This is a genomic window from Nocardia sp. CWNU-33, from assembly GCF_046764895.1.
In the GTDB taxonomy this organism is placed as follows: domain Bacteria; phylum Actinomycetota; class Actinomycetes; order Mycobacteriales; family Mycobacteriaceae; genus Nocardia.
This window is the reverse complement of sequence record NZ_JBKOQN010000011.1, coordinates 114,041-227,804: the sequence shown is the minus strand read 5'-3', so window position 1 is coordinate 227,804 and position 113,764 is coordinate 114,041. Positions and strand designations below refer to the sequence as shown.

The following is a 113,764-nucleotide window of genomic DNA, read 5'->3' as shown; positions in this document are numbered from 1 at the left end:
CAACACGGCAATTTTGCAGTTTCGCTCGCGACGGTGCATCGACTATGAATGGCATGTGCCGTTCCCATGCGTGATCACCTGTCTGCCATCGAATCTCCCCCCTCGGGAGTCGAATTGACCATCGAGCACCCCATTGAGGACGAGGTCACGCAGCTCGCGAGGCGGGTCGAGAAGGCCCGTGGTCGGCTTGCGTACCAATTCGACCCTGCGCTGACCGAGGCGCTGTCCGAGGACGAGCTGCTCGCCGAACGTCAGCTAGCCGAAAAGATTCGCGATCAGGACCGTGGTCAGCGTTGGAAGCACGTCCAGGCGGCCGCCGCCGCGGCCGACCGCGCTAGGCATACCACCGAGGCGATCGAGAAGGCCGACATCAGAGATCTATTGGTAGCTCGCAAGGCAATTGCCGCGCAGCGGCGCGAGTCCAGCCCGCATGCCAAGCTGGCGTCGCTGTACCGGCACCGGTCGTGGTCGCTGCGTGCGCTGGCCGGTGTCGTTGCGGCGGGCATGCTCTGGTCGGCTGTCAATGTCCAGCAGAACATCGCGCCGAGCGGGCCGAGCGACCCGCTGTACTGGTTCAGCTACCTGATCGAATCGATGATCAGCGTGTGTCTGATCATCATCATGATCGGTACGAACAAGGTGGCCGAGTGGGGCATCCTCGACAACCGCAGGCAAGTCGCCGCCGCCGAAATCGCTCTGCTCGCACTCACGATCACCCTCAACACCTACCCGTACGTGCGCGACGGCAAGTGGTATGACGCCGCCGTGCACGCGGTCGCGCCGGTCATGATCGGTGTCGCGTTGCTCATCCACGACGCGGCGAGCACCCGCTACGGGCACGCCATCGCACAGGCCACCGAGCAGGTTCGGGAATTGCCCGACCCAGCGGATCTGATTCGGCACCGGCTGCCGACAGTTGCCAGCTACCGCGCCAGTGCCCGAGCGGATACGCCGACGTCGGTGGCGGCATTGGCTGCTGCTGAACAGCACGATGAGCCCGAACCACGTCCGCGTGCCACCGAAGCGTTCGTGGATCAGAGCTTCGAAGTGATCATGCCCGAGGACGACGAGGTCGCGCCCTCGGCATTCGTCATGGATATCGACACCACGGTCGATCCGGACGAACGACCGGCGTCGTCGGTGGCTACGGTCAAGACCGCGGCCCGGCGCGCACCGAGCACTTCCAGTCGCACGGTGTCCGGAAGCTCCGACAACGATGAGTCGAGCAACGATCGGCTCACCGCGCCGATGGCCGCCAAAGAATCTGCCACCTCGTCGATCGCGAAGACCAGGCCCACCGCCGCGTCGAACGGCAAGCGGCCGTCGATCGAAAAGCCCTCCGCGGCCACCAAAGTCGACAGCAAGCCTGTCGCGACGGTGAGCAGCTCCAGCACGAAGGCAAAGGCAAGCTCTGCAACGGCCGGCAAGCCGACCGTACCGGCGAGCGCCAAGACCGCTGCCAAGGCCGACACAAAGTCGGAATCCGCGTCGACCGCCATTGTTCGCCAGACCCCGGCCGTCTCGAAGTCCGACAGCGCGGCAACCGATGCCGACTCCGATATCGCCCGCCCGCAGGAAATCTATGACACGGGCCAGTTCCGCGTCGCCGAGATCCTCGAGCAGGAGCTTGCCGAGCTGCAGGCCGAGCGGCGGCGTGCCCGTACCAGCAGGCAGCGCTGAGCGCTACGGCCAGACGTGCGCGGGCGCACGGGGCCCGCGGTACGAACGGCGTGTCGGTTCCGCTCAGCCTCGAGTGGACGGGCCGATCGGTATGTGGCACGGCGGCTACCGTTCATCGGTGATCTCGGTGATCTCGGTGACGCGGTAGCAGAGCTGCGTCGGTTGGTCGTTGCTGAGAACACGACCTGTGGCGCGGTGGAGCTGTGCGAAGGCCCTCGAATCGTATCGCAGGGCTATCTGGCAGATCCGGCCTTGCCGGGAGATGTTGGCGGGTGGTCGTTTCTCCGAACGTGGCGAGTGACGCTCTGTGCTGCCGGTGGACCAGTTCGGCCCGCGCGGCGGTGACGAGTCCCTGACCACCGAACGCGGACAATCGAATTCCATTTGGACCGTCGCCCGGATTCAGCTCGCCGCCGCGGCGGCCGCGCTGACGATCGCGATGGTGACGGCCCGGATTTCCTGGACGGCTGCCTCCGTCAGGCGCAGCGCCCCGTTCAGCCGATCACGGTGTGGCGAAGCCGATGAGGGCGCCGATGCCCGCGCCGATCGGAATCGTGACGAGGGCGCCGACGCGGCCGAGGAAGAAGCCGATCACCGCGCCGATGCCCGGCGCCGATGAGTGCGCCGATGCCGGCGTTGTACTGCTTGCGCGCGAGAGTGTCTGCCTCGTCGATGAATTGGGCGTTCTGCTGGGTGTCGACCTGCGCGCCGATTCGTCCCCATCCGGCCGGATCTCGGCCCACCCATCTTCGCCCGTAGACCGTCCTCGACGGGGTTCTTTTGCGAATCTCGCCACGAGTCACCCGCGCAGATACCGGTTCGCGCGGGGACCGTTGCGTCACTTCAGATGATCTTCATCAACGGTAACTCCGTTGTAACCGCGCGCTGCGGCCAGATCGCATCCGGCATGTGAGCATGGGCGAAAGGTCTTATCGGAGAAAGGAAATCGCCCCTGTGGGCCAATTCTGCAGAGCAGTTCTACTCGATGCCGGCCATAAACTGATCGGGTATCTGGAGCCCGGCGCGCAGTCAATGGGTCGCGCGTGGATCGGCGACGACTTCGTCCAGGGCGTGGAACGACTGTTGGCTATGCCGACGCGTGTGGTGTGGGCCGGGCGTCACGCCTACCCCCATATCGGCGAAACCCTATACGAAACGGTGGTTTCCGTCGCGCCACTGACCGGCCCCCGTCGCGGCTTAATCGGCCGGTACATGCTCAACCACGACCAATACTCCTACGTGGACAAAGCAACAGTCCTCGAAAACGACGACCGCTACCGCATCCACCCGCTGCCGGTCCTCACCGCCGAAACTCCCGACGACGACCGCTGCCTGCGTGGCGCGCACACCACCGGTGACCCGGCGCTGATCGGCTCCTGGGCCCGAAACCTCATCTCCACCAGCGATACCGTCCCGGCCGGCTTCGACCTCCTCAAATTCGACCTGGTCCAAGCGTGACCCGTGGCCCCGACGAGTGGCACATGGCAGAACGCTTCTCGATGGTTGTCGCAGTCAGATGCCACTCCTCGTTGCCGACGGGCGTTATGGAGTGGCGTCGGGGTCGAATCCGCCGGGGATTTCGTAGATGGCGCCGGTGAAGGTGGCGGCGAAAAGGCGGCCCGCGGAGAAGCCTTCGGTGCTACGGCCGTAGGCGACGACGCTGGTCAATGGATTGCCGCTGCCGAGGATGCAGTATCGACCGGGTGCGTCGATGCGGATGATTTGAGCGGTGGTGTTGAGGGGGACAACGGGGCGATCCTGGGAGTCCAGCGTCAGCCCGTCCGGCGCGGCGAGCGCCTCGCTGCCGCCGAGGTCGAGCAGCGACTGGGGTGCGCCGGGGTCGGCGGTGGGTATCCGGCTCACCCCGGGGTCGACGAAAGTGCGCCCTACATAGAGGTATTCGTCGTTGCGGCCGAGTACCGCGCCGTTGGCGCTGGGGACGCTCGCCCAGTCGGCCTGGACGACGCCGTTCGGATAGACCCGGCCGATGTGGCTGCCGAAATCATTGGTCGTGTACACGATGCCGTCCGCGCCGACGTCCATGCCGTTGGCCGCGCTGAGTCCCGCCGCGAAGGGCCGCATAGCGCCGGTGTCCGGATCGAGTTGCACTATCCCCGCGTGCCGCAGGAAATCGCCGGCCACGACCCGCGCGTCGGCCCCATAGCCGACCAGCAACTTCTCCTCCGCCGTCCAGGCGAGTGCGCCGGCGCCGCCACTGGGAACCGTCGCAATGGGTACCGGCTCGGCCCCCGGCGCATCGATTCGATACACCCGTCCGCTCAGCAGATCGGTTGTGTAGGCCCGGCCGTGCGTATCGACGGTCAACCCCTCCAATGCTCCCGATACGAACCCGACCTGGATCGTGGGTTGTCCCGCCCCGGCGCAGACGGGGGCTGCGCTCGCCGTCGGTGCCGCAACCGCCGACACAGCGCCGAATGTCAGCGCCGCCAGGATGACTGCCGATTTGCTCATACTGCTCATTTCACACCTCCGGTTGGTTCGATGTGTTCGATTCGTCCTAGAAGCCAGGACTGCCCGGTGCCGGCTCGATCACAAGTAGTTAGCTGATGGGCTGCTCGATTCCCGAATAGTTACCGCTCGGGTCGAGCAGTGCGGCAAGCTAGGTGGGTGCGTGTGTTGGTGCTCGGGTCGTTCGAAGTGCGTGGGGATGACGATCGGCCGGTGGAAGTGGTCGGTGTCAAGGTGCGGGCGTTGGTGGCGCGGTTGGCGATGGAGCCGGGGCGGGTGGTGTCCGCCGATGCGTTGACCGAGGCGATTTGGGGAGACCGCCCGCCTGCGAACGGGGCCAATGCGCTACAGGCCTTGGCGTCCCGGGTGCGCAGGGTGATCGGTAGTGCCCGGCTGGAGGGGCGGCCGCCCGGATATCGGCTGGTTGTCGACGACGGCGATGTCGACGCGGTGCGGTTCGAGCAGTTGGTTGCGGTGGGGCGGCAGGCATCGGGGTCCGATCCGGCACAGGCGCTCACGATGTTGCGCGAGGCCGAGGCGCTGTGGCGGGGGCCTGCATTGGGTGACCTGCTCGAATTGCAATTCGCCGCCGACGCGGCGACGCGGCTGGACCAGTTGCGGCTTGCGGCCACCGAAGATCGGCTGGCGATCGAGATCGCTGCCGGCAATGACATTCTCGACGAACTGCGGCCGCTGGCCGATGCGCATCCGCTGGCAGAACGGTTGCAGGGCTTACGAATTCGCGCACTGTATGCCGCTGGCCGCCAGGCCGAGGCGCTGCAAGCCTACGACCGGACCCGCGATCATCTGGCCGACGAACTGGGCATCGACCCGTCGGCTGAGCTGACCGACCTCCACCTGGCGATTCTGCGCCAGGCCGCCGACCTGCCGACGCGCAGGCGACGCACGAATCTGCGCGCGCAGGTGACGAGCTTTGTCGGGCGGGAGGACGACCTCGCCGGCCTTACCGCAACGCTGACAACGGCCCGGCTGGTCACCGTGGTCGGCCCGGGGGGTGCGGGCAAGACTCGACTGGCCGTCGAGGCAGCCGAGCAGGCCGACGCACCGGGCGGCATCTGGTTGGTCGAGCTGGCGGCGGTGACCGACCCGGTCGAGGTGGCCACCGCGGTGCTCACGGCGATCGGTGTCCGCGAGGTAGGGCTGCTCGACCAGCCTGCCGGCGACGCGACGGCCAGACTCGTCGAGTTCTTCACCCACCAGCGTGCTCTGCTGATACTCGACAACTGCGAGCATCTGATCGAAGCCGTCGCCGAGCTCGCCGATCGACTACTCGGCGCGTGTCCGCAACTGCGCATCCTCGCCACCAGCCGCGAGCCCCTCGCCATCGGCGGCGAGAACCTGCACCCCCTCGCCGCGCTGCCGTGGCCCGCGGATTCGATAGACGATCCAGCCGAGTATCCGGCGGTGCGATTGTTCGTCGACCGTGCGCGTGCGGTCCGCCCCGGCTTCGCCATCGACGAGGCGAATTCCGGTGCGGTGGTGGAGATCTGTCGCAGGCTGGACGGTATTGCGCTGGCGATCGAGCTGGCCGCGGCTCGGATGCGCGCGCTGAGCGTCCAGCAGATCGCCGCCAAGCTGGACGATCGTTTCGCGCTGCTCGGTAGTGGCAGCCGCACGGCTCCGGCTCGGCATCGGACTTTGCGCGGGGTCATCGAGTGGAGTTGGGCGCTGCTTTCGCCTGCGGAGCGGGAGTTGGCGATGCGGCTTGCGATATTCCCCTCCGGCGCGAGCCTGGACGCCGTCGACGACATCGACGTATTGACCGACCTCGTCGACAAGTCGCTGGTTGAACGCGCGGGCACCCGCTACCGCATGCTCGAGTCGATCCGTTCCTATGCGCTCGACCAGCTGGCGCACGACGGTCGCGGTCCGCTGCTGCGCGACGAACACGCACGCTACTTCCTCCGCCTCGTCGAAGCGGCCGACCTGCAACTGCGCGGCGCCGACCAGTTGACGGCCTTGGCGCTGCTGGACGCTGAACGCGAAAACATCATGACCGCACTACGATTCGCCGTCGAGAGCGCCGATATCGACCTCGGTGTGCGGCTGTTGGGGTCGATGTTCTGGTACTGGGGGCTGCGCGGCATCCAGACCGAGCGGCTGCAATGGACGCGGGCAGTGCTCGATATCCCCGGCGTGACCGACATCCTCACCTCGGCGGCGGAACCCCATTCACCGGTGCCTGACACCCACCGTGCCGTGCTCTTCGTCCTCGACGGCCTGATGCAGTACGAGACCGGCTCGGCCGAGGTCGGTGCGCGGGCCGTGGCGCGGGGGATCGAACTCGGCAGGCGCGCAGGTGGTTCGGCCGGTGCCCCGGGGCAGACGGTGTTGTTGGTCGCGCCGACGTTCCTCGAGGGCGGCGCAGGTGCGCATGCGGTGGCGGATTCGCTCAGTGAGCTGTCGGGGTGGGAGCGGGCGATGACGCTGCTGCTCGCGACCATGGCGGCGCCCGCGAACGCAGACCTGGTGTTCGACCAATTGGCCGAAGCCAGGCGTGAATTCGAGATGCTCGGCGAGCGCTTCGGGCTGGCCTCCGCACTGCGCATGCTCGCCGACCATCGACTTCGCCGTGGTGACTCCGAGCGCGGGGTCGCCGAGCTCACCCAGGCGGCGGAGGTGATGGAGGAACTCGGAATCGTCGGTGACTGCGCGGAGATCCGAGCGGAGTTGGGCGCGGCACTCGTGCGTGCCGGTGAACTCGATCGAGCGCACGTCGCCTTGCAGGAGGCGCGTCATCACGCGGCCGCGGCGGGGGAGCCGCGGACCTTGGCCTACGTCCGAATGGCGGAGGCGGAGTACGAGATTCATCGAGAGCACAGTGCTGTCGCGCTGCGTGAACTCGATCGGGCCGAAGCCGGTTTCGCCGGCGCCGCGCTCGGGGCCCGCGCGCGGATGGTGTGCGCCGGACTGCGCGCCTTGGTCGCGGTGCAGGCCGGCGACACTGCCACCGCCCGTCGAACGCTGGATCGAGCGGTCGCCGCCTGCGCCGATACTGCGCAACCGGAGGACCTGGCGATCGTGACGCACATGTACGCCGCGATCGCCGTGCACGACGGTGCGCCCGGCCGGGCGGCATATCTGATCGGTCTCGGCGCGGCGCTGATCGGTATCGAGGACCGCCGCGGCTATGACAACCCCCTCCGCCCAGCCGACCGCGCCAGAGAGCTGCTCGACGCCGAGGAATTTGCGCAGGCATACAACCGCGGGTCCGCACTCACCCGCGACGCCGCAACTCGAGTACTGTGCGCCGATCCACTGGCGACGAGTGCGTGACGGCGGGATGCCGGTGGTTCTTCGAGTTGTCTGCGACACCGCTGCCGGTTTTGTGTGTCCCGTCACACACGGTCTCTTTTTGCTCTAGCGTGGGCACGGTTGAGGCCGAGAGGGGTCGTGGATGCGTAAGGGGATGCTGGGGCTGGTGGAGCTGCGCGAGCACGTCGAGGAGGGGACCCTCGACACGGTGCTCGTCGCAATGACCGACATGCAGGGCAGGCTGCAGGGAAAGCGGTGCGCGGCACAGTATTTCCTGGACGAGGTGATCGGGCACGCTACCGAGGTCTGTGACTATCTGCTCGCCACAGATGTGGAGATGAACACCGTCGACGGGTATGCGATGTCGTCGTGGGACACCGGATACGGCGATCTGGTGCTGCGGCCCGACCTGACCACACTGCGGCTCGTGCCGTGGCTGCCGGGCACCGCGCTGGTGCTGTGCGATGTGGAGAATGTGCAGCCCAAGGGTGTGCCCATCGCGCCGTCGCCGCGGCAGGTGCTGCGGACACAGTTGGCTCGGCTGGCCGAACATGGGCTGCGGGCGTTCGTCGGGACCGAACTGGAGTTCCTGGTCTTCGACGAGACCTTCGAATCCGCGTGGAACGCGGGCTATCGCGGTCTCACACCGGCCAATCAGTACAACGTCGACTATTCGCTGCTCGGCACCGCACGGATCGAGCCGCTGCTGCGGCGTCTTCGCAACGAGATGGACGGCGCGGGCATGTATGTCGAGTCGGCGAAGGGGGAATGCCATCCCGGGCAGCACGAGATCGCATTCCGCTATGACGAGGCATTGGTGACCTGTGACAACCACAGTATCTACAAGACCGGCGCCAAGGAGATCGCCGCACAGGAAGGGCGCAGCCTCTCCTTCATGGCGAAATACGATGAGCGCGAGGGTAACTCGTGTCATATCCACATCAGTTTGCGCGGCGAATCGGGCGAGCCGGTGTTCGCCGGTGACGGCGCGGACGGCACCTCGGCCCTGATGCGGCATTTCATCGCGGGACAGCTGGACTGCTTGCGCGAGCTCACCTACTTCCTCGCGCCGAACATCAACTCCTACAAGCGTTTCGTACCGGGCAGCTTCGCGCCGACCGCGCTGACCTGGGGTCGGGACAACCGAACATGTGCGCTGCGTGTGGTGGGCGCAGGACCGTCGCTGCGCATGGAGAATCGCGTTCCCGGCGGCGACGTCAATCCCTATCTCGCGGTGGCCGCGTCGATCGCCGCTGGTCTGCACGGTATCGAACGGCGACTGCCGCTCGAACCGGAGTTCCACGGCAACGCTTATCGGTCCCAGCGTCCGCGGGTGCCGCGCACGCTGCGCGATGCGGCACAGCTGTTCGGTGACAGCAAGGTCGCGCGCTCGGCGTTCGGTGACGACGTGGTGGACCATTATCGGAATGCGGCACAGGTCGAGCTGGATGCCTTCGACGCCGCCGTCACCGATTGGGAGCGAATCCGTGGTTTCGAACGACTATGAGGATGCCGGCGGCCCGGGGCCACGTCCGGTAATCGGGCTGTCGACCTACAGCGAGCCGGCTCGCTACGGGCCGTGGGATGTCGAAAGCGCGGTTCTGCCACGCAGTTACATCGATATGGTGGAGCGAGCGGGCGGGGTGCCGGTGCTGCTGCCGCCCGCCGGCGTCGCGCGACAGGAAGTCGTCGCCGGGCTGGACGGATTGGTATTGACCGGTGGGGCCGACATCGATCCGGCTCGCTACGGTGCGCCACCGGATCCGCAGACCCTCGACACCCGTCCGGACCGCGACGACTTCGAGTTCGGACTGTTCGCACTGGCCCGTGCCGCCGGAATACCGACACTCGCGGTCTGCCGCGGGCTGCAACTGGTGAATGTGGCGCTGGGCGGCACCCTGATCCAGCACCTGCCCGACGTGCTCGGGCATACCGACCATTCGCGCACTCCCGGCGTGTTCAACATCGTGCGGGTGTCGACGGTGCCGGGCAGCCGGGTCGCCGCCATCGCAGGGCCGGAGCTGAAGGCACACTGCCATCACCACCAGGCCATCGACGTGCTGGCCGCCGACCTGGTCGCGGCCGCGCATGCGTCCGACGGCACGATAGAAGCGGCCGAGGCGAGGACCGGTTCGTTCCTGGTCGGCGTGCAGTGGCATCCGGAGGCCAACGCTACCGACCGCAGGCTGATGCGCGCCCTGGTCGAGGCCGCGGCCGCACTCCGCGGCGAGCGCGCCTCGTGAGCGGGCGTCAGCGAGACAATCATGGACACCGCACGCCATAGCGCACGACGCAACCACGCCTGCGGCGGCATCGTGAGTATGACGGCCTACCGAAGGGAGCTGATTCGATGACGACGGCCACCGTGGTCAACCCTGCGACCGAGCAGGTTGTGGCAACGATCGAGGCAACGAGCGAGGCGCAGACCGATGCCGCCATCGAGCGCGCGCACCGGGCCGCGGCGCAATGGCGCGAGGTCGCGCCCGGCGACCGGGCCCGACTGCTGCGCCGATTCGCCGACGTCGTCGACGCGAATCTGGAGCAGCTGGCACAACTCGAGGTCGCCAACGCCGGGCACACCATCGGCAATGCCCGCTGGGAGGCGGGCAATGTCCGCGACGTGCTGCACTATTGCGCAGGCGTGCCGGAACGATTGCTCGGCAGCCAGATTCCGGTGCCAGGCGGGGTGGACATCACCTTCCACGAGCCGCTCGGCGTGGTCGGGATCATTGTGCCGTGGAATTTCCCGATGCCGATCGCGGCGTGGGGCTTCGGGCCCGCGCTCGCCGCCGGGAACACCGTGGTGCTCAAACCCGCCGAGCTGACCCCGCTGACGGCGATCCGTCTCGGCGAACTCGCGATCGAAGCGGGCTTGCCCGACGGCGTATTCCAGGTGCTGCCCGGCAAGGGGTCGGTCGTCGGGCAACGGTTCGTCACGCATCCCGCGGTCCGCAAGGTCGTGTTCACCGGTTCCACCGAGGTGGGCAAGCAGATCATGGTCGGCTGCGCGCGGCAGGTGAAACGGGTGACTCTGGAGTTGGGCGGTAAGAGCGCGAATATCGTGTTCGCCGATGCCGATCTGGAGCGGGCCGCCGCGACCGCGCCCTACGGTGTCTTCGACAACGCCGGGCAGGACTGCTGCGCCCGATCGCGGATCCTGGTGCAGCGCAGTGTCTTCGATCGGTTCCTCGAGCTACTGGAACCGGCCGTGCGCGGCGTGCGGGTCGGCGACCCTGCCGACGAGACCACCGAGATGGGGCCGCTGATCTCGGCGGCCCACCGGGCGCGGGTCGCCGCGTTCGTCGAGCCGTCGACCAAGGTCGCCTTCACCGGTGACCGGCCCGACGGGCCCGGATTCTGGTATCCGCCAACGGTTGTGCTGCCCGGCGCGCCGACCGATCGGGTGCTCACCGAGGAGGTGTTCGGCCCGGTGGTCGCGGTGGTGGCTTTCGAGGACGAGGCCGACGCCCTACGGATCGCAAACGACACCGAATACGGTCTTTCCGGGTCCATCTGGACCAGCGATGTCGGCCGTGCGCTGCGGGTTTCGCGTGGTGTCGAGGCCGGGAACCTCTCGGTGAACTCGCATTCCTCGGTGCGGTACTGGACCCCGTTCGGCGGCTTCAAGCAATCGGGACTCGGTCGTGAGCTGGGGCCCGACGCCGCGCTCGCCTTCACCGAAACCAAGAACGTCTTCATCGCAACCACCTGAGTCAGCACACGTCGAAGAGGAGCCACGTTGCAGCGCTTACAAGATCGAGTCGCCGTCGTTACGGGCGGCGGTAGCGGGATCGGCCTCGCCACGGTCCGCCGCTTTGCCGCGGAGGGCGCCAAGGTTGTCGTCGCCGATATCGACGCCACCGCGGGTGAGGCTGCGGCCGCGGCGGTCGACGGACTCTACGTGAAGGCCGACGTCACCGACGAGGCCCAGGTCGAGTCGTTGTTCCAGACCGCGGTCGACACCTACGGCGGCCTCGATATCGCCTTCAACAATGCGGGAATTTCACCGCCGGAGGACGATTCCATCCTCACCACCGGCATCGAGGCGTGGCGGCGGGTGCAGGAGGTGAATCTGACCTCGGTGTACCTGTGCAGCAAGTACGCCATCGGCCACATGCTGGAGCGCGGCAAGGGTTCGGTGATCAACACCGCGTCGTTCGTCGCAGTGATGGGCGCGGCGACCTCGCAGATCTCCTACACCGCCTCCAAAGGCGGAGTTCTCGCGATGAGCAGGGAGCTCGGTGTCCAGTTCGCCCGCAACGGGATTCGGGTCAATGCGCTGTGTCCCGGCCCGGTCAACACGCCGCTGCTGCAGGAGCTGTTCGCCAAGGATCCCGAGCGCGCCGCGCGTCGCCTGGTGCACATCCCGACGGGGCGATTTGCCGAACCGGAGGAAATTGCCGCGGCCGTGGCCTTTCTGGCCAGCGACGATGCCTCGTTCATCACCGCGTCGCAGTTCCTGGTGGACGGCGGCATCTCGGGCGCCTATGTGACTCCGCTCTAGCGGAGTGCGCCATGTACTGTTCGCCTTCGGCGCAGCTACCTGCGTCGTTGTGGATCGACCGTTGTTCGTGGACGGCATAATTCGCTATTTGCCGCCGATCGGAGGAGGCTCCAGGAATGAGTCAGGAAGACGGGCAAGCACCCGGACTGTTCAGTCACGACGCGGTCCTGGCGGAGACATCTCCCGTCGCGGAGGCCGACGGCGCGGATTTCCGCCCGGTCTTCAGTCGCTCCGATGGTTCGGGCCCGGGCGCGTATCTGCCCGCGGATGATCTGAAGTAACGCCCGCTGTGCTGTTCGGCGCTCAGGATGCGCCGAACAGCTCCAGCAGTTCGGTGTTACCGAACATGGTGGCCGCCTCCCGCGCCGACGGCGTGCCGGCATCCGGATCCGCGCCCGCCGCGAGCAGGGCCCGCACGATCTCGGTTTCACCTTTGAAAACGGCCCCCGCCAACGGAGTCTGCCCCTTATCGTTCGCGCGATCCGGCTCGGCTCCTCGCGCAAGCAACGCCGCAACAGCCTCCTGATGGCCGTGATATGCAGCCAGCATCAGCAGCGTGTCGCCCCGATCATTGGTGAGATTCACCGGCACCCCGGCATCCACATACCCGCCGAGAGCTTCGACCACACCCTGACGGGCCAGATCGAACACCTTCGTCGCCAACTGGATCAACTCGGGATCAATCTCGTCACCACTCACCCATCCATTCCTACCCGCACGAGCAGCCTTCCCGCGAGTGGGACATGGTTGTGGCCCGTATTCGGCATCTGCCGCAGCCATGTCCCGCCGGCCGACCTAGCGCGGTGTGCCGAGGCGCGCGCCGCCGTCGACGCGAATCACGATGCCGGTGGTGAAGGTGTTGCCGACCAGGAATTCGATCGCGTCGGCGACGTCGTCGGCGCTGCCGACCCGGCCGACGGGGGTGGTGGCGGCGATGGAGTCGAAGACCCCGGTGCGGGCGTCCTCGGGCAGGAAGCTCCACCAGTCGGTATCGATGACGCCCGGTGAGACGGCGTTCACGCGCAGCGGCGCCAGCTCGACCGCAAGGACCGGGACCATGGCTTCGACGCCCGCGTTGACGGCGGCCAGTGCGGCGGTGGTCGGCATTGCCCCGCCCGCCGATGCCGCGGACACCAGGGTGACCGAGCCGCCCGTGGTCAGGTGGGGGAGCGCGGCCTGCACCGTCGCGGTGTGTGCCATCAGTTTTCCGGTGTAGTGCGCTTGCAGCTGCTCTCGGTCGATCTCGCGGAACGGGGTGGTGCCCGACGGGCCGGTCACCGTCACCACCAGGTGATCGATGGGCCCGACCTCGGCGAAGAGGCGCGCGAGGTCGGCCTCGTCGCGGGCGTCGACCCGCTGCCCGGTGGCTGCGGCGCCCAGTTCGGTCAGTGCGGCGGCGAGTCGTTCCTCGTTTCGTCCTGCGATGACCACGTCCATGCCGTCTTTCAGAAGTCGGCGTGCGGTTGCCAGCCCGATGCCCGAAGTTCCGCCGACGATGACGACTTTCTTGCTCATTACAGCCTCCTGAATTACGAACCTCTGTGTCTCGAAATATAAACGAGGCACGGTGTCTTGTAAAGTGATCCGCATGACAGGAACCCGAGGACGCCCCCGAAGCGAGGAAGTCAGGCGCGCGATCCTGCATGCCGCACTCGAGCTGTGCGAGCGCGACGGCTACCAGGAGCTGACCATCAAAGCGATCGCCGATGCCGCAGGAGCCGGGCGGCAGACCGTGTACCGCTGGTGGCCCGACAAGGCCTCGATCCTCATGGAGGCGCTCGTCGACCTCGCACGTGAGCACGAGGCGGCGCTGGTCCCGGTCGAATCCACCGATGTGCTCGGTGATATCGAACGGCTGCTGACGACCACCTACGAGCTCGCGCGCAAGACCACCGGACAGGCGCTCGTCGGACTGATGGCCGACGCGCAACGCGATCCCGTGCTGTCGAAACGATTGCAGGACACCGTGATCGGACCGCGTCGCACGGCGCTGCGCGCGGTACTGCAGCGTGGCGTCGATTCCGGCGAACTCGTTGCGACGGCGCCGCTGGACCTCGTCGTCGATTTCGCCTTCGGCGCAATGTGGTATCGGCTACTGAGCGGGCATGCGCCGGTGGACGCTGCCTTGGCGCGCGAGGTCACCACCGGCCTTGCCGCGATGTTCGCGCAACGCTGAAAATTCGTGACTGCCAAGGGGTTACGCTGCGCAAATGGATGATGAGGAGCTGGTCCCGAGTGGACAGTTGTCGGGTACCGCCCGAGTAGAAGCCTTCAGCGACGGCGTGATGGCGATCGCCATCACGCTGCTGATTCTGGAGATCAAATTGCCCGAGTACGAACCGGGGCATCTGCTCGGTGCGCTCGGCCATATCTGGCCTTCGTACGTGGCCTATCTGGCGTCGTTCCTGACGATCGGCGTGATCTGGATGAACCATCACGCGTTCTTCAGCAGGTTGCGCCATGTCGACCACGTGCTGCGCTGGTGGAATCTGATGCTGTTGCTCGGCGTCTCCGTGTTGCCGTTCCCCACCATGGTTCTCGCGGAGCACGCCGTGCACGGCACAGGCAACGACGCCAAGGCCGCCGCCGCGCTGTACGGCATCGCCGGTGTGATGATGACCGTGCCGTGGGCGCCGCTGTGGTGGCGGTTGATGAGCAGACCCGAACTGTTCGAACTCGGCTTCGATTCCGCATTCGCCCGGCGTGAGAGCGTGCGCGCCTACCCGGGCATCGTGATCTACGCAGTCTGCATCGGCGTCGGCCTCATCCAGCCGGTGGCCGCCCTGATCCTCTACCTCGTCGTCGCCATCTTCTATGGCTTCACCAGCCAGGGCCGAGGGACGAAGCCGGGCGACGACTTGGACTAGCTCGGCACTCGCCCGTCCCGGTGAGGGTCGGATCACCCGGACGAGTGAGGCGCCCGCGGTGGCGCTCGGGAGACACTGGATCGCTATGAATATTCGGAGTGCGGTCTCGAGCGCGGTCGGTGCCACCGACACGGTGGCACGGCGGGTGACCGAGCGGGTCCGGGCTTTCCCGCCGGGGCTGCTCGATGCCGTCATCGCCGCCGCGGTCACGATCGCCTCCGTGGGGCCTGCCGTGGTCGACGGTGCCTCATGGTGGATCGTCGGCCTCTCGGTGCTGGCCTCCGCCCCTGTCCTGTGGCGTCGGCGCGCGCCCATTCTGGTGCTGCTCGTCGTCGGTCCGGCCATCACCGTGCTCGCGTGCCTGCACGCCATGCCGACGCTGCCCTACGGCACCATCGTCTGCGCGTACACGATTGCCGCCTACAGTCCGACCGGGCTACGGCGCGCGGCACTGGTCGGCGTGAGCGTCGGCGTCCTTTTCTCGCTGGTCGTCCCCAACGAGAGCCCTGACTCCTATGGCTACGCCGCCATGTCCTTTGCCACCGCGTGGGCGCTGGGCGCCGGAGTGCGGGCCAGGCGCGCGCAGATCGAGATGCTGCAGGAGCGCGCGCGTCGGCTCGACGAGGAGCGGGTCGCCGCGGTGGACCGGGAACGGTTGCGGATAGCGCGCGATATGCACGACATCGTCGCGCATTCGGTCGGACTGATGATCGTGCAAGCCGAGACAGGGCCGCTGCTGACCAGGGTCGATCCGGCACGGGCCGACGCGACCTTCGCCGGCATCGCCGATACGGGCCGCGAAGCGGTGCAACAACTTCGGCACAGTCTCGGCGCATTGCGCGGCCAGGCGGTCGACCTGCCGCATCAACCGGGCATCGATGCGATAGCCGACCTGGTCGAGATGTCGCGGCGCAGTGGGCTCGCCGCCTCTTTCGAGGAATACGGGCCACGCCGTTCGGTTTCCGGCGAGGTCGCGGTCACCGCGTATCGGGTGGTTCAGGAGGCGTTGACGAACACCAGGAAGCACGCGCACGCCACCTGCGTGCGGGTGTCGCTGCGGTGGTCGGAGGATCGATTGACGGTCCGGGTGTCCGATGACGGCAGGGGCGATGCGGACACGGACGGGCCGAGCGGGAAGGGCCCTGGAACGAACGGGCACGGCCTGCTCGGTATGCGCGAACGCGTCGGTGGCACCGGCGGAAGACTGCACTACGGACCGTCGAGCAGTGGCTTCGATGTGGCCGCCGAACTACCCATCGCACAGGAGAGTTGAGCATGCGGGTGCTCGTTGTCGACGATCAGGACCTCTTCCGTGCCGGCTTCCGACTGATCCTCGACGCCCAGCCCGACATCACCGTGGTCGGTGAAGCCGCCGACGGGCTGGAGGCAATCGAGCAGACCATCGCTTTGGCGCCGGACGTCGTGGTCATGGACGTGCGGATGCCGCGCCTGGACGGAGTCGGCGCGACCCGGCGCATCTGCGCGGAGACCGACGCGAAAGTGCTGGTGCTGACCATGTTCGACCTCGACGAATACGTCTACGATGCGCTGCGGGCCGGTGCGAGCGGCTTTCTGCTCAAGGACGTGCGCCGCGAGGAGTTGGTCGAGGCCGTTCGTGTGGTCGCCGCGGGAGAGGCGTTGCTCGCACCCACTGTCACCCGCCGACTCATCGCCGATCTCGTCCACCGCGGCCATTCCCGCCCCGAGCTGGTCAGACAGCTCGACGACCTGACCGAACGCGAACGCGAGATTTTGCGCCGGCTCGCCACGGGGTTGTCCAATGCCGAACTCGCCGCGGCGCTTGTGGTCAGCGAGCACACGGTGAAGACCCATGTCAGTTCGGTGCTGACGAAGTTGCGGTTGCGCGACCGCGTGCAGGCCGTGGTTTTCGCCTATGAGGCGGGCCTGGTCATCCCTGGTCGCACCCGCGAGTGAGCCGGAAACCGCTCGTCTCGGCGATGCGGTGGTCCGGTCGTCGCGAGGAGCATCGGATCGCAACCGATCAACGATCCGTGGAGTTCCTCGATGAAGTGTTTCCTGACCCAGGCCGCGGCGGTCCTGTTGTCCGCGGTGCTGTGGCGCTACGGCACCGGCCTACATCCGTTGCCCGGCTTGGTATTTCTCGCGCCATTGCCGGTGCTGCTGCTCGCTGCGCGAGTATCGGTCGTCGCGGCGTTTCTCGCGGGTGCCCTGTCATGGCTGGGTGGCGGACTGCAGCTGTGGCCCTACTTCACCGAGACCTTGGAGCAGCCGGTTTCGGTCACGGTGCTGCTCCTGGTTGCCACCGCCGGTGTATCCGGCGCAGTGGTGGTCATCATGCGTGCGTTGCTGCTACGCGGCCGTCCTGGCCTCGCCCTGCTTGCGCTGCCCGCGGGCTGGGTGAGCTTCGAGTTCCTGCTCGCGCTCACCGGGCCGTTCGGTGCGTGGTGGAGCATCGCCTACACCCAGGCCGACGTGCTGCCGCTGGTCCAATCGGCGGCGCTGACCGGACCGTGGGGTATCACGTTCCTGATCCTGCTCGTCCCCGCGACCATCGCGGTGCTCGTCGCGCCCGCGGTGACGCACGCGCAGCGACTCCGCGCTGCCGGTGCGAGCGCCGTGGTGCTCGTCGCGGTCGCCGTATTCGGGTGCTGGCACCTGGCCGTTGCACCGGAGCGTGACCAGGTGCGAGTCGGCCTTGTCGCCCTGTCCCAGCCGCCGGACTACATCGCGGTGGACTCGCCGGACGGCCGGGACATGGTGGCGCGCGCGGTCATCGAGATCGAACGGCTCGCCGATCAAGGTGTGCGAGCGGTGGTATTCCCCGAAAAGGCTTGGTGTGCTGATGAATCGACGCTGCCGCTGCTGTCCGGCCCGCTGACGGACGTCGCCATTCGTCGCAATATCCACGTCGTCGCGGGATTGATCCTCACCACCGATGGCACCAGTGTCAACGCCGCGATCGACTATCCGTCCGGTGTCGTCTACGTCAAGCATTACCTGATCCGCGGACTGGAGGACGAGCTGCGACCGGGCACCCAGTGGCAGCGCGTGCCTGGCGAACCCTGGGCACTGGCAGTGTGTTTCGACCTGGATCGACCATCCCTTGTCCGTGAGAACCGGCGGCGAGGCGCCACCTTGCTGCTGGTGCCTGCGCTCGACTTCACCGACGACCGCTGGCTGCACAGTCGGATGGCGGTGATCCGCGGCATCGAATCTGGCGTCGGCATCGCACGGGCGCCGCAACTCGGTGCATTGGTCGCCAGCGATTCGCGCGGTCACGTTCTCGCGTCAGCGGAAACGGATGTCGCGATCACGCGCTCGGTGGCGGCGTCGATTCCACTGGACTCCGGCTCCACGATCTACGTGCGGTTCGGCGACTGGTTCGGGTGGTTGTCGGTGCTGGCGTTCGCGATCGCGGTAGCCCGCGCGTGGTGGCCCCGGCCCGGGCGGTCCGGTGGTCGGGCTCGATTGCCATCAGGTGTCCGCGCAGCTGAGAGCCGATTCATGTCAGAGTGACGACGCTCACAATTGACGTTGTTTGCGCAGGTCGCAACGGCCATGTCGGCGGGTGGTCACGGCGGGGTCGGGTTTGCCCTCCGGGAAACGCGGGTATCGGTTGGTTTCGTGCTGAAACTCTGAAGTTCGGAGTGGGCTGTCACGAAATGATGTCCGCTGGGATGGCGGGAGAGGAGGCGTACATGACCGATCGCGCAACGGAGGCGGTACCGTTACGGCGTTCCGTCGCCGCCTCTGCCATGGGCAATGCCACCGAATGGTTCGACTACGGTGTGTACGCCGCGACGGCCACCTACCTCACCGACGCGTTCTTCCCCGGCGACCTCGGCACGCTGGGAACCATGCTCGGATTCGCCGTGTCGTTCGTGCTGCGTCCGCTGGGCGGCATGGTCTGGGGCCCGCTCGGTGACCGGCTCGGCCGAAAAGCGGTGCTGGCCACCACCATTCTGTTGATGGCTGCCGCGACCGGCGCCATCGGCCTGCTGCCGACGCACGCACAGGTCGGTTGGTTTGCGCCGGTCCTGCTCGTCGCGCTGCGCGTCGTGCAGGGCTTCTCCACCGGCGGCGAATACGGCGGCGCGGCAACGTATCTGGCCGAAACGTGCACCGACAAGAGGCGGGGCTTCTTCGGTAGCTTCCTGGAGTTCGGCACCCTCGGCGGGTTCGTCGGCGGCTCCGCGGTGGTGCTGGCCTGTCAGCTCGTCCTCGGCTCGGATGCGATGCACGACTGGGGCTGGCGCGTGCCGTTCCTGCTCGCGGTGCCGCTCGGCCTGATCGGCTGGTATCTGCGCTCGCACCTGGACGAATCCCCGGTGTTCACCGAGGTCGCCGAGCAGTCGCACCCCAAGGGCGGCCTGCGTGAGTTGGTGACCACCTATCGGCGCGAGGTGCTCACCCTGGCGGGACTCGTCGTCGCCCTCAACGTGGTGAATTACACGCTGCTGACCTACCAGCCCACCTATCTGCAGCACACCATCGGCATGGGGGAGTCGGCCACTACGGCGATGATGCTGATCGGTCAGCTCGTGATGATGGCGGTGTTGCCGTTCTTCGGCCGATTGTCCGACAGCGTCGGCCGTCGCCCGATGTGGCTGTTCTCGTTGGTCGGTCTCGCCGTGTTCGCCCTCCCGATGTACTGGCTCATGGGACAGGGAACCGGTTGGGCCATCGCGGGATTCATTGTTCTCGGCCTGCTGTACGTGCCGCAGCTCTCGACCATCAGCTCGACCTTCCCCGCGATCTTCCCCACCCACGTCCGCTACGCGGGATTCGCCTTGGGCTACAACGTCTCCACCGCGGTATTCGGCGGCACTGCCCCGCTGGTCAATGAAGCTGCCATAGAGGCCACCGGCTGGTCGCTGTTCCCCGCGGCATACATGGTCGGCGCCTCGCTGATCGGCCTGTTGGCCTGGACATACCTGCGCGAAACCGCAGGAACCTCGTTGCGTGGCACCGAAGTCCCCGATGCCGACAGCGGCGAACTACCCATCGTCGCTACAGCCGCGACCGCAACCTGACAAGCACACGGCCTCCCGCCTCGACCACCACTCGAGGCAATCTCAGGTGAATAATCCGCAGGCACCAGGAACGGGACATGGCGCAGTGGCTTCTCGGCCGATGCCTCCGCCATGTCCCGTTCGTGGTGATGATCGGGTTTTGATGGCGGGGTGATCGAGTGGTGCGGGTTGTTTGGTAGGACGGGGGGATGAAGGTTGGTGTTTCGATACCGCAGCATGGCGTGCATGCGCATGAGGGCTATCGGGTGGCGGAGTTCGCGGCGGAGATGGAGAGAGCCGGGGCGGACAGTCTGTGGGTCGGTGAGCGGCTGATCGCGGCGACGAATCCGAAGGTCGGCTATGGCGGAGGTCCCACGGTTCCGGGCGAGTTCAATTCGGTGCTCGATCCGTTCCTGCTGCTCGGCATGGCGGCCACGACGACCGAGCGGGTGCGGTTGGGCACCAATGTGCTGATCGCGCCGCTGCATCGCCCTGCGCTGCTTGCTCGTTCGCTGACCACGATCGACGTGGCGAGCAGGGGCAGGCTGGTGGCCGGTTTCGGAATCGGGTGGTCACCGGAGGAGTACGACGCCGCCGGTGTGCCGTTCACCAAGCGTGGAATTCGGCTCGAGGAGACCCTCGACGCGCTCGAGGCGATCTGGACCACCGATCCCGCGAGCTACACCGGCAGCCTGGTCTCGGTGCCGGAACATCGCGCCGAACTGAAGCCGGTGCAGCGTCCACGGCCGCCGATTCATCTCGCAGGCTTCACTCCGGCCAGTCTGGAGCGTGTCGGTCGCCGCGCCGACGGCTGGTTGCCGGTCGTGCCGGTACCGGGCCCACCGGAGTGGGGGTCTCGACTGCGTGAGCTGCGCACCGTCGTCGACACGGCTGCGGAGCAGGCCGATCGTGATCCGGCCACCATCGAGACGATCCTCCGGGTCAATGTTCGAGCGGGTACGTCGACCGAGCAGATCGCCGAGACGATCCGCCGCGTCGCCGATGACACTGCGTTCGATGATTTCTTCGTCGATCTGATGTATGTCACCGATTCCTTCGACAGCACCATGGAAACGGCGATCCGCCTGTTCGACCTGTTGCGCTGAGTCGATCTGTTTGCACTGGCACCAGCGAGGCCCCGGCCGGTGCGCGGCCGGGGCCTCGGTGGCGCCGCTCATGGCTTCCAGTCTGTGCTGCGCAGCCAGCTGGGGAGATCCATCAGGCCGGGGTGGTCCTTACGCAGCGCCGCCACATCGATCGGCGCATCGGGCCGCTCGTTGAAGTAGGTGAACATCTTCGCCACCTGCTCGTCTAAGGCACGGACCTGTTCGATCGGCACCTGGTGACTGCGGGCGGGGAGTCCGGCTGCGCGGCCGAAGGTTTCGGCGATCTGCGGCGGCGTGAGCCGGTCGCCCGCCAGTGGCACGGTGCGACCGCGGTAGTCCGCAGGCCGGTCGAAGGCGATGGCGGCGAAGGCGCCGATATCCTGCACCGAGATCAGCGACACCGGAATATCTTCTCGAACAGCGAGATTCAACAGCAGCTCCCCGTTCCCGTCGACGATCGGCCGATCGAAAGCGCCGGACTGGCCGACCCGGTGCGGGAATATCCACCCGCAGAAGAGCTTTCGCGGCTACAGCGGTTGGTGGATGCAATGATGCCGAATGTCTCGGTGATCCACGACGGCTGCTTCGATTTCGTCGTCTGGAACGAAGCTTTCGCACGGGTGCGCACCGATCCGGGAGTGCTGCGGCCCGAGCGCCGCAACCTGCTGTGGTGGATGTTCACCGTCGAGCGCAATCGTGCCATGATGCGCCGCTGGGAGCCCGCCGCTCGCGCCGTCCTCAGCCAATTCCGCGCCATCGTCGGCAGCCGTCCCGACGATCAGCGCCTCGAGCTGTTTCAGCTGCGTCTGGTCGAGAATCCCGATCTGCTACTGGTGGCGCAACTTCCGGCCACCGAGCAAGATCACCGCCGCATCATGGGCCAGCTCGCCGGACACCGCTCACAGGCGTGGTCGCGCGCCACGGAGCCGAATGCCGCTGAAGCCGACGGAACTCGTAGTCACGGCGTCCCAGAACGGCCATAGGTTGGTGAGGACGCGGAGCTGGATGCCTGCCGCTTCGTGCAGGGCGATCAGGTCGTGGACCGGTTCGGGCGGTCCGAGCGGATCGACGGGAACGGTAGCGACCCAGGCATGTGGCTGCGCGCCGCCGATGGGCCGAAAGAACTCGGCAGGTAGGCGATACGCGTATAGCGCCGTGTTCGGCAGTGCATCCAGCCACGAATATTCGATGGCATGCACGCGGGTGCCGCCGCCGGCACCGAGGATTCGGTCACGGTCGAGGTCGGTGGTTGCCGGCGTCGTCCACGCCATGGCCCGCGGACAGTTGCGTGGAAACCAGTAGCTCGGCGCGTTGGGCGCGTCGACTGCCCAGACATACGCCTCGGGTTGCGGTGTCGCCGTGCTGCGCGGAACGAATCGTCGGATCGTCGGATCCTCGGAGAAGTGCAGTACCTGACCAGGTTCGGGGTACACGCGCCTACTCGTCCTCCGGCCGATCGATGTCATCCTCCGCGGGCCAGTCCGGCTCGATGATCAGCCGGCCGGTGCGCAGCACCTCGGCGTACTGCTCGGCGACGAGATCTGCCGGGTAGCTCGGCCAGTAGGAGACGGCGCCGGTCGACTTGTCGATGACGCTGACCGAGCCGCCGATGGCGGGTGGCAGCGGGGGCGTGTGCGGGTCGGTCCCGGGTGGCGGCGGGAAGATCGCGACAACGGTGTAGCAACAGTCGAATTCGGTGAGCAGGTTCGTGATGCCCCGCTCGGCATCGTCATCGCCGGACAGATAGTGATCGGCGATGCGCTCGGCCTCGGTGGGATCCACCGGCGTGCTGGCCTCGGTGGAGTAGGCGTGGATGTCCATGTTCGTCTGACGCGTCCGGGCGGCCAATGGTTCCCGCATCGGCTGGATTCGGAACAATGTGCGGCTCAATGAGACTGGACCAGCGGTATTGTCATCGCCGCCGGAAAATCTTCGCGTCCGCGGACCGGATTGCCCCGAGTTCCACCGAATGCGCACAGCGGTGCGGCCGGTATTCTGCACGAGCATCGGTTCCGCTGGACCGGGAGGTACAACGATGTGGATTCCGGTCACCGGATTCGTTGCCTGGCCGGTGATCGGTTACGTCACCGCTGTTCTGGTGGGTCGGCTGTTGTTCGTCCGGGAAACGATCATCGATCGGCTGATGAATCGCACGTTCCTGTGGAGCCTCGCTGGGCTGCTGCTGTACCGCTGCACCATAACGCCCCAGATCGCCAGTCTGGCGAATCAGCTGGCGCTCGGCTGCGTTCTCCTCGCGATGACGAACCTGCACGGTATCGGCACGTTCGCCGATACTGGCGGCGATCCGAGCACCGTATGGCGGCGCCAACGCTTCTACAGTGGCGTCGCGGTTGCCGCCGCCGTCGTGATACTGCTGGCCGGGACCTCCGCACGCCATGACGGCCGATTGCTGGACCTGCGCATGGACGGGGAGGGCATTGCCGTCGGATACGCGTTCGGGATTCCGCTGACGATCAACACTTTCGTGTTCTTCCGGGCAGGCATCCGCGAGCTTCGGCGCGGCGATCTGTCCGCGCGGGAGACCGTCATCGGTTACGCCTTGGGTGTCGGAGTCATATACATGTGGCTCACCGAGGCGGTCTCGATCGCCCAAGCGAGCACCGGATGGCCTGCCCTGGGTCCGCAAATGCCGCGGATCGAGGCGGCAGTCACCCTGTGCGTCGCGTATTACGCCACGTTGACCGCCGTCCCGCTGGTCATTCTGCTGATCGCGAGGTCGGGCCTGGATCCTGCCGCGCGAGCCTGCCGTCGGCTGCAACCATTGTGGCGCGATCTCACCGCGGCCGTGCCGGAGATCGTGCTGTCCTCGGCTATGGATACGTCGAGGAATGCCGATGCTCGCCTGCTCCGCATGACCGTCGAGATACGCGATGCCCTGATGCACCTCGGGCCGCATCTCGCCGCCGCGAACTTCGCGCGCACCTGCGAGTCCGGATCGGAGTCGGAGCCGATCCAGTACGCCCACCGTCTTGCACATGCGGTGCACGCCAGGCGAAGTGGGCTCACGGCGGAGCATTCGCGAAATGCACGACGGCCACTACTGACCGCCCAAGACTTCGACACCGAGCTACGGCACTTGCTCGACCTGGCTCGCGTCTGGCCCGTGGCTCGCGCGGCGGAGCGGACCGGCGTGCAGACGCGGGTCGGAACGTAAATGCCCGGCCGTCCCTGCATCCCCCTCCGAATGCAGGCCCGACCGGGCTGAGATAAACAATGCCTCGGAGGGCTTGACATGCGCTTAAAGGAGCCTTAAAGGTCGCCGTCAGCGGCGGGGAGTGTTGAGCTGGGTGAGGAACTCGGCGTTGGTCGGGGCCTTGCGTAAGCCTTCCAGCAGCAGATCAATCGCCTGCTGGCCGTCTACCGCGGTGAGGGTCCTGCGCAGCAGATGGGTGGCCGTCAATTCCGTTGGGGTGAGCAGCAATTCGTCCTTGCGGGTGCTGGACTGGGCGATATCGATGGCGGGAAAGACACTGCGGCCTGCGGTGGCGCGGTCCAGTTTCAGTTCGGCGTTGCCGGTGCCCTTGTATTCCTCGAAGATCACCGTGTCGGCCAGCGATCCGGTTTCCACCAGTGCGGTGGCAATGATGGTGAGCGAGCCGCCGTGCTCGATATTGCGGGCCGCACCGAGGAATCGTTTCGGCGGAGCGAGTGCGGCGGCGTCGACGCCGCCGGAGAGTACGCGGCCCGAGGACGGGGCCGCGTTGTTGTAGGCGCGGGCGAGGCGGGTCAGCGAGTCGAGCAGGACGACCACGTCACGGCCCATCTCGACCAGCCGTTTGGCTCGTTCGATGGCGAGTTCGGCGAGCGCGATGTGCTCGCGGGGCGCGCGGTCGAAGGTGGCGGCGGCGACCTCGGCGGGCACCGACCTGGTCAGGTCGGTGACCTCCTCGGGACGCTCGCCGACCAGCACCAGCATCAGTTCGCACTCCGGATGGTTCTTCGCGATGCCGTGCGCGATGGCTTGCAGCACAGAGGTTTTGCCCGCCTTCGGCGGTGCGACGACGAGTGCGCGTTGACCCTTGCCGATGGGCATGACGAGGTCGGTGACCCTGGTTGTCATGGCATGCGGTTCGGTCTCGAGGCGCAGACGCTGATTTGGATAGATCGGGACCAGATCGGCGAAGTCCGGCCGAGATTGTGCGCGGCGCGGGTCCTGCCCGTTGACCGTCTCGATCAGGTGCAGGGGGTCGAGTTTGTCACCGCGCGTGCCGGGCTGAGCGGTGCCGATGATGAAATCGCCACGGCGCAAACCGTATTCGCGGATCAGTCGGGGCGGGACGTGGATATCGCGTGGTCCGGACAGGTAGCCGTCCACACGCAGGGCGGCGTTGCGGTCCTCGACGATGTCGAGGATGCCGCGCACGGGGCGTCGTTGCTGCTGTCCGGGCTCGCTCACCGCGATCCCGTCGGGTGTAAAAGTGTTGTTGTTCATGGTGTTTCTTTCTGAATGGTGTGTGTGGGGGTACGGCGAACAGCCGTAACAGGCAGCGGTCGAATGCACGCTGCGAGGAAGATCGCTTGCTTCCGAGGGAAACGATTTCGAGGCGGCCGAATGGGCCGATACAGAAAAGGAATCTCAAAATGTCTCGGTGGGAGGTACTCCTACATCCACTGCAGAGACACCGGCGATAGTACACGCTCGAACGTCTGTGCGCAATTGATCGAGGTCACAGCCTGGCTACGGAAGGCGGCCGCGGTGGTCGGCTCGGGCACGGATTCACAACTTTCGCCGAATGCTGAGAACGGCTCGACGGCGTGTTGCGCTTTACTCTGTGACCGGAGCTGGAAGGAGATGCGCGATGACCGACCTCAAACCGTTCTACCAGCAAGTTCAGGCGCACTACGACGTGTCCGACGAGTTCTACCAGCTGTTTCTCGACCCATCGATGACCTACAGCTGTGCGTATTTCGAGCGCGACGACCTGACGCTCGAGCAGGCCCAGCTCGCCAAGATCGACCTCGCGCTCGGCAAGCTGGGCCTGGAACCCGGCATGACGCTGCTCGACGTCGGATGTGGCTGGGGCGCAACGATGTTTCGTGCGGCACAGCAGTACGGCGCGAAGGTCGTCGGGCTCACGCTGAGCCGCAACCAGTTCGAGCATGTCCGATCGGAGATCGACCGGCGGGGCCTCGCGGACGTGGAGATTCGGCTGCAGGGCTGGGAGGAATTCGAGGGCAACGCCGACCGGATCGTCAGCATCGGCGCGTTCGAACATTTCCGCCGCGAGCGGTATCCGGCGTTCTTCGAGGTGTGCCATCGAATGCTGCCGCCCGACGGCCGGATGCTGCTGCACACCATCATCGGGCACACCCTTGCCGACCTGCGGCGCATGAAGATTCCGGTGACGCGGGAGGATGCGCTGTTCCAGATCTTCGTCAAGCGACACATCTTCCCCGGCGGGCAGTTGCCGCAGGCCCCCGAGGTGACCCGGTTCGCAGGCCGGGCCGGGCTCGGCACCGAGCGGATCGATGCGCTACGGCTGCACTATGCGCGCACCCTCGACCTGTGGGCGCAAGCGCTACGACACCGGCACGACGATGCGGTGCGGATCGCGTCGGAGGAGGTCTACGAGCGGTATATGAAGTACCTCACCGGGTGTGCGGTGTGCTTCCGTAAGGGGAATATCGACGTCATGCAGTTCACGCTGGTGAAGTAGGCCGCGGGCATCGGCCCGCGGCACCGATCACAGAACCGCTTGGGTCTGCGTCACCTTCGCGACGAGTTTGTCTGCGGCATCGTGGATTTCGGTCTCGACCACGATGAACGAACGCCCCGCGTGCAGCGGCCGTGCGGAGGCGATCGCATGACCGGATCGCACGGCCCGCAGGAAGTTCGTCTTCGACTCGACGGTCGTCGTCCCCTGCTTGCCCTCGGGCAGATTGAGGAATGCGCACACCGCGGCGGTCGAGTCCGCCAGCGACATCAGCACACCGCCGTGCAGCACACCGCCCAGCGTGCACAGCGACTCGTCCCATGCGATCCGACTGCGCACCAGCCCCGGCCCGTGCTCGAGCACTTCGACCCCCAGCCGTTCGGTGAACGGCATGGACTGATGGAAAAGCTTGGTGCCCGTCTCATCGATCATGGTTCTCAGCTTGCCCGACGGGTCCGTCTTGCGTCGATTACCCCTGAGGTAATGACGAGCACGAGCAGGGCGGTCGCACCGCCGAGCAGCATCACCGTCGACGGCGTGGTGCGGTCCACTATCACACCGCCGACCAGCGCGCCGAGGGAGAATGTCGCCTGGAAAGAAGCGGTGAACAGCACCGAGGACACTTCCGCTGTGCTGTGCACCGCGGTGGCGAACCACGTCTGCAAAGCCACCGGCACCGCGCCGTACCCGATACCCCAGAGGATCAGCAGTAGCGCCGCACCAATTTCCCATCGCCCCAGCAGCGGCAGCGGCAGCGTCGCGCAGGCCATCAGCGTCGCCGCACCGCCGAGCGTGGTGCGTGGGCGGCGGGCGACCAGCGCGCCGCCGAGGAAGTTGCCGAGGATACCCGCGACGCCGTAGATCAGCAGCAGCATCGTGATGGTGGCCGCACCGACACCGGTGACCTGTTCCAGAAACGGCGTCACGTAGGTGTAGGTGCCGAACTGCGCCAGTACCACGAAAAATGTTGCCAGCAGGGTGGATCGAATGCCGCTGCCACGGAGCCCGGCCCGCAATGTCGACAGGCGAACGGCCTGGACGGCAGGCAGTGGTGGCAAGGCGATCAGCAGCAACAACAGCACTCCGGCCGACAGGATCGCCAGCACCACGAATGCCGCGCGCCAGCCGGCGAGGCTGCCGACGAGGGTGCCCGCGGGCACGCCGAGCACTGAACCCAGCGGAACCGATGAGAAGATCACCGCCGTTGCGCGGGCAGCCGACTCCGGTGGCACCAGCCGTCCGGCGAGCCCGGCCGCGATCGACCAGTACCCGCCGATCGTGATGCCGATCAGCACCCGGGAGACCAGCACGAGCCAGAAGTCGGGCGCGATCGCGGCGACGGCATTGGACAGCACCAGCAGCAGCGTGCAGGCGCACAGCAGCAGCTTGCGGTCGATGCGCGCCGCCGCCACCGTGATCAGGGGCGCGGCCACGGCGGCGAGCAGGCCGGGCATGGTCATCATCAGCCCGGCCATGCCGTCGGAGATGGTGAAGTCGGTGCCGATCGAGGTCAGCAATCCGATCGGCAGGATCTCGGTCGTGACGATCGAGAAGATGCCGAGCATGACAGCGAAGACCGCGAGCCAACGCAGCAACGGCGATCGGATTGTCGTGGCGCGGGGTTCGGGGGAGACCAGAACGGTGGACATGCGATCCAGTTCAGCGATCGCGGCCGACGATTTCCGGCGGGATTACGACATCACCGTGCCTTGCAGGTCAGGCGTGTGTGACACCAACGCCGATGCCCGGCGGGTGAGGGGAAGTGGGCGTCACCCGCCGGGCATCGGCGTATCGGAGTAGTTCAGCCGATTCGAGCGACCACTGAACTCGGCAGACGTGGCAGCACCAGATCGATCAGGCGCCACGGCCATCCCGGCACGCAGGCCCGGGTCCTTTCTCGCTCGATCGCGCTCACCATCGCCGCAACGCCCTTGTCCAGTGGCGCCACCATCCGTGCATCGCCCGCTTTGGCGGCCATGTCGGTGGCGATGAAACCGGGCAGCAGGGTCGTCACGGCGATCGGTGATTTCGCCAGGTCCACCACGAGCGCCTCGCCGAGCGCCGCCAGTCCGGCCTTGCTCGCCGAGTAGGCGGCCTTCTTTCCCGGGAGCCCGCGCACCGCGCTCATCGAAGACACCAGCACAAGGTGCCCGGTGTTCTGCGCGCGGAAGATTTCGAGCGCCGCCTCGGTCTGGGCGAGCGCGCTGACGAAATTCGTTGTCGCGGTGGCGAGATTGGCGTCGGCGCGCCCGCTGCCGATCACCGCGCCCTTGCCTATGCCCGCATTCACGATCACCCGGTCGAGGCCGCCGAGTTCATCGCGCAGCTCGCCGAACACCCGCGGCACTGCGGCATGATCATCGACATCCAGCGCGCGGACCGCGACTGTAATCCCTGGATGTGCCGCGACGAGCTCGTCGCGCAACGATTCCAGCGCGTCGACTCGCCGCGCGCACAGTGCCAGGTTGCGTCCCTTGGCCGCGAAGTCCCGCGCCATCGCCGCGCCGAGCCCGGCGCTCGCGCCGGTGATCAGAATCTTGCTCCTCGTCATGGATGCCGACCCTAGCCAGGCGAGTCGACAGGCCATCGATCGGTCGCGCCGGTTCAGCCGCCGAACGAACCGGTCCGTGCCTGCTGGGGCAGCATGCGCCATGGGCCGCAGCTCACGGTCTTGAAGGCGACGTCGGTAGCTTTGATCTCGGCGCGCACCGGCGTGAGCCGGGTGAAGTCGTTGTTGATGATGTAGTGCTGGTCGGTGTTGTCGCCCTCCACCTTGCGCAACCGCCGCCAATCGCAGCCGTTGGCCTGGTCCGGGGTGCCGGGGGCCTCCCAGATGCCGGGAAGAATGTCGACGCCGACCAGGTAGAGGCCGTCCCCGGGCATGGTGGTGGCTGGAGCGGCGGCGGCCGTGCCCGAGCCCAGCAGTGTCACCGCAGAGGCCATGGCTCCCGCGATCATGAGCGTGCTTGCACGCATGGCGATTTCTCCTCGAATCGTGCTCTCGCCGCCCGTGAGCAGCTGACCTGCGGGGATCCCCGAATCTCCCGGGCAAGATCTACCAGAGTCGGTGATGGATTTCGGCTGAATCGGAGATTTCCATCACGGCGACAACCACTCTGCACATCACCCGGTGACGGGCGGAATTGCGCGGAATCCACATGCGACGGGCGTTGTCACTCGGCGTCGTCGCCGCGATATCTGTTGTATGAGAAGTATTCGCCCGGTCACCGGCATCGCGGACCGGCGCCCCGTCTGTGGGGACCGTTGTGCGCGGCTGTGTACGAATGACGGCATTGCCACGATATTGACCGCGGATCGAGCGCTGCTGCACTGGCGGGCGATGCGCGGACTCGGCGACTCCGGCCTTGCCGAACAGGCCGTTCAGGAGACGCTGCTGCGGGCGTGGCGTTCATGTGCCCAGTTCGACGCGGGTAAAGGCACTGTTCGCACCTGGTTGCTCGCGATCCAGCGCAACGTGATGATCGATATCGGCCGTGCCCGCGCGGCCCGTCCCGGCGACACCGGATGGGACGAGGTCGCGGAGCTCAGCGATATCCGCTACGCCGACCCAGACTTCTCCGAGGGCATTGTCGATGGGCTGCTGGTTGCGCAATTGCTCTCGCGGCTGCCCGAGTCGCAGCGTGAGGCGGTGGTGGAGGTGATCCTGCGCGACCGGGCGTATCAGGACGTGGCCGACGACATCGGCGTACCGGTCGGCACGGTCAAGACTCGGGTGCACTATGCCTTGCGTTCGCTACGGCGGTTGCCGATCGTTGCCTGAGCGGGTGCTGTGCGAGTTCTCGCGGTCGCGTCACGGCCTGGTTGCGGCGGTCTGATCAGGCACGATTGCCATCTGTGATGGTCACATTTCGGTAACGGAGCTTGCTTTGCTGGCGCTGGCGTTGCAAGAGTAAACCACTGGGTTTGGTGTTACTAGTGGGAAGGGAGGGGCGCTCCATTCCGGAGCGCCGACCGAACATGAAGCCAAGCATCATCAAGGCCGGTTTCTGCAGCGCCGTCACAGCGGCGGTGGCAGTGACGCTCTCCGGGCTGGTCCCGGTCACCGCACACGCCGATCCGGTGTCACCGGAAATGGCCAACAAGCTCGCAGGCAAGACGGTATTCCTCGACCCGGGCCATCAGGGGCCGAATCACTCGGAAGACTTGGCGCGGCAGGTGGACAACGGCCGCGGCAGCACCAAGGATTGCCAGACCACCGGCATGACCACGGTGAACGGCATACCTGAGCACACCATCAACTGGAACGTGGCGCAGCTGGTGAAAACCTCGCTGGAGAGTCTCGGCGCGCGGGTGGTGCTCAGCCGTCAGGACGACACCGGCTGGGGCGGCTGTGTCGACGAACGGGCAAAGGCCGCCAATCAATCCGGCGCCGATGTCGCGGTGAGCATCCACGCCGACAGCGCCCCCGCGCAGTTCCGTGGCTTCCACGTAATCATTCCGGAGTTGCCGATTCCCGACGCGAAGGCGGATCAAGTCCAGGCGGGCCCGGGTCTGGCAGCCTCGAAGTCGGTGCGCGACGCGTACTTGAAGGAGGGTTTCCCCTCCGCCGCCTACGCGGGTGTGCAGGACGGTCTGCAGACCCGCGCGGACGTGGCCGGTCCCGCGCTGACCACGGTGCCCGATGTGTTCGTCGAGATGGGCAACGGCGGCAATACCGAAGATGCTGCGCTGCTGGAGAGTTCGGACGGGCAGCTGAAGCACGCCATCACCATCACCACCGGATTGGTCGGCTATCTGCTCGGTGCGCCGTCGCCGGTGGGGCAGACGGGCTCGGCCGTCGATCGTCCGGCCGCGGTGCTCTCGCCGAGCACGCCGCACGTGCAATCCGCGCCGAAGGTCGAAGCGGTGCCGCAGTCCGCGCCGGAAGCTCAGGCCGCACCGCAGGCTCAGGCCGCACCGCAGGCTCAAGCTGCACCGCAGGCTCAAGCTGCACCGCAGGCTCAGGCCGCACCGCAGGCTCAAGCTGCACCGCAGGCTCAAGCTGCACCGCAGGCTCAGGCCGCACCGCAGGCTCAGGCCGCACCGCAGGCTCAAGCTGCACCGCAGGCTCAGGCCGCACCGCAGGCTCAGGCCGCACCGCAGGCTCAAGCTGCACCGCAGGCTCAGGCCAACCCAAGGGTACGGAAGATACGGCCCGCACTTGTGCCGAACGCACCACAGGCCGTTCCTGGTTCGCCGCAGTCGCAGACATCGCCGCAGTCACCGACCGCGCCACAAGCACAGGGCACCGCGCCCGGCAAGACAGCGCCAGGTGCCACCACCTCGATGAGCGGGCTCGTCGGCACGGTCATGCAGATGCTGCTTCCGCTGGCCAGGTCGCTCGGTATGGACAACACGGTGGTCACCTCGGAGCTGATCAACCTGGCCTACACCCTGGCCAGCGCGCTGCTCGGCCCGTCCAAATAGTCCGCATACCGCAGCCGAACGCCACCCCCGCCACTTGCCGGGGGTGGCGTTCGGTCGTGCGGTGATGTGTTGCGGGCGCGCACTAAGGTGGGCCGGGTGGCTGACCGGATTCCAGTTCTGATCGTCGCCGGATTCCTCGGATCCGGGAAGACGACGCTGCTCAACCACCTGCTACGCAACAATCGGGGCACGCGGATCGGCGTGGTGGTCAACGACTTCGGCGCTATCAATATCGATTCGATGTTGGTCGCCGGACAGGTCGACGCGATGGTGTCGCTCGGGAACGGATGTGTCTGCTGTGCGGTGGACGTCAGCGAACTCGACGAACTGTTCACCCGGCTGGCGGAGCCGCGCGCCCGGATCGATGTGATCGTGGTCGAGGCCAGTGGTCTCGCCGAACCGCGCAACCTCATTCGGATGGTGGTCGGCAGTGAGAACCCGCGTATCCGGTACGGCGGGCTCGTCGAGGTCGTCGATGCCGAACAGTTTCCGGCCAGCCGGGCACAACACCCCGAACTCGCCGCACATCTGCGGCTCGCCGATCTGGTCGTGGTCAACAAAGCCGATCGGGTGCCACGGGCGGACCTGGAGCGGTTGCGGCAGGAGATCGCCGAGCAGATCGGGCAGGTGCCGGTATACGCGACCACCCACGGCCGCATCGATCCCGGGCTGCTGTTCGACGAGCCGATGCGCGAAGCACCGCGCGTCGCCGAGCAATTGAGCTTCGACGAGTTGCTTTTCGACCACAACCACGACGCGCACGACGACCACCGGCACCTGCACGACGACTACACCAGTGTGAGCTTCACCAGCGAACGGGAACTGGACCCCCGCCGCCTCATCGGCTTCCTGGAGGACCCGCCGCCCGGCCTGTTCCGCGCGAAGGGCTTCGCCGCGTTCGGCGTCGCCGCGGAGCGCCGGAAGTTCGTCCTGCACATGGTGGGCAACCACATCGTGTTCGAACCGGACAACTGGCGTCGCGGCGAGCCGCGCACCACCCAGTTGGTGCTCATCGGCGCGGGGCTGCCCACCGAGACGGCGCTGCGGCGATTGCACGAGACGGTGCATACGGCCGCGGAGCCGCTCGACCCACAGACCATGCTCGGCATCTGGCGCTACACGCTGCACTGAGTTCCTGGAAGAGGTAAATCCGGGACCACTTACCCGCAGGCGTTGACCCATTCCGATAGGCCGTCGGCAAACAACTGGCGCTTCCAGATCGGTACCTCGTGTTTGATCCGGTCCACTAATTCCGCACAGGCGGCGAACGCCTCGGCGCGGTGCGGCGCCGCGACTGCGACGACGATCGCGAGATCGCCGACGGTCAGTGCACCGATGCGGTGCACGGCGGCGACCGGAAGGCCGGAGGATGCGGCCAGTTCGGTGCAGCAGTTCCGCAGGAACCGTTCGGCTTCGGGATGGGCCGAGTATTCCAGCGCGGAAACGGCTTGTCCGCCATCGTGATTGCGGACCTTGCCGGTGAACACCACGACGGCCCCGTGCTCGGGTCCGGTGACCGCCGCCTCGACGTCGGCGGGATTCAGCGGCTGATCGCTGATGGCCGCGAGGCGCACGGCCGCGTGTTCACTGGTTGTCATGGCTGCCGCCTCCTGCTACTTGCGCGAGCAGATGATCCAATAGCGGCTCGAGCACCGCCATACCGTCTTTCACTCCGCCGGGCGAACCGGGCAGGTTCGCGATCACCGAGCGGCCCGCCAATCCCGCGACGCCGCGACTGAGCGCGGCGAGGGGGAATTTCGCGGTGCCGCGCTGCCTGATCGCCTCGGCGACGCCGGGTAGCTCGCGATCGATGACGGCCAGCGTCGCCTCCGGCGTCGCATCGGTGGGGGAGGCGCCGGTCCCACCGGTGGTGATCACCAACGCCGGCGCGAGGCGCAGCGCGTCGGCGAGGCCGACGGCGATTTCGGCGTCGGCGTAGACCAGCGGTCCGCGTACCGCGAAGCCGAGTTCGGTGAGCCATTGCGTGAGCACGGGCCCGGTGGTGTCGATTCGGCTGCCCGCCGCGACGCCGGTCGAGGCGACCACGACCACGGCCGAGCGGGGCTCGGCATCCGAAATAGCTTGCTGCGCTGTGTCGCTCGGAATCTCAGTCGCGTGGGCTGTGCCGGACACCTGCTGCAGGTCGCTTTCCGCGGGCGGGACCGGTCCTGCCGCACGGGATTGCGCCGCTTCGTCATCGGCACGTACCCAATGTCCGTGCTTCCCACCTTCTTTGGTGAGCAGTCGCACGCCGTTGAGGGTCGCGGCGGGGTCGACCGCCTTCACCATGTCGTGCAGGGTGAGCCCGGCGACGGCGACCGCAGTGAGGGCCTCCATCTCGACGCCGGTGGGGCCTTTGGTCTTCGCGGTGGCCTCGATCGTGATGGTGGTGTCGGTGAATGCGAACTCGACCTTGACCGACGAGAGCGCGAGCTGATGGCAGAGCGGGATGAGTTCCGAGGTCTTCTTCGCGCCCGCGATGCCCGCGATCCTGGCCGTGGACAGCACATCGGCCTTCGGCATGTCGTCGGCTCGCACCAGCGCCACCACCTCGGCAGTGGTCTGCAGCTCACCGGCCGCGACCGCGATCCTGGTGGTGTCGGCCTTCGCGCTCACATCGACCATGCGGGCGCGACCCTCGCGGTCGACATGGGACAACTCACTCATGACGTCCACATTGGCACAGCGGTGCCGCGGTGGGCGAAGGGGACCTCCGTGCCACCGTCACGTGATCGGGTGTCGGCGTTCACAGCGATCGGACGAGCACGGTCGTGCCGGCCGGGACCGAGGTCGCCTCCGCCGGGATATCGATCAGTACCTCCGCCCATGCCATTCCGGCGATGAGGTGCGATCCCGGACCGGAGACGGCCTCGACGCCCGCGTCGGTCACCCGGCCACGCAGGAACTGCCGCCGCCCCGACGGCGATTTCACCGGTTCCAGCAGCGGCAATTCACGGGTGCAGACCTCGGGCAGTCCCGCAAGCCTGCGCAGGATCGGCCTGGCGAACACCTCGAAGGACACCATGGTGCTGACCGGATTGCCGGGGAAGCTCAGTACCGGAACGCCGTCGACGACGGTCAGGCCCTGTGGGCCGCCCGGCTGCACCGCGATCGAGCCGAATTGCCCGCCGAGCGGTTGCAGCACCTCCTTGACCACTTCGAAATCGCCCTTGGACACGCCGCCGGAGGTGAACACGATATCGGCGGATTCCGTTGCGGCAGTAAGCAATCGGCGGAAAGCTCCGGGGTCGTCGGTACTGTGCTCGACGGCGGTGACCAGCACCCCGTTCGCGGTCAGCGCCGCGGCGAGTGCGATGCCATTGGAGTTGTAGATCTGCCCCGGCTGCAGTGGCGTCCCGGCGGGGACGAGCTCGTCGCCGGTGGTCAGCACCGCCGCGCGGATGGGCCGTAATACCGGCACCGAAGGCAGACCGACGGCGGCAAGCGCCGCGATATGCCTGGGTGCGAGCCTGGTTCCGGCCGCAACCAGCAGCTCGCCGGTGCGCACGTCGGTGCCGGGCTCCCGCACGAATTCGCCTGCGCTGCGGCCGCGTTCGATGGTCACCGTCGCGCCGTCGGCATGCACGTCCTCCACTGGAACCACGCAGTCCGCGCCGGGCGGAATCGGCGCACCCGTCATTACCTTCATCGCGGCGCCGGGTGGCAACGGTGTCGCACCGGGACTGCCTGCCGCGACGACACCCGCGACCGGCAGTACCACCGGGGCGACCACGACGGACTCCGACCGCACCGCGTACCCGTCCATCGCGGAGTTGCGGAAGACCGGCAGGTCGACCGGCGAGTGGACATCCGCGGCCAGCTGCCTGCCCAGCGCCGCGGGCACCGGGGCGGATTCGGCCGTGCGCGCCGCCAGCGGTCGCAGCAGCTGTTCGATGGCGTCCCGGTAGTCGTCGACGGACCGGACCTGGGACGTGGCGGGCCGAGAGGTCATGCGATCAGCCTAATCGCCGACCCCTTCGAGTTCTCTTGTCGCTTCGCACGAACGCTCACGCGCTGATCTCGGTGTTTGTGAGGTCGAGTTGGTGTGGTCCGGCCCTAGGCGACGCTGGTAGAGCGGTCATAATAGAGAGGTGACGTTGGTCCAGATGGGGATTCCCGCTGTGCGGTCTGGGCGGCCCTCGCTCGATGGACGCCCCGACACGCCGTTCCTGGTGGACCGATTCGGTCGTACCGCCCGTGATCTGCGGGTGTCTATCACCGAGAAATGTTCGCTGCGCTGCACATATTGCATGCCCGAGGAGGGGCTGCCTGCGATTCCGCACGAGGAGTTGCTGACCGTCGAGGAGATCGTGCGGCTGGTCGCGCTGGCCGTGCGGGAACTCGGGGTGCGCGAAGTGCGCTTCACCGGCGGCGAGCCGCTGCTGCGGCGCGACCTCGAACGGATCATCGCCGGTTGTCATGAACGCTTACCCGGGACCCCGCTGGCCATGACAACCAACGGTGTCGGTCTCGCCCATCGCGCGCGCGGTCTGGCGGCGGCCGGGCTGAGTCGGGTGAATGTTTCGCTGGATACCGTCGACCGGCTCGGCTTCGCCAAGCTGACTCGCCGCGACCGCCTCGAGTCGGTCTTCGCAGGCATTCGCGCGGCACGGGACGCGGGCCTGGCACCGATGAAAGTGAACGCTGTTCTGATGCGCGAAACCCTGCCCGGTGCGGCCGATCTGCTGCGCTGGTGTCTGGACGAGGAATGTGAGCTGCGCTTCATCGAGGAGATGCCGCTCGACGCCGACCACGAGTGGGCGCGCGCCAATATGGTGACCGCCGCGGAACTCCTCGATGTGCTCGGCGCCCGCTTCGACCTCACCGCGGCAGGCCGGTCGGACCCGTCGGCCCCCGCCGAAACCTGGCTGGTCGACGGCGGCCCCGCGACGGTCGGCATCATCGCCACCGTCACCCGCAAGTTCTGCGACACCTGTGACCGCACCCGCCTCACCGCCGACGGCATGCTCCGTTCCTGCCTGTTCAGCGACCAGGAATTCGATCTGCGTGAGGCATTGCGCTCCGGCGCCGACGACATCGAGATCGCCACCATCTGGCGCGGCGCCATGTGGAACAAATGGGCAGGCCACGGCATAGACGCCGCCGACTTCGTCCCCCCGGAACGCACGATGGGAGCCATCGGTGGTTGAGATCCGCTATTTCGCCGCAATCGCCGACGTCGTCGGCAAAGACAAAGAAACCCTCGACTTCCCCGCTGACGCAACCATCGCGGACCTGCGTACCACCCTGGCGGAGTCCTACGGCCCCAACCTGGACAAAATGCTCGCCGTCTGCGCCTACCTGATAGGCGACGAACTAACCCGCGACCCCTCCACCCCCCTCACGCCCCGCGTGGATGTCCTGCCCCCCTTCGCAGGCGGCTGAAGCCCGCCCCCACTCTCACCCCAGCACGAGCCACCAACCGGCCCCACCCCACCCGCGTCATCCCCTGCTGATGCCCGCCGCAGTCACAACATTCACAAGCCGCGAGCGCAGTGAAATGGCGGCTCCCACCCCCCGAACCAACCACCATTCGACTACCCTCGCCACCGAAAATGCTTGGAACGCAACCACAGCCAGTCCTGTGGAATGCGGTGTGGTTGTCAGCGCCACCAGGTGTCGAGGGGGGTGACCGGGACGGTGCGCTTGTGGTGGGTGTTCTGGAAGATCGTTTCCAGCTTGGCGGCGACCTCGGGGGTGACGTCTTTGCCTTCGAGGTAGTCGTCGATCTCGGTGTAGCGCAGGCCGAGCGCTTCCTCGTCGGGGAGGGCGGGGCGATCGTCTTCCAGGTCGGCCGTGGGGACCTTGGACCAGATGCTGGCGGGTGCGCCGAGCTCTTGGAGGAGGGCGGCGCCCTGGCGTTTGGTGAGGCCGGTGAGCGGGGTGATATCGACGCCGCCGTCGCCGTATTTGGTGAAGAAGCCGGTGACCGCTTCCGCGGCGTGGTCGGTGCCGACGACAAGCAGGTTCTGCTGGCCCGCGATGGCGTACTGGATGACCATGCGTTCGCGCGCCTTGATGTTGCCGCGGACGAAATCGCGCAGGTCGGGCACACCGAGACTGCGCGCGGTCTCAGCGGCGACCGCATTCGCGCCGGGCCGGACATTGACCGCCACCGAGCGGTCGGGCTGCACGAACTTCATCGAGATCCTGGCGTCGGCCTCGTCGGCCTGCACACCGTAGGGCAGCCGCACCGCGACGAAAGTGGCCTCGACGCCGTCGGCGCGCAGCTCCTCGGCGGCCAGCCGGCACAGCCGCCCGGCCAGCGCGCTGTCCTGGCCGCCACTGATGCCGAGCACGAAACCTGTTGCGGGGGTGACACGCAAGTAGTCCTTGAGGAAATCGATGCGGCGGCGCACCTCGATCTTCGGTTCGATGCTCGGTTGGACGCCTAGTTCAGCGATGATCTGTTCACGCAAGGACTGCATGGCAACTCACTGTACTGGCGATTGCGGTGCGACAACACGCCGAACGAGCGCTGCCCAGTTGTCGCCGATCTGTTCGCGCGAGTAGCCGAGGGCGTGCATCTGGTGCATCACCAATGCCGCGCTGAGCGCACCGAGCAGCGCGTCGGCGAGCAGTGAGATGTCGCCGGTGACCTCGGCCTGCCGCAGCAGCATCGACACGTGGGCTTTGAGCAACAGGTAGGGCGGCCCGGAGAACCGTTCGCCGGTCTCGGCCGCGCGATACAGCTCGCCTTCGACCTCGATGTCGAGTAGTCGAGCCCGGCCGAAGGCGATCAGCCGGTCCTGCGGTGGTGCGCCGGGCCCGAGGGGCGGGGGCCCGTACATGAATCCCTGCTGATACTTGACCTCGGAATGGTCGAGCAGGGCCGTCATGAGCCCCGCCCGGTTGCCGAACCGGCGGAAAACGGTGCCCTTTCCGACGCCCGCCCGTTTGGCGAGCGCGTCCATGGTGAGGCTGTCCACCCCTTGTTCGCGCACCAGTTCTTGTGCCGCGTCCAGCAGTAGTCGCCGGTTACGGGCGGCATCGGCGCGTTCGGTCGGCTCGAGCGTGCCGAGCAGGGGCGCGCCGACGCCGAGCAGCGGACGCTCGGGCATCGACCCGCTCGGCGGGTGTGTGCTGTAGCTCACAAAACCCTCATCGTCTCCAAAGGAATGAAATCGGACCATGGTCCGGTTAGTGTCTCATGAAAGCCCGGACACCAACATTCAGTACACCAGGAGTCGTCATGAGTCAGACCCGGATCCTTACTCTGGTCGGCAGCCTTCGTGCCGCATCCATCAATCGGCAGCTCGCCGAAGCTGCGGTGCAGACCGCGCCCGAGGGTGTCGAGGTCGCCATCTACGAGGGCCTCGCCGACATCCCCTTCTACAACGAAGATCTCGATGTTCCCGGTTCGGTGCCCGCCGCTGCCCAGGCGTTGCGTGACGCGGTCGCCGCATCCGACGGCCTGCTGCTGGCGACGCCCGAGTACAACGGCACGCTGTCGGCCGTGTTGAAGAACGCGATCGACTGGGCTTCCCGTCCGTACGGCGCGGGTGCGCTGAAGGATCGGCCGGTGGCCGTGGTGAGCGGATCGATCAGCCCGAATGCGGGGCAGCGGGCACACGGTGACGCAGTCAAGGCGCTCGGCGTCGCGGGCGCCAAGGTCGTGGAATCCGCACACCTGCACTTCGGCACCTTCGGCCAGCGGTTCGGCGACGCGCACCCGCGCGAGGATGCCGAGGCGCTGACTCAGCTGGCCGGCACGGTGCGCGAGCTCGTCGTCGCCGCACGCGGTGTGCTGGTTTCCGCCTGAGCTGCGGTAAGTCCGCAAGCTTCCCGAAAGGCCACCCTCCACTCGGTGGGGGGTGGCCTTTCGGTGTGCAAAGAAATGTTTGCTGAAAGAGAGCTACGGTACAAAATTGTGATCTGCGCCACGGTCGTGTCGGGTTGCGAATCGAGTGTCCTGGTACTTACCGCGTAGGAATTTCATCAATGTGGTTCGCAACATGTCGTGTTGTATGAATCTGTCGGCCACTAGGTGTAGTGTCTTCCGTACTGGAGAACGGCGCGAGGCCCGAGGCGAAAAGCATCGGTGCGAACCGGCTGAGCAGGGCTTTCGAGATCGGATCCAGGAGTTTGCGCAGCGTACGTCGGATCATGCACTGCATACGGATCACAGGCTGTGGATCAGGCATAGGAGAGAGGGACACCATTGACCATCACCGTGTACACCAAGCCCGCTTGCGTCCAGTGCAACGCGACCTACAAGGCCCTCGACAAGGTCGGGGTCGACTACGAGGTCATCGACATCTCCGAGAACGACGAGGCGCGTGACTACGTCATGGCCCTCGGATACCTGCAGGCGCCGGTCGTCGTTGCCGGTGAGGATCACTGGTCGGGCTTCCGGCCGGATCGCATCAAGTCGCTCGCCACTGTCGCGGCCTGACGCTACCGATCGTTTTCCGTTCATCCGAATGATGGAAGAAGGGAGTTGGCCATGTCCGAAGGGACAGCGCTCGTCTACTTCTCCAGCGCTTCGGAGAACACACATCGTTTCGTCGAGAAGCTGGGTATCCCGGCAACTCGTATACCACTGCACACCGCCGATTCGCTGCGCGTAGACAAACCTTACGTGCTGATCGTCCCCACCTATGGGGGCGGTCGGCACGTACTGGGGGGAAACAGATCCGACAAGGATTTCGTGCCTCGGCAAGTCGCCAAGTTCCTCAACGATCCGCATAACCGCGCCCTGCTGCGCGGTGTCGTCGCGGCGGGAAACACGAACTTCGGCGATACGTACTGCTATGCGGGAGAGGTGATCTCACGCAAGTGCGGGGTGCCGTACCTGTATCGCTTCGAACTCATGGGAACCGCTGAGGACGTCGAGCGCGTCCGCGAGGGATTGGGATTGTTTTGGCAACAGCAACGACAGCACCGGCCGGAAAAACGGCTCGCTTAGAGCAGCCCCCGGTACGGGGCACGGAAGCCGGCGAGGTCATGGACTACCACGCCCTCAACGCGATGCTGAACTTGTACGGCCAGAACGGCGAGATCCAGTTCGACAAGGACCGCGAGGCCGCACACCAGTACTTCCTGCAGCATGTCAACCAGAACACCGTCTTCTTCCACAACCTGGACGAGAAGCTGGACTACCTGGTCGAGGAGAACTACTACGAGGCAGAGGTTCTCGACCAGTACAGCCGCCCGTTCATCAAGTCGCTGTTCCAGCAGGCCTACGCCAAGAAGTTCCGGTTCCCGACCTTCCTCGGCGCGTTCAAGTACTACACCTCGTACACGCTGAAGACCTTCGACGGCAAGCGCTACCTGGAGCGGTTCGAGGACCGCGTCTGTATGGTCGCGCTCACCCTCGCCGCCGGTGACGAGGTGCTCGCGGGCAAGCTGGTCGACGAGATCATCGACGGCCGCTTCCAACCCGCCACCCCGACCTTCCTCAACTCGGGCAAGAAGCAGCGCGGCGAGCCGGTGTCCTGCTTCCTGCTGCGCATCGAGGACAACATGGAGTCCATCGGGCGCTCCATCAACTCCGCGCTGCAGCTGTCCAAGCGTGGCGGCGGTGTCGCCTTGCTGCTGAGCAATATTCGCGAGCACGGCGCGCCGATCAAGAAGATCGAGAACCAGAGTTCGGGTGTCATCCCGATCATGAAGCTGCTCGAGGACTCCTTCTCCTACGCCAACCAGCTCGGCGCGCGTCAGGGTGCGGGCGCGGTGTACCTGCACGCGCATCACCCCGACATCTACCGGTTCCTGGACACCAAGCGCGAGAACGCGGACGAGAAGATCCGCATCAAGACCCTCTCGCTCGGTGTGGTGATTCCGGACATCACCTTCGAGCTGGCGAAGAAGAACGAGGACATGTACCTCTTCTCGCCGTACGACGTGGAGCGCATCTACGGCAAACCGTTCGCCGATATCGATGTCACCGAGAAGTACTACGAGATGGTCGACGACAAGCGGATCCGCAAGTCGAAGATCAAGGCGCGCGAGTTCTTCCAGACCATCGCCGAGTTGCAGTTCGAATCCGGCTACCCCTACATCATGTTCGAGGACACGGTGAACAGGGCCAACCCGATCGCGGGCAAGATCACCCACTCCAACCTGTGCTCGGAGATCCTGCAGGTCTCCACGCCGTCGGTGTTCAACGACGACCTGTCCTACGCTGTGGTAGGCAAGGACATTTCGTGCAACCTCGGGTCGCTGAACATCGCCAAGACGATGGACTCACCCGACTTCGCACAGACCATCGAGACCTCGATCCGGGCGCTGACCGCGGTGTCGGATCAGACACACATCTATTCGGTGCCCTCGATCGAGCAGGGCAACAACCAGTCCCACGCCATAGGCCTCGGCCAGATGAACCTGCACGGGTACCTGGCTCGCGAGCGGGTTCACTACGGTTCCGACGAGGGCATCGACTTCACCAACATCTACTTCTACACCGTGGTCTACCACGCGATTCGGGCGTCGAACCTGATCGCCAAGGAGCGCGGGACCTACTTCGGAGGGTTCCCCGAATCCAAGTACGCGTCGGGCGAGTACTTCGACAAGTACACCGATCAGGTGTGGGAGCCGAAAACCGAACGCGTGGCACAGATCTTCGGCGACGCGGGCGTGCACATTCCGACCCAGGACGACTGGCGTGAGCTGAAGTCCTCGGTCATGGAGCACGGCATCTACAACCAGAATCTGCAGGCGGTCCCGCCGACCGGCTCGATCTCCTACATCAACCACTCGACCAGCTCCATCCACCCGGTGGCTTCGAAGATCGAGATCCGCAAGGAAGGCAAGATCGGCCGCGTCTACTACCCGGCGCCCTATCTCGACAACGACAACCTCGAGTACTACGACGACGCCTACGAGATCGGCTACGAGAAGATCATCGACACCTACGCCGCGGCCACCCAGCACGTGGACCAGGGCCTGTCGCTGACGCTCTTCTTCAAGGACACCGCAACCACCCGTGACCTCAACCGCGCCCAGATCTATGCCTGGCGCAAGGGCATCAAAACCCTCTACTACATCCGTCTGCGCCAAATGGCCCTGGAGGGAACCGAAGTAGAGGGCTGCGTTTCCTGCATGCTGTAGTCGCGCTGCCGAAAGGGCGGTCTCCATGGGAGACCGCCCTTTCGCGTTCTTCGGGTCGGCCGTCGCTTCGCGTTCGAATCCCTTGTCTCGTGGTTAGAGTGGTCGCACTACGGTGAGTGCGGGGCGACTGGAGGGGCAGTGATGAGTGACGTTGTGCTGGTGATCAATTCCGAGCGGCGTCGAGATCCTGAGTGGCTGGACCAACTGGCCGACGAGCTACAGGAGGATCTGCGCCAGATCAGGGGACTGGCCGTTCGAAAGGCGACCACGTCCGCCGCAACGGGCGCGAAGTCCGGTGCGCTGGAGCAGATCGGCCAGCTCGTTGCCTCCGGCGGAGCGATCGGAACCACGGCGTGGGCAATCCGGGACATCGTCATCAAGTTCCTCGATCGGACCAGGGCGACGTCGGTCACCGTCAAACGCGGTGACCGGGAGGTCACTATCCTTCGACCAAAGGACGGCCAGGTCGACGAGATCGTCGATCGGATCCGCGCCGTGCTCGACGATGAATAGTCCGACCGGTCGGCGGTTGGCGCTGTTCATCGCCAACGACACCTACCATTTCGAGGGTCTGCCTCGGCTGTACGCGCCGGTCTCCGATGCCGAACAGCTGCGAGAGTTGCTGCGGGACCCGGAAATCGGCGGCTTCCGACCGACCGAAATACTGACCAACGAATCCAAGGCCGAGATCGAACGCAGTATCGAACGACTGTTCCGCGGTGCGGAGCCGGAGGATGTTGTCCTGCTCTACTTCTCCGGCCACGGTCTGCGGACCAGACAGAACCTGTATCTGGCGACCAGCAACACCGACCCGCAGTTGTTGAGCAGCACCGCGGTGTCCTCGACATTCATTCGAGAACTGATCAGGGAGTCCGCCGCCGCGGCGAAGATCATTCTGCTGGACTGCTGCTACAGCGGCGCGTTCCTCGGCGCGGACGTCGTCAAGTCCGCACCGAATATCGACGACGTCGGCCGGGAACTCGCTGCGGGCGACGGCATCTGTGTGCTGACCGCGTCCAGCGCCGTCGAGACGGCCGAGGACGGGCGCGCCGGCTCGGATAAGTCCGCGCCGCTTTCGGTGTTCACTTCGGCCCTGGTGAAGGGCATCGGCACCGGACTTGCCGACAACGGCAGCGGCCTGATCGGCACGCACGACTTGTGGACTTATGTCAGTGCCGATGTGCGCAGCCGGACGAGTAGACAGACCCCGAACCACTACGGCGTCTTCAAGGACGAGGTCTACGTCGCCCGGGTCCGGCGGAAGTACTCCGCCGTTCTCGAGGTAGGTGACCGAGTGCAGCTCGGTGCTCTGCTCGGTCGGCTCGAACGCGATCCGGCCACCGGCCTGCGCGCGGAGAACTGGTGGGGGACAGGAAGACTCAAGGTTCCGATCGGTCAGGAGCGGCGTGCGGACGGCGCTCCAGGCGAGACGGTGTGGCTGGACCTGGCCGGCGCGGACGGCAATCTTCTCGTCGTCGGCCGCGCGGGCTCGGGAAAGAGCACGCTGCTGCGCACGCTTGCCGGATCGCTTGCCCTGACCCACACCTCGAACGAGGCGCAGATCTACGTGCTGGAGTCGAGTAACCGCCTTGGCTCGATGAGCGCGCTGCCGCACGTCGCGGGTGTGGCGGGCGACGATGAACCCGAGCAGGTGCGGATGCTGCTGGAAACGATCACCGGCGCCATCCGCAGTCGCAAGAAGCTGTACCGGGACAACAGCATCGATTCCCCGGCCAGCTTGCGCGCCGCGCGGTCGCTGCTGACCGAGGGGCCGGTCGCCGATGTGTTCCTGCTGATCGATCGGTGGGGCGACTTCCGCGAGCACATACCGGAATTCGACACCACGATCCGGCAGGTGGCCAGCGCGGGGCCGGAGTACGGCGTGCACGTGGTCGCGACGGTCCGCGATTGGAGTGAAGCCCCGGACTGGCTGGGCGATCTGCTGCCCGCACATGTCGAACTGCGGTTGCACCGCCCGGCCGAGTCGCGGATCAACCCCGAGCGTGCCGCGCGGCTGCCCGATGGTCCCGGCTGGGCGCTGTACGGCCAGCGGCCATTTCGCATTGCCATGCCGGATCTGCGTGAACTGCAACCCGATTCGGTAGGTATATCGGATATGACCGATGGCGCGGCCGAGTTGGTGAGTCGAGTGGTCGGCGCGTGGCCGACGCCGGCCGGTGCGTCCGGTCCGCAGCGTTCGCCGCTCGACGGTGAGGTCGACTTCGCCGCGCTCTTCGGCATCGGCCAGGACGACCGGATCGTCCTCGATGAGGCGTGGGGGTCCCGGACCGGTCGCGACCGGCTCAGAATTCCCATCGGGGTCACGCACACCGGTGAAACCGTGGAGCTGGATCTCAAGCAGTCTGCTGAAAATGGCATGGGACCACACGGTTTGGTGGTCGGCGCCGTCGGATCGGGCAAGTCGACACTGCTGAAGAATTTCGTCGCCGGACTCGCGGTGCGCCACTCACCGGATGTCGTCAACTTCCTGCTGATTTCATTCAAGGGCGCGGAGACGTTCGATGGCTTGGCAGACCTGCCACATGTTTCGGCGTTGGTCGACGATCTCGAAGCAGATCTCTCGCTGGTCGATCGGCTCGGCGAAGCGATCACCGGCGAGGTACAACGCCGGCAGCAGTTGATCCGGTCGGCGGGAAAATTCAACAATATCGACGAGTACGAACGAGCACGGGCGACCGGCTCGCTACCGGACCTGGTGCCGCAGGAGCCGCTGCCCGCTCTGGTCATCATTGTCGACGAGGTCGCCGAACTCCTTTCGCAGAAGTCGGGATTCGGCGATGCCCTCGGTTTGGTTGCCCGATTCGGTCGGTCGTTGGGGATGCATCTGCTGCTGGCGACCCAACGTCTGGACGGGTATCGGCTCGGGGCGATCGAGAACCACCTGTCGTATCGGATCGCCTTGCGAACCTTCTCGGCCAATGAATCCCGTTCCGTGCTGGGCACACTGGATGCGTACCAATTGCCGAGCACGCCGGGGCTCGGCTACCTGAAATACGATTCTTCCGACCCTGTCCGCTTCAAGGCGCCGTACGTGGCGCGGCCGGAACGTGATGTACACGGTGCGGGCACCGGTGCGAACGTACAGCGTACGTTGCTCGACGCTCTGGTCGAATACTTGCGCACGAGAGCGCCACGTGCGCACCAAGTATGGCTGCCGCCGTTGACAGTACCGGCGACAATCGGCACGCTAGTGCAGAACTCCGGCGTTCCGCACGGTCGACTTCGCGTGCCGGTCGCTGTCATCGACGATCCGTACGCCCAGCTGCAGGACGTGCTGACGTTGTCCTTGGACGGCGAGCACGGCAATGTCGCGGTGTTCGGCGGCCAGGGGGCCGGCAAGTCGACCGCGCTGGCGGCCGTTGTCATAGCGACGGCCGCGACGCATACCCCCGAGCAGGTCCAGTTCTATGTGCTCGATTTCGGTGGTGGGTTGTTCGCCGGTCTCGCGGGCATACCACATGTGGGATCCGTTGCGAGCCGGACGGACGCGGATCGAGTACGGCGCACGATAGCGGAGCTGACCGCACTGCTGCATCGGCGTGAGGAGTCCTTCGCCGCACACAACATCGAGTCGATGGTCGAGTTCCGTAGTCGCAGAGCCGATGTCGATGTGCTGCCGGTCGGGCATCAGGCCGCCTACCCGATTCTGCGGGAACCGTTCGGGGACGTGTTCCTGGTGATCGATGGCTGGCGAGAACTGCTCCAGCAGTTCGAGGCATTGGAACCCGAGTTGAATCTCCTTGCTGTTCGTGGCCTCCAATACGGCATTCACGTGATCCTGTCGGCCGCCAGGTGGGTGGACATCCGCCCGGCTGTCAAGGAGCGAATCGGTATGGAGGTGGAGTTACGGCTCAGCGACTCGAACGATTCCGGTATCAGCAGGCGCGCGGCCGCGCTCGTGCCGCACGTGCCCGGGCGCGCGTTGATTCGAGGGCCCGCTGGAGCTCAGCACATTCTGATGGCGCTGCCACGCCTTGGCTCGAGTACGGACGCCCAGACATTGTCTCTCGGTATCGGTTCGGCAGGGCGGAAACTCAGCGACGCCTATCCCGGCCGACGCGCACCGGAAATTCGGATGCTTCCGGCGCGGATCGACCGATCCGAGGTGCTGGCGGCTGCCGACGCACTGGGGATCGAACAGAGCGGGAGCCGCGTCGTCGTCGGCGTGCGGGAGTCCGACCTCCAGCCTCTGGTGCTGGACTTCCAGAGCCAACCGCTGTTGTTGATCTTCGCCGACGCTGGAGCGGGCAAGACGACACTGCTGCGGAACATCGTCGCCGGGATAACCGAACGGGCCGCCGAAGGACAGGTGCGCATTGTCCTCATCGACCCGCGGCGAACAATGCTGGATGCCGTCGACACCGAATTCCGGTCCGGGTACTCGAATTCGTCTCTGGAAGTGGCCGACATGGCGGCTCAGCTCGCCGATGTCATTGATCGCCGGCTGCCGGGGCCGGGGGTGACGGCACAGCAACTTCGTGAGCGCAGCTGGTGGACCGGTCCCGAAATATTCGTTGTCGTCGACGACTACGACATCGTGGTGACCAGTTCCGCGAATCCGTTGACGCCGCTGGTCGATGTGCTCGCGCAGGCCGGCGACTGTGGTGTCCGTGTGATCGTGGCTCGGCGCACGGCAGGCGCCAGCCGGGCAATGTATGACCCGGTGATCAGCCGAATGCGCGAGCTCGGTGCGGACGCGTTGCTCATGAGCGGGTCCAGAGACGAGGGCAAATTGATCGGTGACGTGCGCCCCTCCCCGATGCCGCCCGGCCGTGGCACGTTCATCACTCGGACCCGTGAGCCGGAGCTGGTCCAGATCTGCGAACTGCCCCGAGAGTAAGGGATGGTCTCCGCGTTGGAGACCATCCCTCCGAGCGCTCACGCCAGCGCGGGGGCGACCTCGCGCTCGAACAGTTCGATGCCCGAGGTGTCGTAGGCGGCTTCGGGGAAGTTGAAGATGGCGTACCCGAGCCCGAGATCGCGGACCTTGGTGAGGTTCTCGATGATCTGCTCGGGCGTGCCGACCGCGGCGGTGCCCCGGTAGAGGTCATCGACATGACTGGCGGCTTGATCGGCGCCGACGAAGGGGCACAGGCGGGCCTGCAAGGTGGCGAGGCGTGCTTCGACCTCGGCCTCGGTGGACCCGATGGCGACATTGAAGTTGGAGCTCCGCACGATGGCGTCGAAATCGGTGCCGACGTCGGCGCAATGGGCGCGCAGGATTTCCGACTTGTGGGTGAACTCCTCGGGATTGCCGCTGAAATTGGTGTAGTCGGCGTACTTCGCCGCGATCCGCAGCGTTTTCTTCTCGCCACCGCCTGCGATCCAGAGCGGAATCCCGCCCTCCTGCAATGGCAGCGGACGCACGATGGCGCCGTCGACCTGGTAGTGCTTGCCGTCGAGGGTGGCCGTGCCCTCGGTCCACGCCTGCCGGAAGATCTGCACCCCTTCATCGAGGCGTCCGAGACGCTCACCCGCCGACGGGAATCCGTAGCCGTAAGCGCGCCATTCGTGTTCGTACCAGCCGCCGCCGATGCCCATCTCGACCCGGCCGCCGGAGATCAGATCTGTCGTGGCGGCGACCTTCGCCAGATAGGCCGGATTGCGGTAGCTGATCGCGGTACACATCTGCCCCAACCGAATCCGCGACGTCGAGGCCGCGAACGCCGCCATCAACGTCCACGCCTCATGGGTGGCCTCGTCGGTCGGCGTCGGCACGGTGTGGAAATGGTCGTACACCCACAGCGACTCCCAGACGTCACCGGCGTCGACTCGTTGGGCGAGATCGCGCATTACCCCCCACTGCGCCGCAGGGTCGATACCGACCAGGTCCAATCGCCAGCCCTGCGGGATGAAGATGCCGAAGCGCACAGATATCTCCTTCGTGTGTTTACCCGAAAATCTAGCCGCGATCGGTCGCCCACCGTCGGACACCGGCCGACGGTGGGGCGGCCGCACAAGTCCGCCGACGCCAACGCAACGCGCGTCGGACCCGGCCCACTGTCCCGGGTTACCGGCGGCCGATCAAGAGTTCGACGCCGCATGCGTCCAATGTCGGTGCGGTCACAGCGCGGAGCCGGCCGAGTGCCCCTGCAGCACTCGACCGGCTCCACTGACCGGCGTCGGCTCAGGCGCCGGTGAACTGTGCGCCCGAGATGGACGTCGAGGCCACCCCGTCGACGCCGACCGGGATGTCACCCTCGAGCGTGGTGCGGTACAGCACCCTGGTGACATCGAGATGATCCAGGTCGCTCGGCGCGAGATGCGCGGTGGCCCGGTTGTCCCAGAACGCGATGCTGCCCTGCTCCCAGCGGAATCGCACGGTATAGGCAGGCTGCGCTATCTCGTCGAAGAGCAGCTTCAGCAGCGCGTCGCTCTGGTTGGGGCTCAGCCCGATGATGCGGGTGGTGAAGCCCGGGTTGACGAACAGCGCCCGTTCCCCGGTTACCGGATGCACTCGAACCACGGGATGTTCGGTGACCAGCGGCGCGGCGGCCACCTTCTTCGCGTAGTCGCTGTCGGTGTTCCACGCCGGCCTACTACCACCGAACCGGTGCTCGGCGCGCAGGCCCTCGACGAAACGCCGCAGCGATTCCGGCAGGTTCTCGTAAGCGGCGACAAGGTTCGTCCACTGGGTGTCACCACCGTGCACGGGGGCGATGTCGGCACGCAGGATCGATGCCGCGGGCGGGTTGATCAGCGGGGACACATCGGTGTGCCAGAAGTTGGTGTAGCTGAATTTCCGCACGCCGAAACGCTTTTCGTACAGCCGGCTGTCGACCGCGAGGATCTCCGGGTACTCGGTCGGCGCGTCGTCGTCGTAGGGATGCGAGGGGGTGACCGCGCCGAATCGCCGGGAGAAGGCGATCTGCTCGGCGTGACCGATGTGCTGATCACGGAAGAACAGCACCTTGTACTTGTGCAGCGCGGCGGTGATGTCCTCGACCTGCTGGTCGGTGAGGGTCTCGCGCAGGTCGACGCCGGAGATTTCGGCGCCGATGTGTCCGGCGACCGGGGCGATCTGCACGGTGTCGGTGGTGGTTGTGGTGTCGTGCACGGCAGTCATGGGAACTCGCTCTGTGAGTCGGGATGGGATGGCTCGGGTCGATCTCCCGCGCAACAGGCGCTGCGGCACACACGCATGAAGTCGATGACGCGCCGTTTCGTCAAGGGCGTCACGGCAATTCCGGTCCGATCGCATAGCGGGCGCCGAGGCGTCCACCACCCCAGCCGAGCGCCTTGCGGTAGCTGCCCAATAGTTCGCGTTCGATCAGATACGTCTCGTCGCGCTGGATATCGTCGGGCGGCAGTGGCTCGGTGCGCGCCGCGACGAACAACGCGTCCACGGGGCAGTAGGCCTCGCACATGAAGCACGTCTGGCAATCGGATTGCCGTGCGAGCACCGGGATCCCGTCCGCACCTCGGTCGAAGACGTTGGTGGGGCATACCTCGATGCACTTGTCGCATCCGATGCACCGGTCGACCGAAACCACCTCGATCATGCCGATACCAACTGTGCTCGGGACCTGGCGAGGAAGGCGGGCTCGGGCTCGGTCCACACCTCGTCGAGCCCGCCGGTGATCAGTCGATGGTGCTGGGCCGGATCGAGGTTGGGGAACTCCTGGCGGCGCGCCATGCCCCGGGATTCGGTGCGGGCGAGCGCGGCGGTGTACATCCACCGCGCATGTGCGGTCATCGCCGCTGCCGAGCGGATCTTGGCGGTATCGGCGCCGGTCAGGCCCGTGCGCGCCTGCTGCCACAGCTCGTGCAGCGCCGCGAGCGCGGGCCGCAGCCGGTCGCCGTGGCGCAGGTAGTTCTTGTCGTAGGGCAGCACCTCCCGCTGCACCGCAGTGACGACCTCGGCCGGTCGGAGTCCGGCATCGGGTCGGCCGGTGGGCCGCAGCCCGACACCGCCGGCGCCGAACCGTCGCCGATCGTCGACCGAATTACCCTGGTGCAGTGCGTAGTTCGCCGCTGCGGCACCAGCCCAACTGCCCGAGGACATCGCCCACGCGGCGTTGTGGCTGCCGCCGCCGGTGAACCCGCCGCAGATCAGCTCGCGGGTCGCGACATCGCCTGCCACGTAGAGACCGGGAACGCTGCTCGAGCAATCGTGGTCGGCGACGCGCACCCCGCCAGTGCCGCGCACCGTGCCCTCGAGCAGCAGTGTGATCGGGAAGCGGTCGGTGAACGGATCGATGCCGAGCCGGTCGAAGGTGAGGAAGAAGTTCGGCTGCCCGAGTCGCATCGCCCGGCGTTGAGCTTGGTCGGCCTGGTCCAATGTGCAGTACACCGGCTCGCTCAACAGTGCTCGCGCGATCGCGGAGCGACCGCCCTTGCTCGACGCACCCGCCAGCGGCTCTCCGTTGCCCAGATAGAAGGTCGCGAAGGAGTAGTACGCGGTCTTGGTCACCGAGGTGAACTCCGGGGCGATGGCGTAGGCATTGGAGAATTCCATGCCGGAGAGCTCGGCGCCCGCCTCGACGGCCATCAAGGTGCCGTCGCCGGTATTGACGTTGCAGCCCAGCGTTTTCGACAGGAAGGCGCACCCGCCGGTCGCCAGCACGACGGCGCGGGCGGCGATATCGATGTGCGCGCCGTCCGACAGCCGCTGCAGGCGGGCTCCGGCCACTGCGCCGTCGGCGTCGGTCAGCAGTTCGATTGCGGGCGTGTGGTCGAGGATCCTCACCCCGGCGCGCCGCACCCGAAGCCGTTGGCGCTTCATGTATTCCGGGCCCTGCACGCCTGTCCGCAGCGGCTGTCCATCGCGGCCGACGGGGAACGGATAGCGGCCGATCTCGGCGAGTTCGTTGACTCGAGAGTATGTTTCGTCGAGCACCCGCGCCATCCAGCCCCGGTCGGCGAGATAACCGCCGAGAGCCTCGCGGCCGGCCATCGCCTGCTCGCGCAGCTCCGGCTCCGGCCGGACATACCAGATTCCGGTCCCGGCGGCAGCCGTCGCGCCGCTGCTACCACAGAATCCCTTGTCCGCCAGTGTGACCGAGGCGCCTGTGGCCGCGGCCTTCAGTGCGGCCCAGGTGCCTGCCGGTCCGCCGCCGAGGACGAGAACATCGAGTTCGGTCATGATGTCACCTTCTGCTGCAGGAGATCCGATTGCCGGAGCCCGGGTTGTTCCGAAGAGTCGTGGCTGCGGTGCAGGTCCCGGTCCCCGGCGGGACGCGGCCACGGGACATACTGCGGGATATACCGGCCCATTACCGTCGCGCCGAGCGCGGAAATCCCGCCGATCGTGAGGACCGAGACCGCCAGTGGGGCAGCGGTCGCCAGTGTGGCGATCAGCAGCGGCCCCGCGAAGGCACCCGCATCGTGGTTGAGACGCCATGCTGCGAGGAACTCGGCGCGGATCGCGGGGGGCGCGACGTCCGCGCCGAGGACCATGATCAGCCCGTTGCTGATCCCGTTGCCGATTCCCATCACCACCGCGACAATCCCCAGTGACGGTGCCGAATGAGTCAGTGGCACAGTGAAATATGCGATTGCCAGGATCGCGAGCGAGGGAACCGCGATGAAGCCGCGGCCGAAGCGGTCCATCACATGCCCGGCGGGATAGGCGAAGACCACCTCCAGTGCCGCACCGATGCCGAAGATCAAACTGGCTGTCGCCGCGCTCATCCCGATGTGATCGGCCCACAGCGGCAAGATCGCATCGCGGGATGTTCGCGCCACCCCGAGCAGCAGCACACCCGCGCCCAAGGTCGACAGCACTCGCCGATGCAGGCGTGCGACTCCGACGAGCGACAGCGGCGGCTCCTGCGCCTGCACAACGGTTCCCGGCACGGTCCGCACCATCAGCGCACCCGCGACGGCGAAGGCGACCAGCTCGACCACGAACCCGCCCCTGGTGCCGAGGCCGAGGATGGCCGCCGCGCCGAGGAATGGTCCGACGAAAAACCCGAGCCGCATCGAGCCGCCGAACAGCGACATCACGCGCGCGCGGCGCTCGAACGGAATGGCCTCGGCCAGGTAGGTCATCCGCGCCAGACCCCAGACGGCATTGGAGAGTCCGACGATGAGCAACCCCGCGCACAACATCGGAATGTTCTGCGCGAGCAGGCACACCAGCACGCCGACGATCCCGACCGCGGTGCCGCCGATGATCGAGGTCCGCTCGCCGACCTTGGCCACCAACTGACCTGCGGGAAGATCGCCGAGCACCTGACCGAGCCCGACCAGCGCCACCGCCAGTCCCGCGACGGCTGTGGAGGCGCCGAGGTCGAGCGCGGTCAGCGTCATGACCGGTGCGCCCGCCCCCATGCCGATGCCGCGCGCCAAGGTCGGTAGATAGACCGAGAACATCAGGGGCCGAAGAGAGTCCGTGGCAGCCGGCCCCGATTCCGGATCGGAGGTCATGCGCTCGCTTCGGTCTGCACCTCGGCGAACTGGCTTTCCACCGATTCGAGTCCGTAGTGCCCGCGCAACGTATCCGCCTCGTAGTCGGAGCGGAAGAGGCCGCGCTCCTGCAGGATCGGCACCACCCGCTCGACGAAGACCTCGAGTCCACCTGGCAGATACGGCGGCATGATGTTGAAGCCGTCCGCCGCGCCGTTCTCGAACCAGGTCTGCAGCTCGTCGGCGATCTGCGTCGGCGTGCCCGCGAACGAGCGGTGGCCACGACCACCGCCCAATTTGCCGATCAGCTGGCGCACCGTGAGGTTCTCGTTCTCGGCCAATTCCTTCACCAGGGTGAACCGGCTCTTGCCGCCCTCGATTTCGGTCACCGACGGCAGCGGTGGCAGCGGTGCGTCGAGTGCGTGCTCGGTGAGATCGATGCCGAGCAGCCGTGACAGCTGACCGAGCGCATAGTCGGGTGAGATCAGGTCGGTGAATTCCCGCTCCAGCGCCTCGGCCTCCGCCGTGGTGTCGGCAATGTAGGGCACCAGTCCCGGCAGCACCTTCAGCTCGTCGGCGGAGCGTCCGTATTTCGGCAGCCGAGACTTGAGATCGCGGTAGAAGGCCTGTCCCTCGGCCAGTGTCCGCTGCGCGGTGAACACCGCCTCGGCGTATTGCGCGGCGAATTCCTTACCGCTCTCCGATGATCCGGCCTGAACGAGCAGGGGCCGCCCCTGTGGGCTGCGCGGCGAGTTCAGCGGCCCGCGGACCTTGAAGCGGGGACCGTCGTAGTCGACGGTGTGTACCTTGTCGGGGTCGGCGAAGACCCCTTCCTCCGGGTCGAGGACGATCGCCGAGGATTCCCAGCTGTCCCACAGTTGGATCGTGACGTCGACGAATTCCTGCGCCCGTTCATAGCGGCGGGCATGCTCGGGGATGGCTTCGAAGCCGAAGTTGAACGCCTCCTCCTCGCTGCCCGAGGTGACAATGTTCCAGCCCGCCCTTCCGCTGCTGATGTGGTCGAGCGAGGCGAACTTGCGGGCCAGATTGAACGGTTCGTTGTAGGTGGTGGAAGCAGTGGCGATCAGCCCGACCCGCGAGGTGGCCGCGGCGATGGCGGCCAGCAGCGTCACCGGCTCGAAGACCGCCAGCGTATTGCGCTTGATGCGCGGGCCGACCGCGAGGCTGTCGGCGAAGAACACCGAGTCGAGCTTGCCGCGCTCGGCGATCCGCCCCAGCTCTTGGAAGTGCTCCACGTCGAGCACCCGGTGCTCTTCGGTGCGCGGGTGTCGCCACGCCGCCTCGTGGTGCCCGACTCCCATCAGAAAGGCGTTGAGGTGGAATTGTTTACGAGATGCCGACATCGGTGATTGTTCCTTTGGTACGGGTTCGGATGGCCGGGTCAGGCGTTCGATTCGATACGCCAGCGCGAGAAATGGCGTTCGAGGGCGACGAGGACACCGTTGAAGACGAGGCCTAGCAAGGAAATGGCGAGGATTCCCGCGTACATGTCGGGGATCTGGAAGTTCTGCTGCGCCGCGGTGATCAAATAGCCGAGTCCGGCTCTGGCGCCGACCATTTCGGCGGCGAGCAGCACAAGGATCGAGCCTGCCGCGGCCATCCGCAGGCCGGTGAAGACGGAGGGGAGCGCGGCGGGCAGGATCACCTTCTGGAACAGCCGCAGCGGCGACAGCCCCAGCGATACTGCGGATTTGATGAGCAGCGGGTCCACGGTGCGCACACCGGTGATGGTGTTGAGCAGGATCGGGAAGGAGCTCGCATATACGACGAGCGCTACCTTCGAGGTTTCCCCGATACCGAGGATCAGCACGAACACCGGAAGCAATGCCAGCGCGGCGGTGTTGCGGAACAGCTCCAGTATCGGGTTCAGGAAGTCGGAAACCGGCTTGTACCAGGCGATCGCGACCCCGAGCGGCACCGCGAAGGTCAGCGCGATCGAGTAGCCCGTCAGCGAGCGACCGAGGCTGGTCGACACGTGTGTCCACATCTCGCCGCTCTGCACCAGGTCGATGAATGCCTGCGCGACCGTGGTGAACGGTGGCAGGAATATTTCGTCTACCAGCCCCCAAGCCGGTGCGAACTGCCATATCAGCAGAAATGCGGCAAACGCGGTAGTCGGCTTCAGCACGCGCCAGCCGAGCTTGCACGTTGCGGCGAGCGCCCGCCAGCCGATCGAGGGCCCGGCCGCGGCCGCGTCGGCCGGGGCGAGTTGGGGTGGCACGGCCATCTGGAGTCGAGCCGGGGGAGCGATGAGTTCCACTGCGCTAGACATGGGTCAGCCTCTCGGTGTCGGATACGACGGGGGTGTGCTCGGGCGCGATCTCGCTCTGCAGCAGCGACCAGATCTGGTGCCGATACCCGCGGAAGACCTCGGTCGACCGGATGTCTGCTGCGGCATTCCTGTCGATGTCGACATCGAGCACCGCTTTGATGCGGCCCGGTCGCGCGGTCAGCACCGCGACCCGCTGGCCGAGGTACACCGCCTCATCGATGCCGTGGGTGATGAACAGGATGGTCTTGCCGGTTGCTTGCCAGATACGTAAAAGCTCGTCCTGCAACGACTCCCGGGTCTGTGCGTCGAGCGCGGCAAATGGCTCGTCCATCAGCAGTACCTCCGGATCGAAGGCGAGACTGCGGGCGATGGCGACGCGTTGCTTCATGCCACCGGACAGTTCGTGCGGGAAGCGGTCACCGAACCCGCCGAGTCCGACCAACTCCAGATACTCCTCGGCGCGTTCGCGCCGGGCGCTGCGCCGCAAACCCTTTGCCTCGAGGCCGAATTCGATATTCGCGCGCGCCGTGCGCCAGGGAAACAGTGCGTATTGCTGGAATACGATGCCCCGGTCGAGTCCTGGGCCGTCGATCGGTTTGCCGTCCAACAGGATTTCACCGGAGGTGGGCTTGCTCAATCCACCGAGCAGATCCAGCAGCGTCGATTTGCCGGAGCCGCTCGGCCCGACCAGGACGAGGAACTCGCCCTCCCGCAGGTCCAGCGAGATGTCCTCGATGGCGGTGAATTTCTCGTGTGAACCACGGATCGGAAATTGCTTGTTGACGTGAGTGAGCGAGAGTTTCACTGTGGTTGTTGTCATTTCGCTGCCACCGCTTCACCGGTCGGTCCGCTCTCCGCGGGGAAGGCGCCATTGGAGTAGGGGTTGTACTTATTGGTGAACAGATCGGTGACCTTCAGCTGTCCTTCTTTGAGCTCGCCATTGCGCACCAGCCAGTCGATCCAGATCTGCAGTTCCTTTTCGGCGATCACGCCACCGGCAACGGGAATTCCCGAGCTCTTCCAATACTTCAGCAGGTCGGTGTTCTCGTTGCGGCCACGCTTTTCGATGATTGTCCTGAATCGCGCGACCACCTCGTCGCGCGGAGTGACCTGCAGCCAGCGGGTTGCCCGCGCGGTCCCCTGGACGAAGTCCGCCACCGCCTCGGTGTTTTTCGCGATGTAGTCGTTTCGGAAAACGTAGGTGCCGTAGTCGAACTGTCCGAAAAGCGCCTTGTCGGTGTAGAGCGGGTGGATGCCGCCGCGTTCGACGGCGGTGTCCCGGAAAACGGCACCCAGGGTGCCGACCTCTACCTGGCCCTTGCGCAGCGCGTCCTCGGTGTTGGCGGGCGGCAGCACAACCAGTTGGACCTGCTTGACCTCGCTGTCGGTGAGGCCCTGCTGATGCAGCCACTCCCGCGTGATGAACTCGTGGTGCGCGCCGAGGGTATTGACGCCGACCTTCTTGCCGATGAGGTCGCGTGCCGATGTGATACCAGAATCGTCGCGGACAAAATATCCAGTGAACGACTTCTCGTCCGCGCCATAGGAACTGAGCACCGAGGTGACCTTGGCGCCACCGGAGATCAGCTTCACGACGGCGCCGTTGAACGCGCTGCCCACCTCGACCTGGTTGGTCGCCGCCGCCTGAATATTGGCGGGCCCGCTGGTGGTGTCGCCCTCCCAGTGCAGTGCGATCTTGCTGAAGTAGCCGAGGTCCTCCGCCAGCTCGTACGCGGTGACCTGACCGGTGGTGCCCTGATAGCGGATGACGGCCTTGCCGTCTGCAGTTGTGCCCGGTTCGGACTTGCTGCACCCAGTGAGAACGGAAATACCGGTGAGCAGGGTGAGGGCGGCGGCGAACGCTCGGGTTCGGCGGCGCGGAGGTGCGGAGGACGGCATGGTGTTTTCCTTCGATGAAAATGCGCTGCGCGGAACGAAATAGGCATGCGGCAGCGACAGTGGAGTCGCTGATATTGCGACTCGAGGATGTGTCGGAATCTCCGAAAGCGCGAACCGGACCGGTGCGGAACATGTTCCGCCGGGCTCGTCGCTGCGTCAGGGGCGACAGATCCCGTGCGGAACCCGCATGAGGTCGATCGCGCGGCGGCGGATCAGCGCTGTGGGTATCAACACGTCGAGACTTTCTCGAGTTCTGGTGCGGGTCGGGCGGTGGCTGTGACTTTCAATGGTGTGGCCCTGCGGACGGGGAAACAACGGCCATTCCACATTGTGAAAATCGGCGTGAGTTTATTTCCGGCACAGTGGTACTCCCGCTGCTCGGGTGTCCGCTGCTCAGCTCGTCGAGCCGGCGCCGTTCTGCACGACCCCGCCGATGCGCACGGCGATCTGACGCATGGCGGGCAGGATTTCGCGGACCAGTTCGTCGTTGAGTCGCGCCGAGCGCGCCTGCACGCTCAGCGCGCCCCAGACCTGCTTGTCGGCCCCGAACACCGGCACCGCGATCGAGCGCACCGGATCATCGCTCTCGAGCTCCTCGAGCGCGAAACCCTTGCGCCGCACCAGATTCAAGTCTTCGGTGAGACGTTGGTCCGCAGGCGTGTAGGCGAGTAGGGCGCGCCCGGCCGCGCTGGATCGCAGCGGTTGCCGCAGGCGCGGCAGCTGATGGGAACAGAAGAGCACCGGCGGACGCGCGTGGAAGACGGTGACGGCGTCGCTCGAATCGGCGACGCTGAGACTCGCGGTGATCTTGATCCCGGCGGCGAGGGCGTACATATGTGGTGCGGCCGAATCGATGCCGAGCCGAGTCAGCGCCGGCCGCGCCAGCGTCGCAAGACCTTGCCCGACCCGGTAGCGGTCGGTGGCCGGGTCCTGCTCCAGCAGCCTGCCGCGCACCAGAGCCTGGGCGAGGCGGTGCGCGGTGCTGACCGGAACACCGGCCAGATGCGCCAATTCGCTGATCGAGAGCTCGGGATCGTCACCTTCGAAGCAGTTCAGCAGATGGATGGCCCGCTCGACGGCCTGAGACCCCGAACGCGGCTGATAGGTGGTGCCCATGGTGATTCCTCGCGGTCCGGCTGCCGGTCCGGCGGCGGGTGCGGACCTGGCACACACTGTCCTCGGCCGGCTGTGGTCGAGCAATAGTTCGACGCCGGGTGCGTCTAATGGCGGCTGCGGTGGCGGCGATCACTCGTGGTGAGTTGTTCTACCCCGGCATGTATCCTGCACAAGGACGTAATCGTGTCCTTTCGGTGTTTTCGGTAGATGGCGTGGACGCAGAGATCCGCGGCAACGACTAGAAGGAGGTGGGGTTGCCATGCGCAGCGAACCTCCGAGTCGAAGGCCGCGCGGCGCCGCCCTCTCGCACTCATAGCTCGTACGCGACAGCAGGGACCGGCGCCCGCGGTGTGAATCACACGCGTCTCATTCACCTCCCGCTCTGCTGAGGACTTCCCCATGTCGCAGACCGAACTCATCGATGCACGCTCGACGCTGCCCGACGTCGCGTTGCCCGACGTTTCGTTGCAGGATGCCGTCGACACCCACCGCGTCGACGCCGCGCTCGAATGGCTCGACAACCACCCACCGCACGTCATCGCCGACCAGCTCGCCCGTATGGACGCCGTCCAGGCAGGCATGGCCTTCCGACTGCTGGACAAGGATCTGGCGCTCGCGGTGTTCGAGGAACTCGAACCGGTGGACCAGCAGCAGATCCTGCAGGGCCTGCGCGACCAGACCTTCCGCGAGCTCGTCGAGGGCATGGACCCAGACGACCGGGCCAGGATGTTGCGTGAGGCGCCGGCAAAGGTCGCCAAGAAGGTGCTCGCGGGGCTGAGCCAGCGCGAGCGCCGGATGACCGCGGCGCTGCTGGGCTACCCCGAGGGCTCGGTCGGGCTGTACATGACGCCGGAAGTTGTTGCGCTGCCGCGCAATCTGAGCGTCGCCGATGCGCTGCAGACGGTGCGGGTCAAGGGCATCAACGCCGAGACGGTGTACACGCTGCCGGTGGTGGACTCCGGCCGCCGCCTCACCGGCATCGTGGAGCTGCGCGAGCTGGTGCTGAGCCGGCCGGACACGATGGTCTCCGAACTCGTCGTCACCGAACCCGCCTTCGTGCGGGCCACCGACTCCGCCGAGAAGGCGGCGCGGCTGATGCGCGAGACCAACGACATCAACCTGCCGGTCGTCGACAGCGAGGACCGGCTCGTCGGCCTGCTCACCATCGACGACGCGGTCGAGGTCATCGAGGCCGCCGACAGCGAGGACGTGGCCAAGCAGGCCGGATCCGCGCCGTGGGAAGGCCACTACATGGCGGCGGGGGTATTCCAGCTCGCTCGCTACCGCGCGCTATGGCTGCTGCTGTTGCTGCTCGCGGCGACGTTGACCGTCAGCGTCACCGACTTCTTCTCCGGAACTCTGGAGCAGGCCGCGCACCTGGCGCTGTTCATTCCGCTGCTCATCGGTGCGGGCGGGAATGCCGGCGCGCAAGCGGCCACCTCGTGTGTGCGCGCGCTCGCCGTCGGTGAGGTACGCGGTTCGGACTTGCTCAAGGTGATCTGGCGGGAATGCCGGGTCGGCCTGGTGCTCGGCGGCATGCTCGCCGGCGCCGGCGTGATCATCGGGGCATTGTTCGTCGGCGCGAAGGTCGCGCTCGTCGTCGGCATCACCCTGATCCTGATCTGCGGCTGGGCCGCCACCATCGGCGGCACCATGCCGCTGCTGGCCAAGCGCCTGCGCATCGACCCGGCCGTGGTCTCCGCCCCCATGGTGACCACTCTGGTCGATGCCACCGGCCTGATCATCTACTTCACGACGGCCAAAATCGTTCTGGGCATCTGACCGAATTGTGAAGGGGCCCTGGGGGTCTCGTCATGGTGCACCCGGCGGCAGCTGTTCTGGTTCGTAACGGCAAAACACTGGCATATGCCAGTGTTGTCGGCTAGTGTCGAACACGTTTTCGATGCCGTAGCGAAGAAGGGGAGGGCTCGGCCCATGAGTAGCAGCGGGAAACCACTTGAACAGCGTGTGTACGAACTAGAACTATGGCGTGATCACCAGATCACCCGGGATACTGTGACGGTGACGCAAATTCACGAGCAGCTAGCCGCGATCCACACCGGCATCGCCGACATCCACACCGATATCGGTGATCTGGATGGACGCTCGGTTGCCTCACGGCTTATTTCGATGGGCGTCGACATCGGCAGTATCGCATCTCGTCAGGATGAGATGGCGTCGCGTCAGGATGAGATGGCGTCGCGTCAGGATGAGATGGCGTCGCGTCAGGATGTGATGGCGTCGGGTTTGGAGGCGATGGCGTCGCGTCAGGATGTGATGGCGTCGGGTTTGGAGGCGATGGCGTCGCGTCAGGATGAGATGGCGTCGGGTTTGGAAGTGATGGCGTCGCGTCAGGATGAGATGGCGTCGGGTTTGGAAGTGATGGCGTCGCGTCAAGACGTGATGGCTTCCGGTTTGGAGGCGATGGCGTTGCGTCAAGACGCGATGGCTTCCGGTTTGGAGGCGATGGCGTTGCGTCAAGACGCGATGGATCGCAGGCTGATATCGGTAGAGGCAGATGTCAGCACTATCAAGGTTGATGTGGGTGGGTTGAAGACCGACGTTGCTCAAATTCTGCGAATTCTGCAGAAGCCCAACGGCGGCACGTAATTCAGGGATCGAGTGTGCCGGTGCCCTGCCGCTGCTGGAATCGCAGCGGCAGGGTGGCGGTCAGAACTCCCAGTCGGCGTCTTCGGTGTTGACCGCCTTGCCGATGACGTAGCTGGAACCGGAGCCGGAGAAGAAGTCGTGGTTCTCGTCGGCATTGGGCGAAAGTGCCGACAGGATAGCAGGATTCACGTCCGTCTCGTCCTTGGGGAACAGACCTTCGTAGCCCAGGTTCATCAGGGCCTTGTTGGCGTTGTAGCGCAGGAACTTCTTGACGTCCTCGGTGAGCCCCACCTCGTCGTAGAGGTCCTGGGTGTACTCGACCTCGTTGTCGTACAGCTCGAAGAGCAGCTCGAACGTGTAATTCTTCAGCTCGTCGCGCTCGGCCTGGCCGACGAGCTCGAGGCCCTTCTGGTACTTGTAGCCGATGTAGTAGCCGTGCACGGCCTCATCGCGGATGATGAGCCGGATCAGGTCGGCGGTGTTGGTGAGCTTGGCCCGCGAGGACCAGTACATCGGCAGGTAGAAGCCGGAGTAGAACAGGAAGCTCTCCAGCAGAGTGGAGGCCACCTTGCGCTTGAGCGGATCGTCGCCGTTGTAGTACTCCAGCACGATCTCGGCCTTGCGCTGCAGGTTTCGGTTCTCCTCCGACCAGCGGAACGCGTCGTCGATCTCACGCGTGGAGCACAGCGTGGAGAAGATGGAGCTGTAGCTCTTGGCGTGCACCGACTCCATGAATGCGATATTGGTGTACACCGCCTCCTCGTGCGGGGTCAGTGCGTCCGGAATCAGGCTCACCGCGCCGACGGTGCCCTGAATGGTGTCCAGCAGTGTGAGACCGGTGAACACGCGCATGGTCAATTGCTTCTCATCGGCGGTGAGGGTGTTCCACGACGGAATGTCGTTGGACACAGGCACCTTTTCGGGCAGCCAGAAGTTGCCGGTCAGTCGATCCCAGACCTCGGCATCCTTCTCGTCGGGCACCCGATTCCAGTTGATCGCCGACACCCGATCGATCACCTTAGTTACACGCGTTTCAGGCGACATGGCTCCGTCCCTCCATCGCGATAGACGACACCCGATCGATCAGTTTCATCCTGCCTCCACACCCTTCCCGAGCACGCTGCCGTCACGGAACTGCTACCCACTGAACACTACTCCTAGTGGGTGACAAGTCCATGCAGCACAACACCTTGTGTCGCAGCGATGCATGTCACTGTGGCGCAGATACGCCCATGACCACCGCATGCGCGACCCATTGTCCGTCATGACTTGTGATTCGAGCGCATCGGACCCGGCGCGTTCCGATCGATCGCCGGTGGTTTGCCTACCACAGTGTTCCGGTGCCGAGTCGTGACGGATGGCATGGTCTGCGCCCCGGTCGTGCGGTTAGCTGTCCTTCGATCGGCGAATGCCGGTGCCGCATTCGCCGATCGCCGATCACGCCCGGCGCCATGGACTCCGGAATACCCCGGCAGTAGCATCGGTGCCAACGTGTGGTGACCGAGGGGGCCCGATGTCCGCACCGACACCGTCTGCACCGACCGATCCCGATATGACCGACCTGGTCGGGAAGCTTGCGCGAATACCGAGCGGTCGCCGCGGCAAGTGGGTGGTCCTCGGGGTCTGGATCATCGCACTGATCGCGCTGGGCTCCTTCGCGGGAAATCTCACCGGCGCGCAGAAGAACGACAGCGTCACCTGGCTGCCCGACAGCGCCGAATCGACACAGGCATTCAAGCTGGCAGAAAAATTCGGCAACAGCGAGCATGTGCCAGTCGTGCTGGTCTATGAGCGGACCAGCGGTATCACCGATGCGGACCGGGTCGCGGTCGGCGCGGACGCGGCACGATTCAAGCAACTCGAACACGTCGTCGTCGATAATGTGCTCGGCCCGATCCCCTCCGGAGACGGCCAGGCCGTAGAGATCCTGCTGCCGATCGACATGGGCACCGAAGGCTGGCCCCGGCTGACCGACGTGGTCACCGAGATCAAGGACGGCGCGGGTGATCGGCCGGCGGGATTGTCCTTCTACGTCACCGGGCCCGCCGGATACGCGGCGGAATTCGGTGCCGCGTTCAAGGGCATCGACGGCCTGCTGCTGTACTCCGCCGCGGCGGTCGTCATCGTCATTCTGCTGCTGACCTACGGGCCGATGCTGTGGGCGCTGCCGCTGATCGCCGCGGGGTTCGCGCTGACGATCGCGCAGAGCGCCGTGTACGGCGCGACGCAACTCGGCTTGACCGTCAATGCGCAGAGCCAGGGCATCCTCACCGTCCTGGTATTCGGCGCGGGCACCGACTACGCCCTATTGCTGGTCGCGCGCTATCGCGAGGAACTGCGCAGGCACACGGATAAACACGCGGCGATGGCCGTCGCTCTGCATCGGGCCGGGCCCGCCGTGCTCGCCAGCGGTTCCACCGTGATCATCGCGATGCTGGCGCTGCTGGTCGCGGAAATGAACTCCACCAAGGGCATCGGTCCGGTCTGCGCGATCGGTGTCGCGGTCGCGCTCGCGGCGATGCTGACGCTGCTGCCCGCACTGCTGGTCATCGTCGGCCGGTGGATCTTCTGGCCGCGTCACCCCGATTTCGGCACCGCCGACCACACCGAATCCGGTCTCTGGGCGCGTATCGGGCTGTTCATCGCGGATCGACCGCGTCCGGTCTGGATTGTCACCGCGCTGGCGCTCGTCGGGCTCGCATTCGGTGTCGTCGGCCTGCAGTCCAACGGCATCGCGAACAAGGATTCGTTCGTCGGCTCGTCCAATGCGGTCACCGGAACCGAAGTCTTGGAACGCCATTTCGACGCGGGCACCGGTCAGCCGGTCATTGTCATCGCGCAATCCGCGCGGGCCGACGCCGTCGCCGCCGCGGTGCGCGCTACACCGGGCATCGCCGCGCCGACGCCGCCGATGGTCAAGGACGATCTGGTCTATCTGGAAGGCACGCTGTCCGACCCGCCGGACAGCAAGGCCGCCGACGCGACGGTCGACCGCGTGCGCGCCGCCGTGCACACGGTGGACGACCAGGCCAAGATCGGCGGTGGCACCGCAGTGGTGCTGGATATCAAACGTGCAGTGGCCCATGATAATCGGGTCATCGTGCCGGTGGTGCTCGCCATCGTGATGGTGATCTTGATGGTGCTGCTGCGCGCGGTCCTGGCACCGATCGTGCTGACCGCGACTGTGGTGCTGTCGTACTTCGCGGCACTCGGGTTGAGCCGCTGGATCTTCGACCTGGTCGGGTTCGTGGGCACCGATGCCGGGCTGCCACTGCTCGCGTTCGTGTTCCTGGTGGCCCTCGGCATCGACTACAACATATTTCTGATGTCGCGGGTCCACGAAGAGGCGAAGAAGCACGGCACGCGCCACGGTGCGCTGATCGGTTTGTCGGCGACCGGCGGGGTGATCACCTCGGCCGGGCTCGTGCTGGCCGGCACGTTCGCGGTCTTCGCGACCATGCCGGTGGTGACGTTCGCCGAGATGGGCATCGTCATCGCCGTCGGTGTTCTGCTCGACACGGTGATCGTCCGCTCGATCCTGGTGACCGCGCTGACCCTGGATATCGGCGACCGCATCTGGTGGCCGAGCGCCCTGGCACGTCCGCGAACAGAAACGGTGGCCGAATCGGTGGTCAGCGTCGGCAAGTAGCCGCACAGCTGGGTCGCTCGCGCCGAACTCGCCTCATGGCCTGCGCCGATTTCGGCCGCGCACCGGATACGTTGTGGCGGATAGGCGATTGCCACGCGTTTCGGAAGGAGTGTGTGTTATGACCAGTCCCGCCTCGACCCCGATACGTCCGGTGCGCAATGACATGACGATTTTCGCTGGCACCCTGATCCTGATCACCGGCCTGCTGCACCTGCTGACAGCGATCGCTGCCATCGCTGGGCGCGGCATCTTCGTGGTGACCGAAGACCAAGTTTTCCTGGTCGACGTCTCCACATGGGGATGGGTCCACCTGGTGATCGCGGCGCTGATCATCGTGGCGGGCGTCGGCGTCGTCACCGGTAAGATCTGGGGTTACCTCGCAGGCATCGGGATGGCGTCGGTCAGCATTCTGGACAACTTCCTGTTCGCCCCTATCTACCCGTTCTGGGCATTGGTGATCATCGCCATCGACATCCTGGTGATCTGGGCGCTGGCCCGCCAGCTCGGCGCCGACTAGCGCAGACGCCGTCGAGTTTCGCGCCTCGGCCCCTGGATGCCGTCGAGTACGGGACCCGGGGGCCGAGTCGTCTGCTCACCTAGCCCGTGGCGGTGGGCCACCAGGTTCGCCGGGTGGCCTACCGGGGCCGTCATCGGACCGAATGTTCGCCGACTTCTCGGCGACACCGACGGTGAGCGCGACCGAAATCCCCGACGCGGGCGCGCCTGACACACTGGCCAGTTCGGCATCCCAGCCGTCACCGAGACGTTGTCCGAGGCCAGTGAGGTGTTGGCAAGGTTGGGAATGCTCTTCGCGTAGCCGGAGTCGTAGGCGTACACCGCAGCGCAGGCGTCCTGGGGGAGGGCGATCTGCGAGGTGAGGCGGGCGTTATCACCCGCGACGGCCACCGCGAGCGAGTCGTAGACTTCGAAATGGATATGGGTCCACCGGCCGGAATAGCAACCGGGGAAGACGGATTCGAAGGTAACCTTGCCGGTAGCGTCCGCCACCTGGACACCGCGCAGATAGTTCTGCGTGGTGACGCCGTCGCTGTACAACGAGTACTTGCCGTCCCGGTCACAGTGCCACAGATACACGGCCATGCCGGAGCCGGCCGCGCCGCTGTTGGCCAGATCCTGCAGCATCAACTCGATCTTCATCGGAACACCATGGGCGACACCGGAATACGACCCGAAACTGCCGGTGATGTCGCGGCGCACAACGCCGGAGTCGATGAGCACATTGGGCCCGTTGGATCCGTCGCCAGGATACGGGCCGGCAGTCTCCTGCGGAATCGCGGCGGCTGTCGCGGCCGCCGCAGTGGTGGTGGACGCACCGCTTGTCGCTGTCGTCCCGGTGGTTGCCGCCGCACAGCCCGCCGCGACCGTCGCCGCTCCCGCGACACCGAGGAAGGTCAGTGCATTGCGCCGCGACAGCATCACCGTCATGTCGTGCGCGAGCCCGAGATCGTGTTCGTGCACTTGGCTGCCGTCGCCGCGGCGCGCGTGGTGTGCGCTCACTGCGTATCCTTCCGTCGTCGCAAACTCTTGTCTTTCGCGACGTTATGGCGGAGGGCTCGGTGGTGTCTGGGTTCCCGCTGGGAGTCCCCTGTGAGTGCGAGACGAGCCGGGGTCAGTCGGTGACGAATCCGTTGAGCGTGCCGCGGATGTCGGTGAGCAGCGCGCGGGCGGCGCTCAGGCCCCTGCCGTACCAGACGGAGTCCTCGACAGCGAAGACACGGTGGTCGGTGGCGGCGCCGAGTTCTTTCCACGCGTCGCTGCGCAACACGGTTTCCCCGTGCTTCTTGCCTGCCTCGCCCGCGAAGATCACGTAGATGAGATCGCCTTCGACCTTGTCGAGATCGGCGGCGCCGATGTCGAAGGAGGGGCCGCGCTGCACGGTCGGGCGCTGCACACCCGCGTCGGCGAGGACTCCGCCCGCGAAGCTGTTGGCGCCTTGGACCTGGTCCTGGTCGGCGGTGAACCGGACGACCGAGGCCTGAGTCTGGTTGGCGATGACCGCTTTACCGGTGTCGACGGCCTCGGTGCGGTAGTTCTCCAACGCAATGTTCGCGGCGTTGCTACGGCCGAGACCCGCTGCGAGTCCGGTGAATTCGGCCTGCCAGCCGCTGGTGGTGCCGGCCAGGACGGTGGGTGCGATGGCCTGCAATGCGTCGAAACCGGCTGTGCCCGAGGGCAGGTCGCCGATGATCACGTCGGGGCGCAGCTCGGCGATCTTGGCGAGATCTGGCTGCGCGGCGGTGCCGACGCTGGGAATCTTGTTGACGCCGTAGCCGAGATAGGCCGGGTGCGGGGTCGGTCCGTCATCCGTGGTCGCACCGACGACGCGCTCCCACAGACCGAGTGCGCAGGTCGCGTCCAGGGCCGAGGTGGTGAGCACCACTATGCGTTGCGGGTCCGCGGGCACCTCGGAGATGCCCGCGGCATGGGTGACGGTGCGGGTACCGCTCGCCGTATCCGGCGCGCTCGGCAGTGGACAGGCCATGGTGGTGTCGCGCTCCAGCCCCACCACACCCGCGCCCGCAATGTTCGTCGTGGTGCGCACGATCGAGGCGGCATCGTCGGTTTGGCTGCTACAACCTGCCACGAGGACGGCTGTGCACAGCGCGGCGACGGCCGCACTTCGGCGACCGAGCGTGCCGTATCGGGTCGAGTCCATGTGGTTTCGGGTGCGAACAAGGGCGCTCACCGGCATGCGGGTGAGGGTACATGCGTCGGCGTCGGTGCGGTGCGAAGGCCACCACGCGACGCGGCCGCAGGAAACCGCGGCACGGATTCCTGCGGCCGAGGGCCGAGTGTCTCGCGCTCAGGCCGTTTCGCCGCCGATGCTGAATCGAGCGCCGGTCGCTTCGGCGACCCCGACCATGCGTCCATAGGCGAGTCCAGGTCGACCCAGGTCGGGTCGCCGGGCTTGGTGGTCGTGTTGTCTGTCATGAGTGATCTCCTGGCCAGCGGGTAGGAACATCTGTCACTGATGCAGGCGTGCGCCGCATCCGGAATTCATCGGTGCGGCAGTGCGGGTAGAGCGAGATTCCGGCGCAGGGCAGCGGGTGGGCGGATCAACGAAATACGACAGAGAGTAGGACCCGTGCGGACGGCTGCGGCAGCACCGTTTACGATTCCATGAGCGCAAGCGAACCGTCGTCTGTCTCGGCACCGAGATCGGCGCATGAAGCGGAGCCTGCGGAGCGACCTAAAGGCACCTTTCAGGAGGATCAGTGACTGCCGTAGAGCCAAAGCCAGTCCCTCAGTTGGAAGCGACTCGGCCGTATCCGGCTCGGACCGGGCCGAAGGGTTCGTTCCTCTACAAGATGGTCACCACCACTGACCCCAAGGTCCTCGGCACCATGTACTTGGTGACGGCGATGAGCTTCTTCCTTGTCGGCGGTCTGATGGCGCTGATGATGCGCGCCGAGCTGGCACGTCCCGGCCTGCAGTTCCTCTCGCCGGAGCAGTTCAACCAGCTGTTCACCATGCACGGCACCATCATGCTGCTGTTCTATGCGACCGCGATCGTGTTCGGCTTCGCCAACATCGTGCTGCCGCTGCAGATCGGTGCACCCGACGTCGCCTTCCCGCGGCTGAACGCGTTCAGCTACTGGCTGTACCTGTTCGGCGGCAGCATGGCGACCGCGGGCTTCATCACCCCGGGTGGTGCCGCGGACTTCGGCTGGACCGCCTACACCCCGCTGACCGACATTCTGCATTCGCCAGGTGTCGGCGCTGACCTGTGGATCCTCGGCCTCGCGGTGTCGGGCCTCGGTACCATCCTCGGTGGCGTCAACATGCTGACCACCGTCGTCTGCCTGCGTGCCCCCGGTATGACCATGTTCCGGATGCCGATCTTCACCTGGAACATCGCCGTCACCAGCGTGCTCGTCCTGCTCGCCTTCCCCCTGCTGACCGCAGCGCTGTTCGGCCTCGCCTACGACCGGCATCTCGGCGGGCACATCTACGACCCCGCCACCGGCGGCATCCTGCTCTACCAGCACCTGTTCTGGTTCTTCGGCCATCCCGAGGTGTACATCATCGCGCTGCCGTTCTTCGGCATCGTGTCGGAAATCTTCCCGGTGTTCTCACGTAAGCCGATCTTCGGCTACACCACGCTGGTCTACGCGACGCTGGGCATCGCCGCGCTGTCGATTGCGGTGTGGGCCCACCACATGTACGCAACCGGCGCCGTGCTGCTGCCGTACTTCTCGTTCATGACCTTCCTGATCGCGGTTCCGACCGGGGTGAAGTTCTTCAACTGGATCGGCACCATGTGGCGCGGTCAGCTGACCTTCGAGTCACCGATGCTGTGGTCGATCGGCTTCCTGGTGACCTTCCTCTTCGGTGGTCTCTCGGGTGTCATTCTGGCCAGCCCGCCGCTGGACTTCCACGTCACCGACTCGTACTTCGTGGTCGCGCACTTCCACTACGTGCTCTTCGGCACCATCGTTTTCGCGACCTTCGCGGGCATCTACTTCTGGTTCCCCAAGATCACCGGTCGCATGATGGACGAGCGTCTCGGCAAGTGGCATTTCTGGACCACCTTCGTCGGGTTCCACACCACGTTCCTGGTGCAGCACTGGCTGGGCGCCGAGGGCATGCCACGTCGCTATGCCGACTACCTGCCCAGCGACGGCTTCACCACACTGAACACGATCTCGACCATCGGTGCGTTCATCCTCGGCGCTTCGATGCTCCCGTTCGTCTGGAACGTCTTCAAGAGCTTCCGCTACGGCGAAGTGGTCACGGTGGACGATCCGTGGGGCTATGGCAATTCGCTGGAGTGGGCGACGACCTGCCCGCCGCCGCGGCACAACTTCTACGAGCTGCCGCGTATCCGGTCGGAGCGTCCCGCGTTCGAATTGCACTACCCACACATGGTCGAGCGGATGCGCGCCGAAGCCCACGTGGGCTGGGGCTCGGGCAAGCATGCCACCGAGGTGCACGAAGGCGCCCTCGCCAAGAACTAGCCGCTGCATTGGCATAGCAGCAACGAAGTAGCATTCTCGAGTGTGCACCTGCTGGTGACCAGCGGGTGCACACTCGTTTGTGGAGCGCATCCCGCTTCGGCGGCGATGCATACGGCAAGCGACAATGCGGTCGGCGCAGCGACAACGAGGTCGAGCACAGCGACGGCAAACACTCGAACTTGGAGCACATCAGTTGGCCGACACCACAGTTCTCGTCACCGTCACCGGGCCGGACCGGCCCGGTGTGACCTCCGTGCTGCTCGCGGCGATGTCGCGGCACCAGGTCAGCCTGCTGGACGTGGAGCAGGTGGTGATCCGTGGCCGCCTGACGCTCGGGGTACTGGTCACCTGCCCGAATGACCCCGAGGCATTGCAGGACGAGCTCGAAGAGGCGATGAACACCGTCGGCATGCATGTCGATGTGGAGGTCGACGCCGAGATCGGCAGACAGCCGATGTCCACGCACGCGGTGGTGATCCTTGGTAGCCCGGTCACCGCGCGCGCGTTCAGCTCGGTGTCGCGCCAGCTCGCGATGCTCGGCGCCAATATCGACACCATCCGTGGCATTGCCGACTACCCGGTGACCGGCATGGAGCTGCTCGTCACCGCGACCGACACCGATGCCGACGCCGACGCACGGCTGCGCACCGCGCTGGCCGAGGTCGCCGTCGCCGAACAGGTCGACGTCGCGGTGGAGCGCGCGGGCCTTGCGCGTCGCGCCAAGCGGCTCATCGTGTTCGACGTCGACTCGACCCTCATCCAGGGCGAGGTCATCGAGATGCTCGCCGCGCACGCGGGGGTCGAGGAAGAAGTCCGCAAGGTCACCGAGGCCGCCATGCGCGGTGAGATCGACTTCGGCGAATCGCTGCGGCAGCGGGTGGCGACGTTGGAGGGGCTGGATGCCTCGGTGATCGATGAGGTCGCCGACCGGATCGAGCTGACGCCGGGCGCGCGCACCACCATCAGGACGCTGCGCAGGATCGGTTTCCGCTGCGGCGTGGTGTCGGGTGGCTTCCGCCAGGTGATCGAACCACTCGCCCACGAGCTGGAATTGGACTTCGTGCAGGCCAACACCTTGGAGATCAAGGACGGCAAGCTGACCGGCCGGGTCGTCGGCGAGATCGTCGATCGGGCGTTCAAGGCGACGGCACTGCGCAAGTTCGCCGCGGAGGCCGGAGTGCCGATGGAGCAGACGGTGGCGGTCGGCGATGGCGCCAACGACATCGACATGCTCAATGCGGCGGGCCTCGGCGTCGCCTTCAACGCCAAGCCCGCGCTGCGTGAGGTTGCCGACGCGGCGCTCTCGCATCCCTACCTGGACGCGGTGCTGTTCATCCTCGGCGTCACCCGCGACGAGGTGGAAGCTGCCGATGCTCGCGACGGCGGTGTGCGCCGGGTGCCCCTCGACGGTAGGTGAGCGCTGTCGTCGGTGCCTCGACCGAGCTCCGACGACTCGCTGGATTATGTCCAGCTCTCGCCCGTGCCTGTACGCGTGCGGGTATCAGTGGCCGTGGGCAAGTAGTTCATATCGGTAGGCTCGCAGAAGTTGATCATTCGTCGATCGGAGGCTGCGGTGCGAAAGTTCCTGCTGGTGCTCGTTCTCGGCTCGGCACTTGTCGCGTGTGGCAGGAACGACTCCGACTCGGAGACGAAGGGCACGTCCTCGACTCGGTCGACCTCGCACACGGCGCATGACGCACTCGCGGTGACCGATTCGAGCAACGGCCAGGAGCGGACGCTGCGGATCGGCCAGCAACTCGTCGTATCGCTGCCCGCGAATCCGTCCACCGGCTACACGTGGGGGCTGGGGGAGCTCGAGCAGCAAGTGCTACGACAGGACGGCGAGCCCGACTACCGCCCCGATCCGAATGTTCCGGTGGCACCGGGGTCCGGCGGCACCGCGGTGTGGACCTTCGTCGGAAACAGCGCGGGGGTGGCGCAGCTGACGCTCGACTACACGCGACCGTGGGAGCAGGGCATCGACCCGGCGCAGAAGTTCTCGTTGACGATCAAGGTGGAGTGATGACGGGTTTGCCGGAATGTGGTGCCGATATCCGGGACGGCAGCGAAACAGACACCGGTGCAGCAGGATTCCATTTCCGGCATGCGGAGCTCGCACAGGGTTATGGTGGCGCGAGCGATCCGGACGATCCGGCCATGGTGCAGGCGATGCAGATGGTGTTGCACATTCCGAAGTCCGATCCGCCGCGCCGCAGCGCGCTACTCGAGGCGGCCGCCGCCGCGAGCGTGGCACTGTGCCTGGACGAGCGGGTCGGTCCCGGTGGCGAATGGGAGCAGCCCTACCTCGGGTGGAAGCGATCGCGGATCCGCAAGGTGGCCCGCCGTGCCCGCGGCGCGCAGTGGCTGGCCGCAGACGAGGTGCCCGGGGTAACTGTCGATGTCGACGGCGCTCAGGCGCGAGCGCTGGTGCCGGGACCGGTGGGTGCGGTGGATCCACGGATCAAGCGCCTGCAGATCGGCGGCACCGATCTCGAACACGACGATCCTGGTCCCGCCGATCCCGGACTACCGACGCTGTGGGTGAATTCGGAGCTCGGCATGACTCTGGGTAAGGCCGCCGCGCAGGTCGGGCATGCCAGCATGCTGCTAGCGGGCGCGTTGCCCGAGGCGCAGGCCTATCGATGGTCGCAATGCGGATTCCGGTGCGCGGTAAGGGAAGCCGACAAGGATCGGTGGGTGGCGCTAATCGACCAGGTGCGACTCGGCACCGCGGTCGCGGTACGCGATGCCGGATTCACCGAGGTCGCGCCGGGTTCTATGACGATTATCGCGGTACCGGGATCGAAATGAACTGTCCCGGGGCCTGGACGGTACAGCCATCCGAAAGTATTGACGTCGTCCGCAGCCGGGACGACAGTGGGATGGCCCGGTGCCCAGGCGAGCGCCGGGACCTGGTTTGCTCGCTGCTTGCTTTGATGCGGGGCGAAACCGATTTCGGGGCACTACCGATCCCGTTTTTCGGCACAATGGGGTTCGCATCACGCATATCTGGGTATTGAGACGGAACAGGACCGCCCGCACGTAACTCGCCGGAGGACCGCATGATGACAACGCTGTTGGTGATTCTCGCCGTCTGGGTAGTCTGCTCGATTCCGCTAGCACTGATCTTCGCGCGGCTGTTCCGCTCGACGAAGTCCACTCCGTTCGATCCGTCGAAGGCTGCCGCCCGGCCGGTGGACGAACTCTCGACCGTGCGTCGTCGCAAGATCGCCAGGTCGGCGAATACGGCATGGGTCGGTCGTACGAGCGCAGCACATTTGGTCCAAGATGGAGCCCGTGCCGCAACCGGATCCCGATCTGCTCATTGATTTCACCGACGTGACCATCCGACGCTCGGGTCACACTCTCGTCGGTCCGGTCACCTGGCAGGTCGAGCTAGACGAACGCTGGGTCGTACTCGGCCCCAACGGCGCCGGCAAGACCTCCCTACTGCGGATGGCCGCCGCCGAAGTACATCCGACCTCGGGGATTGCCCACTTACTCGGTGAAGTGATCGGTAAGACCAACGTCAGCGAACTACGCCCGCGGATCGGCCTGTCCTCCGCCGCGGTGGCCAGCCGCATTCCGCGCGACGAAAAGGTCAGCGACCTCGTGGTGTCCGCGGGCTACGCCGTGCTGGGTCGTTGGCGAGAGCGCTACGACGACCTGGACACCGACCGCGCCATCGACATGCTGGAAAGCCTCGGCGCCGAACACCTTTCCGATCGCACCTACGGCACCCTTTCCGAAGGTGAACGTAAGCGGGTCCTCATCGCCCGCGCGTTGATGACCGACCCGGAGCTGCTGCTACTGGACGAGCCCGCTGCCGGACTCGATCTCGGTGGTCGCGAGGAACTGGTGGAACGCCTCGGCGACTTGGCCGCGGACCCGGACGCACCCGCCATCGTGCTGGTCACCCACCACGTCGAGGAGATTCCGCCCGGCTTCACCCACGGCTTGCTGCTCAACGAGGGTGCAGTGGTCGCGCAGGGCCTGCTACCGGAGGTGTTGACCGCCGACAATCTGAGTGCGGCCTTCAGCCAGTCCATCGCCCTCGACCGAGTCGACGGCCGCTACTTCGCCCGCCGCTCGCGCCGCTTGGGGCGGCACCGCTCGCGGCAGTAGATCGAGCACTTCGCCGCATCTTCGGCCCGCCGATGTTCCCCGCGTGGGCTGTTGGTTGCCCGCGGACTCTGCGGCGTCGAGCCCGAACTGCTCGGCGCGAACGGCATCGACCTGCCTGGGAACGTGTCCTTCGACTCGTCACCGGTGCCGGGTGCGAGCTGCGATCGCCGCACACGGTCGGCGGTGCGGAGCTGCGCTCGATGAGCTGGCCCGGATGGGCAGGCGACCCAGCACCAAGCAGGCGCTAGGGTGCAAGGGTGAGTGAGACAAACGCGCAGGCTGACTCTCAGCCGCAGGTGCCGTCGCCCAAAGACGCGTCGACGGTCATGGTGGTGCGAGACGGTGCCACGGGACCAGAGGTGTTCCTGCAGCGCCGGGTGGGCGCAATGGCGTTTGCCGCCGGGATGACGGTTTTCCCCGGCGGTGGCGTCGACCCCTCGGACGGGACCGCCGACATCGAGTGGGCCGGGCCCGAACCCGCGTGGTGGGCCGCGAAATTCGGTACCACAGAGGCGCGTGCCAAAGCGCTGGTGGCCGGCGCGGTGCGCGAGACGTTCGAAGAATGCGGAGTGCTGCTTGCGGGGCCGACCGCTGACACCGTCGTCTCGGACACGGCAGGCTACCGCGATGCCAGAGGGCGGCTGGAACGCCGTGACGTGTCGCTCGCCGCCTTCCTCGCCGAGGAAAAACTCGTGCTGCGCGCGGATCTGCTGCGGCCGTGGGCGAATTGGATCACCCCGGTGATCGAGCCACGTCGCTACGACACCAGGTTCTTCGTTGCTGTGCTGCCCGAGGGGCAATTGGCCGATGGAGCTACCTCCGAGGCCGAGGAGGTGCAGTGGCGTACGCCTGCCGAAGCGCTGGATCGCTGGCGGTCGGGCACCGACATTCTGCTGCCACCCACCTGGGCGCAGCTCGTCGCACTGAGCGAGTTCGCTTCCACCGCGGACATTCTCGCCGCCGAGGTAGTCATCGACCCGATCATGCCAGTGCTGTCGGCAGTCGAAGGACATCAGGTGCTGAGCTTCCCCGACAATCAGCGCTACTTCGCCGGCCTCCCGGATCAGAGTCGACTCAAGGGATCCGTGCGCAAGTGAGGAAACCGACGGCTACCCGGTAGCGTGGCGTTCCATGGCCGAATTCGTGACCCTGGATCTGCCCGAGGGTGATGCCGCGCGTGGCGTGGCCGTGCTCCGGATCGCCCGCCCGCCGATGAACCAGTTCACCGTGCAGCTGGTGCGGGAAGTGGCCGCGGCAGCCGAAACGGTCGCCGCGGACACCCGTGTTGCGGCGCTGGTCGTCTACGGCGACGAGCGGGTGTTCTCGGCGGGCGACGACCTCGCCGAACTGTCCGGGCTCGACCCCGATCAGGCCGCTGCCATGGCAGCCGATCTGCAGACCGCTCTCGGTTGCCTGGCCAAGATCGGGCAACCCACGGTCGCCGCGATCAGCGGCTACGGCCTCGGCAGTGGGCTGGAACTGGCGCTCGGCGCCGACCGGCGCATCATCGGCGACAACGTCAAGCTCGGGTTGCCGCAGATCCAGGCCGGTTTGATTCCCCTTGCGGGCATCCGCAGGCTGTCGCTGTTGATCGGCCCCGGCCCCGCGAAGGACCTCGTCTACACCGGCCGTTTTGTCGAAGCCGAAGAGGCCCTCGCGCTCGGTCTCGTCGACGAGGTGGTCGCCCCCGATGACGTGTATACCGCCGCGCTGCGCTGGGCCGAGCAATTCATCGGCGGCCCGGCTCGTGCGCTGGCGGCCGCCAAGGCGGTCTTCGAGGCGGGTCCGCACGGCCTCGACCGCGCGCGGACGGAGTGGGCCGATCTGTTCACCACCGAGGACCGGGAAATTGGAACGCGTTCCTACCTGGCTGATGGACCGGGATCCGCGGCGTTTGTCGGCCGCTAGCCCGGCGGATCCCCAGCTCCCTCAGCGCGACAGCCGGTGGTGATTGCACGCAGGTAGCTCGCCGAGCGTCCCCGAAACCGGACCGGGTTCTCGACCGTGGACCCGCACTGCGAATTAGGCGGCACTCACTACTCCGCTGACGACCGGCACCGGCGGGTTAGCTAGGCTTGCCGACCATGACGGTACGTTCCGACGACCCCGCGCCGAACCCGCATGCCACCGAGGCCGAGGTCGAAGCAGCACTCAAGGATACGAAGCTCGCCCAGGTCCTGTACCACGACTGGGAAGCCGAGACCTATGACGACAAATGGTCGATTTCCTATGACGAGCGCTGTATCGAATACGCCCGCGGTCGATTCGACGCGGCCGTGGGACCCGCCCCGCTGCCGTACGACCGGGCGCTGGAACTCGGCTGCGGCACCGGCTTCTTCCTGCTGAACCTGATGCAGGGTGGCATCGCGAAGTCCGGTTCGGTCACCGACCTTTCGCCGGGCATGGTGAAGGTCGCGCTGCGCAATGCGCAGAACCTCGGGCTCGATGTCGACGGCCGCGTTGCCGACGCCGAGACCATCCCGTACGACGACGACACCTTCGACCTGGTCTGCGGGCACGCGGTGCTGCACCACATCCCCGATGTGGAGTTGGCGCTGAAGGAATGCCTGCGGGTGCTCAAGCCGGGCGGGCGTTTCGTCTTCGCGGGCGAGCCGACCACGGCGGGCAACTTCTACGCACGCTGGCTGGGCCGGATCACCTGGAAGGCCACCACCACCGTCACCAAGCTGCCCGCACTGGCGGGCTGGCGGCGGCCGCAGACGGAGCTGGACGAGTCGTCGCGTGCCGCGGCGCTGGAAGCGGTCGTCGATCTGCACACCTTCGACCCGCGCGAGCTGGAGGCCATGGCGTCCTCGGCGGGCGCGGTCGAGGTGAAGGCGACCACCGAGGAATTCGCCGCCGCACTGTGGGGCTGGCCGGTGCGCACCTTCGAGGCCGCGGTGCCCGAGGAGAAGCTCACCATGGGCTACCGCCTGGCGATGTACAAGGCGTGGCTGGGGCTGAGCTGGGTGGATGAGAACGTCATGCGCCGCGTGGTGCCGCGCCAGTTCTTCTACAACGCGATGATCACCGGCGTGAAGCCCGGCGCTTCCGCGAAGTAGTGGGGTACAGCTTCGGCACCGAGGATGTCACCTTCCTCGGCAGTGCGGCGGGTATCGCCGCGCTGGCCGAGGTGGACGGGCTGGAGCTGACCACCACGACGCACCTGCGCGATCTCGAGCGGGTGCGTCGTGCACACGGCGACCGCGCCGCCGCCCTTGTCGAGACCGTGCGGCTGCGCCGAAGAGCCGCAACGAAGCTCTCCGATGCCTGGGCCTGGCTGTTCACCGATGACGCGCTGCAGCAGGCCACCCCGACCTTGGTGGCCAGGCACCGCGCCGCGCGGCTGGCCGATCGGCCCGTGCACGACGTGACCTGCTCCATCGGAGCGGAACTCGCCGAGCTGGCTCATGCCTGTCCGTCCGTGATCGGCAGCGATCTGGACGATGTTCGACTCTCGATGGCCGCGCACAATCTGGCAGGCGCAGGCAATGTGATGCTGGCCAAGGCGGATGCCCTGGTGTCGTGCAGTGTCGGCACGGTCGTCGTCGCCGACCCCGCCCGGCGGGCCGATGGTCGCCGCACCCACGATCCGGCCAAGCTGCAACCACCGCTGCCCGATCTGCTCGCCGCTTACCCAGGGCGCGATCTCGCCGTGAAGTGTGCGCCCGGACTGGATTTCGATCGACTCGACTGGTCGGGTGAGGTCGAAGTGGTGTCCTTGGACGGGGCCGTGCGTGAGGCCTGCCTGTGGTCGCCGGGGCTGGCCGCGACCGGCACCCGCCGGGCGACGGTGCTGAACTCCACTGGCGAATCCTGGACGCTTACCGACGCCGAGCCCGACGAGATTCCCGAACAGGATCCGGGGGAGTGGATCATCGACCCGGACGGCGCCGTCGTACGCGCCGGCCTGGTGCGCCACTACGCGGCGAAACACGGTCTATGGCAACTGGACCCGCGCATCGCCTATCTCACCGGCGACCAGGTGCCCGACGGGGTGCGTGGCTTCCGGATCATCGATCGGCTCGAATACCGGGAGAAGAGCCTGCGCACCGAACTGCGCAAGCGCGAATGCGGGCCGCTGGAGATTCTGGTGCGCGGTGTCGATGTCGATCCCGATCAGCTGCGCCGCCGGCTGAAACCGTCCGGCTCCCAGCCTTATACGTTGGTCATTACGCGAATCGGCCGTACCGCAGCCGTTTTCCTCTGCATCCCGCAAGCCCCGGCTAGTGAAGTGCCCCGTCATCGAACTCGATGACGGGGCACTTCGCTGGACGGGTGCGACAATCAGCGCTGCCTACCGGTCGGGTTTGAAAACGAAGAGCTCGCCGATTCGAGTGGCCAGGACGATTTCGCCATCGGCACCGATGGAGGTGCCGGTGGTGCTGCCCGTGGCGTCGGGCAGAACATCGGAATCGACGGTGGCGCCGGTTTTGGTGTCGAAGGTGATCAGGTTCAGGCCGTCGCCGATGGAGGCAGCCGTGTAGCCGGTGCCGCCAGCGGTCTGCACGGGCGTGCCACGGAGGGCGAGATCCTTACGCTCCCATACGATCTCGGTGGAGTCACCCTTGTCGCGCATGGCGAGCAGATATCCGTCGTCACCGGACGGGATGATGAGGCCGTCACCGGAGACCGAGATGCCGCCGCGAGGCACCCATCCCAGGGTGTGTGACCACTTGGTGCGGCCATCGGCGGTGTCGACAGCGATGAGGTGTTTGCTGTTGTCGCCCACATAGACGGTGCGGCCGTCGGCAGACACGGTTGGACTGGTTGCGCTGCCATCGATCAGCAGGTCGGCGCTCCACTCCTGCTGAATCTTGTTGTTCGCGTAGCGTAGCCCGACCAATGCGGCGGGCTTGCCGGGCTTCCAGAGCGTCAGGAAGAAGCGGCCGGTGTCCGGGTCTACGGCGGAGATGTTCGCGACCGGGCATTGCGGTCCCCCGGTACGGCAGTCGTCGAGGCCCTGCCCCGCGGCGGGGCGGACCAGGTCCGGATACTCGAGAAAGTCGGGCTCACCCAATAGCTGCACGGTGGGGACCACGCGCGCACCCGTCTGCCGTGACAGTACGTCGACCTGGCCGGACTGGCTGATCGACAGCAGGTTGCCGTCGCCGGTGAACTGCACCGAAACCGGAACTCCGGCAACGGGTGTGCGCCAGCGCGGCTGCCCGAGGTAGTTGAACGAATTCACCCCGGCGGGTGCATTCACGCCGTCGTCGCCGACATAGACATTGGTAGCACCGTCGACTACCGACGGCGCGGAGATCGCGTTCGGGCCCAGCGCGTTGCAGAAACGTTTACGACCACTGCGCATCTGGAAGGAGAAGATGGCGCAGCCGGACGAGGCGCGGGTGGTCAGGAACATCTGTCCTTCGGCACCGATCGTGACGGCTTCCTCCACCGGGCCGCCGATAGGACGTGACCAGCTCAGCGACACCTTGCGTGAGCCGGTAACCGGACTGGTGCCGCCGTTGCGACCGTCGTAGTGCGCGGAGGGCCAGCCTTTGCCCGGCCCGACGGTGATGTCGTCGATGTCGGTACCGCAGCCTGCCAGTGCCAGCGCACCGACGATGGCCAGCGATGCCACCGTGTGCAGCCGGGACGGTCGCCACCTGGATGTATCCAGTACGCTGCCGCTTCGCACCTGCTGCACTCCTGTCGTCGTTGGCCGCTCGCACGAGACTGAGCGTGTCGAACCGCAGCGCGATCACGTCCCGGGGCGGGTGTCCGCGTGCAGATTCGAGGGCGCTGTCGCCGGCGCACGAGACACTGTAACGGAGGGACATCCGATGGGTGTGCGCGTCCCATCAGTGTCGACGCGGGTGGTCGCGGGCCATATCGCGCAGGCGGATAGGCTCTATCTGTTACGGCCGGGTCGGACGCGACCCGAAGAACCACGAAGGAGACCGTTCGTGACGAGCATGTGGGGCGCACCGTTGCGCTCGCGGTGGCGCGGATCGCGCCGTCGGGATCCGCTGCAGGCGCGTTTTCTGACCGTAGCTTCGCTGCGCTGGGTGCTCGCCAACCGGGCGTACACGCCTTGGTATCTGGTGCGCTACTACCGGCTGTTTAAGTTCAAGGCGGCCAATCCGCACATCGTGCTGCGCGGCATGGTCTTCCTGGGTCGCGGGGTGGAGATCCACGCGACACCCGAGCTCGGCCGGATGGAGATCGGTCGCTGGGTGCATATCGGCGACGGCAATGCCATCCGCTGCCACGAGGGATCGCTGCGCATCGGCGACAAGGTGGTCTTCGGCAAGGACAACGTCGTCAATACCTACCTCGACATCGAGATCGGTGAGTCGACGCTGGTCGCGGACTGGTGCTACATCTGCGACTTCGACCACCGCATGGACGACATCAACATGCCGATCAAGGATCAGGGCATCGTGAAGAGCCCGGTGCGCATCGGTCCGGACACCTGGATCGCCGCGAAGGTGACGGTGCTGCGTGAGACGCGCGTCGGCCGCGGTTGTGTGCTCGGTGCGCACGCGGTGGTCAAGGGTGAGATCCCCGACTACAGCATTGCCGTCGGGGCCCCGGCCAAGGTGGTGAAGAACCGCAAGGAGACGTGGGAGGCGGGCGCTGCGGAGCGCGCGAAATATGTTGCCGCGTTGGAAGATATCGCGCGCAAGAAGAACGGCGTCACGCAGTCGGCGTAGCCGTGTCGCTGTCCGCGTTCGATCCGTCGGCCGGGCGAGCCGGTGTTTGTCGGTCGTGATGGGTACGGTCGGCGCTATGAACAGGTACGCGGCGCTGTTGCGCGGGATCATGCCGACCAATCCGAACATGAAGAACGAGAAGCTGCGCGCGGTGTTCGAGGGTCTCGGGTTCGAGAAGGTCGCGACGTTGCTGTCGAGCGGCAATGTGGTGTTCCGCAGCACCGACACCGACATACCGGATTTGGAAGCGCGCGTTCAGGACGCGTTGAACAGCGAGCTCGGTATTCCGGGCGGCACGATCATTCGCAGCTACGAAGAACTGCGGGATCTGCTCGAAACCGATCCGTTCCCCGGCCTGACGCACGGCCGCGAAACCTATCTGACCGCGACCTTCCTCAAGCAGCCACCGCCGAATATCACCGATGAGCTGCTGAAGCAGAGCGAGCCCGGCGTCCGCATCGTCGGCTACGACGTGAAGGCCCGCGTCGTCCTCTCGGTCATCGACAACACCGAGCCACGCACCCCGAACTTCATGGCCTGGATGGAGAAGACCTACAGCAAGGAGATCACCACGCGCACGTGGCTCACCATCCAGAAGGTCGTGAAGAAGCTGGAAGCCTAGTCTCGGCGATCAGACGGGCTGGTTCGGATCGCGTTCGGGGAGTGGGCGTTCCACGATCGTCGGACGGCCCATCGGGTTGCGGACGCGACGTTTTGCGGACTGGTAGACCTGGATCGTCTCGGCGGCGACGACGTCCCAAGCGAAGTCGGCGGTGAGACGTTCGCGGGCGGCGTAGGCGCGATCCTGGGCCGCAGCGGGGGCGTCGAGCACGGCACGGACCGCGTCGACGAGGCCGTCCACGTCGGCGGGTTCGAAGGACGCGCCGGTGACACCGTCGACGACGAGTTCGCCGAGACCGCCAGCGGTGGAGGTGACCAGCGGGATACCCGCCGCGGCCGCCTCCAGAGCGACGATGCCGAAGGGTTCGTAACGGCTCGGCAGCACGATCGCGTCGGCGCCGTGCAGCCAGCCCAGCAGCTCCTCGTGGCCGAGCTGTCCGGCGAAGGTCACCGCGCGCGCCACCCGATGCACTCGGGCCCGCTCGCGCAACCACTCGAACTGGGTGCCGACACCGGCGACGGTCAGCGTGGTGCCGGGGTGCGCGCGCCGGATCCTCGGCAGCGCCGCGATCGCGTCTTGCACGCCTTTTTCGTACTCCAGTCGCCCCACATACAACAGCCGCGGCGGGCCGGTGCGCGGTGCGCGCGGACGGAAGGTCCATGCGCCGACGTCGATGCCGTTGCGGATCACCCGCAGCGGAATCCGCTCGGGCCCGTAGAGCCGTTCCACCTCGTCCTGCATCGAGGCCGAACACGTGATGAGCGCGTCGGACTCGTTGGCGAGCCACCACTCGACCGAGTGGACCTGCTTGTTGACCCGGCCCGATACCCAGCCGCTGTGCCTGCCCGCCTCGGTCGCGTGCAGCGTCGAGACCAGCGGTACGTCGTAATACTCGGCGAGGGCGATCGCGGGATGGGCGACCAGCCAATCGTGCGCGTGCACAACGTCGGGAACCCAGCCGTCACCAATGCCCGGCTTGCCGAGCGCGACACCGGCGCGCACCATCGCGTGCCCCATCGCCAGTGTCCAGGCGAGCATGTCGTCGCCGAAGTCGAAACACGGCGGATCCTCCGCTACCGCGACCACCAGCACACCATCGGCGATGAAGGAGTGAGTGGGATGGGTCGAGGAGTCGGTGCCGGTGGGGCGGCGCGACAGCACGACGACCTCGTGGCCCGCGGTGGCAAGCTCGATCGCCAGGTGATGCACGTGCCTGCCCAACCCGCCGACCACAACCGGCGGGTACTCCCACGACACCATCAAAATCTTCATGCATGTCCTTCTGATGCGGAGCCTTGGTCCGTGGCGGGGCCTGGTCCCGGCGCAATTTCCGGCGCGGCAGCGTGATGACCGGACCCTGAGTAGGCAAGTCGCCGTGCGTCCAAACCGGGGAAGAATCCGTCAGCCGCACCCCATCCTGCCGCCAACTGCTGTGCTTTGGCGACTTGACCCGCCCCGACGGCGGCCGCGATCTCGCGCACGGCATGCGCGTGCCGATGCGCGCGATCCCTCGCGTAACCCGCCGCCGAGTCCTTGCTGACCATGAAGGCCCAGTCGCTGGACACGGTGAGAACGGCCTCGCGCAGCAGCTGGTCGGCGACCTGGTCGCGCAGTTCGACGCCGCCGTCCGCGGAGCGCATCTTGTCGACCGTGTCGAGGGTGAGCCGCACGACGTCGTCGTTGAGTTCCACCAGGTCACGGACCTGGTCGCCGGCCCAGACCCGCCAGTCCTTGCCGGAGCCCCACGACGAATCCGCCAGCGGCACCGGCTCGCCGACGAACCCGCGTTCGCGGGCATCGGCGAGGGTGCCGACCTGCACGCCTGCCTCGGGCAATGCGCGCAGCACCTGGTCGAGCCACTGCGGACCCTCATGCCACCAATGGCCGAACAGTTCGGTATCGAAGGCAGCCACGACCAGGGCGGGACGACCGATCCGCTCGGATTCGGCGATCAGTCGCTCACGCACGGTCTGCACGAAATCGTCGACATCGCGGGTGATCGCGGCGGCGGCGAGCTCCGGGTCATACGGTGCCTTGTCCGGGCCCGCCACCGTCTTGCCGGTGACACGGGAGGGCTTGAGACCCGTCGCGTGGTCATAGTGATGAAAGTCACGGTAGGCGCTGTGCCCGGGATAGCCGGATTTGGGCGACCACACTCGGTAGCTCACCTGGAGATCGCGCCCGAAGGCCACCACATCGGACTCGCGAACGGGTCGTCCGAGCGAGGTGTCGCCGCGCAGCGCGGGACCGTCGACCATGAAATGTGTCACACCGGCGTCGGCGTATCCAGTCTCCATGCCGGGGGTGTAGCCGCATTCCGGCGCCCAGATGCCGGCCGGGGTGTGGCCCCAGCGCTGCTGTGCGTCGGCAAGGCCCTCGGTGAGCTGGAAGGCGCGCAGCCGTGGGTCCAGCAGCGGCTGGAACGGATGCGCGAGCGGACCGCCGAGCAGCTCGATCGCGTCGGCATCGATGAGGGCCCGCCAGACCGGGGCCGCGCCGTGCCGCCAGCGCTGTTCGAAGTCGGCCAGTGCGGCGGTGGCGAGCCGGTGTTCGTGCCTGCCGAGCGCGGTGTTTCCGGCCATCGCGGCCTCGTCGGCACGCAGCTGCCAGTTGCCCAGCCAGTGGTGCATGCCGGACAGGCAGTGCGGATCGTCGAGCTGGGCGGCGAGCACCGGCGTGATCCCGAGGCTCAGCAGATGCGAACGTCCCTCGGCAGCAAGGTTTCTCAGTACCGCGGCGACCGGAAGGTAGGACGCCGCCCAGGACTGATAGAGCCATTCCTCGCCGACCGGCCAGCGGCCGTGATGGGCGAGCCAGGGCAGGTGTGAATGCAAGACCAGAGTGAACTGGCCGGGTACGGCCGAGCTGCTCAAGGCTTCACCGCGATGGCGACCAGGTCGAGGCTTGCGTCGATGTCATCGGTGATCAAGGCGAAATCGTCGATGCCGACAGCCGCGACGTCGGCGGTCAGCTCGGCGGGCCACGGCTCTCCGGCGAGCGCGCGTTCGATCTGGGCGTCGATGAACGAGCCGCCGTGCTTGGCGTCCAACGCTTGCAGGCTCGGCCCGTGGTGCACGCCGGTCATCAGCGTGACCTCGAATCCGGCCTCGACCAGCAGTTCGGTCAGCTCAGCGGCATTCAGTTCTCTGGTGTGGAACGGGTTGAGGGGGGTGTCGCGACCCGGCGAGAAGGTGATCCGGTTGGGGGTGCTGATGAGCAGCTCGCCGCCCGGCCGCAGCACCCGAAGGCATTCGCGAATGAACTGGCTCTGGTCCCAGAGATGTTCGATGACTTGGAAATTCACCACCACGTCGACCGCGGCGTCGTCGAGCGGGAGCGCGGCGAGATTGCCTTGGAGCATCTCGACGCGCGGGTAGCGGGCGCGCACATGCGCGACGGCGCTGCTGTCGTAATCGAGGCCGATGACCTTGGTGGCCACGTCGGCGATCATGTTCGCGCCGTAGCCCTCCCCGGATCCGGCCTCGAGCACCGTCTTTCCCGTGCATCGGGCCAGCAGGCGCGCGTAGACGATCTCGTGCCTGCGGAACCAGTAGTTCTCCTCGGCTATGCCGGGTACGGTGCGCTCGCCGGTCAGCGGCAGCGGCTCGAGGTCGCCAGTGGTCGACTCGGGAATAATGCCCGGTGGGGTGCCCACTGCGGCAGGGATCACAGCCTCGCTCATCCGTCCGACGTTACTGGTACAACCGGCGCACGATATCGCCCGGACCGGTGTTGTGAGAGAGAAGCAGGTAAGTTACCCATGAGTAACTTAACGTAGGGTAGTGTCACGCCCTGAGCTACTCAATGGACGTACGGCCCGCTCGTGCGACCACCACAACGTGCCCCCAGAACAGGAGGTCGACGAAGACCAATGCCGAACATCGTCGTACTCATCAAGCAGGTTCCCGACACTTGGTCCGAGCGCAAGCTGACCGATGGTGACTTCACGCTCGACCGCGAGGCTGCCGACGCTGTCCTCGATGAGATCAACGAGCGCGCCGTCGAAGAAGCGCTGCTGATCAAGGAGGCCCAGGGCGGCGAGGTCACCGTGCTGGCCGCCGGTCCGGACCGTGCCACCGAGGCCATCCGCAAGGCGCTGTCCATGGGCGCCGACAAGGCCATCCACGTCAACGACCCGGCGATCCACGGCTCCGACGCCGTGCAGACCGCCTACGTGCTCGCCGCCGCGCTCGGCCAGGTCGAGGGTGTCGAGCTGGTCATCGCGGGCAACGAGGCCACCGACGGTCGCGCGGGCGCCGTGCCCGCGATCATCGCGGAGTACATCGGCATCCCGCAGCTGACGCACCTGCGCAAGTTGGTCGTCGACGGCGACAAGATCACCGGCGAGCGCGAGACCGACGAGGGTGTCTTCAAGCTGGAGGCCACCCTCCCGGCCATCGTCAGCGTCACCGAGAAGATCAACGAGCCGCGCTTCCCCTCCTTCAAGGGCATTATGGCCGCGAAGAAGAAGGAAGTGCAGACCCTCACGCTGGCCGACCTCGGTGTCGACCCGGCAACTGTCGGCGTCGCGAACGCAGGCAGCACCGTCACCGCGGCCACCCCGAAGCCGCCGCGCACGGCGGGCGAGAAGATCGCGGACGAGGGCGACGGCGGCACCAAGATCGCCCAGTACCTCGTCGGTCAGAAGATCATCTGATCCCGCTCGAGACTGCTTAGGAGAGAACACAAAATGGCAGAAGTACTTGTGCTCGTCGAGCACGCCGACGGTGCGATCAAGAAGGTCAGCACCGAACTGCTCACCGCCGCCCGCACCCTCGGCGAACCGGCCGCCGTCGTGCTCGGCTCGGCCGGGACCGGCGAGAAGCTGGCCGACGCGCTGGCCGCGGCAGGCGCCGAGAAGATCTACATCGCCGAATCCGACGATGTCGAGAACTTCCTGGTGACCCCGAAGGTCGACGTGCTTGCCGCGCTGTCGGAGTCGGCCTCCCCGGCCGCCGTCATCGTCGCCGCCACCGCCGAAGGCAAGGAAGTGTCGGGTCGCCTCGCCGCCCGCATCGGCTCCGGCCTGCTGGTGGACGTCATCGATGTCAAGGCCGACGGCTCGGCCGTGCACTCCATCTTCGGTGGCGCGTTCACCGTCGACGCCAAGGCGACCGGCGACGTGCCGGTGATCTCGGTGCGCCCCGGCGCCATCGAGGCCTCGGCGCAGGCCGGTGCCGGCGAAAAGGTGACCGTCGAGGTCCCGGCTCAGGAAGAGGGCGTCGTGCGCGTCATCTCCCGCGAGCCGATCGTCGGTGGCGACCGTCCGGAGCTCACCGAGGCGAGCATCGTCGTCTCCGGTGGTCGTGGTGTCGGTTCCGCCGACAACTTCGCGGTCGTCGAGGCGCTCGCCGACTCGTTGGGCGCCGCTGTGGGCGCCTCGCGTGCCGCGGTCGACTCGGGCTACTACCCGGGTCAGTTCCAGGTCGGCCAGACCGGTAAGACGGTCTCCCCGCAGCTGTACATCGCCCTCGGCATCTCCGGCGCGATCCAGCACCGCGCGGGCATGCAGACCTCGAAGACCATCGTCGCTGTCAACAAGGACGAAGAGGCCCCGATCTTCGAGATTGCGGACTACGGCATCGTCGGCGACCTGTTCAACGTCGCCCCGCAGCTGACCGAAGCGGTCAAGGCGCACAAGGGTTGATAGCTCCGCGCTGAGCGTTTCGCAGGTGGCCCCGGCTGGAAACAGCCGGGGCCACCTGCATTTTTCGTGAAGCGCATTCATGTGCCGATGCGGCTACCGGCGCACCCGGTACTGCCGCGGCGCCCGCATCGGGTGTCGCCGCGATGCCTAGTTCGGCGTCCGCTAGGTGGTCCTCATTCGGCGATCGAGGTGCGGTAGGCCCACTGGTAGACGCGTAACGGCCCGTCGGCGGTGTCCTGGAGCCGAGGAGTCGCCTCGAAATGTTCGTAGCCGCCTCTGAACGGCACCTTGATTTCGGTCCCCGGCGGGGTGATGGGAACAACCCGGTCCGACAGATCCGCCGGTCCGCCCTCCAAGACAGCTTTCGCAGAGTTGCTCATTCTCCGATGCTAGGCGCGCTGCCGCCCAGGTCCAGGGATTTCGGCGCGACACAAACCGAATGGCCGTCGTCGCCGTCGACAAGGACGAACAGGCCCCGATCTTCGAGATCGCGGAGTACGGGCATCGTCGGGGACCTGTTCAACATCGCCCCGTAGCTGACCGAGGCAGTGCAGGCGCACAAGCGCTGACACATCCTTCACCCGAAGATGGTGGCTCTGACCGGAAACGGTCGGGGCCCACTCTCCGTTGGTAGGTGATTGCCGGCACCAGATGTCGTGGGTTGCAGGCAGAGAAGTCGACGAAATCGGCAGCCTTCGACTGGGTCGGTGCGACGACTCTGTATGGCGGCCTTCCGATCACCGCTCGTCCGGAACGGTTCAGCCTCGCCTTCGTCCGCATGGTCGCTGCGGCGGCCGGACCGGCCGTGGCGACCAGGAGTCAGCGCTGATCCGGCATTTCTCGCCGCGGCCACTCGCGGCCACTTCGGGGCAGATCGGCGGGAGCGGTTGCCAGCGTCGTGGATTTGCGCCGGGTGGACACGAACTGGGCGGATCCGGGCTGGGCAGAAGCGGGCCGGGCAGGTACGGGGAGTGGATCAGGCTTGCTGAGTTCGTCGAGTTCGGCCAGCCCAACCACAGCGACCAACATTATGGTGATCACAGTGACGGTGATGATCAGCGGTGTGATCAGCTGCATGGGATCGGCACCGTCGGGGGGCATGGCATGCTGCCCGACGTGCTGGGCGTGCTGGGCGTGCATCGACGCCATTCCGGTGTAATGCATGCCGCACACCGCGAGGCCCATAATCAGCGCCGCGCCGATGGTTGCGCGGAGGCCACTGACGTGCAGCATGAACCATAGCGCCGCGGTCGCCGCGACCACGGCGATCACGAGCGACATCGCAACAGTTCCGAGGTTGTATCCGACGGTCACATCGGTGTTCATCGCATGCATGCCCAGGTAGTGCATGGCGGCCACGCCGAGCCCGGTGATGGCGCCGCCGATCGGCAGCGCAAGGACTTCCCGTCGCCAGCGCACGACGACCGACAGCCCGATCCACACCACCACCATCGCCACGGCCGCGCTGAGCAGCGTCATCGGCACGTCGTAACGGATGGTTCCACCGCGGATGGAGAAGCCGAGCATCGCGGTGAAATGCATGACCCAGATACCAGCGCCACCCAGGGCAATCGCCGCGGCGATGAGCCAGCCTGCGGGCCAGTACGACGATCGGGCGTGCACCGCGCATCGAAGACCGAGCATCGATCCGGCGACGGACATGATGTAAGCCAGAACGGGGGTCACCCACCCGTTACTGAAGTGATCGAGTTCCAGCACGCATCCGCTCCGTGGCCATAACCGGCTTCTTGCCAGCAAATCGACTGCGACGATAGCGCAACTCGTCAAAAGTTGCATTATGCAAATTTCACATTGCGTGATTGCGCTGCGCGCGCCCTGGCCGGAGCTGCAACTCGGTTCGAGGCAACGAAGGCGGTTGTCTTGGGAGTTTATTTCGATCTCGTGGCCGTAGCGGTGCCATGGATCGCCATCTGACGCACCGCCCGTCGGGTCGATGGTTCGTTCTTACCTCTGCGGTCCGTAGTCGGTACCGGGTGCGCACCCATAACGGGCACTACGTCAGATCCACGCACTAAGTATCGGCAACGCAATTCACAAGACGGCAGCAATCCATCAGCGACCCTGCGCACGATCGCGAATTCCTTGCGCGCCTTCGCCTTCGACGGGCGCCGAACGGACAGCCGCAGCAGAACGGGGATTCAGCAATGGACCGACACGACCAAAGCCCAACGTGCGTTTGGTGCCTGCCACCAGAATTCGTTCGCGAAGCCATCGGCTGTGAAGGCATCCCACTTCCGGAATCCGGCTACCCGATTTCCTGCCCTGCGTTCCTCGACGCGGCACTGGTAGGTTCAGCGCGCGGGAATCGGGGTGTTCCAGAGGCTTTCGTGGTGGATGATCTCGACCCGGTATTGCTGGAGCAACAGGGCAACTCGGGGGTCATGGACGGGGTCGAACGGCCAATTCGCGGAGCGTCGGAGCTCGGCCAAATCAACCACGAGCTGCCTGGCCCGCCAGTGGCCGGGCACATACAGCACAGTAAGCGAGGCCAGTCGGTTGCCGTGTTCGGTATACACATCGACGCGGGAGCGAAGCGCTCCGAGCATCCTTGGCACCATCAGGATCGTCCCCACGATCAACTGCACCGCCAATTCCACCGACGCGCATACGCAAAGCACCAGAAAGAGCAAGAACATCAGCAGCTCGAGCGCCTGTCCGACGACCGCCACAAGCGCAATGACGATGAGCAGCAGCGGAAACCGGTACAGCCATTGCCAGCCTTCGACCCGGTCCAGCTTGTGCTCCCGATCGTCGCGCCGTTGTTGGCGGCGGGCCGCGCGCGGGGTGGGCTGCTGAACCGCTCGCGGACCCGAGGGCGGCGCGGCTCCGACAGGCACCTCGAAGAGGAAGTACGTGCCCTCCATTCCGATATTGAACGGTTGGACCAGCCGTCGCCACGGCAAGAACCTGCGTCGCAGGTACCAGGCACGCTCACCTGTGTCTGTAACCCTCACGCGCTTCAGTAAATCAGGCCTGCGTCAGCCATCCTCGCGAGATACCTTGCCCCACACAATGATCTGTCCGGCAGGCCGATCGATGTTGCCCGACGTCAGGCGCGCTGACTGGCGTCGATCGCAAGCCCGGACGCGCAACCGGCATCGGTATCGCGAAATCGCGAGCGCCCATAGCGTCGGGCGAAGGCAAATCCGTTCTCGTGCACCGCCGATGCGGGGGGCGCCGTTCCAGGGTGGCTTCGATGCCTCGGAGATTTATCTCGACAGCGGAGTCACGGTGCTGGTCGCGGTGATGTCGATGGTTATCGGTGCGCAGCGCTTCGCTCGCGAGAACGCCTGGTCAACACCGATGCAGTCCCGTCAGCAAGGTAGTGAGAATCGCCGACCGCCGGGTGTCGCTGCGTAGTACGGCGGAGACGGGTATCCGTAGCCGGTGCTCGGCCAGCGGCAGCACAACGAGCCCCTCGGTCGGGCTGTCGGCATAGAGCACTGTCCACGCCTCGGGTCGATTGATCAACTGCATGGTCGCGGTGTGGTCGGGCGGAATCGGCGGTCCGTACGTGGGTCCTGCGGACAGGTCTGCGAATGCGGCCCGAATGACGTTGTGCAGCAAAACCTGTTCCTGCTCTGGTGGCAGCAGTAGCGGGTAGGAGCTGAGTTCGGCCAGCGTCACCTCCTCGCACGTCGCCAGGGGATGGGCGGCCGAGGTGGCGATGACCAGATCCTCGACCCAGAGCTTCTCGACGGCGAGACCCGGCTCATCGACGCTGCCGCGGATGAGCGCGAGGTCGCAGTCGCCGTCGGCCACGGCGGTGATCCGCTGGCGGAACGGCTTGATCACGAACTCGATCTCGGCGTCGGGGTGCGCGGCGCGGGCGCCCGCGATCGCCGAGAGGGATCGCGTCGCGAAGGACATGTTCGCGGCAAGCCGGATGCGGTGCCCCGACGTCCGCACCGTGGCGCGGATCGCGGATTCCAGGCTCAGCATCTGTTTAGCCAGGGGAAGTAGCCGCATGGTCGCGTCGGTTGGTACGACGGCCCTGGTCGAGCGTTCGAAGAGTTGCACCCCGAGGTCGCGCTCCAGCCGGGCGATCTGGTGGCTGATCGCCGATTGTGAGATGTAACAGCGAGCGGCGGCTCTGCTGAAACTGAGCTCCTCGCAGACTGCGACGAAGTAGGTGAGCTGGCGAAGCTCCACGTCATCTCCAATTCATGAGCGATCAAGATAAGAGTCATCTACATTATGCGCCTGAACACCTGAAATATCTGCGCTTCGAATGACGGTTGGTAATGAGAGAAGGAGGCTGTCATGGAACACGCAGATGTCGTCATCGTTGGATCGGGATTCGGGGGGCTTGCCGCCGCTAAGCAATTGGCCAAATCGGGTATCAACTACGTACTCATCTCGAGCACGCCGGAACATCTCTTCCAGCCACTGCTCTACCAGGTCGCGACGGGTGTGCTGGCTTCCGACGAGATCGCGCCGCCGATCGCCTCGGTGCTGCGACGACACCGGGGGGCCGACGTCCGGCTCGGCAAAGTGGTCGGCATCGAGCCTGCCACTGCGATCCTCACCTACGAGCACGAGGGGGTGCGTCGGCAGATCCGATACGGCTCGCTGATCGCCGCCACCGGCGCCTCGCAGTCCTACTTCGGGCGCGACGACTTCGCCGACAAGACTTTCTCGCTCAAGACCATCGACGACGCGAGACTGCTTCGCGCCCAGATCGAGCGGGTCTTCGCCGAGGCCGCGGGCGCAGACGAGGAGACGCGGGACAGGCTGCTCAGCTTTGTGGTGGTCGGCGCGGGCGCGACCGGCGTCGAGGTCGCCGGTCAGCTGAAGGAGCTCGCGAAAAGGTATTACCACCAGGAAGTTTCGGTAACCCTGGTGGAGGGCGCCGGTGAGGTGCTTCCGCCGTTCGGCGGCGGGCTCTCGGAATACGCGAAGAAGTCGCTGACCAAGAGTGGTGTGGAGGTGTTGGTCGGCACCTTCGTGACCGACATCGAGCTCGGCAAGGTGACGGTCAAGGATACCGACGGCGTCGAGCGCAGGATCGCGGCGGAGACCGTGGTCTGGTCGGCAGGCGTGCAGGCGGGCGGCTTCGCGACCATCCTCGCCGAGGCCACCGGCGTCGAGACCGACCGGGCCGGAAGGCTTTTGATCAACCCTGACCTCACTGTCGGCGGCCACGCCGACATCTTCGCCATCGGCGACATGACCTCGCTCAACGGTTACCCCGGGCAGTCGCCGGTCGCCATGCAGGAGGGTAGGCACGCCGCCGACATCATCCGCAGGAAGCAGCGGCCGGGTACCCCGTTCAAGTACTGGGACAAGGGCAGCATGGCGGTGATCAGCAGGTTCAGCGCGGTGGTGAAGCTGAACGACCGCATCACCTTCCGGGGCGTGATCGCCTGGTTCATGTGGCTTGCCGTACACCTGCTGTATCTGGTCGGCTTCCGCAACCGCTTTGCGGCGGTGGCCTCGTGGCTCGTCGCGTTCATCGGGACGGGTCGCCCCGGCTTCGATGAGGTGGAGCAGACTCCGGTGCGGACGCTGGAACGCACCGCCGCCTGACCACACGTCACGACAATCGCGCTGTCCCAGCTCATGGGGCAGCGCGATTTTCTGCTCGATAGGGTCGTCGAGCAGGCACAAGGCGCGGTTCGGATGCGGGGGCGGGAACGAAATACGACCGTCTGGTGAACGGTCGGTGTGACCATCATCGCGTTCACCGAACCGGCATCGACGCGACACTTCGAGGTTGCTCCGACGCAGTTTCGGGCTGGCTTCATCACGGATATGACTATTTCGTCCGTGTTGACAGCCCCGGCTCGACAGACGGAATCCGGGGTGGAGCGGTCCCGGTATTCATTGGTCGTTTCCTCCGACGCCGAGCACCGCACGGCGGCACAGCGGCTGCGCTACGGCGTGTTCGCCGGTGAGCCGGGCTTCAGGATTCCCGACAACGGCACCGGCCTCGACGCCGACCGATTCGACGAGCACTGCGATCACCTGCTCGTCCGCGACGATGTCACCGAGCAGTTCGTCGGATGCTATCGAATGCTGCCACCGGACAAGGTGATCGCCGCGGGCGGGTACTACACGGCCACCGAATTCGATCTGAGCCAACTCGATCCGGAAGGCAACCGGATTGTAGAGATGGGCCGCGCCTGTGTGGTGCCCGATCACCGAAACGGCTCGGTGCTCACCCTCATGTGGGCGGGCATCCTGCACTACATCCAGCTCACCGGATACGAATGGGTGATGGGCTGTGTGTCCGTGCCGATGCAGGACACCCCCGCCGACCCGGCCGGGGTGAACGTACGCGGCGTCAGGGACATGCTGCTCGGCAGGCACGGCTCCGATCCGGAACGGCGAGTGCATCCCCACCGGCCGGTGGTCATCGACGGTCTCACGTTGGACGAGATGACGCCGCCGTCGCGGCCCAAGCTGCCGCCACTGCTGCGCGGCTACCTGCGCCTCGGCGCGGAGATCTGCGGCGAGCCCGCCCACGATCCCGATTTCGCGGTCGCCGACTTCGTCGCGCTACTCGGGCTCGACACGATCAACACCCGCTACCTGAATCGATTACAGGATGCCGCGAACGCACTCGACGGGGCACGGTGAGGTACATGGTGTTCGACGCGCCGCTCGCACGGCACACCGCACACGCGTGGATGCCGTCGAGCCCATGTGGGCCCGGCTGCATCGAGCGGATCGATGAGGTCGGGACCGGCCGGGTCATCGCCCGGCTGCTCGGCGTGGCCGGGTTGCTGGTCAGCTTCCTGGTGGTGAACGTGGCCACCCCGCGGGGCAGGCGCGAACATCTCCAGCGGCGCTACACGCGCATGGTGTTGGATTGTCTCGGAATACAATTGCGTGTCGTGGACAACCGGGTGACCACGTCCGGCGTGGGCGGTGCGTCGTCCGACACACGTTTCGCCGACCCTGGCGAGGGTGTGTTGATCGTCGCCGGTCACATCGGCTGGACCGATGTGGTCGTGCTGGCCGCGGTGCAGCCGCTCGGATTCGTGGCGCGAGCGGACATGGTGGATTGGCCGGTGCTCGGTGGCCTGGCGAAGCTGATGCGCGTCATCCCGATCGAACGCGAGCGGCTTCGCGAACTGCCTGGTGTGGTCGCCCGCCTCGGCGCGCGCCTCGCGGCCGGTGATCGAGTCGCGGTCTTCCCCGAGGGGACCACGTGGTGTGGCCGCGCCTACGGCTCGATGCGGCCCGCGCTCTTCCAGGCCGCGGTGGACACCGGCACCTCGGTGCAGCCGGTACGGCTGCGGTATCTGGATAGCAACGGTGCGCAGTCCACGGTGCCCGGTTTCGTCGGGGAGGACACCTTCGGCAGTTCTGCGATGCGAGTGCTCAGGTCCAAGGGGATGGTGGCCGAGGTTGTCCTCGAGCCGTTGGAGTACCCAGGCCTCGACCGGCGCGATCTGGCCCGCCGCTGCGAACGGGCAGTACGCGGCACTGAAACCCCGCGGCACGGTGTGCTCGCTGCGCAGGAATGGATCGAGGCAGGCGTCACCCGAGTGCAGGACCCGGAGCTTGCGGAGGACACCCCAGTGGTCGTGCGGCGGCGGCGCCCGTTCCTGCGTAGCTCCGGTCGCCGGGTCGACGCGGCAGATGCGTGACCACGTCATGAATACTCTCGGACGCTGTGGCCACCAAGTGGATCACGAACATTCCCGGCCCGGATCCGACTCCTCGGGAACGGCGGACACCAGTGGGAACCAACCGAAGAACGCGGCCGTCACGTAGGGCGAGCCGTCGTATGTGCGTGTCCGCCGATCGGTCGCGATAAGGGCGAACTGTCGGCGGCTATCGTTTGCTGGAATTGAACTCGGTATCAGGATCTGGTAGTTCCCCGGGCTGTGGTCGCCAATCTGGCCGATCCGTTTACGCGTCGCTCGATCGGTTGGCGTTTTGCCTGCTACCGGCGTGCCTCAGTCGCGACCGAGCGATCAACATGGCACCCGGTTGCCGCACCCATAGTCCGGACGGAGCCTTGAAATGAGACCCTGGGCATGAGCGAACCCCCACTTACATGCTGAAGTAGTTGAAACTAGTGCAATCAGCGGCGGGATAGCGCATTCTTAGTTAATCGGAACGGTGCCCACAGTTCATGACGTACCTCGGATTGGGAACGACGCATCATGTCCACGTCGCACGGACAGCAGGCGCTGCGTTACGAACCGTACTCAGTGGCAGGCGAGCGTGCGCAGCAACCATCGCCTGACGGTGCCATGCTGTCCCACCGTGTCGGCCACGGAATTTGGCGTCAGATTCCACTCGATCCCGACGAGCCCGGTGTGACGATAGGTCGGTCGAAGGCGGCCGACGTCACCGTGACCGCCGACGCGACTCTGTCGCGACTGCACGCCATCATCGAGCGGGTGTCGGACTGCTGGGTGGTCATCGACAACGGCATGTCGACGAACGGAACTTTCGTCAACGGCGAGCGCATCGGAGGGCGTCGGAAACTCAACTCCGGCGATACCGTCCGCCTCGGAGAATCGGTGTTCATCTTCACCGACGGCCACCCGCCCGAAGACGAAATAACGATTGTCCCGATCAGCCTGCCGACCCGGAATGACCTGACCGACGCCCAGTATTTGGTTCTGGAGGCGCTGTGCCGCCCCAGCGATGCTCGGACTGCCTACAGCTACCCCGCGTCGAACTGGCAGATTGCACACGATCTGTGCCTGAGCGTGGCCACGGTCAAAACCCACCTGCGGGCAATATTCAAAATATTCCAGGTCGAAAACCTGCCACAGAACCAAAAACGCGTGCTTGTGGTCGAACGTGCTCTCGCGTGCGGCGTGATTGTCAATCACGAGGGGTAGGACTCCGGCTGAAGTGTGTGATGTCGGTTCGCGCCCCATCACGGGGGCGCCGAGCAGCAACTCCTCTCGGTCGATACGGTGCGCAGCTAGATCGGGTGGAAACCTGCGCCGACGCCGCCGCGCGCGTTGACGTCGTCGATGATGGCGGCCATGTTCCCGCCGAGCTGCGGTCCGAGGCACGGCACGGTCAGATATCCGTTGACCATGCCGACGAGCGTTGTTCCGACCGTCACCGGCCCGCCGGAGTCACCGGGAAGGACACATATCTGCGTCCAGGTCCAGGTGTTGGACCCGAACACATCTCCGTAGGCCAGTCCGCAGGTCTGGCCCGTGGTGTAGCCCTGCTTGCAGGCGATATCCGGGAACTGCGCCGGACCGCCCAACCCGGTGATCGTGGTGTTGCCCACGCGGTTCACGGGCACGACCTTGCCGGGATCGAACTCGATGACGGCGTAGTCCATCGCGGTGTAGGTGTAGGCGAAGGTGCCGACTGTGCCTGCGTCACGGTTGGCCTCGGCGGCGACCTCGGTACCCGCCTCACCGCAGTGTGCTGCGGTGAGCCCGACCAGCCGACCTGCGGCATCGTGCCCGATCGTGGTGAGTGTGCAGATGCCCTGGTCGCCGACGACCAGGCCGGAGCCGCCGCCCAGCATCGACGGACCTGCCGCATGCGCGGTGCCTGTTTGTGCTCCGACCAGCATTGCGCCCGCTGCAAATGCAACGGCGGCCCTCGCGAGTTTCATGAACATGTCCAATCCAATCGTCCGGGCCGCGACTATCCTGTGCGGCGCGAATAACGTCTGCACATTTCCTGGACGGGGTCTATCGCCACCGGGGCGTCAGGCCCCGTCGTCAGGCATTCATTGGCATGGAGTCTGGTTGGAGTTGCGTCGTAGCGACGACACTATGACGGTCACCACACTATCGGGTGTGTGACGCGCGGCGTTGTCTGCATTGTTGTGGTGCTGTCGAACGGGTCACACCAGGCAGACGCCCGTAAAGAACGGGAAGACCGGTGGGACGAAGCAGACCCACCACAGGAAGGGGTTCCACCACAAGACGGCAGGTTCGACCTGTACGGGGACTGGCTCCGAGGGTGCCACCTGGACAGGCAGCGGAGATTCGGCCGGTGCTGCGGTCGCAACGCTGGTACCGAGTGCGATTATCGGTGCGAGCGCCACCGCTGCCGCGGCTACGCGAATTTTGGTCGTGTTCATGATGCTTCCTTTAGTGAGCGCTTCCGGGTCGCCCTCTTCCCTGAAGGCTGCCCGCGTGTGAACACCACCAACTCTGCTCGTAGGGTGCGCGGGCGATCTTCCTCCCGCGGGTTGGAAACACTCACACCTCGGGTGGAACCGAGGGCGTCGTCGGAATCAGGGGGATCGTGAAGAAGCGCTGGCGGGCTCCGGGAATACCGGAAGGCGGCCGGCGGGTTGCGGATCGTAGGTGAAACGTGGACACATCGGGGGACACCCCCAAGATGTGCAGGTCAAGGCTGGGATAGGCTTTATCGGTCATGAAGTCGGGTTTTTCGGGTCAGCTCAACGGTGCGCCCAAGACGGTCTACCTCGATCATGCGGCGACCACACCGATGCTGCCTGCCGCCATCGAGGCGATGACGGCTGCTCTCGGGCTGACGGGCAATGCGTCGTCGCTGCACGGTTCGGGGCGGGCGGCGCGGCGGTTGCTGGAGGAGGCGCGGGAGTCCATCGCCGCGCATCTGGGCGCCAGGCCCTCTGAAGTGATCTTCACTTCGGGCGGCACCGAGAGCGACAATCTGGCGATCAAGGGCATCTATTGGGCCCGGCGCGATGCCGATCCGCGGCGGACGCGGATCATCGCGGGCTCGACCGAGCATCACGCGGTCATCGACACCGTCGAGTGGCTCGAGCAGCACGAGGGCGCACAGGTGACCTGGCTGCCGGTGGACGGCGACGGAGTCGTCTCGCCGCGTACGCTGCGGGCCGCGCTGGCCGAACATGTCGACGAGGTCGCGCTTGTGACCCTCATGTGGGCCAACAACGAGGTCGGGACAATTCAGCCGATCCGCGAGTTGACTACTGTCGCACAGGAATTCGGTGTTCCGATGCACAGCGATGCCATCCAGGCCGCCGCTCAGCTGCCGATCGACTTCGGCGCGAGCGGCCTCTCGGCGGCGAGTTTCGCCGGGCACAAGGTCGGCGGGCCGCACGGCGTCGGGGTGTTGTTGCTGGGCAGGAAGGTGCCGTGTGTGCCGCTGCTGCACGGCGGCGGGCACGAACGCGATCTGCGTTCGGGCACCTCGGATACGGCGGCGGCGGTCGGGCTCGCCACCGCGCTACGCCAGACGGTGGCCGAGTTACCGACGCGCACCATCGAATTGACCGGACTGCGTGACGAGCTGATCGAGCGGATCCGCGACATGGTGCCCGATGCGGTGCTCAACGGCCCCGCAGGCGAGCAGCGACTGCCAGGCAATGTGCACTTCACCTTCCCCGGCTGCGAAGGCGATTCGTTGCTGATGCTGCTGGACGCGGCCGGCATCGAATGCTCGACCGGGTCGGCCTGCAATGCGGGCGTTGCCTCGCCGAGCCATGTGCTGATCGCCATGGGCGTCGAGCCGTGGCAGGCCCGTGGTTCTTTGCGATTTTCGTTGGGGCACACCTCGACCCGCGCCGATGTCGACGCGTTGACGAGGGTGTTGCCCCAGGTGGTTGAACGGGCCAGGGCCGCGGGTCTGGCCGGTGCGAAGGGAGGTGTCTGATATGCGAGTACTCGCCGCGATGAGTGGTGGTGTGGACTCGGCGGTGGCGGCGGCACGTGCCGTCGACGCTGGTCACGAGGTGGTCGGCGTGCATCTTGCGTTGTCGGCGACACCCGGCACGCTGCGCACCGGTTCGCGCGGTTGCTGCTCGAAGGAGGACGCCGGTGACGCACGGCGCGCCGCCGACGTGCTCGGAATTCCGTTCTACGTCTGGGATTTCGCCGACCGCTTCAAGGAAGACGTGATCGACGATTTCGTCGCGGCCTACGCGGCGGGCGAGACACCGAACCCGTGCCTGCGCTGCAACGAGAAGATCAAGTTCTCCGCGCTCGCCGACCGCGCGGTTGCGCTCGGCTTCGACGCCGTGGCCACCGGGCACTATGCACGGCTGGAGGACGGGGTGCTGCGGCGCGCGGTCGACGCCGACAAGGATCAGTCCTATGTGCTTGCCGTGCTGACGGCACAACAGCTTTCGCGGGCCATGTTCCCGGTGGGTGACACCCCGAAGCCGCAGATCCGAGCGGAAGCCGCTGAGCGCGGTCTCGCGGTGGCCGACAAGCCCGACAGCCACGACATCTGCTTCATCCCCTCCGGTGACACCCGCGCGTTCCTCGGTGCCAAGATCGGCATCCGGCCCGGTGCGGTCGTCGACAACGACGGCCAGGTGCTCGCGAGTCACGAAGGCGTGCACGGGTTCACGATCGGCCAGCGCAAGGGCCTCGGCCTGCCGGGTCCCGCCGCGGACGGTAAGCCGCGCTATGTCACCGACATCGATCCCGACTCGGGCACCGTCCACGTCGGCTCTGCCGAAGACCTGGAGGTCTGGGGCGTGCAGGCCGATCGCGCGATCTGGACCTCCGGCGCAGCGCCGGACGGGCCGATCGAGTGCGTCGTGCAGGTGCGTGCCCATGGTGGCATGGCCCCTGCGTTCGCCGAAGCGGTCGGTACCGGACTGACGGTGCGCCTGCGCGAGCCGCTGACCGGCGTGGCCCGTGGCCAGGCGGTCGTGTTGTACCGCCCGGATGTCCGCGGCGATCAGGTGATCGGCAGTGGGACTATTTCGGGCACGGTGCGCGATGCGGCCGACGAGTCCGACGCGGTGAGTGGCGCGAGCGCGACGCAGTGACCGTCGCCGGTGCGCGGCACCAGGCGACATGCAGACGCATCCTTTTCGGCACTCCGGCGTGCGCCGGGGTGCAACCCACGATGAGGCGCGAGCCTCGTACAGAGGTGGCACGGTGAGCGAGATCGCCAAGGTAGCCGGCGAAGTCGACGCGAAAGAACTGGTGGGTATCCCCGGCGGCATTGCGACGGCCGTCGGCTCGTGGCCGGGCACCGATCCACGCGAGGCGGCGACCACAATCCTCGGTGAGCTGCCGGATCTGGCGCATCTGGTGGAGTTGCCCGGGCGCGGCATCGGGGCGGACATGCTCGGCCGGGTTTCCGCCCTGCTCGTCGATATGCGATTCGACACCACGACGCGGGGTTACCGGCTGGCCCCGCGACCCGGTGCGACGTCCCGGCGCGCACGGGACCTGCTGCGAGCGGATCTCGATGCGCTCGAAGAGGCCTGGGAGACATCGGGTTCGGCGGGCACCGGTCGCATTGTCAAGGTGCAGGCCACCGGCCCGCTGACCCTCGCCGCGCAGGTGGAATTGCCCGGTGGGCACCGTATCCTCACCGATTTCGGTGCGGTGCGCGATGTTTCGGAATCGTTGGCAGAGGGTCTTGCTCAGCATGTGGCCGAGGTGCGCAAGCGGCTCGGCGCGGAAGTGGTTCTGCAACTGGATGAACCGTCGCTGACCGTGGTGCTGCAAGGCTCGCTGCGCGGCCCGAGCATTCTGAATACCGTGCGGGCGCTGCCCGAACCGGAGGCTCTTGCGGTACTGGATGCCGTGATCACCGCACAATCCGCGCCGGTGTTGGTACACAGCTGCGCCGAAGCGCCCGCGCTGGCTTTCCTGCGTGGCAGCGCCGCCGCGGCGATCGGCTTCGACATGGCCGCCATCGGCACCCGCGACCTCGACCATATCGGCGAAATCCTCGACACCGGAAAACAATTGGTTCTCGGTCTGGTGCCGACGGCACCCCCGGCCATGCCGGCGACCTGGCGTGACTTCGCCGAACCCGGCGTCCGGCTCGTCGATCGCCTCGGCTTCCCGCGCAAGACGCTCGCCGAGCGGATGGTGATCGGCCCCGCGTGCGGATTGGCGGGGGCTCCGCTGGAATGGGCGCGTACCGCACTGCGTGTGTCCGCGGAAGTCGCGCGCGCCTACGCCGAAGAACCGGAATCGCTGACCTTCGACTGACCGTCGGCCGCCACCGTGCCGCCCGATCGGAATCGGGTCATCGGGGGCGGCGACGTGCGGGAACGTGCGATCGAGATGTCGGTGGGCTCGGCTAATGTGCGTTGGGTGAGTGACAGCGACAGTGCGGCGGTCCCGGCGACGGCAGAGCAGCGGGTGGAGTGGCAGCGGCTTGCGGACGAAGTTCGTGAGCACCAGTTCCGCTACTACGTGCGCGATGCGCCGATCATTACCGACGGTGAGTTCGACACCTTGTTGCGGGAGCTGCAGGCTCTGGAGGAGCAGCATCCCGACCTGCGCACGCCCGATTCGCCGACCCAGCTGGTCGGCGGCGGGTTCGCGACGGATTTCACCGCCGTCGATCACCTCGAGCGGATGCTGTCGCTGGACAATGTGTTCGACTTCGACGAGCTGCGCACCTGGGCGAGCCGGGTGGAGGCCGAAACCGGGTCGAACCTGCACTACTTGTGCGAGGTGAAGATCGACGGTGTCGCGCTGAACCTCGTCTACGAGAAGGGGCGCCTCGTGCGCGGTGCGACCCGCGGCGACGGCCGCACCGGTGAGGACGTCACACTCAACGCCCGCACTATCGAGGACATCCCCGGCGAGCTGACGCCGAGCGACGAGTTTCCGATTCCCGACCTGCTCGAGGTGCGCGGCGAGGTGTACTTCCGGCTGACGGACTTCGAGACGCTCAATGCCGCCATCGTCGCCGAAGGCAAACCCCCGTACGCGAACCCGCGCAATACCGCGGCGGGCTCGCTGCGGCAGAAGGATCCCGCGGTGACCGCGCGGCGCAGGCTGCGCATGATCTGCCACGGCTTCGGGCGCATCGAGGGATACACCCCCGCCTCGCAGCATGATGCGTATCGTGCGCTGGCGGCCTGGGGGCTGCCGGTGTCCGAGCACACCAGGCGGGTGCAGGGCATCGACGCGGTGATCGAGCGCGTCGCCTACTGGGGCGAGCACCGCCACGATATCGAGCACGAGATCGATGGTCAGGTGATCAAGGTCGACGAGATGGCGCTGCAACGCCGCCTCGGCTCGACCTCGCGGGCGCCACGCTGGGCGATCGCCTACAAATACCCGCCCGAAGAGGCGACGACCAAGCTGCTGAACATCGAGGTGAACGTCGGCCGCACCGGCCGCGTCACCCCGTTCGCGGTGATGGAGCCCGTCTTCATCGCGGGGTCAACGGTCGCGATGGCAACGTTGCACAATGCCTCGGAGGTCAAGCGCAAGGGTGTGCTCATCGGCGACACGGTCACCATCCGCAAGGCAGGTGATGTGATTCCCGAGGTGCTCGGCCCGGTGGTGGACGCGCGGACCGGCACCGAGCGCGAGTTCGTGATGCCGTCGAACTGCCCGGAGTGCGGCACCGAGCTGGCACCGCAGAAAGAAGGCGACGCCGATATCCGTTGCCCGAACCAGCAGTTCTGTCCGGCCCAGTTGCGGGAGCGCGTTTTCCATGTCGCGGGCCGCGGCGCTTTCGACATCGAGTCGCTCGGGTACGAGGCCGCAGGCGATCTGCTGAAGTCGGGTGCGATCACCGACGAGGGCGATCTGTTCGACCTCACCGAGGAGCGTTTGCTCACCACGACGCTGTTCGCCAATAAGAACGGTGGCCTGTCTGCGAACGGCAAACGGCTGCTGGAGAACCTGCGGGCCGCCAAGGATCGACCCCTGTGGCGGGTGCTCGTCGGGTTGTCCATCCGGCATGTCGGCCCGACGGCGGCGCGGGTGCTCGCGCGCGAATTCGGCAGCCTCGACCGGATTCAGGACGCATCGGCGGAGGAACTCGGCGCGGCCGACGGCGTAGGCCCGACCATCGCCGCGGCGGCGGCGGAATGGTTCACCGTCGACTGGCACCGCGCGATCGTCGACAAGTGGCGGGCCGCAGGCGTGCGGATGGCGGACGAACGCGACGAGTCCGTCGAGCGCACGCTCGAGGGTTTGTCGATCGTGGTGACCGGTTCGCTGCAAGGGTTTTCGCGAGACGGCGCCAAGGAAGCCATCCTGGTGCGCGGCGGCAAGGCATCCGGCTCGGTCTCCAAGAAAACCGCGTTCGTGGTCATCGGGGAGGCCCCCGGCTCGAAGGCCGCGAAAGCTGAGGAACTCGGTGTGCCGATCCTCGACGAGGACGGCTTCCGGCGGTTGCTCGAAGCGGGACCGGAAGCGGTCACGCCGGGTGCGGACGCGCAGGAAACCGCCACCGAGGACGCCGTAGCGGAGGAATAGGGCGGGTCGGTCGCGTCGCGGTCGCAGTCCGTCGTTGCCACGGTCGCAGTCGCGATCGTGGTCGGTTCGGGGGCGTTGGTGTGCCGACGGTGAACACTTCTTGACCTCAACTGTGGTTCAGGTATGAGGATCGAGTGGTAGGCAACTATCAGGAGTGCACCATGGTTCACCGCCCTACCGCTCTCATCACGGGCGCTTCCGCAGGATTCGGTCTCGCACTGACGCGTTCACTGGTCGGACGCGGCTGGCGGGTGATCGGCACCGCCCGCCGCGCCGACCGACTCGAACGCGTGCGTGCCGAACTCGGTGACGCCGTGCTCGCGGTGGCCGGCGATATCACCGATCCGGCGCATCGCGCCGAGTTGGCCGATATCGCGCGACGGATCGGATACCTCGACCTCGTTGTGAACAACGCGAGCAGGCTCGGTCCGAGCCCGATGCCGCGCCTGGCGGACTATCCGCTCGATGAACTCGAGCGGGTGTATCGCACTAATGTCATTGCCCCGCTGGCGGTTCTGCAGTTCGCGCTGCCGCTGCTCGGCTCCGCCGGTGTCGCGATCGACATCAGCTCGGATGCCGGCGTCGAGCCGTACCCGGACTGGGGCGGTTACGGTTCGTCGAAGGCGGCGCTCGATCAGTTGACCGCCATCCTGGCCGCCGAGCATCCCGAGGTGTCGATTTATGCCTTCGATCCCGGCGATATGCGCACCGAAATGCATCAGGCCGCGTTTCCCGGTGACGATATCTCCGATCGTCCCGCGCCCGAGACCGTCGTCCCCGCGCTGCTGCGGCTGATCGAGGAACGTCCGAAGAACGGGCGCTATACGGCAGCCGATTTCGCTACGGGGGTGGCCGGATGACGTCGGTTCTCGCCGACTGGGCGCGCATCCTGCCGCCGGAGCGCAATGCCATCGCACCGCCGGAGGCGCGCGGTCTGGCGCGCGACGAGGTCAGGATGCTGGTCTCTGCGGATCGGCTCACCCACACCAGATTTCGAGAACTGCCACAGCACCTGATGCCGGGCGACCTTGTAGTGGTGAATAATTCGGCCACTGTGGCTGCGGCCGTGGACGGCACGATCGAGGACAGACCGGTCACCCTGCACTTCTCCACCTGGCTGCATGCGCAGGGCGAACCGGACGCGCAGGTGACCGACGCCGCGAATACCGCTGCCGCAGACACTTTCGGTGGTTGCACCGGGCGGTGGGTGGTGGAAGTGCGCACCGTGGATCGCACGCCGATACCCGAGGAAGAGCTGGACGCAGGCACCGAGATCCGGTTACCGGAAGGCGCGGTGGCCACCCTGCGCGAGCCATGGTTACCCGGCGCGCGCCGACTGTGGATTGCCGAGCTCGCCGGCGACCCGCAGCGGCTGCTGCAGCGCCACGGTTACCCGATCACCTATTCGTATGTGCCACAACGCTGGTCGTCGTCGTATTACACGACGGTCTTCGGGCGCATCCCCGGCAGCGCGGAAATGCCGAGCGCGGCACGGCCGTTCACCCGGCGACTGGTGCTCGACCTGGTGAGCTCCGGAGTCGCGATCGCGCCGATCACACTGCACACCGGGGTGTCCTCACCGGAAGCGGGAGAACCACCCAGCCCCGAACGCTTCGCCGTCTCCGCCGCGACCGCGCGCAGAGTCAACGACGCCAAAGCGGCGGGAGGCCGCATCATCGCCGTGGGTACCACGGTGACGCGAGCCCTGGAAACCACCGCGGACCACACCGGGCAGGTCCACCCCGCCCGCGGGTGGACCGAACTCGTCCTCGGTCCCGATCACCCGGCCCGCACGGTCGACGGCCTCATCACCGGCTGGCACGCCCCCGGCGCGTCGCACTTGGATCTGCTCGTCGCGGTGGCAGGCGAACCGGCCGTGCACGAGGCCTATGCGACGGCCCTGGACACCGCGTACCTCTGGCACGAGTTCGGCGACAGCGCCCTGCTTTTCGGCGCGGGTGGTGCTCGGAGTTAGGACGGGTTGATGGTCACCGTGGCGTTCAGCTGACCGGCGATTTCGATTCGCCCGCACTGACCGTTGCTCAGATCGAGGTGCCGCGTGGCGGTCTTGGTCTTGCCTGTCTTGATGGTCGCGTCGACGAGCACGTTGACCCGCCCCACCGAGCACACCTTGGAGATGGCGGGCGATCCGTTGAAACTGACCGTGCCACCACCCTGACAGGTATTCGTCTCGTTAGCAAAGAAGAGTCGCGCTGTGCCGTCCGGGCACGGCGCCTCGGCGACGGCCTGAGGAGCAGCGACGACGATCGACCCCAAGCCGAGGGCGGCGACGATGGAGCTTCGGACCACAAGACGACGAACGGTCAATTCCATCGTTATCCATCCAATCAAAACAGTTGGTGCAATAAGCACCACGAAGCAACCGTGGCGCCAGCATGCTAACGCGCCCGGCGCACCCCCCGCACCACGAATGGGTCGCGTACCTGCGAAGAAAGCAAGAAATCCGGTGTCGATGAGCGGTATCCGTGCGCATCGTGCAGGGTCGCCGCTATCGACCGTTTCCGCTGGTGTGGGCTGCCGATGGCGCGATTTCGGATGCTGGAGTGCAGCGCCCGCGGTCGGGTTTCCGGGTAAGTGCGGCGCGGTCGGAGGTGGCGGTGTCGCGGCGCGGCGGGGGAGAGGACAGGATGGCGGGATGCTGCGGAGTTTTCAGGTGACCAACCACAGATCGTTGGCGGATCGGCAGGAGTTGCGGTTGAGCCGGGGGAGCGGGCCGGTGGCGGTGCCGGTGACCGGGGTGCACGGCGCGAGCGCCGCGGGGAAGACGAGTCTGATCGATGCGCTGGGGCAAATGCGGGACGCGGTGCTGAATTCGGTGACGGGGTGGGATCCGTATGCGGGGCCGGTGCGGTCGCCGCATCTCGGCTTCCCCGATCGGCCTTCGGAATTCGTGGCGGGTTTCGTTGCCGAGGGCGTCCCGTACACCTATGGCTTCGAATTGGACAATGCCGATGTCACGGCGGAGTGGTTGCATGCGCATCCGCGCTCGCGCAAGCGAATCGTGTTCGAACGCAATGGAGAACAGATCAAGATCGGGCCGATGTTCGAGGCCGCGCGTTACGGCATCGCCGCGCTGATCCCGTTGGTGCGTCCGAATGCCTTGTTGCTCAGCCTCGCCGGTCAGATGTACGCCGAAGCGCTTGTCCCCGCCTATCGCTGGTTCTCCTCGATGCTCGAGGTGCAACAAGGCCCGGCGGCGGCCACGGCGGTCGCCCACCGACTCGGCAGCCATGTCTCGGCGTCCGGTGACAATGCGGTGCGATTGCTGATGCTGCTGCGCACCGCCGAGCTCGGCATCACGGATCTGCTGATCGCGGAGAACGACTCGCTGTACGCCGATTACCTCCGGGATCTGGACGGCGATATCGCTGGGACCGCCAAACAGCTCGAGCTGTGCGCTTCCTCTCCTGGTCACGCCGACAATCTGTTGCGGGAGAACGGGATCACCGAGGTCATGCTCGACCGTGAACTGAGCAATCTGAAGTCAGCGCGCGATGCCCTCTACACCAGGATGGTGGCCCGTCGCGGCGTCGGCCTGAGCCTGGTGCATGCCGGCATCGACAACGCCTTCGACATCACCGACGAATCCACCGCCACGCTGTCGCTGCTGCGCTTGCTGCCTGCCATGTTGGACGCACTCGATTCCGGCCGAGTGCTTGCCGTCGACGACATCGGCGCCGACCTCCCCGCCGAGGAGACCGACCGTCTGATCCAGCTCTTCCAGAATCCGGAAACCAATTCCCGTGGTGCGCAATTGATCTTCACCACCAACAACCGTGCGCTGATCGACCGGGGCAACGGTCGTTCGCAACGAACGCGCACCGCCGTCTGGCAGGTGCGTCGCACCGAAAACAGCACCAGCGAGCTCGTGGCTCGGTAGCCGCGGCACGGGTGCGGTCGTCGATCACGCTGCCCGATCGGCGGCACGATCGTCGACCGCACGCGGGGACAATCGCAGGATGGTGGGGACAGACCGTGCTCACCGTGGCGTGATCGGTTGCGGCGCCAGGGCCAATAGCATGGTTGACATGCTGGAGTTCGGGATGCTGCTGATCATGGTCACCGCACTGGTCGGCTGGTTGGTGATCTACCTGCGTGGACGCCGGGGGATTCAGCCCACAGAGGCCGAAACGGGTGCGCTGTACCTCACCGGGGTGAGCCCACGCCCCGATGCCACCGGCGAGCAGTTCGTGACCATTACCGGCAATCTGACGGGTCCTACGGTCCCCGGCACGGTGGTGTACGGCCGTTTCGTCTGGGACACGAACGAGTGGCCGTCCATCGGCGACTACCTCACGGTCGTCTACCCGCCGGGCAAACCGGAGCGCTTCCAGCTCGCCGGCCCGAGCGCCCGGCCCGACCTCGGCAGCTGACCGCCGCATGGGCCGCGAACGTCGGTTGTGAGCTGCGGCACTGTCGCTCGGCTGTGACGCAGCACGCTCGGCGGCGAATGGGAGGATGCCGGTATGAACGCTGCCGGCAGGGATGTTAAGGACAAGGTCGTGGTTCGGACCGCCCGGCCGGACGAGTACGACGCCATCGGCGAGCTGACCGTCGAGGTGTACGTCAGCGAAGGGTACGTAGTGCCCGGCAGCCCCTATGCTGCGGAGCTTGCCGACATCACGCATCGGGCAGCATCGGCGCAGGTGCTGGTTGCCGCGCACGGCGACCGTGTTGTCGGGTCGCTGACCGTGGCTCGGCCCGGCACACCGTATGCGGAGATCGCTCGACCGGGGGAACTCGAGTTCCGCATGCTCGCGGTCTCGAAGACGGCGCGCGGCCTCGGCGCGGGAACGACGTTGGTGCGCACCGTGCTCGAGATGGCGACTGCGGAATCGTTCGGCGCGGTGGTGCTCACCACGATGCCCGCCATGGTCGATGCTCGCCGAATCTATGACCGTTTCGGATTCGTACCTGTGCCGGAACGGGATTGGCGTACTCCCGCGGGCGAGCAACTGACCGTGCTGCGCCTGCAGCTGACCTAACCCAATACGGTCGCGACGATGCCGGCCAGGTATCCGAGCCGCGCGACCTCGGACGGGCGGAAGTCGGGGCCGCCCGGTCGCCCGAGCAGCAGTACCTTCCCGGTGTTGCCGAGCGGTGCGGCGGCCAGCTTGGTGTCCATGTCGGTCCAGATCTGCGGGACCCACTCGGCCTCCGGATCCAGGACGGCGGGCTTCTCCAGCGGCATCCACGGCGCCGAACCGGCCTGGGTCTCGGGGGCGCTCGGGCTGCCGACAACGCGGTAGGCGCCCTGCGGACCCATGTCGATGACGGTGCTCCAGCCGACGCGCAGCACCCGGGGCACGCCGTCGACGAGCACCTGCAGGCGGTCGTCACGGGCGGTGGCGACCTGGTCGATCAGTTCGAGTTCGCGATGAGTGTCGAGCACACCGGAGTACGGGCGAATGGAATCCACGCGCACATCGGGGATCGATTCGGCGGCGGTGATCAACGTGTCGGGCAACGCGCCCTGCGGCACCTCGACGACGAGGTCGTCGATCGCGAAGCCTGCCCCACGCTCCACGACATCCAGTGACTGTATGTCGGCGCCGACGGAGCCCAGTGCGAGCGCGAGCGCACCGAGGCTTCCCGGTCGATCTGGAAGTTGCACGCGGAGCAGGTATGACACGTGCTTTCCTTTCCTTGGCAGCCGAGCGTGGTGAACGGATACCCGGGTCACGCAATACTTACACCCCGGAGTGCCGGTTATCGACTCGAAGCCCGTCGGGTGATCGATACCACTCGGCGATTTCGTGCGAATGCGGCGTGTCACGCTAGTACGCGAGGTGTGTCGTCGTGCGTCCGGCTCCTGTGGAAGCGGGTCGTCGTCGAGTCGCTAGGCTATGCGTGGCCTATTAAGCACGCTCAACAATGCCGAAAGGGGTTCCGCGGTGCCCGCCATCTCCCGCGACGAGGTCGCACACCTCGCCCGGCTGTCCAGGCTCGCCCTGTCCGAGTCCGAACTGGATCAGTTCGCCGGTCAGTTGGATTCGATCTTGAGCCACGTGCGGACCATCTCCGAGGTCGCCGCCGCCGATGTCCCTGCCACCTCCTCGCCCAATCCGGCGACGAACGTGACCCGCCTCGATGCGGTCGTGCCGTGCCTGACTCCGGAGCAGGCGCTGTCGGGCGCCCCCGCGGTCGAAGAGCAGCGGTTCCTGGTGCCGCAGATTTTGGGAGAGGCCGAATGAGTGAGCTGACCACGCTGTCTGCGGCCGAGCTGGCAGGCAAGATCCACGGTGGCGAGGTGTCCTCGGTGGAGGTCACCCAGGCGTACCTGGATCGGATCGCGGCGGCCGACGGCGAGATCAACGCGTTCCTGCACGTCTCGGGGGAGCAGGCGCTCAGCGCCGCGGCCGCGGTGGACTCCGCGCTGGCCGCGGGTGCCGCGCCCGCCTCGCCGCTGGCCGGAGTTCCGTTGGCGCTCAAGGACGTGTTCACCACCACGGACATGCCGACCACCTGTGGATCGAAGATCCTCGAGGGCTGGGTCTCGCCGTACGACGCGACACTGACCACCCGGCTGCGCGATGCGGGTATCCCGATTCTCGGCAAGACCAACATGGACGAGTTCGCGATGGGCTCCTCCACCGAGAACTCCGCGTACGGCCCGACCCGTAATCCGTGGGACACCAGCCGGATTCCCGGCGGCTCCGGCGGTGGTTCGGCGGCCGCGCTCGCCTCGAATCAGGCGCCGCTGGCCATCGGCACCGACACCGGCGGATCGATCCGTCAGCCCGCCGCGGTGACGGCGACCGTCGGCACCAAGCCGACCTACGGCACGGTGTCCAGGTACGGCCTCGTCGCGTGCGCCTCGTCGCTGGACCAGGGCGGCCCCTGTGGGCGCACCGTGCTCGACACCGCGCTGCTGCACGAGGTGATCGCCGGATACGACCCGCGCGACTCCACTTCGCGCAAGGTCGCCGTGCCACCGGTGGTCGCCGCGGCGCGCGAGGGCGCGAAGGGTGATCTGCGCGGGCTGAAAGTCGGTGTGGTGAAGGAACTTCACTCCGACAGCTACCAGCCGGGTGTGCTCGCCTCGTTCGACGCGGCGGTCGCTGTACTCAAAGAGCTCGGCGCCGAAGTGGTCGAGGTGTCGTGCCCGCACTTCGAGTACGCATTGTCCGCGTACTACCTGGTGATGCCGAGTGAGGTGTCGTCGAATCTGGCTCGATTCGATGCCATGCGGTATGGCCTGCGCGTCGGCGACGACGGTCAGCACAGCGCCGAGCAGGTCATGGCCGCGACGCGCGCCGCCGGATTCGGTCCGGAAGTCAAGCGCCGCATCATGATCGGCACCTACGCATTGTCGGCCGGGTACTACGACGCCTACTACGGCCAGGCGTTGAAGGTTCGCACCCTGATCGCGCGCGACTTCGACAACGCCTACGAGAAGGTCGATGTGCTCGTCTCACCGACCAGCCCGTTCACCCCGTGGAAGCTGGGCGAGAAGGTCGACGATCCGCTGGCCATGTACCTGTCGGACCTGTGCACCCTGCCCACCAACCTGGCGGGACATCCGGCCATGTCGGTGCCGTCCGGGCTGAGCAAGGACGACGGCATGCCGGTCGGCCTCCAGATCATGGCCCCCGCACTTGCCGACGACCGCTTGTACCGCGTCGGTGCGGCCTACGAGGCCGCGCGCGGACCGATCAGCTAGTACGCCGCTGTCGCGGTATTCAGGCCCTATCAGTTCGGTGCCAGGTGGGTGGCGCGCAGATCCTGCGCTGCCTGCCTGGCTCTGTTCTGGGCTACCGTCGACCTTGTGAGCCGCACCCAGTGGACGATCCATGGTGAGAACGTCGTGGACGAAAACCGACACATCAAGCTCTCTACCGTCGACATCGAGCTACCCGACGGAGTGAAGTTCACGCAGTACGTCGTACGGATGCCGCATTGCGCAATGACGTTGGTACTCAACGACAAACGTGAAGCCTTGCTGATGTACCGGCACCGATTCATCATCGATCGATGGGTTTGGGAGCTGCCCGGCGGCTACGTCGACCACGCCGAGGGCGTAGCCGTCGCGGCGGCGCGTGAGGTCGAGGAAGAGACCGGCTGGCGGCCGAAAACCATGGAGCACCTGGTCAGCTTTCAGCCATCCATCGGAACCATGGACCAGCCACAAGAGATCTATCTTGCGCGGGGCGCGGATCTGACCGATACGCCGCCGGACATCAACGAAGCTGAAGACGTACGGTGGATTCCCCTGGAGGAAGCGGTCGCGATGATCGATCGTGGCGAAATTGTCGGTGCTGCAACAGTTGTCGCGCTATACCGGGCGCTCAGTCTGTCCGCATAGTGATTGCGAGTACCTGTCGCCGGAAGTGGTCGATGTCGGGCAGCGCGGTGTACGCAGCAAGGCGGTGGCGCACCTCGCGGAGATAGGCGTGGGTTCGGTGCGACTCCAGCCCGCTGATGATGTCGAGCGCCTCAGTGCCGATGCGCGCTGCTTCATGAGGATCGTCGTGGGCGAGGGCAGAAGCCAGCAAGCACAGATTGAACGCGCGCCCGCGAAGATAGCCGTCGGACATGTTCAGGGATTGCCCCGCGAACTGTGCCGCCCTCGCGAAATCGCCCAAGTCGCGGAAGCAGTGGGCCGTCTTGGCTGACATGTATGCGCCGTCGAAGTAGTCCAGCCACGCCGGGCGCGACGAGTCGGCACGGGTGAACGCCCGTTCGGCCGCGTTGAGGGAAGTGGCGCACGACGAGCTGTCAGCACGTGCTGCGTGACCATGCGCCTCGACCATGTGACATTCGGACTCCAACGCCGCCAATCCTGCACCACGAGCGGCGATTTGAGCAGCACGAGCGAGGTCGACTGCGTCGCCTGGGCGACCGACATAGGTGGCTTGGTGGCTCATTGCGGCGAGAATCTCCGCTCCTAGCCCTATGTTGCCCGCAGCTCTGGACATCCGAAGGGCCTGGATCAGATACCGCTGAGCAAGGCCGTGCTCCTCGAGGTCGTATGCCGCCCATCCTGCCAGCTTCGTCAGCTCAGCGGTGGTCGCGAACAACTGGCGTCCGACCGGTTCGTTGTAGCTGCCATGCAGGAGCGGTGTGACGGAGCTGTGGAGGTAATGGACGATCGTCGAGCGGACCTTGCCGCCACCGACGCGGTTGTCCAGGTCCCGGAACGCCTTTGTCATCGTGCGGACTGCGTCGACGTCGGTTTGACCGATGCGGCGGTGTCCAGCGGAGACAGGGTGCTCGGGGCCAGGCAGGGTCAGCCATCGCATCGAGGCGGCCGGATAGACCGCTACCGCATACGACGCTCCTAGCAGGAACCGTCTGCGCTCCACATCACTCCTCCACAATGCGGTCGCAGCGGCTGTCGCCTCTGCGAGACTCAACGAGAACTCCAGCCCGAGATCGGCCGGGTTCTGCCCACCGGACATTCCGCAGTCCGACGGAACCACCCGTCGGCCGAGAACTTCCGTCAGAACCTCGGCAATCAATTCCGGGCCGGGTGAGTTCGGTTGCTCGCCTGCCACCCATCGGCCGACCGCGGTGTGGTCGTAGCGGAGTTCGACACCGACGGCGCGTCCGCGTTCGACTACGCGGCGGGCGAGACCTTTTCGGCTGAGCGGGGGCCTGGTTTCGTCCAGGAGTTCGACCAATTGCCTGTTCGGCTGTTTGGGCTGGCGTCCCATAACCAGGAGTGTGGCACGCGCATCGTTGCTGACGCCACGATCTGGCCCCGTGCACACCCCCCATGCACACACCTGCCCACTGTGCACGCCTTTCGAGTGGCATAGGACCAGAGGTCCCCTTAATGCAGCACCCGACGCCGGGCGATGCCGATGCCCCTCATCGGCACACCGACTAGCAGTGAGCCGCCAGTTGGTGGCGAAAGCCCTCGGCGTCGGGTGCAACCCAACGACATCGAACAGGGCAGGGGTGACGCGGTGGGGTTCAACTGGTGGCAAGAGGCCGAGCCGGATGGCACGTCGGTGCAAGAGATCGTGGACCGCGTACAGGCCGAATGGAGAGCGGAACGCCGACGGATCCGGGCCATGGGTGCTCAGCCCGCCGACGCCGGGATGTGGCCGCGCGGTTGGCCACACGAGGTACCCAACCAACCACTGAGTGTGTCCGAAGCGCACTGGACTATGCAGCGGCATCGCGGGTGCCGCGTAGACGAATGCCCACGCAAGGCTGCGGCCAGGCATGCGCTGATCAACGCGGGCCGGATGAAGCCGGACGCGTCACGGGAGTACTGAGCAGTGCATGCCGCTCAGATAAAGAAGGAATGGGGAAAGCCCGTGCAGTACATCATTTCTCGACTCGGCTTCATTGTGGCAGCCACAACTTCCGTCGTCATTTTGGTGACCAGTCCGTCGCATGCCGTCACCATCTCCGACTGTGTAGACGGTGGCGGAATCGTGGTTCGCTGTTCTGAACAACCGGTCACCCGACAGGACAAGATTGCGTGCCCGACACCGGGAAAGAGCACCCGCATATGGTGCGTCGGAGGTTTCTACGGCACACCGCCGCTCGAGATTCTCGACTTCGGCGGTGATAGCCGTTATGGCGGCAGGACAGCCACGACCACGGTAGGTAGTGTCCGGCCATGACCACCACCGAGCGGGACGAGTC

Annotated in this window: 105 protein-coding genes and 3 pseudogenes (1 of these 108 only partly in view); 66 read left to right on the top strand and 42 right to left on the bottom strand. The window is 66.3% G+C overall.

Annotated features, from left to right (window positions below):
- Positions 1 to 114: 114 nt before the first annotated feature.
- The 3 genes from ACLMAL_RS17940 to ACLMAL_RS17930 all read left to right on the top strand — a co-directional run bounded on the left by ACLMAL_RS17940 (position 115) and on the right by ACLMAL_RS17930 (position 3,138).
- A complete protein-coding gene (locus ACLMAL_RS17940; protein ID WP_412000099.1) occupies positions 115 to 1,680 on the top strand; it encodes a hypothetical protein in 1,566 nt (521 codons plus the stop codon).
- A gap of 316 nt (positions 1,681 to 1,996) precedes the next feature.
- Positions 1,997 to 2,299: a hypothetical protein gene (locus ACLMAL_RS17935; RefSeq protein WP_412000098.1), complete on the top strand. Its 303-nt coding sequence runs from the start codon at positions 1,997 to 1,999 to the stop codon at positions 2,297 to 2,299.
- 413 nt (positions 2,300 to 2,712) lie between these two features.
- Positions 2,713 to 3,138, top strand: coding sequence for a hypothetical protein (locus tag ACLMAL_RS17930; protein ID WP_412000097.1), 426 nt, complete (start codon positions 2,713 to 2,715; stop codon positions 3,136 to 3,138).
- Positions 3,139 to 3,222: 84 nt separating this feature from the next.
- Here the strand turns inward: ACLMAL_RS17930 and ACLMAL_RS17925 are convergent, their stop codons facing one another.
- Positions 3,223 to 4,152 carry an SMP-30/gluconolactonase/LRE family protein gene (locus tag ACLMAL_RS17925; protein WP_412000096.1) on the bottom strand — a complete coding sequence of 310 codons (930 nt, stop codon included), beginning with the start codon at positions 4,150 to 4,152 and terminating at the stop codon, positions 3,223 to 3,225.
- A gap of 156 nt (positions 4,153 to 4,308) precedes the next feature.
- Between ACLMAL_RS17925 and ACLMAL_RS17920 the strand changes: the two genes are divergently transcribed.
- The 6 genes from ACLMAL_RS17920 to ACLMAL_RS17895 all read left to right on the top strand — a co-directional run bounded on the left by ACLMAL_RS17920 (position 4,309) and on the right by ACLMAL_RS17895 (position 12,210).
- The gene (locus ACLMAL_RS17920; RefSeq protein WP_412000095.1) at positions 4,309 to 7,446 is read left to right on the top strand and encodes a BTAD domain-containing putative transcriptional regulator; all 3,138 of its coding nucleotides are present in this window, start codon (positions 4,309 to 4,311) and stop codon (positions 7,444 to 7,446) included.
- Positions 7,447 to 7,567: 121 nt separating this feature from the next.
- Positions 7,568 to 8,932 carry a glutamine synthetase family protein gene (locus tag ACLMAL_RS17915; RefSeq protein ID WP_412000094.1) on the top strand — a complete coding sequence of 455 codons (1,365 nt, stop codon included), beginning with the start codon at positions 7,568 to 7,570 and terminating at the stop codon, positions 8,930 to 8,932.
- Positions 8,913 to 9,668 (top strand): gamma-glutamyl-gamma-aminobutyrate hydrolase family protein, encoded by a 756-nt coding sequence (locus ACLMAL_RS17910; protein WP_412000093.1) that lies wholly within the window; start codon positions 8,913 to 8,915, stop codon positions 9,666 to 9,668. The genes ACLMAL_RS17915 and ACLMAL_RS17910 overlap by 20 nt, the downstream gene beginning before the upstream one ends.
- A 107-nt stretch (positions 9,669 to 9,775) precedes the next feature.
- Positions 9,776 to 11,137 carry an aldehyde dehydrogenase family protein gene (locus ACLMAL_RS17905; RefSeq protein ID WP_412000092.1) on the top strand — a complete coding sequence of 454 codons (1,362 nt, stop codon included), beginning with the start codon at positions 9,776 to 9,778 and terminating at the stop codon, positions 11,135 to 11,137.
- A gap of 27 nt (positions 11,138 to 11,164) precedes the next feature.
- The gene (locus ACLMAL_RS17900; protein ID WP_406231966.1) at positions 11,165 to 11,929 is read left to right on the top strand and encodes a 3-oxoacyl-ACP reductase; all 765 of its coding nucleotides are present in this window, start codon (positions 11,165 to 11,167) and stop codon (positions 11,927 to 11,929) included.
- 116 nt (positions 11,930 to 12,045) lie between these two features.
- A complete protein-coding gene (locus tag ACLMAL_RS17895) occupies positions 12,046 to 12,210 on the top strand; it encodes a hypothetical protein (protein WP_328404588.1) in 165 nt (54 codons plus the stop codon).
- Positions 12,211 to 12,232: 22 nt separating this feature from the next.
- Here ACLMAL_RS17895 and ACLMAL_RS17890 read toward each other — a convergent pair whose 3' ends face one another.
- Positions 12,233 to 12,628 (bottom strand): ankyrin repeat domain-containing protein, encoded by a 396-nt coding sequence (locus ACLMAL_RS17890; protein ID WP_412000091.1) that lies wholly within the window; start codon positions 12,626 to 12,628, stop codon positions 12,233 to 12,235.
- 96 nt (positions 12,629 to 12,724) lie between these two features.
- Complete coding sequence (locus tag ACLMAL_RS17885; protein WP_412000090.1) at positions 12,725 to 13,444, bottom strand: SDR family oxidoreductase; 720 nt, start codon at positions 13,442 to 13,444, stop codon at positions 12,725 to 12,727.
- Between the two features lie 73 nt (positions 13,445 to 13,517).
- On the opposite strand from ACLMAL_RS17885, the gene ACLMAL_RS17880 reads away from it, so the two are divergent.
- From ACLMAL_RS17880 to ACLMAL_RS17850, 7 genes are all read left to right on the top strand, one after another.
- Positions 13,518 to 14,105 carry a TetR/AcrR family transcriptional regulator gene (locus tag ACLMAL_RS17880; RefSeq protein WP_412000089.1) on the top strand — a complete coding sequence of 196 codons (588 nt, stop codon included), beginning with the start codon at positions 13,518 to 13,520 and terminating at the stop codon, positions 14,103 to 14,105.
- A gap of 34 nt (positions 14,106 to 14,139) precedes the next feature.
- A complete protein-coding gene (locus ACLMAL_RS17875; protein ID WP_412000088.1) occupies positions 14,140 to 14,796 on the top strand; it encodes a TMEM175 family protein in 657 nt (218 codons plus the stop codon).
- An 85-nt stretch (positions 14,797 to 14,881) separates the two neighbouring features.
- Positions 14,882 to 16,069 (top strand): sensor histidine kinase, encoded by a 1,188-nt coding sequence (locus tag ACLMAL_RS17870; RefSeq protein ID WP_412000087.1) that lies wholly within the window; start codon positions 14,882 to 14,884, stop codon positions 16,067 to 16,069.
- Complete coding sequence (locus ACLMAL_RS17865) at positions 16,066 to 16,731, top strand: response regulator (RefSeq protein WP_412000086.1); 666 nt, start codon at positions 16,066 to 16,068, stop codon at positions 16,729 to 16,731. The genes ACLMAL_RS17870 and ACLMAL_RS17865 overlap by 4 nt, the downstream gene beginning before the upstream one ends.
- 90 nt (positions 16,732 to 16,821) lie before the next feature.
- Positions 16,822 to 18,294 carry a hypothetical protein gene (locus ACLMAL_RS17860; protein WP_412000085.1) on the top strand — a complete coding sequence of 491 codons (1,473 nt, stop codon included), beginning with the start codon at positions 16,822 to 16,824 and terminating at the stop codon, positions 18,292 to 18,294.
- A gap of 182 nt (positions 18,295 to 18,476) precedes the next feature.
- Complete coding sequence (locus ACLMAL_RS17855) at positions 18,477 to 19,811, top strand: MFS transporter (protein ID WP_412000084.1); 1,335 nt, start codon at positions 18,477 to 18,479, stop codon at positions 19,809 to 19,811.
- Positions 19,812 to 19,999: 188 nt separating this feature from the next.
- Positions 20,000 to 20,896 (top strand): TIGR03619 family F420-dependent LLM class oxidoreductase, encoded by an 897-nt coding sequence (locus ACLMAL_RS17850; RefSeq protein ID WP_412000083.1) that lies wholly within the window; start codon positions 20,000 to 20,002, stop codon positions 20,894 to 20,896.
- 68 nt (positions 20,897 to 20,964) lie between these two features.
- Here the strand turns inward: ACLMAL_RS17850 and ACLMAL_RS17845 are convergent, their stop codons facing one another.
- Positions 20,965 to 21,327, bottom strand: a complete 363-nt coding sequence (locus ACLMAL_RS17845; protein ID WP_412000082.1) for an NmrA family NAD(P)-binding protein — start codon at positions 21,325 to 21,327, stop codon at positions 20,965 to 20,967.
- Between the two features lie 60 nt (positions 21,328 to 21,387).
- On the opposite strand from ACLMAL_RS17845, the gene ACLMAL_RS17840 reads away from it, so the two are divergent.
- The gene (locus ACLMAL_RS17840; RefSeq protein ID WP_412000081.1) at positions 21,388 to 21,879 is read left to right on the top strand and encodes a hypothetical protein; all 492 of its coding nucleotides are present in this window, start codon (positions 21,388 to 21,390) and stop codon (positions 21,877 to 21,879) included.
- Here ACLMAL_RS17840 and ACLMAL_RS17835 read toward each other — a convergent pair.
- Entirely contained in the window at positions 21,796 to 22,329 is a 534-nt protein-coding gene (locus ACLMAL_RS17835; protein WP_412000080.1) for a DUF6886 family protein, read from the bottom strand. The two genes, ACLMAL_RS17840 and ACLMAL_RS17835, sit on opposite strands and share 84 nt — an antisense overlap.
- 4 nt (positions 22,330 to 22,333) lie before the next feature.
- On the bottom strand, positions 22,334 to 22,756 hold the full coding sequence (locus ACLMAL_RS17830) for a hypothetical protein (protein WP_412000079.1): 423 nt from the start codon (positions 22,754 to 22,756) through the stop codon (positions 22,334 to 22,336).
- Between the two features lie 175 nt (positions 22,757 to 22,931).
- Here ACLMAL_RS17830 and ACLMAL_RS17825 point away from each other — a divergent pair, with 175 nt between their 5' ends.
- Positions 22,932 to 24,071: an MAB_1171c family putative transporter gene (locus tag ACLMAL_RS17825; protein WP_412000078.1), complete on the top strand. Its 1,140-nt coding sequence runs from the start codon at positions 22,932 to 22,934 to the stop codon at positions 24,069 to 24,071.
- 108 nt (positions 24,072 to 24,179) lie between these two features.
- Here ACLMAL_RS17825 and ACLMAL_RS17820 read toward each other — a convergent pair.
- Positions 24,180 to 25,286, bottom strand: a pseudogene (locus ACLMAL_RS17820) (transcription termination factor Rho, short form); the annotation flags it as partial.
- Between the two features lie 430 nt (positions 25,287 to 25,716).
- Between ACLMAL_RS17820 and ACLMAL_RS17815 the strand changes: the two are divergent.
- On the top strand, positions 25,717 to 26,574 hold the full coding sequence (locus ACLMAL_RS17815) for a cyclopropane mycolic acid synthase family methyltransferase (RefSeq protein WP_412000077.1): 858 nt from the start codon (positions 25,717 to 25,719) through the stop codon (positions 26,572 to 26,574).
- Positions 26,575 to 26,601: 27 nt separating this feature from the next.
- Here ACLMAL_RS17815 and ACLMAL_RS17810 read toward each other — a convergent pair whose 3' ends face one another.
- From ACLMAL_RS17810 to ACLMAL_RS17795, 4 genes are all read right to left on the bottom strand, one after another.
- A complete protein-coding gene (locus ACLMAL_RS17810; protein WP_328404537.1) occupies positions 26,602 to 27,003 on the bottom strand; it encodes a PaaI family thioesterase in 402 nt (133 codons plus the stop codon).
- A gap of 5 nt (positions 27,004 to 27,008) precedes the next feature.
- Positions 27,009 to 28,220 carry an MFS transporter gene (locus ACLMAL_RS17805; protein WP_412000076.1) on the bottom strand — a complete coding sequence of 404 codons (1,212 nt, stop codon included), beginning with the start codon at positions 28,218 to 28,220 and terminating at the stop codon, positions 27,009 to 27,011.
- A 152-nt stretch (positions 28,221 to 28,372) separates the two neighbouring features.
- Positions 28,373 to 29,122, bottom strand: a complete 750-nt coding sequence (locus ACLMAL_RS17800; protein ID WP_412000075.1) for an SDR family oxidoreductase — start codon at positions 29,120 to 29,122, stop codon at positions 28,373 to 28,375.
- 53 nt (positions 29,123 to 29,175) lie between these two features.
- The gene (locus ACLMAL_RS17795; RefSeq protein ID WP_412000074.1) at positions 29,176 to 29,547 is read right to left on the bottom strand and encodes a hypothetical protein; all 372 of its coding nucleotides are present in this window, start codon (positions 29,545 to 29,547) and stop codon (positions 29,176 to 29,178) included.
- A gap of 328 nt (positions 29,548 to 29,875) precedes the next feature.
- On the opposite strand from ACLMAL_RS17795, the gene ACLMAL_RS17790 reads away from it, so the two are divergent.
- From ACLMAL_RS17790 to ACLMAL_RS17780, 3 genes are all read left to right on the top strand, one after another.
- Positions 29,876 to 30,352 (top strand): sigma-70 family RNA polymerase sigma factor, encoded by a 477-nt coding sequence (locus ACLMAL_RS17790; RefSeq protein WP_328404529.1) that lies wholly within the window; start codon positions 29,876 to 29,878, stop codon positions 30,350 to 30,352.
- Between the two features lie 197 nt (positions 30,353 to 30,549).
- Complete coding sequence (locus ACLMAL_RS17785) at positions 30,550 to 31,998, top strand: N-acetylmuramoyl-L-alanine amidase (protein ID WP_412000073.1); 1,449 nt, start codon at positions 30,550 to 30,552, stop codon at positions 31,996 to 31,998.
- 96 nt (positions 31,999 to 32,094) lie between these two features.
- A complete protein-coding gene (locus ACLMAL_RS17780; RefSeq protein ID WP_412000072.1) occupies positions 32,095 to 33,129 on the top strand; it encodes a CobW family GTP-binding protein in 1,035 nt (344 codons plus the stop codon).
- Positions 33,130 to 33,158: 29 nt separating this feature from the next.
- On the opposite strand, the gene ACLMAL_RS17775 is transcribed toward ACLMAL_RS17780, so the two are convergent.
- The 3 genes from ACLMAL_RS17775 to glp form a co-directional block, all read right to left on the bottom strand.
- Entirely contained in the window at positions 33,159 to 33,596 is a 438-nt protein-coding gene (locus tag ACLMAL_RS17775; RefSeq protein WP_412000071.1) for a molybdenum cofactor biosynthesis protein MoaE, read from the bottom strand.
- Positions 33,583 to 34,665 carry a bifunctional molybdenum cofactor biosynthesis protein MoaC/MoaB gene (gene moaCB / locus ACLMAL_RS17770; RefSeq protein ID WP_412000070.1) on the bottom strand — a complete coding sequence of 361 codons (1,083 nt, stop codon included), beginning with the start codon at positions 34,663 to 34,665 and terminating at the stop codon, positions 33,583 to 33,585. Before moaCB ends, ACLMAL_RS17775 begins: the two co-directional genes overlap by 14 nt.
- A gap of 79 nt (positions 34,666 to 34,744) precedes the next feature.
- The gene (gene glp / locus ACLMAL_RS17765) at positions 34,745 to 35,950 is read right to left on the bottom strand and encodes a gephyrin-like molybdotransferase Glp (RefSeq protein WP_412000069.1); all 1,206 of its coding nucleotides are present in this window, start codon (positions 35,948 to 35,950) and stop codon (positions 34,745 to 34,747) included.
- Positions 35,951 to 36,089: 139 nt separating this feature from the next.
- On the opposite strand from glp, the gene moaA reads away from it, so the two are divergent.
- A complete protein-coding gene (moaA, locus tag ACLMAL_RS17760) occupies positions 36,090 to 37,148 on the top strand; it encodes a GTP 3',8-cyclase MoaA (protein WP_412000068.1) in 1,059 nt (352 codons plus the stop codon).
- Positions 37,141 to 37,383 carry a MoaD/ThiS family protein gene (locus ACLMAL_RS17755; RefSeq protein ID WP_412000067.1) on the top strand — a complete coding sequence of 81 codons (243 nt, stop codon included), beginning with the start codon at positions 37,141 to 37,143 and terminating at the stop codon, positions 37,381 to 37,383. Before moaA ends, ACLMAL_RS17755 begins: the two co-directional genes overlap by 8 nt.
- Before the next feature lie 218 nt (positions 37,384 to 37,601).
- On the opposite strand, the gene nadE is transcribed toward ACLMAL_RS17755, so the two are convergent.
- Both nadE and ACLMAL_RS17745 read right to left on the bottom strand, forming a co-directional pair.
- On the bottom strand, positions 37,602 to 38,426 hold the full coding sequence (gene nadE, locus ACLMAL_RS17750; RefSeq protein WP_412000066.1) for an ammonia-dependent NAD(+) synthetase: 825 nt from the start codon (positions 38,424 to 38,426) through the stop codon (positions 37,602 to 37,604).
- A 6-nt stretch (positions 38,427 to 38,432) separates the two neighbouring features.
- Positions 38,433 to 39,059: a TetR/AcrR family transcriptional regulator gene (locus ACLMAL_RS17745; RefSeq protein WP_412000152.1), complete on the bottom strand. Its 627-nt coding sequence runs from the start codon at positions 39,057 to 39,059 to the stop codon at positions 38,433 to 38,435.
- A gap of 131 nt (positions 39,060 to 39,190) precedes the next feature.
- Between ACLMAL_RS17745 and ACLMAL_RS17740 the strand changes: the two genes are divergently transcribed.
- The 6 genes from ACLMAL_RS17740 to eccCb all read left to right on the top strand — a co-directional run bounded on the left by ACLMAL_RS17740 (position 39,191) and on the right by eccCb (position 47,911).
- A complete protein-coding gene (locus tag ACLMAL_RS17740) occupies positions 39,191 to 39,760 on the top strand; it encodes an NAD(P)H-dependent oxidoreductase (RefSeq protein ID WP_412000065.1) in 570 nt (189 codons plus the stop codon).
- A gap of 399 nt (positions 39,761 to 40,159) precedes the next feature.
- Entirely contained in the window at positions 40,160 to 40,393 is a 234-nt protein-coding gene (gene nrdH / locus ACLMAL_RS17735; RefSeq protein ID WP_328404509.1) for a glutaredoxin-like protein NrdH, read from the top strand.
- A 51-nt stretch (positions 40,394 to 40,444) separates the two neighbouring features.
- The gene (gene nrdI / locus ACLMAL_RS17730; protein WP_412000064.1) at positions 40,445 to 40,906 is read left to right on the top strand and encodes a class Ib ribonucleoside-diphosphate reductase assembly flavoprotein NrdI; all 462 of its coding nucleotides are present in this window, start codon (positions 40,445 to 40,447) and stop codon (positions 40,904 to 40,906) included.
- A gap of 38 nt (positions 40,907 to 40,944) precedes the next feature.
- Positions 40,945 to 43,050, top strand: coding sequence for a class 1b ribonucleoside-diphosphate reductase subunit alpha (gene nrdE, locus ACLMAL_RS17725; RefSeq protein ID WP_412000063.1), 2,106 nt, complete (start codon positions 40,945 to 40,947; stop codon positions 43,048 to 43,050).
- A 141-nt stretch (positions 43,051 to 43,191) separates the two neighbouring features.
- Positions 43,192 to 43,563, top strand: coding sequence for a hypothetical protein (locus ACLMAL_RS17720; protein WP_406231915.1), 372 nt, complete (start codon positions 43,192 to 43,194; stop codon positions 43,561 to 43,563).
- Positions 43,556 to 47,911 (top strand): type VII secretion protein EccCb, encoded by a 4,356-nt coding sequence (gene eccCb / locus ACLMAL_RS17715; RefSeq protein ID WP_412000062.1) that lies wholly within the window; start codon positions 43,556 to 43,558, stop codon positions 47,909 to 47,911. Before ACLMAL_RS17720 ends, eccCb begins: the two co-directional genes overlap by 8 nt.
- A gap of 38 nt (positions 47,912 to 47,949) precedes the next feature.
- Here the strand turns inward: eccCb and ACLMAL_RS17710 are convergent, their stop codons facing one another.
- The 10 genes from ACLMAL_RS17710 to ACLMAL_RS17665 form a co-directional block, all read right to left on the bottom strand.
- A complete protein-coding gene (locus ACLMAL_RS17710) occupies positions 47,950 to 48,942 on the bottom strand; it encodes an LLM class F420-dependent oxidoreductase (protein ID WP_412000061.1) in 993 nt (330 codons plus the stop codon).
- A 256-nt stretch (positions 48,943 to 49,198) separates the two neighbouring features.
- Positions 49,199 to 50,137 carry a TauD/TfdA dioxygenase family protein gene (locus tag ACLMAL_RS17705; RefSeq protein WP_412000060.1) on the bottom strand — a complete coding sequence of 313 codons (939 nt, stop codon included), beginning with the start codon at positions 50,135 to 50,137 and terminating at the stop codon, positions 49,199 to 49,201.
- Positions 50,138 to 50,246: 109 nt separating this feature from the next.
- Entirely contained in the window at positions 50,247 to 50,573 is a 327-nt protein-coding gene (locus ACLMAL_RS17700; protein WP_379061390.1) for a 4Fe-4S binding protein, read from the bottom strand.
- Positions 50,570 to 52,156 (bottom strand): FAD-dependent oxidoreductase, encoded by a 1,587-nt coding sequence (locus ACLMAL_RS17695; protein ID WP_412000059.1) that lies wholly within the window; start codon positions 52,154 to 52,156, stop codon positions 50,570 to 50,572. The genes ACLMAL_RS17700 and ACLMAL_RS17695 overlap by 4 nt, the downstream gene beginning before the upstream one ends.
- Complete coding sequence (locus ACLMAL_RS17690; protein ID WP_412000058.1) at positions 52,153 to 53,442, bottom strand: MFS transporter; 1,290 nt, start codon at positions 53,440 to 53,442, stop codon at positions 52,153 to 52,155. The genes ACLMAL_RS17695 and ACLMAL_RS17690 overlap by 4 nt, the downstream gene beginning before the upstream one ends.
- Entirely contained in the window at positions 53,439 to 54,785 is a 1,347-nt protein-coding gene (locus ACLMAL_RS17685) for an LLM class flavin-dependent oxidoreductase (RefSeq protein WP_412000057.1), read from the bottom strand. The genes ACLMAL_RS17690 and ACLMAL_RS17685 overlap by 4 nt, the downstream gene beginning before the upstream one ends.
- 38 nt (positions 54,786 to 54,823) lie before the next feature.
- Positions 54,824 to 55,714, bottom strand: coding sequence for an ABC transporter permease (locus tag ACLMAL_RS17680; protein WP_412000056.1), 891 nt, complete (start codon positions 55,712 to 55,714; stop codon positions 54,824 to 54,826).
- Positions 55,707 to 56,534 carry an ABC transporter ATP-binding protein gene (locus ACLMAL_RS17675; protein WP_412000055.1) on the bottom strand — a complete coding sequence of 276 codons (828 nt, stop codon included), beginning with the start codon at positions 56,532 to 56,534 and terminating at the stop codon, positions 55,707 to 55,709. The genes ACLMAL_RS17680 and ACLMAL_RS17675 overlap by 8 nt, the downstream gene beginning before the upstream one ends.
- Entirely contained in the window at positions 56,531 to 57,613 is a 1,083-nt protein-coding gene (locus ACLMAL_RS17670) for an ABC transporter substrate-binding protein (RefSeq protein WP_412000054.1), read from the bottom strand. The genes ACLMAL_RS17675 and ACLMAL_RS17670 overlap by 4 nt, the downstream gene beginning before the upstream one ends.
- 393 nt (positions 57,614 to 58,006) lie before the next feature.
- On the bottom strand, positions 58,007 to 58,729 hold the full coding sequence (locus ACLMAL_RS17665) for an IclR family transcriptional regulator (RefSeq protein ID WP_412000053.1): 723 nt from the start codon (positions 58,727 to 58,729) through the stop codon (positions 58,007 to 58,009).
- A gap of 399 nt (positions 58,730 to 59,128) precedes the next feature.
- Between ACLMAL_RS17665 and mgtE the strand changes: the two genes are divergently transcribed.
- Together mgtE and ACLMAL_RS17655 are read left to right on the top strand one after the other, a co-directional pair.
- A complete protein-coding gene (gene mgtE, locus ACLMAL_RS17660) occupies positions 59,129 to 60,511 on the top strand; it encodes a magnesium transporter (protein WP_412000052.1) in 1,383 nt (460 codons plus the stop codon).
- A 153-nt stretch (positions 60,512 to 60,664) separates the two neighbouring features.
- Positions 60,665 to 61,339, top strand: a complete 675-nt coding sequence (locus ACLMAL_RS17655; RefSeq protein WP_412000051.1) for a hypothetical protein — start codon at positions 60,665 to 60,667, stop codon at positions 61,337 to 61,339.
- A 60-nt stretch (positions 61,340 to 61,399) separates the two neighbouring features.
- Here the strand turns inward: ACLMAL_RS17655 and nrdF are convergent, their stop codons facing one another.
- Complete coding sequence (gene nrdF, locus ACLMAL_RS17650; protein WP_412000050.1) at positions 61,400 to 62,383, bottom strand: class 1b ribonucleoside-diphosphate reductase subunit beta; 984 nt, start codon at positions 62,381 to 62,383, stop codon at positions 61,400 to 61,402.
- Between the two features lie 469 nt (positions 62,384 to 62,852).
- Here nrdF and ACLMAL_RS17645 point away from each other — a divergent pair, with 469 nt between their 5' ends.
- Positions 62,853 to 64,988, top strand: coding sequence for an MMPL family transporter (locus tag ACLMAL_RS17645; RefSeq protein ID WP_412000049.1), 2,136 nt, complete (start codon positions 62,853 to 62,855; stop codon positions 64,986 to 64,988).
- 118 nt (positions 64,989 to 65,106) lie between these two features.
- A complete protein-coding gene (locus tag ACLMAL_RS17640) occupies positions 65,107 to 65,505 on the top strand; it encodes a hypothetical protein (RefSeq protein WP_412000048.1) in 399 nt (132 codons plus the stop codon).
- A gap of 75 nt (positions 65,506 to 65,580) precedes the next feature.
- Here ACLMAL_RS17640 and ACLMAL_RS17635 read toward each other — a convergent pair.
- Positions 65,581 to 66,506, bottom strand: a pseudogene (locus ACLMAL_RS17635) (dioxygenase).
- 112 nt (positions 66,507 to 66,618) lie between these two features.
- On the bottom strand, positions 66,619 to 67,701 hold the full coding sequence (locus ACLMAL_RS17630) for an ABC transporter substrate-binding protein (protein WP_412000047.1): 1,083 nt from the start codon (positions 67,699 to 67,701) through the stop codon (positions 66,619 to 66,621).
- Positions 67,702 to 68,224: 523 nt separating this feature from the next.
- Between ACLMAL_RS17630 and ctaD the strand changes: the two genes are divergently transcribed.
- From ctaD to ACLMAL_RS17585, 9 genes are all read left to right on the top strand, one after another.
- Positions 68,225 to 69,967, top strand: coding sequence for a cytochrome c oxidase subunit I (gene ctaD / locus ACLMAL_RS17625; RefSeq protein WP_406231887.1), 1,743 nt, complete (start codon positions 68,225 to 68,227; stop codon positions 69,965 to 69,967).
- Between the two features lie 193 nt (positions 69,968 to 70,160).
- Complete coding sequence (gene serB / locus ACLMAL_RS17620) at positions 70,161 to 71,384, top strand: phosphoserine phosphatase SerB (protein WP_412000046.1); 1,224 nt, start codon at positions 70,161 to 70,163, stop codon at positions 71,382 to 71,384.
- Positions 71,385 to 71,540: 156 nt separating this feature from the next.
- The gene (locus ACLMAL_RS17615) at positions 71,541 to 71,990 is read left to right on the top strand and encodes a protease inhibitor I42 family protein (protein ID WP_412000045.1); all 450 of its coding nucleotides are present in this window, start codon (positions 71,541 to 71,543) and stop codon (positions 71,988 to 71,990) included.
- The gene (locus ACLMAL_RS17610) at positions 71,990 to 72,778 is read left to right on the top strand and encodes a peptidyl-tRNA hydrolase (RefSeq protein ID WP_412000044.1); all 789 of its coding nucleotides are present in this window, start codon (positions 71,990 to 71,992) and stop codon (positions 72,776 to 72,778) included. The genes ACLMAL_RS17615 and ACLMAL_RS17610 overlap by 1 nt, the downstream gene beginning before the upstream one ends.
- A gap of 477 nt (positions 72,779 to 73,255) precedes the next feature.
- Positions 73,256 to 74,092, top strand: coding sequence for an ABC transporter ATP-binding protein (locus tag ACLMAL_RS17605; RefSeq protein WP_406231879.1), 837 nt, complete (start codon positions 73,256 to 73,258; stop codon positions 74,090 to 74,092).
- Positions 74,093 to 74,349: 257 nt separating this feature from the next.
- Entirely contained in the window at positions 74,350 to 75,189 is an 840-nt protein-coding gene (locus tag ACLMAL_RS17600; protein WP_412000043.1) for an NUDIX hydrolase, read from the top strand.
- Between the two features lie 34 nt (positions 75,190 to 75,223).
- Positions 75,224 to 76,000, top strand: coding sequence for an enoyl-CoA hydratase-related protein (locus ACLMAL_RS17595; protein WP_328404451.1), 777 nt, complete (start codon positions 75,224 to 75,226; stop codon positions 75,998 to 76,000).
- A 176-nt stretch (positions 76,001 to 76,176) separates the two neighbouring features.
- On the top strand, positions 76,177 to 77,154 hold the full coding sequence (locus ACLMAL_RS17590) for a class I SAM-dependent methyltransferase (protein WP_412000042.1): 978 nt from the start codon (positions 76,177 to 76,179) through the stop codon (positions 77,152 to 77,154).
- A complete protein-coding gene (locus ACLMAL_RS17585; protein ID WP_412000041.1) occupies positions 77,154 to 78,350 on the top strand; it encodes a THUMP-like domain-containing protein in 1,197 nt (398 codons plus the stop codon). Before ACLMAL_RS17590 ends, ACLMAL_RS17585 begins: the two co-directional genes overlap by 1 nt.
- Before the next feature lie 39 nt (positions 78,351 to 78,389).
- Here ACLMAL_RS17585 and ACLMAL_RS17580 read toward each other — a convergent pair whose 3' ends face one another.
- Positions 78,390 to 79,736 (bottom strand): PQQ-binding-like beta-propeller repeat protein, encoded by a 1,347-nt coding sequence (locus ACLMAL_RS17580; RefSeq protein WP_412000040.1) that lies wholly within the window; start codon positions 79,734 to 79,736, stop codon positions 78,390 to 78,392.
- Positions 79,737 to 80,004: 268 nt separating this feature from the next.
- Between ACLMAL_RS17580 and ACLMAL_RS17575 the strand changes: the two genes are divergently transcribed.
- Together ACLMAL_RS17575 and ACLMAL_RS17570 are read left to right on the top strand one after the other, a co-directional pair.
- Positions 80,005 to 80,754: an acyltransferase gene (locus tag ACLMAL_RS17575; RefSeq protein ID WP_412000039.1), complete on the top strand. Its 750-nt coding sequence runs from the start codon at positions 80,005 to 80,007 to the stop codon at positions 80,752 to 80,754.
- 76 nt (positions 80,755 to 80,830) lie between these two features.
- The gene (locus tag ACLMAL_RS17570; protein ID WP_412000038.1) at positions 80,831 to 81,376 is read left to right on the top strand and encodes a DUF1697 domain-containing protein; all 546 of its coding nucleotides are present in this window, start codon (positions 80,831 to 80,833) and stop codon (positions 81,374 to 81,376) included.
- Positions 81,377 to 81,385: 9 nt separating this feature from the next.
- Here ACLMAL_RS17570 and ACLMAL_RS17565 read toward each other — a convergent pair whose 3' ends face one another.
- From ACLMAL_RS17565 to ACLMAL_RS17555, 3 genes are read right to left on the bottom strand one after another with little or no spacing between them, the layout of a single operon-like run.
- Entirely contained in the window at positions 81,386 to 82,648 is a 1,263-nt protein-coding gene (locus ACLMAL_RS17565; protein WP_412000037.1) for a glycosyltransferase family 4 protein, read from the bottom strand.
- Positions 82,645 to 84,249: a 1,4-alpha-glucan branching protein domain-containing protein gene (locus tag ACLMAL_RS17560; RefSeq protein WP_412000036.1), complete on the bottom strand. Its 1,605-nt coding sequence runs from the start codon at positions 84,247 to 84,249 to the stop codon at positions 82,645 to 82,647. The genes ACLMAL_RS17565 and ACLMAL_RS17560 overlap by 4 nt, the downstream gene beginning before the upstream one ends.
- Positions 84,246 to 85,058 carry a class I SAM-dependent methyltransferase gene (locus tag ACLMAL_RS17555; protein ID WP_412000035.1) on the bottom strand — a complete coding sequence of 271 codons (813 nt, stop codon included), beginning with the start codon at positions 85,056 to 85,058 and terminating at the stop codon, positions 84,246 to 84,248. Before ACLMAL_RS17555 ends, ACLMAL_RS17560 begins: the two co-directional genes overlap by 4 nt.
- Positions 85,059 to 85,247: 189 nt before the next feature.
- Between ACLMAL_RS17555 and ACLMAL_RS17550 the strand changes: the two genes are divergently transcribed.
- Positions 85,248 to 86,033: an electron transfer flavoprotein subunit beta/FixA family protein gene (locus tag ACLMAL_RS17550; protein WP_328404433.1), complete on the top strand. Its 786-nt coding sequence runs from the start codon at positions 85,248 to 85,250 to the stop codon at positions 86,031 to 86,033.
- Positions 86,034 to 86,066: 33 nt separating this feature from the next.
- Positions 86,067 to 87,023, top strand: a complete 957-nt coding sequence (locus ACLMAL_RS17545) for an electron transfer flavoprotein subunit alpha/FixB family protein (protein WP_412000034.1) — start codon at positions 86,067 to 86,069, stop codon at positions 87,021 to 87,023.
- Positions 87,024 to 87,196: 173 nt separating this feature from the next.
- Here the strand turns inward: ACLMAL_RS17545 and ACLMAL_RS17540 are convergent, their stop codons facing one another.
- Complete coding sequence (locus ACLMAL_RS17540) at positions 87,197 to 87,403, bottom strand: DUF5988 family protein (protein ID WP_328404429.1); 207 nt, start codon at positions 87,401 to 87,403, stop codon at positions 87,197 to 87,199.
- A gap of 65 nt (positions 87,404 to 87,468) precedes the next feature.
- Here ACLMAL_RS17540 and ACLMAL_RS17535 point away from each other — a divergent pair.
- A pseudogene (locus ACLMAL_RS17535) lies at positions 87,469 to 87,559 on the top strand (hypothetical protein); the annotation flags it as partial.
- A gap of 283 nt (positions 87,560 to 87,842) precedes the next feature.
- Here ACLMAL_RS17535 and ACLMAL_RS17530 read toward each other — a convergent pair.
- The 3 genes from ACLMAL_RS17530 to ACLMAL_RS17520 form a co-directional block, all read right to left on the bottom strand.
- Positions 87,843 to 88,742, bottom strand: coding sequence for an MHYT domain-containing protein (locus ACLMAL_RS17530; RefSeq protein WP_412000033.1), 900 nt, complete (start codon positions 88,740 to 88,742; stop codon positions 87,843 to 87,845).
- Between the two features lie 593 nt (positions 88,743 to 89,335).
- Complete coding sequence (locus tag ACLMAL_RS17525) at positions 89,336 to 89,998, bottom strand: hypothetical protein (protein ID WP_412000032.1); 663 nt, start codon at positions 89,996 to 89,998, stop codon at positions 89,336 to 89,338.
- 340 nt (positions 89,999 to 90,338) lie between these two features.
- Positions 90,339 to 91,196 carry a LysR family transcriptional regulator gene (locus tag ACLMAL_RS17520; protein ID WP_412000031.1) on the bottom strand — a complete coding sequence of 286 codons (858 nt, stop codon included), beginning with the start codon at positions 91,194 to 91,196 and terminating at the stop codon, positions 90,339 to 90,341.
- A 111-nt stretch (positions 91,197 to 91,307) separates the two neighbouring features.
- On the opposite strand from ACLMAL_RS17520, the gene ACLMAL_RS17515 reads away from it, so the two are divergent.
- From ACLMAL_RS17515 to ACLMAL_RS17500, 4 genes are all read left to right on the top strand, one after another.
- The gene (locus ACLMAL_RS17515) at positions 91,308 to 92,573 is read left to right on the top strand and encodes an NAD(P)/FAD-dependent oxidoreductase (protein ID WP_412000030.1); all 1,266 of its coding nucleotides are present in this window, start codon (positions 91,308 to 91,310) and stop codon (positions 92,571 to 92,573) included.
- A gap of 225 nt (positions 92,574 to 92,798) precedes the next feature.
- Positions 92,799 to 93,626: a GNAT family N-acetyltransferase gene (locus ACLMAL_RS17510; RefSeq protein ID WP_412000029.1), complete on the top strand. Its 828-nt coding sequence runs from the start codon at positions 92,799 to 92,801 to the stop codon at positions 93,624 to 93,626.
- 5 nt (positions 93,627 to 93,631) lie between these two features.
- On the top strand, positions 93,632 to 94,642 hold the full coding sequence (locus ACLMAL_RS17505; RefSeq protein ID WP_412000028.1) for a lysophospholipid acyltransferase family protein: 1,011 nt from the start codon (positions 93,632 to 93,634) through the stop codon (positions 94,640 to 94,642).
- 522 nt (positions 94,643 to 95,164) lie between these two features.
- On the top strand, positions 95,165 to 95,854 hold the full coding sequence (locus ACLMAL_RS17500; protein WP_412000027.1) for an FHA domain-containing protein: 690 nt from the start codon (positions 95,165 to 95,167) through the stop codon (positions 95,852 to 95,854).
- Positions 95,855 to 95,940: 86 nt separating this feature from the next.
- On the opposite strand, the gene ACLMAL_RS17495 is transcribed toward ACLMAL_RS17500, so the two are convergent.
- Together ACLMAL_RS17495 and ACLMAL_RS17490 are read right to left on the bottom strand one after the other, a co-directional pair.
- Positions 95,941 to 96,603 carry a serine protease gene (locus tag ACLMAL_RS17495; RefSeq protein WP_412000026.1) on the bottom strand — a complete coding sequence of 221 codons (663 nt, stop codon included), beginning with the start codon at positions 96,601 to 96,603 and terminating at the stop codon, positions 95,941 to 95,943.
- 228 nt (positions 96,604 to 96,831) lie between these two features.
- On the bottom strand, positions 96,832 to 97,071 hold the full coding sequence (locus ACLMAL_RS17490; protein ID WP_412000025.1) for a hypothetical protein: 240 nt from the start codon (positions 97,069 to 97,071) through the stop codon (positions 96,832 to 96,834).
- Between the two features lie 299 nt (positions 97,072 to 97,370).
- On the opposite strand from ACLMAL_RS17490, the gene ACLMAL_RS17485 reads away from it, so the two are divergent.
- The 6 genes from ACLMAL_RS17485 to ACLMAL_RS17460 all read left to right on the top strand — a co-directional run bounded on the left by ACLMAL_RS17485 (position 97,371) and on the right by ACLMAL_RS17460 (position 105,116).
- A complete protein-coding gene (locus ACLMAL_RS17485) occupies positions 97,371 to 98,597 on the top strand; it encodes a cysteine desulfurase family protein (RefSeq protein ID WP_412000024.1) in 1,227 nt (408 codons plus the stop codon).
- A 1-nt stretch (position 98,598) separates the two neighbouring features.
- Complete coding sequence (gene mnmA, locus ACLMAL_RS17480; protein WP_412000023.1) at positions 98,599 to 99,723, top strand: tRNA 2-thiouridine(34) synthase MnmA; 1,125 nt, start codon at positions 98,599 to 98,601, stop codon at positions 99,721 to 99,723.
- Positions 99,724 to 99,844: 121 nt separating this feature from the next.
- Positions 99,845 to 100,906, top strand: coding sequence for a methionine synthase (locus ACLMAL_RS17475; protein WP_412000151.1), 1,062 nt, complete (start codon positions 99,845 to 99,847; stop codon positions 100,904 to 100,906).
- Positions 100,907 to 101,011: 105 nt separating this feature from the next.
- Positions 101,012 to 103,141: an NAD-dependent DNA ligase LigA gene (gene ligA / locus ACLMAL_RS17470; RefSeq protein WP_412000022.1), complete on the top strand. Its 2,130-nt coding sequence runs from the start codon at positions 101,012 to 101,014 to the stop codon at positions 103,139 to 103,141.
- A 161-nt stretch (positions 103,142 to 103,302) separates the two neighbouring features.
- Positions 103,303 to 104,001 carry an SDR family NAD(P)-dependent oxidoreductase gene (locus ACLMAL_RS17465; RefSeq protein WP_412000021.1) on the top strand — a complete coding sequence of 233 codons (699 nt, stop codon included), beginning with the start codon at positions 103,303 to 103,305 and terminating at the stop codon, positions 103,999 to 104,001.
- Positions 103,998 to 105,116, top strand: coding sequence for an S-adenosylmethionine:tRNA ribosyltransferase-isomerase (locus tag ACLMAL_RS17460; RefSeq protein ID WP_412000020.1), 1,119 nt, complete (start codon positions 103,998 to 104,000; stop codon positions 105,114 to 105,116). The genes ACLMAL_RS17465 and ACLMAL_RS17460 overlap by 4 nt, the downstream gene beginning before the upstream one ends.
- On the opposite strand, the gene ACLMAL_RS17455 is transcribed toward ACLMAL_RS17460, so the two are convergent.
- The gene (locus ACLMAL_RS17455; RefSeq protein WP_412000019.1) at positions 105,113 to 105,517 is read right to left on the bottom strand and encodes a hypothetical protein; all 405 of its coding nucleotides are present in this window, start codon (positions 105,515 to 105,517) and stop codon (positions 105,113 to 105,115) included. The genes ACLMAL_RS17460 and ACLMAL_RS17455 overlap by 4 nt on opposite strands.
- A gap of 280 nt (positions 105,518 to 105,797) precedes the next feature.
- On the opposite strand from ACLMAL_RS17455, the gene ACLMAL_RS17450 reads away from it, so the two are divergent.
- From ACLMAL_RS17450 to ACLMAL_RS17440, 3 genes are all read left to right on the top strand, one after another.
- A complete protein-coding gene (locus tag ACLMAL_RS17450; RefSeq protein ID WP_412000018.1) occupies positions 105,798 to 107,042 on the top strand; it encodes an AAA family ATPase in 1,245 nt (414 codons plus the stop codon).
- Positions 107,043 to 107,190: 148 nt separating this feature from the next.
- Positions 107,191 to 107,535, top strand: a complete 345-nt coding sequence (locus tag ACLMAL_RS17445; RefSeq protein WP_412000017.1) for a hypothetical protein — start codon at positions 107,191 to 107,193, stop codon at positions 107,533 to 107,535.
- A 93-nt stretch (positions 107,536 to 107,628) separates the two neighbouring features.
- Complete coding sequence (locus ACLMAL_RS17440; RefSeq protein WP_412000016.1) at positions 107,629 to 108,147, top strand: GNAT family N-acetyltransferase; 519 nt, start codon at positions 107,629 to 107,631, stop codon at positions 108,145 to 108,147.
- Here the strand turns inward: ACLMAL_RS17440 and ACLMAL_RS17435 are convergent.
- Complete coding sequence (locus ACLMAL_RS17435) at positions 108,144 to 108,794, bottom strand: amino acid-binding protein (protein WP_328404378.1); 651 nt, start codon at positions 108,792 to 108,794, stop codon at positions 108,144 to 108,146. The genes ACLMAL_RS17440 and ACLMAL_RS17435 overlap by 4 nt on opposite strands.
- A 262-nt stretch (positions 108,795 to 109,056) precedes the next feature.
- On the opposite strand from ACLMAL_RS17435, the gene gatC reads away from it, so the two are divergent.
- From gatC to ACLMAL_RS17420, 3 genes are all read left to right on the top strand, one after another.
- Positions 109,057 to 109,356 carry an Asp-tRNA(Asn)/Glu-tRNA(Gln) amidotransferase subunit GatC gene (gene gatC, locus ACLMAL_RS17430; RefSeq protein ID WP_406231828.1) on the top strand — a complete coding sequence of 100 codons (300 nt, stop codon included), beginning with the start codon at positions 109,057 to 109,059 and terminating at the stop codon, positions 109,354 to 109,356.
- On the top strand, positions 109,353 to 110,825 hold the full coding sequence (gatA, locus tag ACLMAL_RS17425) for an Asp-tRNA(Asn)/Glu-tRNA(Gln) amidotransferase subunit GatA (protein ID WP_412000015.1): 1,473 nt from the start codon (positions 109,353 to 109,355) through the stop codon (positions 110,823 to 110,825). The genes gatC and gatA overlap by 4 nt, the downstream gene beginning before the upstream one ends.
- Before the next feature lie 105 nt (positions 110,826 to 110,930).
- Positions 110,931 to 111,467 (top strand): NUDIX hydrolase, encoded by a 537-nt coding sequence (locus ACLMAL_RS17420; RefSeq protein WP_412000014.1) that lies wholly within the window; start codon positions 110,931 to 110,933, stop codon positions 111,465 to 111,467.
- On the opposite strand, the gene ACLMAL_RS17415 is transcribed toward ACLMAL_RS17420, so the two are convergent.
- The gene (locus ACLMAL_RS17415; protein ID WP_412000013.1) at positions 111,451 to 112,818 is read right to left on the bottom strand and encodes a hypothetical protein; all 1,368 of its coding nucleotides are present in this window, start codon (positions 112,816 to 112,818) and stop codon (positions 111,451 to 111,453) included. The two genes, ACLMAL_RS17420 and ACLMAL_RS17415, sit on opposite strands and share 17 nt — an antisense overlap.
- A 216-nt stretch (positions 112,819 to 113,034) precedes the next feature.
- Between ACLMAL_RS17415 and ACLMAL_RS17410 the strand changes: the two genes are divergently transcribed.
- Positions 113,035 to 113,388: a hypothetical protein gene (locus tag ACLMAL_RS17410; RefSeq protein WP_412000012.1), complete on the top strand. Its 354-nt coding sequence runs from the start codon at positions 113,035 to 113,037 to the stop codon at positions 113,386 to 113,388.
- A 350-nt stretch (positions 113,389 to 113,738) separates the two neighbouring features.
- Positions 113,739 to 113,764, top strand: the beginning of a protein-coding gene (locus tag ACLMAL_RS17405) for a hypothetical protein (RefSeq protein WP_412000011.1). 328 nt of this gene lie beyond the right edge of the window; only the first 26 of its 354 coding nucleotides appear in the window; it begins with the start codon at positions 113,739 to 113,741; its stop codon lies beyond the right edge, outside the window.

Excerpts from the sequence above, each read along its gene's own strand:
- ACLMAL_RS17930 (WP_412000097.1), top strand. The coding sequence starts at position 2,713 with ATGGGTCGCGCGTGGATCGGCGACGACTTCGTCCAGGGCGTGGAACGA.
- ACLMAL_RS17925 (WP_412000096.1), bottom strand. The coding sequence starts at position 4,152 with ATGAGCAAATCGGCAGTCATCCTGGCGGCGCTGACATTCGGCGCTGTG.
- ACLMAL_RS17915 (WP_412000094.1), top strand. The coding sequence starts at position 7,568 with ATGCGTAAGGGGATGCTGGGGCTGGTGGAGCTGCGCGAGCACGTCGAG.
- ACLMAL_RS17905 (WP_412000092.1), top strand. The coding sequence starts at position 9,776 with ATGACGACGGCCACCGTGGTCAACCCTGCGACCGAGCAGGTTGTGGCA.
- ACLMAL_RS17895 (WP_328404588.1), top strand. The coding sequence starts at position 12,046 with ATGAGTCAGGAAGACGGGCAAGCACCCGGACTGTTCAGTCACGACGCG.
- ACLMAL_RS17885 (WP_412000090.1), bottom strand. The coding sequence starts at position 13,444 with ATGAGCAAGAAAGTCGTCATCGTCGGCGGAACTTCGGGCATCGGGCTG.
- ACLMAL_RS17880 (WP_412000089.1), top strand. The coding sequence starts at position 13,518 with ATGACAGGAACCCGAGGACGCCCCCGAAGCGAGGAAGTCAGGCGCGCG.
- ACLMAL_RS17875 (WP_412000088.1), top strand. The coding sequence starts at position 14,140 with ATGGATGATGAGGAGCTGGTCCCGAGTGGACAGTTGTCGGGTACCGCC.
- ACLMAL_RS17870 (WP_412000087.1), top strand. The coding sequence starts at position 14,882 with ATGAATATTCGGAGTGCGGTCTCGAGCGCGGTCGGTGCCACCGACACG.
- ACLMAL_RS17860 (WP_412000085.1), top strand. The coding sequence starts at position 16,822 with ATGAAGTGTTTCCTGACCCAGGCCGCGGCGGTCCTGTTGTCCGCGGTG.
- ACLMAL_RS17855 (WP_412000084.1), top strand. The coding sequence starts at position 18,477 with ATGACCGATCGCGCAACGGAGGCGGTACCGTTACGGCGTTCCGTCGCC.
- ACLMAL_RS17850 (WP_412000083.1), top strand. The coding sequence starts at position 20,000 with ATGAAGGTTGGTGTTTCGATACCGCAGCATGGCGTGCATGCGCATGAG.
- ACLMAL_RS17830 (WP_412000079.1), bottom strand. The coding sequence starts at position 22,756 with ATGCGGGAACCATTGGCCGCCCGGACGCGTCAGACGAACATGGACATC.
- ACLMAL_RS17825 (WP_412000078.1), top strand. The coding sequence starts at position 22,932 with ATGTGGATTCCGGTCACCGGATTCGTTGCCTGGCCGGTGATCGGTTAC.
- ACLMAL_RS17815 (WP_412000077.1), top strand. The coding sequence starts at position 25,717 with ATGACCGACCTCAAACCGTTCTACCAGCAAGTTCAGGCGCACTACGAC.
- ACLMAL_RS17810 (WP_328404537.1), bottom strand. The coding sequence starts at position 27,003 with ATGATCGATGAGACGGGCACCAAGCTTTTCCATCAGTCCATGCCGTTC.
- ACLMAL_RS17805 (WP_412000076.1), bottom strand. The coding sequence starts at position 28,220 with ATGTCCACCGTTCTGGTCTCCCCCGAACCCCGCGCCACGACAATCCGA.
- ACLMAL_RS17800 (WP_412000075.1), bottom strand. The coding sequence starts at position 29,122 with ATGACGAGGAGCAAGATTCTGATCACCGGCGCGAGCGCCGGGCTCGGC.
- ACLMAL_RS17795 (WP_412000074.1), bottom strand. The coding sequence starts at position 29,547 with ATGCGTGCAAGCACGCTCATGATCGCGGGAGCCATGGCCTCTGCGGTG.
- ACLMAL_RS17785 (WP_412000073.1), top strand. The coding sequence starts at position 30,550 with ATGAAGCCAAGCATCATCAAGGCCGGTTTCTGCAGCGCCGTCACAGCG.
- ACLMAL_RS17775 (WP_412000071.1), bottom strand. The coding sequence starts at position 33,596 with ATGACAACCAGTGAACACGCGGCCGTGCGCCTCGCGGCCATCAGCGAT.
- moaCB (WP_412000070.1), bottom strand. The coding sequence starts at position 34,665 with ATGAGTGAGTTGTCCCATGTCGACCGCGAGGGTCGCGCCCGCATGGTC.
- glp (WP_412000069.1), bottom strand. The coding sequence starts at position 35,950 with ATGACCTCTCGGCCCGCCACGTCCCAGGTCCGGTCCGTCGACGACTAC.
- nadE (WP_412000066.1), bottom strand. The coding sequence starts at position 38,426 with ATGCAGTCCTTGCGTGAACAGATCATCGCTGAACTAGGCGTCCAACCG.
- ACLMAL_RS17745 (WP_412000152.1), bottom strand. The coding sequence starts at position 39,059 with ATGCCCGAGCGTCCGCTGCTCGGCGTCGGCGCGCCCCTGCTCGGCACG.
- ACLMAL_RS17740 (WP_412000065.1), top strand. The coding sequence starts at position 39,191 with ATGAGTCAGACCCGGATCCTTACTCTGGTCGGCAGCCTTCGTGCCGCA.
- nrdI (WP_412000064.1), top strand. The coding sequence starts at position 40,445 with ATGTCCGAAGGGACAGCGCTCGTCTACTTCTCCAGCGCTTCGGAGAAC.
- nrdE (WP_412000063.1), top strand. The coding sequence starts at position 40,945 with ATGGACTACCACGCCCTCAACGCGATGCTGAACTTGTACGGCCAGAAC.
- ACLMAL_RS17720 (WP_406231915.1), top strand. The coding sequence starts at position 43,192 with ATGAGTGACGTTGTGCTGGTGATCAATTCCGAGCGGCGTCGAGATCCT.
- eccCb (WP_412000062.1), top strand. The coding sequence starts at position 43,556 with ATGAATAGTCCGACCGGTCGGCGGTTGGCGCTGTTCATCGCCAACGAC.
- ACLMAL_RS17705 (WP_412000060.1), bottom strand. The coding sequence starts at position 50,137 with ATGACTGCCGTGCACGACACCACAACCACCACCGACACCGTGCAGATC.
- ACLMAL_RS17700 (WP_379061390.1), bottom strand. The coding sequence starts at position 50,573 with ATGATCGAGGTGGTTTCGGTCGACCGGTGCATCGGATGCGACAAGTGC.
- ACLMAL_RS17695 (WP_412000059.1), bottom strand. The coding sequence starts at position 52,156 with ATGACCGAACTCGATGTTCTCGTCCTCGGCGGCGGACCGGCAGGCACC.
- ACLMAL_RS17690 (WP_412000058.1), bottom strand. The coding sequence starts at position 53,442 with ATGACCTCCGATCCGGAATCGGGGCCGGCTGCCACGGACTCTCTTCGG.
- ACLMAL_RS17685 (WP_412000057.1), bottom strand. The coding sequence starts at position 54,785 with ATGTCGGCATCTCGTAAACAATTCCACCTCAACGCCTTTCTGATGGGA.
- ACLMAL_RS17680 (WP_412000056.1), bottom strand. The coding sequence starts at position 55,714 with ATGTCTAGCGCAGTGGAACTCATCGCTCCCCCGGCTCGACTCCAGATG.
- ACLMAL_RS17675 (WP_412000055.1), bottom strand. The coding sequence starts at position 56,534 with ATGACAACAACCACAGTGAAACTCTCGCTCACTCACGTCAACAAGCAA.
- ACLMAL_RS17670 (WP_412000054.1), bottom strand. The coding sequence starts at position 57,613 with ATGCCGTCCTCCGCACCTCCGCGCCGCCGAACCCGAGCGTTCGCCGCC.
- ACLMAL_RS17665 (WP_412000053.1), bottom strand. The coding sequence starts at position 58,729 with ATGGGCACCACCTATCAGCCGCGTTCGGGGTCTCAGGCCGTCGAGCGG.
- mgtE (WP_412000052.1), top strand. The coding sequence starts at position 59,129 with ATGTCGCAGACCGAACTCATCGATGCACGCTCGACGCTGCCCGACGTC.
- ACLMAL_RS17655 (WP_412000051.1), top strand. The coding sequence starts at position 60,665 with ATGAGTAGCAGCGGGAAACCACTTGAACAGCGTGTGTACGAACTAGAA.
- nrdF (WP_412000050.1), bottom strand. The coding sequence starts at position 62,383 with ATGTCGCCTGAAACGCGTGTAACTAAGGTGATCGATCGGGTGTCGGCG.
- ACLMAL_RS17645 (WP_412000049.1), top strand. The coding sequence starts at position 62,853 with ATGTCCGCACCGACACCGTCTGCACCGACCGATCCCGATATGACCGAC.
- ACLMAL_RS17640 (WP_412000048.1), top strand. The coding sequence starts at position 65,107 with ATGACCAGTCCCGCCTCGACCCCGATACGTCCGGTGCGCAATGACATG.
- ACLMAL_RS17630 (WP_412000047.1), bottom strand. The coding sequence starts at position 67,701 with ATGCCGGTGAGCGCCCTTGTTCGCACCCGAAACCACATGGACTCGACC.
- ACLMAL_RS17610 (WP_412000044.1), top strand. The coding sequence starts at position 71,990 with ATGACGGGTTTGCCGGAATGTGGTGCCGATATCCGGGACGGCAGCGAA.
- ACLMAL_RS17605 (WP_406231879.1), top strand. The coding sequence starts at position 73,256 with ATGGAGCCCGTGCCGCAACCGGATCCCGATCTGCTCATTGATTTCACC.
- ACLMAL_RS17595 (WP_328404451.1), top strand. The coding sequence starts at position 75,224 with ATGGCCGAATTCGTGACCCTGGATCTGCCCGAGGGTGATGCCGCGCGT.
- ACLMAL_RS17590 (WP_412000042.1), top strand. The coding sequence starts at position 76,177 with ATGACGGTACGTTCCGACGACCCCGCGCCGAACCCGCATGCCACCGAG.
- ACLMAL_RS17570 (WP_412000038.1), top strand. The coding sequence starts at position 80,831 with ATGAACAGGTACGCGGCGCTGTTGCGCGGGATCATGCCGACCAATCCG.
- ACLMAL_RS17565 (WP_412000037.1), bottom strand. The coding sequence starts at position 82,648 with ATGAAGATTTTGATGGTGTCGTGGGAGTACCCGCCGGTTGTGGTCGGC.
- ACLMAL_RS17555 (WP_412000035.1), bottom strand. The coding sequence starts at position 85,058 with ATGAGCGAGGCTGTGATCCCTGCCGCAGTGGGCACCCCACCGGGCATT.
- ACLMAL_RS17550 (WP_328404433.1), top strand. The coding sequence starts at position 85,248 with ATGCCGAACATCGTCGTACTCATCAAGCAGGTTCCCGACACTTGGTCC.
- ACLMAL_RS17545 (WP_412000034.1), top strand. The coding sequence starts at position 86,067 with ATGGCAGAAGTACTTGTGCTCGTCGAGCACGCCGACGGTGCGATCAAG.
- ACLMAL_RS17540 (WP_328404429.1), bottom strand. The coding sequence starts at position 87,403 with ATGAGCAACTCTGCGAAAGCTGTCTTGGAGGGCGGACCGGCGGATCTG.
- ACLMAL_RS17515 (WP_412000030.1), top strand. The coding sequence starts at position 91,308 with ATGGAACACGCAGATGTCGTCATCGTTGGATCGGGATTCGGGGGGCTT.
- ACLMAL_RS17510 (WP_412000029.1), top strand. The coding sequence starts at position 92,799 with ATGACTATTTCGTCCGTGTTGACAGCCCCGGCTCGACAGACGGAATCC.
- ACLMAL_RS17505 (WP_412000028.1), top strand. The coding sequence starts at position 93,632 with ATGGTGTTCGACGCGCCGCTCGCACGGCACACCGCACACGCGTGGATG.
- ACLMAL_RS17500 (WP_412000027.1), top strand. The coding sequence starts at position 95,165 with ATGTCCACGTCGCACGGACAGCAGGCGCTGCGTTACGAACCGTACTCA.
- ACLMAL_RS17495 (WP_412000026.1), bottom strand. The coding sequence starts at position 96,603 with ATGTTCATGAAACTCGCGAGGGCCGCCGTTGCATTTGCAGCGGGCGCA.
- ACLMAL_RS17490 (WP_412000025.1), bottom strand. The coding sequence starts at position 97,071 with ATGAACACGACCAAAATTCGCGTAGCCGCGGCAGCGGTGGCGCTCGCA.
- ACLMAL_RS17485 (WP_412000024.1), top strand. The coding sequence starts at position 97,371 with ATGAAGTCGGGTTTTTCGGGTCAGCTCAACGGTGCGCCCAAGACGGTC.
- mnmA (WP_412000023.1), top strand. The coding sequence starts at position 98,599 with ATGCGAGTACTCGCCGCGATGAGTGGTGGTGTGGACTCGGCGGTGGCG.
- ACLMAL_RS17465 (WP_412000021.1), top strand. The coding sequence starts at position 103,303 with ATGGTTCACCGCCCTACCGCTCTCATCACGGGCGCTTCCGCAGGATTC.
- ACLMAL_RS17460 (WP_412000020.1), top strand. The coding sequence starts at position 103,998 with ATGACGTCGGTTCTCGCCGACTGGGCGCGCATCCTGCCGCCGGAGCGC.
- ACLMAL_RS17450 (WP_412000018.1), top strand. The coding sequence starts at position 105,798 with ATGCTGCGGAGTTTTCAGGTGACCAACCACAGATCGTTGGCGGATCGG.
- ACLMAL_RS17445 (WP_412000017.1), top strand. The coding sequence starts at position 107,191 with ATGCTGGAGTTCGGGATGCTGCTGATCATGGTCACCGCACTGGTCGGC.
- ACLMAL_RS17440 (WP_412000016.1), top strand. The coding sequence starts at position 107,629 with ATGAACGCTGCCGGCAGGGATGTTAAGGACAAGGTCGTGGTTCGGACC.
- gatA (WP_412000015.1), top strand. The coding sequence starts at position 109,353 with ATGAGTGAGCTGACCACGCTGTCTGCGGCCGAGCTGGCAGGCAAGATC.
- ACLMAL_RS17415 (WP_412000013.1), bottom strand. The coding sequence starts at position 112,818 with ATGGGACGCCAGCCCAAACAGCCGAACAGGCAATTGGTCGAACTCCTG.